Genomic DNA, 113,950 nt, shown 5'->3' with positions numbered 1-113,950 from the left:
GGCGCCTCTCCCGATGCGCCACTCGTACTCCCAGATTCCCGTACCTATCTGCCCCAGAAGGGTGCTCCCATGGGGAAAGTTGGGCGGAGTCGGCACGAGCTGGCCGTTACGCGGGACCTCCTGAAGGGCGACGACACCGAAGCTGCGGGAGATCTCCGCGACCGCTGCCCACATGTCACCGCCGGCGGTGGAGTGCAGCATGTTGAACGTCGCCATGAACCTCTTACGGTCCGGCTGGGCGGCGGAGGCCGGCGATGCCGAGGCGATCACAGTGACCAGGCCCGCGAGAAGTGCCAACACACAGGTCAGCGCCGTCCCGGCCAAGGGAGCAAACACCCGTCTTCCAGGTGAAGTTACAGCTAGCGGCGTCAGCGCACGCCGCGGCAGAAAATGCACAGTTGCTACCTTTACATCGTATGGATGGCTGAAGTCGGCGGGATCCAGGACGGACGCCGGAAGCCTTGCTTCCCTTGTCAACTGGCCCTGCGTGCAGCGTTCCTGCACGGCGGCACGAGAACACGGACAGGGCGGCCTCCCGGAGACGCCGCCCCTCGAAGCTTCCGGTGCCGACCACCCGAGAGCCAGTACGATGATCCCATTCCGCTTCCGGCGCGCCCGACAGCTGGCTTGTGAACAGCACCACCAGCGGCGAACCGTACCCGTGACTTCGCTCACCGCGGGGCTCCGCTCGACCTCTGACGAGTGGCCTGACGGCCATCTGGGCGGCTCGCGGGCGGGGTTGACCCGTGACGTGGCTGCCGACGCGTGGCACCAGAGGGACGGTCGGGAGCCGAGGAGACAAGCGGCCGCACCGAAACGAACCGAAACCGCTGGAGCCGTCCACCGACCTGGTGGCGACATTCGGCACCGCATTGGCCGCCGTGGACCTGCCTGCCGTTACTGGTGAGATCCGGCCCCGCGCCGCCGAACACATCCTCGCCACCGACCCAGCTCCGACGCCCCGGGCCGCACGGTGGACACATCTCCCGCGCGGCACTGTCCGACACCACTCACCGGGACGACGTCGTCGTCTCACTCGGTCTCGAACGTCTCCGCCGCCACGACCTCCGGCACACCGACCCCACCCGGTTCGCCGACCCCGGCGTCCCCGCCCACCCGCTCCGCAAGATCACCGGACAGCGATCCCTGCTCACCGCCCAGCGCTGCCCCCGCACCGACCTCACGCGCCGGAACCGTTCTCGCCGCCCACCTCGACCCCGTCCGCGCACCCCTCGGCCTCACTGTCCAGCGCACCCCCGGAAAACGCCGCCAAACCGAGTGGTCCCCAAGAAACACGGAAAGGCGGTACCGGATTACTCCGATACCGCCTCCGACCTGCGAAAACGCTGGTCGGGACGACAGGATTTGAACCTGCGACCCCTTGACCCCCAGTCAAGTGCGCTACCAAGCTGCGCCACGTCCCGGTGCCCGTCTGACCTGGGGTTTCCCCTGGCTGAACGCGCATGAGAACAATACCGCACTCGGAGCGGTGGTCACGAACCGCCGGGAGGGCCGGACGGGTGCCGGGGCGGCGAGGTCAGGGGGAGGGCGGGGTGGCCAGGTCGGGGTGGGCGGCGAGGAGGGAGCGGGGGGCGGCCTGACGCCAGGAGTCGAGGAGGATCGCGTACAGCTCGTCCTCGTCGTCGACGGACGCGAGCCGGACCCGGATCCAGGCGTAGGCGTCGTCGTGGCCGGCGCGCATGAAGAACTTCCCAGGTTCGGAGGCGATCAGCTCCTCGCGGTCCTCCTTCGGGCACTTCACCCCCACCGCGGCGTCGTCGCCGTCGAGCGAGGCGAAGATCCGCCCGCCGCTCTCCAGGCGGAATGTCGGCATGCCCCAGGTCAGCTTCTCCAGCGCTCCGGGCAGGGAGAGCGCGATTCTTCGCACATCGTCGGCTGTGGCCATGGGACGACGGTACGACGTGCCACCGACACTCACCCCGAACCGGCCGACCCGGCCCCGGAACGACCCGACCCGACCGAGCCCAGCCCAGCCCAGCCCGCAAGCCTGGAGCGGAAGCCGACGCGAATACCGCACACGCGCAGTGACGCACTGTGACAGAGCGGCGGGGAAAGCGCTTTCTCGCGACCCGGGATTCCCCTCCGGGCACCGGACAAGGCATGCGTTCCCGACATTCCCCGGCGGGGAACCGGGAGCGATGGGAGGGTAGTGCGGGAGCTTTTCACGCATGTTCTGGAGCACCAGGTGTGAAAAGGGCTCGCGCGGGAGCGGCCGCACGCCCTGGAACATGACGGGAGGACCCCCGGCACTCCCCGGCACTCACCCGCATATCGGGGCAAAGCCATAGTGTTCCTCCCCTCCGAGCTGGGGGCGCGCGACCAAAGGCACGCCCATGCGCACGCTGCTCGCAACCCGTCCTGGCGTGCGCGCCGACGATTGCCCCCACGCGCCGGCCCGGCTGGTTCTGGCCTCCGGCCGCACCGCCGGGATGCGTCCGCTTCCGGCCACGCCTATGCCGTATCGGTTCTTCAGACACCGCCAGACATCGAACCCATGTTCGACTGAAAGGGCTTGCGGCCGCTCGACGCCTCCGCGCCGGGAATCCATTGCCGTTGGCATGTGGCACACAGAAGCACGAAGGGAATGCCGTACCGCAGAACCGAGGTGGTCGGCCTCTCGGTACGGGGACCACTGTCGATGCACCACCTGCTCGAACAATCGCCCGAGCAGGCGTTTCGCAGAGGAAGGCTCGCGATGGACGGGTACTTCACCAATCGGCTTCATCATCAGCTCCGCGCCCGGGTCAGAGATTTCGCCGAGAGAGAGGTGCGCCCGAGGATCCCCGCGATGGAGGCCTCCCGCACGGCGCACCGCGAGCTGTCCCGGCTGATAGCCCGGCAGGGCTGGCTCGGCGCGACCATCAGCCGCGACCACGGGGGCATGGGAGCGGGCCATCTGGCCAAAACGATCATCATCGAGGAGCTGTCCCGGGTCAGCGGGGCGATGGGCGCGATGCTCCAGGCCTCCCAGCTCGGCGCCGCCAAGATCGTTCACTTCGGGAACGAGGAGCAGAAGAAGACCTGGCTGCCGCTGATCTCGGCGGGCGGCTGTCTGCCGACGATCGCCGTGACCGAGGCGGAGTCGGGCGGTCATGTGCTGGGCATGGCCGCCACCGCCGTACGGGACGGCGACGAGTACGTGCTCAACGGCCGCAAGGTGTACGTGGGCAACAGCCACGTCGGCGATCTGCACGGTGTGGTGGTCAGGACGGGCCCCGGATCGCGCGGGCTGACGGCCTTCCTGGTCGAGTCCGACCGGCCCGGATTCAGCACCGGGAAGCAGCTCCCGGCCATGGGGCTGCACGGCTTCAGCTTCGGCGAGCTGTTCTTCCGGAACTGCCGGGTCCCGGCGCGGAACCGTCTGGGCGAGGAGGGCGACGGGCTCGCCGTGGCGTACTCCTCCAGCGTGCTGTACGGGCGGGCGAATCTCACCGCCGTGTCGCTCGGCATCCACCAGGCGATCCTGGACGAGACCACCCGGTTCTGCGCCCAGCGACACCGCTATGGGAAGCCGCTGCACGATCTGCCGTCGGTCAAGCTCACGCTGGGCAAACTCCAGTCGCGGCTGATGACCGCGCGGCTCTCCGCGTACCACGCGGTGCATCTGCTCGACCAGGGGCTGCCGTGCGACGCGGAGCTGATGAACGCGAAGCTGATCAATGTGGAGTCGGCGATCGACTCGGCGCGCAACGCCATGGAGATACACGCCGCCGCCGGGCTCTTCACCGACCGGCCGATCGAGCGCTATCTGCGCGACGCGCTGCACATGTTCGCTCCGGCCGGCACCTCCGACGTACAGCTGCTGCGGCTCGCCGAGGTGGCGCTCGGCACGGCGAAGGGGCAGTGGTCGCAGCGGCTGTCCGAGACCGTACGGCTGGAACCGGCCGTCTGACCGGACGGGGGCCGGGCGCAGGACCCGGCGCAGGCCGGGTGGCCTCCCCGGGAGAGCCGGGAGCGTCGGGAGCGCCGGAGGAGCCGGGGTAGTCACCGGGAGGGCGGCCGGAAGGCCCCGGGGGGAGCCACCGCCGTCGGGCTCAGAGGCTTCCGTCCTCGCGGCGGTGGATCTGTTCGATGAGTTCGGCGGCCAGCGCCTTGATCGTCTCCAGGCCCGCCCGGCCCCAGGGCCTCGGCTCGGTGTCCACGACGCAGATGGTGCCGAGGGCGATCCCCGTACGGTCGATCAGCGGCGCGCCGAGATAGGAGCGGATGCCGATCTCGTCCACGACCGGGTTCCCGGCGAACCGCGGATAGTCGCAGACGTCCTCCAGGACCAGCGCCTTGCGCCGTACCACCACATGCGGACAGTAGCCGTGGTCACGGGCCATGAAGCGGCTGACCTCGCCGCCCGCCGCCGCGGCGGCGGACAGATCGCCGCCGTTGTGCTGACCGGAGGGGGTGTGCAGACCGGCGAAGTACTGCCGGTTCTCGTCGATGAAGTTGACCATGGAGTACGGCGCTCCGGTCACCGCCGCGAGATGGTCGGCGAACTCGTCGAAGGCGGGGTCGGGGCGGTCGCCGAAGCCCAGCTCGCGCAGGCGCCGCACCCGTACCGGCGCTTCGCGGTCGATGGGAGTCAGCAGCAGATGCCCGGTCGGGTGGTAGGTCATGTCGGGGCTCCGAAACTCGGCGCCGGGGCCGGCGCCGCGATGGGGGTGAGCAGATGCTGAACGAGCGTGACCAGGGTCCCGATGCCGGAGCTGGCGATCCGCGCGTCGCACATCACCACCGGCACCTGGGGTTTGAGGTCGAGCGCCGCCCGTACTTCGTCGGGGGTGTAGCGGTAGGCCCCGTCGAACTCGTTGACGGCCACGACGAACCGGATGCCGCGGCCCTCGAAGAAGTCCACCGCGGAGAACGAGTCCTGGAGCCGGCGGGTGTCGGCGAGGACGACCGCGCCGAGCGCTCCGCAGGACAGCTCGTCCCACATGAACCAGAAGCGCTCCTGGCCGGGCGTCCCGAAGAGATAGAGCACATGGCGGTCGTCGAGGGTGATCCGGCCGAAGTCCATCGCGACGGTGGTGGTGGACTTGGCCTCGACTCCGTACAACGGGTCCGTGGCCCTGCTGACCTGCGTCAGCAGCTCCTCCGTGCTCAGCGGTTCGATCTCGCTGACCGCGCCCACGAAGGTGGTCTTGCCCACCCCGAAACCTCCCGCGACCAGGATCTTCAGGGCGGTGGGGAAGCCGTCGTCCGGCACGGTGCCGTCGACTTCAGAGCCGTCGTCGTAGGCCATCGAGCACTGCCTCCAGCAAGGAACGGTCGGTCGGTGTGGGGTGGCGGCGAGGCGCCCGGGCGGTGACGGCGCCCCAGTCCACGAGGTCGGAGAGCAGCACTTTGGTCACGGCCGCGGGGAGTCCCAGATGCGCCGAGACCTCGGCGACCGAGATCGGGCCGCCGCACAGTTCGAGCGCCGACGCGTGATCGGGCCCGAGGCTCTCCGCCGGAGCGGTCCCGGTGGCCATCACCAGCGAGAGCAGATCGAGCGTGGTGGTGGGGCGGGTCCGGCCGGCGCTCACCGTGTACGGCCGGACGAGCCGACCCGCCGCGTCGTCGAGCAACGGCCCGTCCGGAGGGGCCGGCACGGTCAGCGACCCGCAATGCTCGGCGCCCCGCTCGGTTGCCTGGCCGGGGTGGTGAGGTACGGCCGGACGCTCTTCACCAGCATCGCCATCTCGTAGCCGAGCACGGCGGCGTCCGCCTCTCGGCCCGCGAGCACGGCCAGGCAGGTGCCGGATCCGGCGGTCGAGACGAACAGCAGCGTGGAGTCGAGTTCCACCACCACCTGGCGCACCTCGCCGCCGTCGCCGAAGCGCGCTCCGGCGCTGCGGCCCAGGGAGTACAGACCGGAGGCGAGCGCCGCCAGATGGTCGGCGCTGTCGGGGTCCAGCCCATGGACGGATTTCACCAGGCCGTCGCAGGAGAGCAGGACCGCGTTGCGGGTGTACGGCACACGCTGGACCAGACCGCTGAGCAGCCAGTCGAGGTCCGAGGCATGGCCGTTCGGCGCATCACTCGCCATGGTGAATCTACTCCTTGGAGATGTTGTCGTGGTGCTGCGGTTCGGGGCGGCGGGCCCGGGTGTTCAGCGGCGCCGGGGCCGGGGCCGGAGCCGATTCCGCGTCGGATACGGGGGCGGGTGCGGGTGCGGTGATGTGCGCCTCGGCGCGGCCGATGCCCCGCCGGAAGGCCGCCATCAGTCCGGGGTCGGCGATGGCGTGGTCCTCCTCCTTGCGCGCCGGCGGCCCCGTTCTGAGCTGCGGCGCCAGATGCGCCTGGCTGCGCCGCCTGGGCAGTTGGGGACGGCCGAGGGCTCCCCGTACGGCGCCGATGGGCACCACCGGCAGGCTGGGCCGTTCGGTGGCCTGCGGGGCCGCGGTCCGGGGGCGGTGGTGGGCGCCGGGGCGCGCGGCGGCCGGATTGGGCCGGTCGACGTGCTCGGCGCGTACGGGCAGGGGGGCGAGGGTCCGGGGGGTGCTGTGCACCGGAGACGGCTGGGGCTGGGGCTGGGGCTGGGCCGGTCCCGGCGGCCGGGTCCGGGGCTGCGGCGCGGGCCGGGGCGCGGCCGGAGCCGGTTCGGGCCGGTGCTCCGGCGCGGCCGGCCGGGGGGCGGCGGCGGTCTCCTCGGGCGCGGCCTCGGGGAGTACGGCCTTGGGCGCGGTGAGCGCCGGCGGTGCGCCTTCCGTCGCGGCCGCCTCGCCGGACGCCGAGGTGTCGATGTGCTGGAGCCCTTGCGACTCGGCGCCGAGGAGCCCCTGCGGGACGACGAGGATGGCCTGGACGCCGCCGTAGATGTTGGACTGGAGGCGGACGGCGATCCCGTGTCTGCGGGCGAGCGCCGAGACGACGAAGAGGCCGATGCGTCCGTCCTGGAGGAGCCGGGCGACGTTCACCTGGTCGGGGTCGGCCAGGAGCGCGTTCATCCGGTTCTGCTCGTCCATGGGCATGCCGAGCCCGCGGTCCTCGACCTCCACGGCGATGCCGGCCGTCACATGCTGGGCGCGGAGCAGCACTTGGGTGTTGGGGGCGGAGAAGGCGGAGGCGTTCTCGACCAGTTCGGCGAGGAGATGGATCACGTCGGCGACGGCGTGGCCGCGCAGGGTGCCGTCGATCGGCGGCACCAGTTTGACCCGGGGGTACTGCTCGACCTCGGCGATCGCGGAGCGGAGCACCTCGGTCATGGTGACCGGGTTGGACCACTGGCGGCGGGAGATCGCCCCTCCGAGCACGGCGAGGTTCTCCGCGTGCCGGCGGATGCGGGTGGCGAGATGGTCGACGTGGAAGAGCCCCTTGAGCAGCTCCGGGTCCTCGACCTCGTTCTCCAGCTCGTCGAGGAGCTGGATCTCCCGCTGGACCAGCGACTGGAGCCGCCGGGCGAGATTGACGAAGACCTCCAGCTTCTGTTCGTTCCCGACGCTGCTGGAGAGCTTGGACGCCTGGACGACGGAGACCACCGCGGTGTCGTGGGAGCGGCTCAGCTCCAGTGCGAGCAGGTCCAGTTCGTCGCCGTTGGGGGGTTTTCGCTGGGGGGTACGGGTGGGGGGCGGGCCCTCGCCCCGCCGGAGCCGGTCGACGACGGTGCGCAGATCGGCCTGGCGGCGCTGGGTGGAGCGGTGCAGCGAGGCGAAACGGTGGAGCAGCGACGAGGACATGCGGTCCGCGCCCACCGCCGCGGCGGCGACGGCCGCCATGGCGAGGGCCGCGGTGGCGGTCAGCACGGCCCACAGCGCGGCGGAGGGCCGTGGTGTCGCGCTCTGCACCGTGAAGGTGACGGCGATCGCCCCGCTCAGCGCCGCGACGAGGGCGGGGAGCACCGCCGTGCGGAGGAGTCGGGGGCGAATGCGGTGTTCCGGGGTGGGCGGCAGGGGACGCGGTCTGCCCGGCGAGGTGGCGGGGCGGGTGTCTGACCGGCCGTGGCGCCCGCCGTCACGGCGGTCCGGCCGCGTGGCGGGTGCGCGTAATGGAGACATCGGCGTCCTTGGTACGTGGGGGTCCCAGGGTTCGGCGTATTCGCTCGGGGGGATCGGGCGGGCTGGGGTGGGGTTCGGCTCGGACAACGGCGTACGGCATGGGCGATGGAAGCCCACCGTTGATCACTGGCAACACACGGTAGTCGTCCAACGAGCCCGGACGGCGAGGAGTTGACAAAGTTCCCCGCTATTCACCCCGCTCTGGTATGAGGCCCCGCACTCCGGTACGAAAAAGGGCGAGTCGATCCGGTGGGGGAGGGGGAGGGCGGACGACGGCCGACAGCGGCCCCGGGGTGGTCCCGGGGCCGCTGTGGATTGCCTGCCGCGCTGCTGCCGATCGCCCGTTGTTCGTTGCCCGCTGCCTGTTGCCTGTTGCCTGTTGCCGATCGTCGGGGGGCGGGCGTCGGGGGGCGTCGGCTCAGAAGGTCAGTCTGAAGCTGTTGATGTAGCCGGTGTCCTGCCAGCCCTTGTCCTGCACCTGGAGCTTCCAGACGCCGTTGGCCGTCTCGGACGAGGCGTCGACCGTGTACGTCTTGACCAGATTGGGGGCCGAGTCGTAGGCGCTGGACGCCTTCAGCGGGTACACGGTCCCGTCCGGGGCGATCAGGTCGACCGCCAGGTCGCCGCGGAAGGTGTGGACGATGTTCACCGTCGCGTACAGCGCGGCCGGGGCGTTGCCCGCGATGCCGGAGACGGTGACCGGGGAGGTGACGGCCGGGCCGAGGTCCGGGATGGCGATGTCGGCGGTGTTCTCGAAGGGCGTTCCCGGGGGGTTGGGGTCGCCGCCGCCGCCCGGGCGGTCGCCGACGTTGATCCCGGCCCAGGCGTCGATGGCGGCCTTGACCTCGGGGCTCGCGGCTCCGTACAGCTCGGTGGCGACCGCGACGGTGCCCTCCCGCGCGCCCGCGTAGTCGGTGGTGGAGGTGAACTTCGTGGTGAGCGCCTTGTACCAGATCAGCGCGGCCTTGTCCCGGCCGATACCGGTGACGGGCAGGCCGTCGGAGGTCGGCGAGTCATAGGCGACGCCGTTGATCGTCTTCGCGCCGCTGCCCTCGGAGAGGAGATAGAACCAGTGGTTGGCCGGGCCCGAGGAGTAGTGGACGTCCTGGTTGCCGAGGCCCGCGTACCAGTAGTCCTGCGACGGACCGTCCTTGCTCGGCTGGTCCATGTAGCGCAGCGGGGTGCCGTTGCCCCGGATGTCGATCTTCTCGCCGACCAGATAGTCGCCCACGTCCTGGGGGTTGTCGGCGTGGAACTCGGCGGCGGCGGCGAAGATGTCGGAGGTCGCCTCGTTGAGACCGCCGGACTCGCCGCTGTAGACGAGGTTCGCGGTGGCCGAGGTCACGCCGTGCGTCATCTCGTGCGCGGCGACGTCGATGGCGGTGAGCGGCTGGGCGTTGCCCCAGCCGTCGCCGTAGGTCATGCAGAAGCAGGAGTCCTGCCAGAAGGCGTTGGAGTAGTTGTCGCCGTAGTGGACTCGGGAGGACGCGCCCACGCCGTCGCCCCGGATGCCGCTGCGGCCGTGCACGTTCTTGAAGTAGTCCCAGGTCACCCCGGCGCCGTAGGCGGCGTCCGCGCCCGCCGTCTCGGCGTTGGCCGGCAGCCCGTCGCCCCAGACGTCGTCGGGCCCGGAGAACAGGGCGGGCGTGCCCGGGGTCCCTCTGTTGAGGTCGTACGCGGCATGGTTGCCGCGCCCGGCGTCGGTGAGGTTGTACGAGGACCCCGACCGGGTGCTGCCCAGGGTCACCTGGCCGCTGTACTGGGTGTTGCCGGTGCCGTTGTGCACCGCCTGCCACTCGTAGAGCTTCTCGCCGGTGTCGGCGTCGGTGACGACATGCAGCTCATTGGGGGTGCCGTCGTGCTGGAGACCGCCGACGACCGTCTCGTACGCGAGGACCGGCCTGTCCTGCTGCGCCAGCCAGACCACCTTGCGCGGGGCGCGCTCGGCGTCGGTGCGGGTGGAGCCCTCCGCCTTCGCCCGGGCCAGCGCCTGCTTCTCGGCCGCCGCCGGGGCGATCCGGGCCGTGGTGCCCAGCTTCTTCAGCGTGGCCTTCGAGGCCCTGCTGACCGCCTTGGCCCGGCCGGCGTCGGTCCCGGCGACGACGAGATCGCCGCCGAGCACCGGAAGGCCGGCGAAGGTGCGCTCGTAGCGGGTGTGCAGGGTGCCGTCGCGGTCCTTGGCGACATCGCGGACGACGAGTTTCTCCTGGGCGGTGAGGCCCAGCTTCCTGGCCGTGGCCGCGGTGGCGGCGCTCTGGGCGCGTATCAGCTCGGCCCGCTGGGCGGGGGTGAGGCTCAGCGGAAGCGCGCCGGGGTCGGCTTTCCCCGCCTTGGTCGCCTTGGTCGCCTTGGTCATCTTCGCCGGGGCCGGATCGGTGACCGTGGTCCCGGTCGCCGAGGCACTGGCCGGGAGGCCGACGGCGAGGAGAACGACCGCGGCCATGAGGGCCCCGGTCGCGGTGGTGCGCCGGCCATGCGTGGATCTCACGCGGACTCCTTCTGCAAGGGGGATTCGGACGGCCTGATGCGGACGTCCGGGCAGAGCCGTGCCGAGCAACGGTGCGACGAACGGGGGAAGAGTTGCAGGAGTGACACAGACTTGTCATAGGCGCGTCAAAGATTGGCCGGAACTGCTTCGCCCCGGCGCACCGGCCCGAGCCCCGACGCCCTCGTGCCCGGGGCGCGGAGGGGGTACGGGTGGGGCCGGGCCGGTCGGCGTGCGCATCGCCATGGGGGCTTCGCGCCGGAAGCGCCGGACCTTCGGCTCGGCCGGGGGCCGCCCGGCGGACGTCGCCGATCAGCCCGTCGGCCTGCCCGTGAGGTCCGCCTGGAGATCTTCGCGCGGCGGACGCCGATGCCCCTGCCGGGGCGTGTCCGGGGGCAGCTCTGCCCTCCGGCGGCGGTCCTTCCCCCGCTTACGCGTCCGAGCGCACCGCGCCGGACGCCCGGACCGCCCGATCAGCCGAGCGCGCCGCCGCCCGGGAGCCGGTCCGGGGCTCCTGTACGGACATGGCCGGAACGCGCGTTCCTCGACCGGACGGGAACATCTCGGCGGTCGTGATCGCAACGCGGCGCGGCGCGGTCAGGTGGTGGCGCGGTCAGGTGGTGGCGACGGGGCCGGGCCGGTCGCGGCGGCGGGGCGATGCCCTGCGGTACTCCCTCGCGGGGCCGAGCCTCGGAGCCCGTCACTCACCGGCGTACGACTCGGGCGGGAGGTACCCCGGCGGGCGGGCACGCCGGACGGGGTCGCCGCCGCCGCGCCCCCGGGGCTCGCGGCGAGGACCCGGGGCGCTGGGCGTGAGCGCGGGCGCGGGGCGCGGGGCGCGGGCGATCACGACGGGGGCCGCGCCCGGCCGGGGTCGGCGCGGTGCCGGGGCCGGCGCCCGGCTGAGGTCAACGCTCGGCCAGGGGCTCAGCGCCCGGCCCGGCCAGGGGGGAGCGCCAGGCTGGGTTCAGCGCTCGGCCGCGAGGTCGAGATCGCCCTGGGGTGCGGCGTCGGGAGAGACGGCCGCGGGCTTGGATCCGCGCCAGGGGCGGGCGATGGAGTGGGACACACGCCGCCACCACGGTTCGACGGGGAGGACTCCCGCGGGCTCGAAGGGCTCGCCCGGCCGGGGGAACGCCACGGGCTGCCCCGCTTCGGCCGCCGCGTCCCTCGTCCACTCCCCCGGCTCCGCCCAGGCATGGAAGGCCAGACTGAACGTGCCCCAGTGGATCGGCAGCAGAACGCCGTGGGGTGTGCGCCCCTGAAGATCGAGATGGGCCTCGACGCCTTCGGCCGGGGTCATGTGGATGTCCGGCCACGCGCCCGACAGCGGGGTGGGCTCCGTACGGTTCCTGGGCCAGTACTCGCTGTAGGCACCGATCTGGATCATGGTGGCGTCGAAGGGGCCGTGCTCGGCGCCGATGTCCCGGAAGCCGGGGAAATAGCCCGTGTCACCGCTGTGGTAGATCCGGTGGTCGGGACCGGCGACGACCCAGGAGGCCCAGAGGGTGTGCTGCTGATTACGCAGGCCCCGGCCGCAGAAATGACGGGCCGGGGTGGCGGTGAACCGGATGCCGGAGACCTCCGCCGTCTCGTTCCAGTCCAGCTCGCGCAGGCGGTCGGGGGCCACGCCCCAGCGTTCGAGGTGGGCTCCGACGCCGAGCGGGACCGCGAAGACGGTGTCCGTCGAGACCAGGGCCTTGATGGTGGGCAGATCGAGGTGGTCGTAGTGGTCGTGGGAGATCACGACCACGTCGACGGGGCCGAGTGCGGCGAGCGGCGCGGGCACCGGGTGGAGCCGCTTCGGTCCGGCGAAGGAGAACGGGGAGCAGCGCTCGCCCCAGACCGGGTCGAACAGCACTCGCCGTCCGTCGATCTCGGCGAGCACGGTGGAATGCCCCATCCAGGTGAGCCGCAGTCCGGATGCCGGGGGCTCGGCCAGATCGGTGAGCGTGCCGGGGTGCACGGGGATCCGGCCGGCGGGCGCTCGGCGGGCCCGGGCCTCCTTTTGGAAGTAGATCTTGGCGAACTCGGCCATGGCCGCGCCGGACGGCCTGGTCCTGGCCCCGGCCGGGTTCTGGAAGACCCCGTTCGCATAGTTCGGCGAGCGCCGGATCCGGTCCATCCGCGCTCCGGCGGGGTCGGCGCCGAAGGCGGCCGACCGCAAGGAGCGCAGCCGGGATCTCAGCGGGTGGGGTGAGCCGGGGCCGGTCACGGCACCTCCTGGTGTCGGGTCTTCCCATTATGTGCGCGGGCTGTGACAGACCGCGCAGAAAATCCGCCGCGCGGGAGCGTCCGCCGTCCGCGCGGGCGTCCTCCGGCCCGGGGTGCGGTGCGCGCCGGGGGCGCGCCCTCGCCGGGTCGTCATGATCGGAGCAACGTGCGCGGCGGCCCGGGTGTTCCTGGGGATCTCGACCCGCCCGCGGCTCCGGCGGCCCGTCGCGCCTCCAGATCGTCCTGCCTCCCGGTCGGCAGGGGGTGGTCCCGGTCGGCGCGAGCCCGGTCGGCACGGGTCCCGGTCGGCTTGGGCCGCGCGCGCCCAGCCGTCGGGCGGCCGCCGGGGCGGGGAGCTGCCGGGCGTCCCGGCGGATCCGGCGGGGTGCGTTCAGAGACGCTCGGGCGGATCGGGCGGGGTGCTTCGGAGACGCTCGGGCGGGCCTGGCGAGGTCTCCGTCGTGTCCGGACGGACCGGCCGGGGGTGCTTCCGAGCGGTCCGGGCGGGCCACCGCGAGGCGCTGCGGTCCGGGCGGACGGCGCCGTCCGACGGGACGGGAACGACGAGGATGCCGAAAGGGGCACAGAACGGCTGGGCCCCTTTCACCGTCTTCGGACTTCCCTGTCTTTTCCCTGCCTTCGGCGAAGATCGCCTGTGTAGGGTGAGGCCCGTGGCAAGAGTCCGGTTGAGCGTGGCGGAGCGGCGTGCGGAACTCCTCGGCGCCGCCGTCGAACAGATCCAGCGGCGCGGTGTCGCGGCCGTCCGGATAGCGGATGTGGCCTCGGGGCTCGGAGTGAGCAACGCTCTTGTCCTGTACCACTTCTCGACCAAGGAGAAGCTCGTGGCGGCGGCCTTCACACACGCCGCCGACGGAGATCTGGCCCATCTGCGCAAGCTGCTGGGCCGCCGCACCTCCGCGCTGCGCCGGCTGCGGGCCGCCGTGCGCTGGTACGCGCCGACGGGCACGGCCAAGGGCTGGCGGCTGTGGATCGAGGGATGGGCGGTGGCGCTGCGCGAGCCCGCGCTGCGGGAGGTGGCCCGCGATCTGGACCAGCAGTGGAAGGCAGCCCTGACCGAGGTGATCGCGGAGGGCGCGGCCAATGGCGAGTTCCCCTGCGAGGATCCCGCTTCGGCGGCCTGGCGGCTGACCGCCTTTCTGGACGGGCTCGCGGTGCAGATGACGTCGTACGCCGGATCGCTGTCCCGGGCGGCGATGCTGGAGTGGACGGATGAGGCGCTCGCCCGTGAACTCGGCCTGGCCCGCGAGGACCTGACCGCGGCGCTGCGCTGACCCGCCGGTCCCCCGGCGGCGGCGCCCGCCATACTGGGGCCGTGTCTTATCTGTCGGAGCAGCGCGCGGACGGTCTCTCCCCCTGCGATGTCCTGGTGGTGGGCGGAGGCGGCGTGGACACGGTGGTGCGCGTCGGCTCGCCGCCCGTCCCGCCGGCGGACGCGCACGGGGTCGGCCCGATCCTGGAATCGCCCGGTCAGACCGGTGGAAACGTGGCTCTGGGCTGTCGGGCGCTGGGGCTGGACGTCACCTTCCTCGACTTCGTCGGCGACGACTGGCCGGGCCGGCTGGTCCGGGAGCGGCTGGCCGCGGGCGGTGTTCCCTTCGAGTCGCTGATCTCGCCCGCCGGGACCCGGCGGGCGGTCAATCTGGTCGACGCGTCGGGGCGCAGGACGTCGTTCTACGACGGCCGTGACCCGGCGGATCTGCGGATGCCGCGTGATGTCTACCTCCCTCAGCTGCGGCGGGCCCGTCATGTCCATCTGTCGATCGTCAACTTCGCCCGTTTCCTGCTCGACGACATCGAGGAGCTGGGCGTGCCCGTCTCCACCGATCTGCACGACTGGGACGGGCTCGCCGACCACCACCGTGACTTCGCCCTCCGCTCGGACCTCGTCTTCCTCAGCTCGGCGGGTTCGGGCGAGCGGATGGCGTCGGTGATGCGGGAGATCCTGAGCGAGGGGCGGGCGGAGGCGGTGGTGGGCACGGCGGGCGCGGGGGGCTCCTATCTGCTCTCCCGCGGCGGGGGAAGCGTGCCGCGCCCGGTGCCCGCCGTGGCCCCGCCCGGTCCGGTGGTGGACTCCAACGGTGCGGGCGACGCCTATGTGTGCGGTTTCCTCTACGGCCGGCTGTCCGGGCTCGGTCTGGAGGAGTGCGCCCGGCTGGGGGCGGTGGCGGGCGCGCACGCCTGCACCGGGACGGGCGGCACGGCGCTGATCGGCCGGGAGCGGCTGCTGGCGGCTCAGGTCTGACGGAGCGGTTCATACGCCTGGTCCTCCAGGCCGAAGGTCCAGGCGACGCCCTCCCGCGCGGTCCGGACGGTGGGCGGGACCCGGAGCCAGTAGGTGCGGAAGGAGCCGTCCGGCTCGGCCGTCGAGTTGACCACTTCGACCATCGCCACGTCCTCGTCGCCGCGGAGCGCTATCCGCCACAGGACGCCGGTCTCGTCCCGGTGCAGGGGCTCGGCCCCGGACTCGGCGAGATAGCGGTCGTAGCCGTAGAACTCCAGCATGACCCGGCGCAGTTCGGCGTTGGCCTCGTCGCGTATGCGCTCGGGGGTGAGCGAGGTCAGTTCGTCGAGGAAGTCCGCGGGCACCGGCATGCCGCGCCAGGCGTGGAGCGCGAAGCCGTCCGCGAAGGCGAGGGCGGGTCCGGTGCCGCTGTCGAGCCGGCCGGCCTCGTCGCGGTGGAGTTCGACCGGGCGCTCGCAGATGACCACGGCGTGCTCGTAGGGCCACCACCAGCCGGCGTGGGCGGCGACGCGGGCGAGCCCTTCGAGCCGTACGCCCCGGCCGTCGAAGGCGGCGAGCCAGGCGGCGTCGTGCTGGCCGAGGACGGCGTCGAGCAGAAGCTGCCGGACCTCGCTCTCGGCGGCGGACTCGGCGGCTCCGGGGAAGCGGCCGCCCTGGCCCCGCGGCGTCCGGCCGGGCGCTCCGGTCGAGGCGCCGTCCTCCCCGGGCGCGGCCAGCTCGGCGACGAGCGCCTCGCGGATCCGCTCGGCCAGGGCGCGGGTGTGGTCCCAGAGCCGGGCGCCGGTGACGCTCCACAGCTCCGTCCAGCCCGCTGGGCCCAGTTCGTCGTGCACGCGGCGGCGCTCCTCGGCCCAGGGGCGGGTGCGCACCTGTTCCCGGACCGGGCGGCCGGCTCCGGTCAGGGCCCGGACGGCGTGCACGCCCGAGCGGGGCGAGTCGGCCCAGATGATCCGCTCGGGCTCGGCGAGCCCGGCGGTGCGGTAGGCGAGGCGTACGCCGTCCTCGGCCGCCGCGCGGTCCGCGGGTCCGGTCGCCGTCGCCACGGCCCGCCACTTGTCCACGTGCTGCATGTCTCTCCCCGTCCCTCCGCCGGCGGTCCTCGACCGTCGGCGCCTCACTGCTGGTGGTGGTGTTGCTGCTGGTGTGTGGTGCCGCGTGGCGGGCTAGTCGGCGACGACGCGCACCGAGCCCGGCAGATACTCGCGCTGGCGCAGCACCCGGTACCAGCCCCGGGGCAGCGGGATGGCCGCGTGCTCCTCGTGCACCACCCGGCCGCCCTCGGGCAGATGGAGGACCTGGGAGCCGGACGGGCCCGGCTCGCGCATCAGCCGGCCGGGGCCGGGCACGGCGTGGGCATGGCCGGTGACCTCGCCGAACGCGAGCACCAGCCGTCCCCGCGCGTCCCTCGGCTCGCCCTGCGCGTCGGCGATGTGCGGCGGCACGGCCTCCTGCGCGACGGGCACGATCAGCACATCTCCCTGCCGGTACATGGCTCTCCCCTCGACCGTCGGCGCGGACTGCGCCGAACTGACAACGACGCTAACGGCCGGGTCTGACAACGCTGCCCGGCGCGGCTCCCGCCGGGCCGGGGAGCAACCCTGGGGCGGCCGTTGTCAGTGCGGCTTGGTACAACTTCTCCCAACCAGCCGATCAACGCCGCCCGGTGTCTGGAGCCGACCGCCATGACCATTTCGGACCATCTGCAGGAGCTGCACGGCCTGCCCGTGTTCGACTTTCCCGAAGCCGGCGTCGAGACCGAACTGCCGCCCGCGTCCACGGTGGCGTGGCGCGTCGAAGTCGACGAGTACGCGCGGGGCGAGCAGGAGGAGTGGACGAGCGCCTTCGCCCGCTTCGTCGCCTCGGTGGACACCTCCGAGGTCCGGGCGCTGATCGTCGGGATGTGGCTGGAGCCGTACGAGAACGGCCCCGAGCCCGTCGTCGAGGCGCTGACAGCGGCCGCCGAGCGGTTTCCGGCGCTGCGGGCCCTGTTCATCGGGGACATCACCTACGAGCAGTGCGAGATCTCCTGGATCACCCAGGGGAATGTCACGCCGCTGCTGGACGCCTATCCGCGGCTGCTGGAGTTCGGGGTGCGCGGCGGGCAGAGTCTGGTCTTCCCGGCCGTCCGGCACGACCGGCTCCGCTCCCTGACCGTCGAATCGGGCGGGCTGGACCAGGAGGTCGTCCGCGGGATAGCGGCGAGCGAGCTGCCCGCGCTGGAGCGTCTGGATCTCTGGCTGGGCGACTCCGGATACGGGGCGACCGCGGGAGTCTCCGATCTGGAGCCGCTCCTCGGCGGCGGCCGGCTGCCGCGGCTGCGGCATCTGGCTCTGCGCAACAGCGACATGCAGGACCGGATCGCCGTCGCGCTCGCGGGCGCGCCCGTCGTGGCCCGGCTGGAGAGCCTCGATCTGTCGATGGGCACCCTCGGCGACGAGGGCGCCGAGGCGCTGCTCGGCGGTCAGCCGCTGACCCATCTGAAGAAGCTGGATCTCCACCACCACTTCATCGGCGCGCCGATGAGGAGGCGGCTGGCGGCCGCGCTGGAGGCGGCGGGCGCGGAGGTCGATCTCTCCGGGGAGCAGGGCGACGACGCGGACGGTCGCGGCCACCGGTACGTGGCCGTGGCGGAGTGATCCGGTGACCGGGACAGGGACCGCGGCCGGCCCCGCCCTCGCGGTGGTCGGCGTTCCGGGAGGCCGTCGGGTCGCGCTGTTCTCGGCCGCCGCGCGGGACGCCGGCCTGCCCCCGGTGCGGGTGGTGCCCTGGATCGAGGCGCTGCACGGCCGGGCCCGGTTCCGCCCCGGTGAGCTGGTGCGGATCGACTCGCCCGGGGAGGACGAGGCGGTCGACCGGGAGCTACGGGGAGTGCGCGATCCGGCGCGGGTCGAGGGCTCCTCCCGCTGGTACGCGCGGTTCAACGCGGCGGTGCGCCGGATCGCGGTGGCGGCCGAGGACGCCGGGGCGGTGCTGCTGGACGATCCGGGCGAGCTGGCGGTCCTGTTCGACAAGCGGCTCTGCCACGGGGTCCTCCGGGAGGCCGGGGTCCCGGTGCCCGATTCGCCGACCTCCGGTCCCCGCGCCGCGCCGGTGCGGGGGTGGGAGGACGTCGTCGCGCTGCGGGAGGCGACCGGGATCCGGCGGATGTTCGTCAAGCTCGCCCACGGTTCCTCGGCCTCCGGGGTGCTCGCGGTCGAGACGGCGAGCGGGGGCCGGGCGCAGGCGACCACCTCGGTGGAGCGGGATGCCCTCGGGCGGCTGTTCAACTCGCTGCGGGTGCGCCGGTACAGCGGGGAGCGGGAGGTGGCGGCGCTCGTGGACGCGCTCGCTCCGGACGGTCTGCACATCGAGCGCTGGCTGCCGAAGGCCTCCCAGGACGGCCGGACCGCCGATCTGCGGGTCGTCGTGATCGCGGGCCGGGCGACCCACGCGGTCCTGCGGACGAGCCGCTCGCCCATGACCAATCTGCATCTCGGGGGCGCGCGCGGCGATCTGGCGCGGGCGGCGGCCGCCGTGGAGACGGCGGGCGGCAGCTGGGCCGAGGTGCTGCGCCTCGGCGAGCGGGCCGCGGCCCGTTTCCCCGGTTCGCCCCGGGTGGGCGTCGATCTGCTGCCCGGCACCGGCTGGCGGCGCTTCGCCGTGGGCGAGGTCAACGCCTTCGGCGATCTGCTGCCCGGGCTGACCGGTCTGCCGGGCGGCGGCGCGGAGGGCCAGGACGCCTACGCGGCGCAGATAGCCGCCCTGCGACGCCGTCCGGACCGCCCCCGCGCCCCTCTCGACCCCATCGCACCGCGCAGAACAGGGAACCGTCATCGTGCACGCGTCTGAGCCCCGCCCCCGGCCCGCCCCGGGCCCTGAAGACCTCGCAGTCCCCGAAGTCCCCGAAGTCCCCGAAGTCCCCGACATGAACGAGGTCGTCGGCCGTGACGATCTGCTCCTCGTCACCCTGGACACCCTGCGGTACGACGTCGCCGCCGAGCTGGCCGCGGCCGGCCGCATCCCGCATCTGGCGCGCTGTCTGCCCGGCGGCCGCTGGGAGGAGCGGCACGCGCCCGGCAGTTTCACCTATGCCTCGCATCAGGCGATGTTCGCGGGCTTCCTGCCCACGCCGGCCGCCCCGGGCCCGCATCCCCGGCTGTTCGCCGCGCGTTTCGCGGGGAGCGAGACGACGGCCGGCCGGACCTATGTGTTCGACACCCCCGATCTGGTGTCGGGGCTCGCGGCCGCCGGTTACCGCACGGTGTGCGTCGGCGGGGTGGGCTTCTTCAACCGGCGCGGAGCCCTTGGTTCCGTACTGCCCGGGATGTTCCAGGAGAGCCACTGGGAGCCGGAGTTCGGCGTCGCGTCCCCGGTCTCCTTCGAGGCCCAGGTCGACTGCGCGGAGCGGGTGATCGCCGCGCTGCCGCGCGAGCGGAGGCTGTTCCTCTTCGTCAACGTCGCCGCGCTGCACCAGCCCAACTGGTTCCATCTCCCCGGGGCGACCCGGGAGGCGGGCGACTCCCGGGAGACCCACGCCGCCGCGCTGGAGTACGTGGACCGGCACATCGGGCGGCTGTTCGCGGCGGCGCGCGCCCGGCGGCGCTGTTTCGCGATCGTCTGCTCCGACCACGGCACGACCTACGGCGACGACGGCTACACCGGGCACCGCATCGGCCACGAGGCCGTGTGGACGGTGCCGTACGCCCACTTCTTCCTGGAGCCCGAAGCGCCGGACGGGCCGGGCGGGGACGGCACGTGGCTCCGGACGCGGACGTCGCTCCCGGAGGCGGCGGCATGACCGGCCGGCCGGGGACGCCGCGCCCCTATCAGAGCTATGTCTACGCCTATCCGCACAAGACGGCCTACCGGCCGCTCGCCGACCGCCCGGCGCTGCGGGACGCCTGGGCGGGCGAGCCGAGGGACGCGCTCTCGCTCTATCTGCACATACCGTTCTGCGAGGTGCGGTGCGGCTTCTGCAATCTCTTCACCCGGATCGGCGCTCCCGGGGAGCTGACCACCCGCTATCTCGACGCGCTCGACCGGCAGGCGACCGCTGTGCGCGAGGCGCTCGGCGACGGGGAGCCGGTGCGCTTCGCGTCGGCGGCCTTCGGCGGCGGCACCCCGACCTTCCTCACCGCCGACGAGCTGGACCGGCTCTGCGACATCGCCGAGAAGCGCATGGGCGCCGAGCTGGCCGCCGTACCGCTCTCCGTGGAGACCTCGCCGGCCACCGCGACCGCCGACCGGCTGGCGGTGCTCGCCGCGCGGGGGGCCACTCGGCTCAGCATCGGGGTGCAGAGCTTCGTCGACGCGGAGGCGAGGGCGGCGGTGCGCCCGCAGCGCCGCGCCGAGGTGGAGTCGGCCCTCGCCCGGATCCGGGACGCCGCGATCCCCGTGCTGAACATCGATCTGATCTACGGCATCGACGGCCAGACCCCGGAGAGCTGGCGGCGCTCGCTGGACGCGGCGCTCGTCTGGCGGCCCGAGGAGCTGTATCTCTACCCGCTCTACGTCAGACCGCTGACCGGTCTGGGCAGGCTGGGGGCCGGGAGCGACGAGTCCTGGGACGCACAGCGGCTGGGGCTCTACCGGCAGGCCCGGGAGCTGCTGCTCGCGCGGGGGTACGAGCAGGTGTCGATGCGGATGTTCCGGCGGACGGACGCGCCCCCGCAGGGCCCGGACGACTACGCGTGCCAGACCGACGGCATGATCGGTCTGGGCTGCGGCGCCCGTTCCTACACCTCCCGGCTGCACTACTCCTTCGATTTCGCGGTCAATATGGGCGAGATACGGGGCATCGTCGACGACTACACCGCGACGGAGGACTTCGGCCGGGCCGAGGTCGGCGTGCGGGTGGACGGCGGCGAGGCGCGCCGGCGGCATCTGCTGCAGTCGCTCCTCCAGGCCCGGGGCATGGAGATCAGCGAGTACCGGGAGCGCTTCGGGACCGACCCGGGCGACGATTTCGGGGCCGAGCTGGACCGTTTCGCGGCGCTGGGGTGGCTCGACGGCAGCGCGGCTCCCCGGCGGCTGAGGCTGAGCGAGCTGGGGCTGGCGTACTCGGACGCGCTGGGGCCGGAGCTGTTCTCGCCCTCCGTGCGCTCCGCGATGGCCGCGTACGAACCGAGGTGACCAGCGACCGGCCGCCGCCGGGGCGGCGGCGCACAGCAGCGACGGAGACCGGAGCGAGCGATGCCATGGATCTGACCCTTCTCTACCGGGGCCCGCTGGCCTCGTGCGACTACGACTGCCCCTACTGTCCCTTCGCCAAGCGGCGCGACAGCGTGGATCGGCTGCGGGCGGACCGGGCGGCGCTGGAGCGGTTCACCGGCTGGGCGGCGGCGCAGCGCGGGGACCGGCTGTCGGTGCTGTTCACCCCTTGGGGCGAGGGCCTGGTCCGGTCCTGGTACCGCCGGGCGCTGGTGGAGCTGTCCCGGCTGCCGCAGGTGCGCCGGGTGGCGATCCAGACCAATCTCAGCTGCCGGACCGACTGGCTCGCCGAGGGCGATCCGGAGCGCCTCGCGCTCTGGTGCACCTATCACCCGGGGCAGACTCCCTACGACCGGTTCCTCGGCAAGTGCCGTGATCTGGTCCGGCTCGGGGTCCGTTTCAGTGTGGGGACGGTGGGGCTGCCCGAGCATCTGGAGCATGCCCACAGGCTCCGCGCCGACCTGCCCGAGCAGGTCTATCTGTGGGTGAACGCGGCGGAGGGCCACCGCTACACGGACGCGGAGGCGGCCGCGTGGACGGAGCTGGACGCGCTCTTCCCGTACAGCCGCGATCCGCACCGTTCGGCCGGGCTGCCCTGTCGTACGGGCGCGTCGGTGGTCTCGGTGGACGGCGACGGCACGGTGCGGCGCTGTCACTTCGTCCGGGAGGAGCTGGGGAATCTCTACGACGGGTCCTACCGTGCGGCGCTGGGGCCCCGGCCCTGTCCGCGTGCGGTGTGCGACTGTCACATCGGCTATGTGCATCTGGAGTCGCTGCCGTTGTACGACGTCTTCGCGGGCGGTGTGCTGGAGCGGATACCGGCCGCCGGTCAGCTGTCGTCGCCGGTGCCGGTGACGATCCGTCCGTACGGAGCCGTCGCGGCGCGGGGTCCGGGAGGCTGAGCGCCTCCCGGACCCCGCGGGTCGCCGCCGGGATCCGCCCCGCTCAGAGCGGCAGCAGGTCCGGCCGCTTCGCGGCGATCCGGTCGCCGGAGCTTTCGCCGCGCAGCCGTCGGCCGATCCAGGGTCCGAGGTGCTCACGGGCCCAGAGAATGTCGTCGCGCCGTACTTCCAGCGTCCCGCGCGGGGGCAGCGGCGGCCAGGGCTGGTCCGGGTCGGCCGGGAGGCCGAGTCCGAGCACCTGCGCGGCGCGCAGGGCGACCCTGGTGTGCCCCTCCGGGGACAGATGCAGCCGGTCGCCGTCCCAGGCACGCCGGTCCTGGACCGATCTGAGCGACCACAGATCGAGCACCGGGCAGCCGTACCGGTCGGCGATGGATCGCACATGGGCGGTGTAGGTGGCGACCTTGCCCCGCAGATGGCGGAGGACCGGGACGCCCCGGGTGTCGAAGCCGGTGGTCACCATCACGGTGCCGACGGCGGCGGTGAGGTCGGCGACCGCGCGCTCGAAGCGCTCGGCCACGTCGTCCGGGTCGCTGCCCGGCCGGATGATGTCATTGCCCCCGGCGCAGAACGTCACCAGGTCCGGGGCCAGTTCCTTCGCCCTCGGCACCTGCTCCGCGACGATCTGGTCGAGAAGGCGGCCGCGCACCGCCAGGTTGGCGTATCGAAAGGTGTGTTCCGGTGCGCGGTCGGCGAGCAGAACCGCGAAGCGGTCCGCCCAGCCTATGTAGGTCCCGTCCGGGCCGGGGTCTCCGACGCCTTCGGTGAAACTGTCACCGATCGCCGCGTACGACCCGATTGCGCCCTTGGTCTCTGTTCTCGAATCGTCTGCCACAAGAACTCATCTTGACCTTGCGGATGTGACCTACGCGACCGTAGGGAGGGGTTGACGGGAGGTGATGTTTACCACCGGGAGATATCACGCCGCCGGGAATATACGGGAATCCCCTCGCACCGCGGGCGGTACGAGGGGATTCGGGCGCGGGCCGGCCGGCCCCGCGGCGTCAGAGGGAGACGCCGTGCTGGCGCAGATACGCCACCGGGTCGATGTCCGAGCCGTAGCCGGCGCCGGTGCGGATCTCGAAGTGGAGATGCGGTCCGGTGGAGTTGCCGGTGGAGCCGACGCCGCCGATCTGGGTGCCGCCGCTCACGTCCTGCCCGGCGGAGACCGAGAGGGAGGAGAGGTGGGCGTACTGCGAGTGGTTGCCGTCGCTGTGCCGGATGACGACCTCGTTGCCGTACGCGCCGCTCCAGCCCGCGGAGACGACGGTGCCCGGGCCGACGGAGCGGACGGGGGTGCCGGTGGGAGCCGAGAAGTCGACACCGGTGTGGTAGCCGCTGGACCACATGGAGCCCGTGGCGCGGTAGCCGGTGGAGACGCCGCCGGCGGCAAGCGGGGTGGTGTAGCCGGACGCGGCGGCCGGGGTCTCGGCGGTCGCCGGGGCCTCGGCGGCGGGGGCCGGAGCGGTGGGCTCCGCCGGGGGCGCGGGGGTGGGGGCCGCTTCGGCCGCGGGGGCCTCGGGCTGGGCCGGGGCCTGGCGGGGCGCGGCGGGGGCGGCCGGGCCGTTGCCTCCGGAGGCGGGCGCGGCGGCCTCGCGCGGAGCGCGGTCCCGCTGTTCGCCCTGGTCCGCGGAGCCCTTCGCCTCGGCGGGCTTGCCGAGGGCGAGTTCGAGGCCGGGGTGGATGAGCGACGGGTCGTCGCCGACCACCGCGCGGTTGTCCGCGTAGAGCTTCTGCCAGCCGCCGCCGACCCGGTGCTGGTCGGCGATCTTGGACAGATGGTCGCCCGCGACCACGCGGTACGCGGTGGCGGCGGGGGCCTCGGCGGGCTTCTGGCCGACCGGGGCGGCGGGGGCCCGACCCGCCTGCGCGGCGGCGGGCGCGACGGCCGGGGCGGAGGCGACGGCGGCCGGGGCGGAGGCGACGGCGGCCGGGGCGGATCGCTCGGCCGCGTGGGCGCCGGTCGCGCCCATCAGCGGAAGCGCGAAGGCCGCGCCGCCGGTGCCCGCGGCGACGAAGCCGCGGGTGAGTGTGCTGGTCCTGGGACGACGGTGCTTACCCTTGGCGGGCATGGGGCTGTTCCTCTCCGGCGCCTGCGAGGTGAGCTGTCGGGTTCGGGCTGGAGATGCCCGGCCGCACTCGTCGTACGGCTTCACCCCGAGCCGTCCGGAAATCCGGGCCGGCGTACTTCCTGGGTCCCCCGCTCCTGCCACGCTGTGATGTCCGATGGGAGTTCCGGCCGGCGGCAGGATGAGGCGGTCCGCCCGGATGGCCGTGACCGTAGACGAGCCGCAAGGAGCGGAACAAGCCGTTCCGCAGTCGGCGGATGATCCACAGAGGGGCGCGGGGAGCCCTCCCGGTCACCCTCCGTGGAGACCGGATCCCCAACTCCGGTCCCGGCGTCGCGATTGCCGTCCGGGCCGCCGCCACGGACCGTCACCACTATGATCCTGCTCACCGAGCAGGCCCCATCTCCCCCTGAGCCGGGGCACGTTATATCTAACGACTCATTTCGGTCAGAAGTGATGAATAACCCCGTGCGGGCGGCCCTGACCAGCGCTCCGGAGCGGTCCGGCCCGGCGCGTATCGACGCAAAGCGCGATCATGTGGATCCGGGCGCCGGCCGACGGCCCGCGACTCGCCCGAACCCCTTCCCCGAACGCCGGTCGGAGAAGATGATTGCCCCTGGAATCAATGTCGTATCGTCAAGAACAGGCCATCGTCGGCGAGCAGCGCCGGCGCCAATGACCCTCAGGAGACTTCGTGACGCAGCAGCTGCCGCAGGTCCCGTCGACCGAGCCCGAGCTGGTCGGAGTGCGTAATTTCCGTGATGTGGGCGGGCTGCCGACCGCGGACGGCGGACGGACCCGGTACGGGCGGCTCTACCGCAGCGGGCATCTGGCCCACGCGACCGAGAGCGATGTCGTCTTTCTGACCTCGCTGGAGCTGCACACGATCTTCGATTTCCGCAATGCGGCCGACATCGGGCTGGAGGGGAGCGACGCCGAGCTGCCCGGCGTGCGGAATCTGAATCTCCCGCTCAGCGATCCGGCCGACGGCGTGGAGTTCTGGAAGATGATCCGCGAAGGCGAGATCGACCAGCTGCGGTCGCTCCTGGGCGACGGGCAGGCGGCCCAGCGGATGAGGGACTCGTACCGGGTGCTGATCACCCGGCGGACGGACGAGCACAGCCGTATCCTGCACGCGCTCGCGGAGGACAGCGTGCCGGCGCTGATGCACTGCGCCGCCGGGAAGGACCGCGCGGGGCTCTCGATAGCGATCGCCCTGCTCGCGGTGGGCGTCGAGCGGGAGGCGATCGAGGAGGACTACCTCAAGTCCAACGAGCCCTCGCGGCGGTATCTGGTGCGCCGCGGCAACAGCTCGGAGGGCGGGATGTCGCAGGAGGTGATGGAGCTGCTCGGTCCGCTCTTCGACGCGCGTCTGGAGTATCTGCACGCCGCGTTCGACACCGTCCAGGAGAACTGGGGCACCACCGAGCGCTATCTCACCGAGGGGCTGAAGCTCGACCCCGGGACGCGAGAGCGGCTGCGCGAGCGGCTCGTGAGCGAGGGCTGAGACCGGACCGCTCCCCCGCGCGGCGGGGAGCCGGCCGTCTCGCGGGCCCCGCGTAAGGGCCCGCAGCCGGCGGCCGGGTCCGGCGGCCGGGGCCGGGCCGGGCGGGGGCGCCCCGGGCCGGGCCGGAAGGCGGTGGCCGCACGGCCGGGGGCTACGCCGGGGGCGGTGCGGCCGGGGGCTCCTCCGAGGGGCTACTTGGCGCCCATCTCGAACAGCAGGTAGAGGAAGCCGGCCAGGATGTGGCCCGCGATCAGATAGGCGAAGAGCCGGACGATCATTCCCGTGGGGAACTTGCTCTCCTGCTTGCCCTTGGGCTTCTCGGGCACGGGTGCCGCGGTGTTCTCGGACATGACAGTCCTCGCTTTCAGGCGTGCGGATGGAGTTCGGGGCTCTGGAGCAGGGTGTGGACGAACAGCATCTCCGCGCCGTCGCGGGAGGCCGCCGCGAGCCGGTGCGGGGTGAGCGAGTCGAAATGGGCGCTGTCCCCGGGGCCCAGCTCGTGCACGGCCTCGCCGAGGGTGAGCTTCAGACGGCCGTCGAGAACGTAGATCCACTCCTCGCCCGGGTGCACTCGCACCAGGTCGCCCTGGGCCCCGTAGGGCACGAGCAGCCGCAGCGCCTGCATGGCCCGGCCCGGGGAGCCCGCCTGGTGGTAGGTCCACCCGTCGGCGGAGGCCGGTTCCCGGCGGCCGCCCCGGATCACCGGGTCGGGCTCCGCCGACAGCTCGCCGAGCAGCTCGGCGATTGCCGTACCGTAGATTCTGGCGAGGGAGAGCAGCATCGGCAGCGAGGGCTGCCTGCGGCCGGTCTCCAGCCGGGACAGATGCGCGGGCGAGAGGCCCGCGCGATGGGCGGCGGCCTCCAGGGTGAGACCGCGGCGGCGGCGCAGCTCGCGCAGCCGCGGGGCCACGTCCGCCAGCTCGGCCGGGAAGTCTCCCGCAGGAGACCGAAGGTCCGGGGGATGGCCCCCGGGAGGACTCTGCATGAGTCCATTGCGCCAGGAAACTACCTCTGAGGCAAATTTCTTGCCTCAGAGGCAAAAATCGCCTCCGGCGCTGCTCACAGGGCCGCGCTCGCACACCCCCGCAGCCGCACGCACGCTCGCGGGGCCCCGTTCACGGCAGTGCGCGCCCCGGCCGGGCGGCGCGCCTCAGGGCCGGTCCGCGGCCGCCTGGCGGATCAGGGTGCGGCCGAAGTCCCACATGAGCCCGCCGCCGGAGTGGGCGTCGTCCATCACGGAGGTGAAGGCCGTGACGAAGCGGTCGACCTCGCGCTCGCCGATGGTGAGCGGCGGGATCAGCTTGATCACCTCCAGCCGGTCGCCGGAGACCTGGGTGAGGATCCGGTGCCGGTGCAGCAGCGGGACCACCACCATCTGGGCGAAGAGCCCCTTCCGGGCCGCCTGCAGCATGGTCCAGCGGCCGCGCAGCTTCAGCGATACGGGCCGGCCGAACTCGATGCCGGTCATCAGCCCGCGCCCGCGGACCTGGTGCAGGAACTCGTAGCGGTCGACGAGCGCCGTGAGCCGGGTGCGCAGCAGCTCCCCGGTGACGCGGGCGTTCGCCACGAGCTGTTCGTCCTCGATCACGGAGAGCACCGCGAGGCCGGCCGCCATCGCCTGCGCGTTGGAGCCGAAGCTCGCCGAGTGGACCAGCACCCGGTCCATCGAGGAGTAGACCTTGCGGAAGATCCAGTCCTTGCCGAGGGCGGCCCCCACCGGGACATAGCCGCCGGAGAGCGCCTTGGCGACGCACACCAGATCCGGTTCCACCCCCTCCTCGTGCTGATGGGCGTAGAAGTCGCCGGTACGGCCGAGGCCGGTCTGCACCTCGTCCGCGATCAGGAGCGCCTTGCGGCGGTGCAGCAGCTCCCGGGCGGCGCGCAGAAAGCCGGGCGGGGCCTCGTGGACGCCCTTGCCCTGGATCGGTTCGACGATCAGCGCGGCCACATCGCCGCGGTCCAGCTCCCGCTCCAGCGCGCCGAGGTCGCCCAGCGGTACGGCGGTGTCGGCCAGCAGCGGGCCGAATCCGTCCCGGAAGCCGGACTCCCCGTTGACCGACAGCGAGCCGGCGGTCAGCCCGTGGAAGGCGTGGTCGCAGTAGAGGATCCTGGACCTGCCGGTGGCGCGGCGGGCGAATTTGAGGGCGGTCTCCACCGCCTCGGTGCCGCTGCTGGTGAAGAACACCCGGTCGAGATGGGGGCTGTGGGCGAGCAGCTTCTCGGCCAGCAGTCCGGGCAGCGGCTGGCAGTCGAAGCGGGTGAGGTCGGCGAGGGAGAGGTCGAGGACGTCGTGCAGCGCCTTCCGTACGACGGGGTGGTGCCGGCCGAGGCCCATCACCCCGAAGCCGGAGAGCATGTCGAGGTAGTCGTCGCCCTCGGCGTCCCAGAAGTAGGCTCCCTCAGCCCGTTCGTAGACCTTGTCGAAGCCGAGCGTGTGGAGCATGCGCGGCAGCTGGTGGTTGAGATGACGGGTGTGCAGGTCATAGCGTTCCGAGCCGCGTTCGGCGAGCAGCCGGGCCAGGTCGAAGCCCGACGGGTCGGCACGCGGTGCGCCGCCGCGCGCCGGGCCGGCAGGCGATGCGTCCGTACGCGATACGTCCGTACGGGGCGCGTCGGTACGGGGCGCCTCGGCGCGCGGCGGGTCGGTGCGCGCCGGGGCGGTGTGGAGTGCGTCGGTGCGCGGCGGGTCGGTCATGCCTCGTCTCTCCTGGGCTGGTCCCCGGGCGGGGAGGGCCGGTGAGGGGGGTGGGTGCGACGGGCCGCGGCAGGCCGGGCCCGTCGCACCGGCGGTCGCCGGCTCAGCCCCGGCCGCCGGACACGGTCTCGCGCGCCGCCCGGAGGGATTCCTTCAGGGAGCCCATGGTGGCGAGGACGGCGGTGGGCTCATAGCCGCAGTGCGCCATGCAGTTGGCGCAGCGCGGGTCCTTGCCCCGGCCGTACTTCTCCCAGTCGGTCTCCTCGATCAGCTCGCGGTAGGTGGGGACGTAGCCGTCGCTCATCAGATAGCAGGGGCGCTGCCAGCCGAAGAGCGAGTAGTTGGGGATCGCCCACGCCGTGCAGGGGAAGTCCGCCTTGCCTTCGAGGAAGTCGAGGAAGAGCGGTGAGTGGTTGAGCCGCCAGCGCCGCCGGTTGCCGCCCGCGAAGGATTTGCGGAACAGCTCCCGGGTCTGCTCGACGCCGAGGAAGTGCTCCTGGTCGGGCGCCTTCTCGTAGGCGTACGCGGGCGAGATCATCATCTCGTCCACCTGGAGGTCGTCATTGAGGTAATTGAGCACCTCGATGACGGTCTGCGGGGTGTCGGTGTTGAAGAAGGTCGAGTTGGTGGTGACCCGGAATCCCCTTTTCTTGGCCTCCTTGATCGCCTCGACCGCCTCGTCGAACACCCCCTCCTTGGCGACCGATTCGTCGTGGCGCTCGCGCAGTCCGTCGATGTGGACGGCGAACGCGAAGAACCGGGACGGGGTGAACTTCTCGATCTTCTTGCGGAGCAGCATGGCGTTGGTGCAGAGAAAGACGTACTTCTTCCGCTCCACCAGCTGGCGGACGATCTCGTCGATCTGCGGGTGCATCAGCGGTTCGCCGCCCGCGATGGACACCATCGGCGCTCCGGACTCCAGCACCGCGCCGACCGCCTGGGCGACCGGCATGCGCTGCTTCAGCACGCCGGCCGGATGCTGGATCTTTCCGCAGCCCTCGCATTTGAGATTGCAGGCGAAGAGCGGTTCGAGTTCGACGATGAGCGGAAACTTCTCGCGCTTGCGGAGTTTCTGTTCGAAGAGGTAGGTCCCTACCCGGATGGTCTGGCGGAGCGGCATGGCCATCTAGCTCACCTCCAGGGGAGCAGCAAAGAACGGTGCCATTCATGGAACGCGGGAAGGACGGAACGAAGAACACGGAAGGCCGATATTCCACCGCGTACTGTGCCGAGACGGACCAGCTCATGCTCAGGAGCGTCCACGATCACCCGTACGGCCGCAATCGGACGGGGTCCGGCGCGCAGCGCGGTCAGCAGGGTGGCCGCGCTCTCCATGTCGGCGGCGATCGCGCCGGTGGTACGCAGCAGCGCGCGCTCGCGGCCGCGTACGACATGGTCGGCGCCGGTCAGCGGGCCGGTGTGGACCCGGCGGCCGGGGAGGGCGCGGGAGAGGGCCGCGGCGAGCCGTTCGGGGTCGGTGCAGACGGTGACGCCGTCGAGGTGGCGGGTCTCGGCGGCGACCACGAGGTCGCCGGGGCGCATTCCCCCGGCGAGCCCGGCGCAGAAGCCGGACGCGATGACCGCCGCGTTCCGCATGCCGTCGTCGTCCAGGGCGGCGCGGACGGCGCGCTCCGCGTTGCGCGGGCCCATGCCGGTGCGGAGCACGGTGACCGGTCCGGGCGGCGCGCCGGGGTCGGCGGACGCGGGCGCGCCGCCGTTCCGGACCGCGCCGTTCGGGACCTCGTCACTCCGGACCGCGCCGTTCCGGGCACCGCCGCTCCGGCTCCCGCCGCCCAGCAGGGCGAGTCGCTCGATGCCGAGCGCGCAGACGATCAGGAGCGGTCCGGGTCCCCGGGGGGCGGGCATCAGCTCCCCTGACGGCAGGCGGTGGGGGCGGGATGCCCGTGCACATACCGTCCGAGCGCGGTGAGCGGGAAGACCTGCCGGTAGAGGTGGTAGTTGATGGAGAAGTCCCAGGGGAAGCCGGTGCCGGTGAAGTACGGCTCGTCCCAGGAGCCGTCCGGCAGCTGGGTCGCGGCCAGCCGGGCGACTCCCCGCTCGACCGCCGGGCTCCCCCGCTCCCCCGCGGCGAGCAGCGCGAGCAGCGCCCACGCGGTCTGGGAGGCGGTGGACTCGCCCCGGCCCTCCCACTCCCGGTCCCGGTAGGAGCGCAGATCCTCGCCCCAGCCTCCGTCGTCGTTCTGTACGGAGGTGAGCCAGCGGACCGCGCGGCGGATCGCGGGGTGCGCGGTGGAGATCCCGGCGGCGGTGAGGGCCGGGACCACCGACCCCGTGCCGTAGACGTGGTTGACGCCCCAGCGGCCGAACCAGGCCCCGCTGGGCTCCTGGTGGGCGAGGAGCCATTCGATGCCGCGCCGGGCGCGGGGGTGGTGGGCGCGGCCCTCGTGGGCGAGCATCTCCACCACGTGCGCGGTGACGTCCGCCGACGGCGGGTCGATGACCTCGCCGAAGTCGCTGAAGGGCAGTCGGCCGGGGAAGGGGCTGGTGTTGTCGGCGTCGAACGCGCCCCACGCTCCGTCGCCGGACTGCATGCCGAGCGTCCACCGCCCGGCGCGGGCGATCGCCGCCTCGACCCGGGCGGGCTCGGGATGGCGGACGCGGCGCAGGGCGAGGATGACTTCGGCGGTGTCGTCGATGTCGGGGTAGTTCTCGTTGTGGAATTCGAACGCCCAGCCGCCGGGGGCGAGATGGGGCCGGCGCACCGACCAGTCGCCGGGGCGCACGATCTCCTCGCCGAGCATCCAGTCGGCGGCCCTCACCAGCGCCGGGTGGTCGGCGGGCAGCCCCGCGTCGGCGAGGGCGACCGTGGCGAGGCAGGTGTCCCAGACCGGCGACTGGCAGGCCTCGACCATCCGGGCGCCGTCCTCGCGCCAGACGGTGAAACGGTCCAGCGACTCCAGGCCCGCCCGCATGACCGGGTGTCCGATGTCGTAGCCGACCAGGTGCAGGGCGATGAGGGAGTACACGGCGGGGGGCTGGATCCCGCCCCAGCAGCCGTCGTTCTCCTGGCGTTCGACGATCCAGCGGGTGGCCGCCTTCACCGCCGCCCGGCGCAGGGCGCGGGGCACGGCGCGGTGGTAGCGGTGCAGCACCCGGTCGGCGCGCTGGAAGAAGCCGTTCCAGCTGGTCGCCGGGGCGAGGGGCTTGGCCGGGTTCGGATCGCGGTGGTCGGTGTGCAGCTCGTCGAGGGCGAACGGCGCGGGCTTGACGGGGCGCTTCGCCGAGACGATGGTCAGCGGCACGATGGTCTGGCGCGCCCAGCAGCCGAAGTCGTAGATGTTCAGCGGGAACCAGGACGGCAGGAAGATCAGCTCGGGCGGGATCTCGGGGAGGTCGTCCCACTTCCACCAGCCGAAGAGCGCGAGCCAGATCCGGGTGAAGACCCGGCTCTCGGCGACTCCGCCGCGATCCCGGATCCAGGCGGACGCCCGGGACATGTGCTGGTCGTCTGGCCGGTCCCCGGCGAGCCGGAGGGCGACGTACGCCTCGATGGTGGCGGAGAGGTCGCCGGGGCCGCCGAAGAACGTGGCCCAGGTGCCGTCCTCGCGCTGCTCGCCGCGGATGAAGCGGGCCGCGGCCGCGGTGACGCGGTCGTCCGGGATGCCGAGGAACTGGCGCATCAGGAGATCCTCGGCGTCCATCGTCACATTGGTCTCCAGGGTCCCCTTCCACCACCCCTGGGGATCCTGTCTGCCGAGCAGATGCTCGATCGCCCGGGTGACCGCGCGGGCCGCCGCGCCCGCCGCCCCGGCGCCGGGCTCCTCCGTGGCGACTCCGGGCTCCGCCGTGCCGGGGGGCCGGTCCGCCAAGCCGGGACCGGCCGCGCCGGACGCTTCCGCCGTGCCGGGGAGCGTCGCGGCGCCCGCGTGCGCCGCCTCCGCGCCCACCAGCTCCACGGGCGGGTGGAGATAGATCTTCTCGTCGGCGGTCGCCGCCCGGCCCTGCGCGGACCCGCCGCTTCCATCAGTCGTCGCTGTCATGGCTTCCCCTTACGTGCAGTGGTGCGTGGTGCGCTGCGGTGCTGGGGGTGTCCGTCGGCCGGCGTCCGGTTTCCCGGTCGCCGGCCGGCGACTGCGATTCATATGGAAGACATGATGGGCGTGGCCGAAGGGGTGTGTGTCACCTCTTTCACGAGAATCGTGACCGGGGCCGCGTTCACCGCTTGCGGACCACGACGAAGTCGGCGAGGGCCACGAGCTGCGCCCGGACCGTGTCGGGGATCTCGACGCCGTCCAGCGCGGCGATCGCCACGGCGTGCTGACGGCGGGCCTCCTGGGAGGTCCACTCCCGGCCGCCCGCCTCCTCGATCAGGGCGGCCCGGACGGCGAACTCCTCCTCGGAGAAGCTGTCGAAGTCATTGCTCTTGGCGTCGGCGGCGAGCAGTTCGCCGAGCCGCCGGGAGGCCGGTCCGCCCTCGGCCAGCGCGGCCACGACGGGCAGGGACTTCTTGCGCTGGCGCAGATCGCTCCAGGTCTGCTTGCCGGTGCTGACCGGGTCGCCCCAGATGCCGAGCAGATCGTCGACGGCCTGGAAGGCGAGACCGAGGTGGTATCCGTACTCCTCCAGGGTGTCGGCGGTGCGGTCGTCCGCTCCGCCGAGCACCGCGCCGATGGAGACGGCGCAGGCCAGCAGGGCGCCGGTCTTGTTGCCCTCCATCTCCAGGCACTCCTCGACGGTGACCCGCTCGCGGTGCTCGTAGGAGATGTCCTGGGCCTGGCCGTCGATCAGCTTGCGGGTGGCGGCGGTCAGCCGGCGGGTGGCACGGCCCGCCTCCACGGTGCCCAGCTCCAGCAGCACCTCGTTGGCGAGGGCGAAGAGCGCGTCGCCGACGAGGATGGCCTGCGCGGGGCCGTGCACCTTCCACACCGTGTCGCGGTGGCGGCGCTGCTCGTCGCCGTCCATCAGATCGTCGTGCAGCAGGGAGAAGTTGTGCACCAGCTCCACCGCCACGGCTCCGGGGACGCCGACCTCGGGGGCGGCACCGGCGGCCTCGGCGGAGAGCAGCGCGAGCGCCGGGCGCACGGCCTTTCCGCCGTCGCCGTCGGCCGGCCGGCCGTGGGCGTCGATCCAGCCGAAGTGGTAGGCGGCGACGGTGTTCATGGGGGACGCGAGCCGGTCGACGGCGGCACGCAGCTCCGGCGTCGACAGGGCGCGTCCGCGCTCCAGCAGCGCGGCGATGTCCACGCCCGCTGCGGTGTCATCAGCCGGGTTCGCCGAAGGCACAGTCGGCACGGTCTCTCCTCTTGTTCCGGTACTCGGGCTCACGCCGCCTCCTTGAGCGGATGTTCGTGGGGGCGGCCGAGAGCACGGAGCGCCGCGTCGGCCGCGGTGAATCCGCTGCGTACGGCGCCTTCCATGGTCGCGGGCCAGCCGGTGGCGGTCCACGCGCCCGCCAGATACAGGCCGGGGGCTCGGGTGGCCGCGCCGGGGCGCAGTCTGCCGACGCCGGGCGCGGGCGCGAAGGTGGCGGTGCGCTCGCGGGTGACGAAGAAGTCCCGCACCCGGGCGTCGCGCGTGGGCGGCAGCAGTCGCTCCAGCTCGGGCAGATAGCGCTCGCGCAGCTCGGCGACGGGCGCGTCGATCTCGTCCTGGGCGGCGGACTGCGACAGCGCCAGATACTGGCCTTCCGCCAGTCCGGACGCCTCGGTGCGGTCGAAGACCCATTGGACGGGGCTGCCGAGCGCGGCGAAGAAGGGGCGGCGCAGCACCTTGCGGTCGTAGAGCACGTGGATGTTGAGAATGGGCGCGGTGCCGATGTCGAGCAGCCGGTCGGGGTCGGCGAGGGCCCCTTCGGGCAGCAGGGCGTGGGCCTCGCGCTGGGCGACGGCGAGGACGACGGTGTCCGCGGTCAGGGTCTCGCCGTCGGTCTCGACGCGCCAGCCGCGGCCGTCGGCCTCCGGGTCGCGGGCGAGGCCGCGGACCCGGACGGCGGTCTCGACGCGCACCCCGGCGGTCGCCAGGGCCTTGCGGGCGAGGGTGTCGTGCAGCTCGCCCAGCGGGACCCGGGCCCAGCCGATGTCGGCCGCTCCGGGGTCGGAGAGCAGCCCGGTCTTGAAGACCATGGCGGCGAGCCCCATGGAGGTGTCCGGCGCGGTGGCGTTGAGCGTCGCCACGCCGACGAGGTCCCACAGGGCCTCGATGGTCCTCGGGGACTGGCCGTGGCGGCCGAGCCAGGTGGCGAAGTCGATGCCGTCGAGCGCGGGGTCGGCCGGGTCGAGCCGGCCGAGCGCGAGGGCGGCGCGGCCGACGGACGCGCGTTCGGCGAGGCTGAGGTGGGGGTAGCCGGCGAGGCTCGCCGCGAGGTGCAGCGGTACGGGCAGCGCGGTGCGGCGCAGCCGTCCGAGCCTCGGCCGGGCGCGCCCGACGTCGAGTACGGGGACGTCGAGGCGGTCCTGGACGGGGGCGAGCGCGGTGCCGCCGATCCGCTCCAGGAACCAGCGGTAGGCGGTGCAGCAGCGCAGATAGACGTGCTGGCCGTTGTCGACGGTCAGCTCGCCGCGCTGGAAGGAGAAGGCGAGCCCGCCGAGGCGGGGGCGGCTCTCCAGGAGCCTGACGGCGACGCCCGCGCCGGCGAGCTGGAGCGCGGCGGTGACTCCGGCGAGTCCGCCGCCGACGACCACCGCCCGCCGGGTCCCGGTGCCGGTCATACGGCCTCCTCCCGGGTGCGTACGGCGTGCGTGGCGTATACGGAGCGGGCGGCGTGTACGGAGCGGGCGGCCGCGAGTGCGGCGCACCGGCCCGGGGACACGGCGTACGGGCCCGTGACCGGGGACACGGCGCGTACGGCCGCGAGCGCCGCCGGCCCGGTCCCGGTCGCGTGCGCCCGCGCGCGTGGGCGCCCGCGAAGGAGGGCCGCCGGGCCGGAGCCGGAGCGGCCGCGAAGGTACGGAAGGTCCATCACGCACGCCCCCTGAGGCTCTGCCGGCTGATGTGCCGGGCGTCCAGGCCCGACAGGCCGCGGACCGCGACATACGCCTTCTCGCGGCCGGGCAGCGAGACCCGGCCGCGCAGCACGGCCTGCGGGTCGCGCTCGATGCGGTCGAGGAGCCTGCGGTAGATCCCGGCCATCGCGGCGACGCAGGCCCCGCTGCGCCGGTCGAGCATCGGCAGCAGCCGGTACCCCTCGGCGAAGAGGGCGCGGGCGCGGCGCACTTCGAAGTGGACGAGGCCGGCGAAGTCGGCGCCCGGCGGGGGGCTCGCGGTGCGGAAGCCCTCGGAGCAGCCGAACTTGGCGAGGTCGTCGGCGGGCAGATAGGTGCGCCCGTGGCCGGCGTCCTCGCGGACGTCCCGCAGGATGTTGGTGAGTTGGAGCGCGAGCCCCAGGGTGTCGGCGTACTCGGCGGCGCGTTCGGCGCCGCGCGCGCCCTCCTGGGTGCCGAACACGCCGAGCGAGAGCCGTCCGATGGCCCCGGCGACGCACCGGCAGTACGCCTTGAGGTCGTCCCAGGTCTCGTAGGTCTCGCCGCGTACGTCCATGAGGACGCCGTCGATCAGCTCGTCGAGCCCGCCGAGCGGCAGCGGGAAGCGGCGCGCGGTGTCCGCGAGGGCGACCGCGACCGGGTCGGTGTCGTCCTCGGCGACCTCGTCGCGGCGGACGCGCTCCAGCAGTTCCCGGGTCGCCGCCAGGCGGTCCCCCTTCTCGGCGGGCTCCAGCCCGCCGTCGCCGATGTCGTCCACGCGCCGCGAGAACGCGTACAGCGCGGACATGGCCTGCCGCTTGTCGGGCGGCAGCAGTCGGATGCCGTACGCGAAGTTACGCGCCTGCTGTCCGGTGACGGCCTCGCAGTAGCTGTACGCGGCCTGTACCGGTGCCGGCATCTGGGTCGTTTGCTCCATGGTCCGGCTCACCTCTCTTTACGCGCTCTTCGCAGGACGGCTCCCGTTTCACGCAGCAGTCGCGTCCTGGCGGGTCTGGGTGGTCCGGGCAGTACGTCGTGTCCGGCGGACCTGATCGCGGCGAGGGCTGCGTACCCTCCCGCGACGAATCCGGCGAGCAGCAGCCGCAGCCTGCCGTCGACACTGCCCACCAGCGGCGCGCCCTCGTCCAGCAGACGGCGGGCACGGTCCGCCTGGTAGGCAACGAGGGCGCGCACGGAAGCGTTCCCGGTCGGGGCCGTGAGATCGGCCTCGGTGACGTGGAAGCGGCGCATGTCCTCGGCCGGGAGGTAGATCCGGCCGGCGGCGAGGTCCTCGGCGACGTCCTGGAGGTGCTCGACGATCTGGAGCGCGGTGCAGACGGCGTCCGAGCGGCGCAGGCGTTCGGGGCTCATGGCTCCGCCGACCTGGAGGACGAGGTTGCCGACGGGGTTGGCGGACAGCTCGCAGTAGGCGAGGAGTTCGTCGTACGTCTCGTAGCGCGTCACCCGCTGGTCGCGGCGGTTGGCCTCGATCAGGCCGAGGAAGGGCTCGATGGTGAGGGAGCGGGCGCGCACGGTGGGCCGCAGCGCGCGCAGCAGGGGGTGCCGGGGCTCCTCGGCGGCGCCTTGGCGGTCGCTGTCCGCCGGGGGCCCGGTGCGGTCGCCGGAGCGGTCGCGGGGCCCGGCGAAGACCCGGCGCAGATCGGCCTCGAAGGCGTCGAGCAGGATCAGCCGGTCGTCGGCGTCGGCGGGGTCGACGCCGAGCAGCCGGGCGTCGGCTCCGCCGGGGGCGAGGTCGCCGTCGCCGATGTCGTCGACGAGCCGCGCGTAGCCGTAGAGCGCCATGAGGTCCTCGCGCGCGGCGCGCGGAAGGAAGAAGGGGGCCACGGAGAAGTTCTCGGCGGTGGCCTTGTCGAGGGTGCCGCGCGCGCCGGGGTCCGCCGGGACCGCTGTGCGCGCCGACCGGTTCGCGGTCATCGGTGGCTGCCAGGTGCGGGGACGGCGAAAGCCTCGCGGGGCTGGAGATTTTCGATCATTGCCGTCACATCTCCCGTTCTACACTGCCGATCCAATCCATCCTATTTCGGACACGCCGCCGGTCGTCCCGACCGCGCGAGGTCCGTCCGCCGGGCCGGGCATCGGGGGCGTATCGCCCCACTTGCCGTGATTCCGCACCGGTCCAGCTTACGTTGCGCGACATCCGGGCATGCGTCCGGGCATCGCGGTCCCTGCAAGAGCGCCGCACTGGCGGTCAACCTTCCCTCATGGCCCCGGGCTTGTTCTCCGCCATGACGTTCCGGGGCCCGTATCGCCGTGGTGACGGCCGATGCGCGGCCGTCATGTGGGAGGACGCGATAAGGCCCCCGCCCGGATGTCACAGCGGGGGCCTCGATCGGGACCGGCGTCCTCGCCGGCCCCCTCGGTCTCGTTCCGGCGGTGTGACTACTTGCCGGTTTCCTTCTCGTACGCCTTGAGGACCTCGTCCGTGGGACCGTCCATCAGCAGCTCGCCCTTCTCCAGCCAGAGCACCCGGTCGCAGGTGTCCCTGATCGACTTGTTGCTGTGGCTGACCAGGAAGACCGTGCCCGCCTCCTTGCGCAGCTCGCGGATGCGGGCCTCGGAGCGGATCTGGAACTTGCGGTCGCCGGTGGCCAGCGCCTCGTCGATCATCAGGACGTCGTGGTCCTTGGCGGCCGCGATGGAGAACCGCAGCCGCGCGCCCATTCCGGAGGAGTAGGTGCGCATCGGCAGGGTGATGAAGTCGCCCTTCTCGTTGATCCCGGAGAAGTCGACGATGGACTGGTAGCGCTCGCGGATCTGCTCGCGCGTCATGCCCATGGCCAGTCCGCCGAGGATCACATTGCGCTCGCCGGTCAGATCGCCCATCAGCGCGGCGTTGACGCCCAGCAGCGAGGGCTGGCCGTCGGTGTAGACCTGGCCGCGCTCGGTGGGCAGCAGACCGGCTATGGCCCGCAGCAGCGTCGACTTGCCGGAGCCGTTGGTGCCGATCAGTCCGATCGCCTCGCCGCGGTAGGCGGTGAAGGAGACGCCGCGCACGGCGTGCACCTCGCGTACGCCCCGCTGCTGCTCGCCCTTCTTCCGCCGCAGGATCCGGCTGAGCGCGGCGGTGGCGCTGCCTCGGCCGCCGCCCGCGCCGTGCACCCGGTAGACGATGTGGACATCGTCGGCGATGACGGTGGGGATGTGCCCCGTGTTGTTCTCAGCCACGGCCATACCGCTCTTCAGCCTTCCAGAAGTACACGAAACCGAAGACGCCGAACGCGATCGCCCAGCCCAGTGCGAGCCCCCAGACATGGTCCGGGAGATTGTCGGAGGTGTAGCCGTCGATCAGCGCGAAGCGGATCAGGTCCATGTAGACGGCGGCGGGGTTCCACTGGAGCAGATCGGTGATCCAGGCCGGCTTGTCCTTGAGCATCAGCGGGATGGAGAACATCACACCGGACGCGTACATCCAGGTCCGCATGATGAACGGCATCAGCTGGGCGAGGTCGGGCGTCTTGCTGCCGAGCCTGGCGACGATCAGCGCGAGACCGGTGTTGAAGACGAACTGGAGCACCAGCGCGGGGATGATCAGCAGCCAGGACAGCGAGGGATAGCTGCCGAAGCCGATCACGATCAGCAGCAGCACCACCATCGAGAACAGCAGCTGCTGGAGCTGCTGGAGCGCGAAGGAGATGGGCAGCGAGGCGCGCGGGAAGTGCAGGGCCCGCACCAGACCGAGATTGCCCGAGATGGCCCGGACGCCCGACATCACGGAACTCTGGGTGAAGGTGAAGACGAAGACACCCGTGACCAGGAACGGAACGAAGACTTCATCGGACATGCCGTCCTTCGTCCCGAGGATCAGGCCGAAGATCAAGTAGTAGACCAGCGCGTTGAGCAGCGGGGTCACCACCTGCCACAGCTGGCCGAGCTTGGCCTTGCTGTACTGGGCGGTCAGCTTGGCCTGCGAGAAGGCCAGGATGAAATGTCGCCGGCCCCACAGCTGGCGGACGTACTCGGCCAGTCCCGGGCGGGCGCCGCTGACCGAAAGACCGTGCTTGGCGGCGAGCTGCGCCGGGGACAGACCGTCGTCGGCCGATGGCCGGGCGGTCATCGCGATCGCACCGTCATGGGATGTGTCACTCACAAGGGGATACTTTCGTCTTCGAGATGCGCGGCAGTGGGGGCGCGGCTCCGGGTCCTCGCCGGAATCCCGGAGTGCGCCCGGAGCTCTCAAGGCCCAAGCTTGTCAGATCACAGGAGGACGGCCCAGTCGGGTGAGCCTCCACACAGTCCGCCACTTCATCGGGCGGCGGGGTCCGCACGGGGTCCGCCAGCCTTCGGCGAACCCGCCCAGCCAGGCTTTCAGCGCCGCCGCCGGGGGACGGCGGACCAGGGTGAGCAGCACCCAGACGGCGAGATAGACCGGCACCAGCGGCGCGGGCAGATTGCGGCGGGCCAGCCAGACCCGGTTGCGGGCCACCATCCGGTGGTAGACCGCGTGCCGGGAGGGGACCGTCGTCGGGTGGTGCAGCAGCAGGTCCGAGCGGTAGTCGATCATCCAGCCCGCGTCCAGCGCCCGCCAGGCGAGATCGGTCTCCTCATGGGCGTAGAAGAACTCGCCGGGCAGCGGGCCGACCTCGGCGATCACCTTCGTCCGTACGGCGCTGGCGCCGCCGAGGAAGGTGGTCACCCGCGAGGAGCGCAGGGGATCGGAGGCGCGCAGCCTCGGGACATGGCGGCGCTGGGTGACTCCGGTGTCCGGATCGGCGATCCGGAACGAGAGGATGCCCAGCTCGGGGTCGGCGGCGAAGGCCTCGCGCACCAGCTCGGCGGTGCCGGAGCCGGGGAGCAGTCCGTCGTCGTCGAGGAAGAGCAGGGCGTCGACCTCGGCCCCGGCGGGCCCGAAGGCCTCGATGCCCGCGTTCCGCCCGCCGGGGATGCCCAGGTTCTCGGGCAGCTCGACGGTGCGGACGCCGGCGGGGAGGCCCGCCCCGGCGACGGGGGCCCCGTTGCCGACCACGACGACCTCCACCCGGTCGCCGTCCTGCCCGGCGACCGAGTCCAGCAGGGCGCGCAGATCATCGGGGCGGTCGCCCATGGTGATGATCACGGCGCCCAGCTTGAGGTCCGCTGTCACTTCAGCCTGCTGGAAGCCAGGATCGACACCAGGTGGAGCAGGGTCTGGACGACGGCGATGCCGGCGAGGACCGCGATGCCGAGGCGGGTGAAGAACAGCCCGTCGCCCTGGACGGTGTCGAGGACCGCCATCACCAGGATGAAGAGGCTGGCCTCGATGCCGCCGACGAGCCGGTGGAACTTGAGGGAGGCGGCGGCGCGGCGGGCCAGCGCCAGACCGGAGGAGCGGGGCACGGAGGCCTCGTCCTTGACGGCCGGCAGTCCGCTGCGCTGGCGGGCGACGTCGACCAGGTCGGTCTCGGCCTTGATCAGGATCGCGCCGAGCGCGGCGACGGTGCCGAGGAAGGCCCAGAGCCACTCGGGCCGGCCGTCGCCGAAGGCGTCCGCGCCGCGGATTCCGAAGCCGACCAGCAGGGCGGCCTCGCAGATGTAGTGGCCGATCCGGTCGAGATAGACGCCGGTGATGGAGGTCTGGCCGCGCCAGCGGGCGACCTCGCCGTCCACGCAGTCGAGGAGCAGATAGATCTGGAACAGCACGACCGCGAGGATCGCGCCGGTCAGTCCGGGGACCAGCAGAGCGGCGCCGCCGATGACTCCCACCACGATCATGAGGTGGGTCAGCTGGTTGGGCGTGATTCTGGTGTTCACCAGATACGGGTCGACGTGCAGCGAGATTTCCCGCATGTACAGACGTCCGGCCCAGTGCTCGCCGCTTCGCCGGTCCTTCACTCCCTCCGGGTGAACGACCGGGCGGAGTTCAGCTACGGATGGTCTTGGCATAGTCGGCGTACGCGTCCCTGATCTGGTCGGTGGTGAGGTCAAGGTGCTCGAGGACGGTGAAGCGGCCCGGCCTGGTCTGCGGGGCGTACTCCACGGCCGCGACGAACTCGTCGGCGGAGAAGCCGATTTCGGCGGGCAGCACGGGCAGTCCGTGCCGGCGCAGCACTTCGGCGAAGAGCCCGGACTCCTCGTGGGCTCCGCGCAGATGCATCGCGAAGGCCGCGCCGAGTCCGACCTGTTCGCCGTGGCTGGCGGCGCGCTGCGGATACAGCAGGTCGAAGGCGTGGCTGATCTCGTGGCAGGCGCCGGACGACGGCCGGGTGTCGCCGCTGATCGACATGGCGATGCCGGTGAGGACGAGGGCCTCGGCGAGCACGGTGAGGAAGGCGTCGTCCGCGACGGTGCCGGGGTGGCGCAGTACGGACTCGCCCGCCGTGCGGGCCATGGCGGCGGCGAGTCCGTCGATCGGCTCGCCGGTGACGCGGTGGGACAGCTCCCAGTCCGCGATGGACGAGAGGTTGGAGACGGTGTCGCCGACGCCGGAGCGGATGAACCGGGCCGGGGCGTCGCGGATCACATCGAGGTCGATGACCATGGCGATGGGCGTGGGGACGCCGTAGGAGCCGCGGCCGTTGTCGTTGTCGAGGGTGGCGACCGGGGAGCAGATGCCGTCGTGCGCGAGGTTGGTGGCGACCGAGACCATCGGCAGGCCCACCCGGGCCGCCGCGTACTTGGTGACGTCGATGATCTTGCCGCCGCCGAGGCCGACCACCGCGTCGTACCGCTGGCCCTTGATGGCGTCGGCGAGCCGGACGGCGGAGTCGATGGTGCCGTCGGCGACCTCGAACCAGTCGGCGCCGGGCAGCGCGGGCTCCAGCTTCTCGCGCAGGGCCCGCCCCGAGCCGCGGCTCAGGGCGACGGCGAGCTTGCCGGAGGCGGAGATCCGCTGGTCGGCGAGGAGGCCGGCCAGATCGTCCAGCGCTCCTCGCCGGATGTCGACGACGACCGGCGAGGGGATCAGCCGGGTCAGTACAGGCACGCGATCTCACGGCCCTTCGCGAGGTCGTCGTGGTTGTCGATCTCGACCCAGGGGACGTCCCCGATGGGGGTCGTGTCCACGGTGAAGCCGCGGTCGATCAGCTCCTGGTAGCCGTCCTCGTAGTAGAGGTCGGGGTCGCGCTCGAAGGTCGTCCTCAGGGCGTCCGCCAGTTCTTCGGCGGCCTCGGGCTCGATCAGGGTGACGCCGATGTACTCGCCGGTCGCGGTGGCCGGGTCCATCAGCTTGGTGATCCGCCGTACGCCGCGGCCCTCCTCGGTGATCACCTTCATCTCCTCGTCGGCGAGGCGCTTCACCGAGTCGAGGGCGAGGATGATCTTCCGGCCGCCGCCCCGGGCGTCGAGCAGGGCGCGCTCGACGGAGACGGGGTGGACGGTGTCGCCGTTGGCGAGGATGACGCCCCGCTTCAGGACGTCACGGGCGCACCACAGGGAGTAGGCGTTGTTCCACTCCTCGGCCTTGTCGTTCTCGACCAGGGTGAGCTTGAGGCCGTACGCGGCCTCCAGGGCGGCCTGGCGCTCGTAGACGGCTTCCTTGCGGTAGCCGACGACGATCGCGGCCTCGGTGAGGCCGATCTCGGCGAAGTTGGCGAGGGTCATGTCGAGGACGGTCTTGGAGACGCCGTCCCGCTCGGGGCCGACGGGCACGAGGGCCTTAGGAAGCGTGTCGGTGTAGGGGCGAAGACGCCGTCCGGCACCGGCGGCCAGGACAAGGCCGATCATGCGGGTTCTCCTTCGTCATGTACGGCGGGCGCCGCGGAGGACACCCAGAAGCGGATGCTCTCCACCAGCACCACGAGTGCGACGACGACGGCCAGGGCCGTCAGCGCGGTGGTGAAGTCGGTGGCGGCGATCAGGGCGGCCAGGAGCGCGACGACCAGGATCCGGCCCTCGTGTCCGCCGATCACCCGCACCAGCCACCTCGGGGGCGCTCCCGTGCCCCCCCGGATGCGGTAGACCGTGTCGTAGTGATGGTAGGCGACCGCGGACACCAGGCCGAAAGCCGCGGGCAGGGCCCCGTCGGCGCGGGCGGCGAGCGCCAGGATCGCGCCGTACTCGGCCGCGCGGAAGACGGGCGGGACCAGCCAGTCGAGCGCGCCGCCCAGCGGGCGGGCGACGGCGAGGCCCGAGGTGAGGACGTAGCCGACGGCGGCGATCAGCGGCCAGGGGGATCCGTACGGGCTGAGCGCGGCGGCGGCGACCAGCGCGCCGCCGCCGAGGAGGGCGATGGCGGGCGGGGCGATCGCGGGCAGCCGGAGGGCGAGCGGGCGGCCGGCGCGGGCGACGGCCTCGGCGAGCGGTCCGGAGTCGGCGAGGTCGGCCAGCGCCCGGGCGGCCCGCTCGGTCCTGCGCGCCTTGCGGGTCAGCGAGCGCAGCAGCCGTCCGGCGGTGGTGTAGCAGGCGGCGAAGCCGCAGCCGGCGAGGAGCGCGTAGAAGACGATCCGGGGGGTGGTGAGGGCGGTGAGCACCGCGATCATGGCCCAGCGCTCGCCGATGGGCAGGACGATCATCCGGCGGACCCAGACCGTCCAGCCGACGCTGTCGAGCCGGTCGGAGAGGGCGGCGGTGGGGCTGGTGTTGGAGACCGCGTCGTGGTTGGCCTCGTTGAAGGAGAAGTCCACGACGTGGCGGCAGGTCTGGAGGACCATCGCGCCGAGGGCCAGCGCCCACACGTCGTCGCCGCCGCGGGCCGCGCCGAGGGCGAGGCCCGCGTAGTAGGCGTACTCCTTGGCCCGGTCGAAGGTGGCGTCGAGCCAGGCGCCCATCGTGGAGTACTGGAGGGAGTAGCGGGCGAGCTGCCCGTCGGTGCAGTCCAGCACGAAGGAGACGATCAGCAGCGCGCCGGCCGCGACATAGCCGCCGCGGGTGCCGGTGGCGGCCGCGGCAGCGGCGATCAGCGCGACGATCAGCGACGCGGTGGTGACCTGGTTGGGGGTGAGGCCCCGGCGGGCGCACCAGCGGGCGATGTAGCGCGAGTACGGGCTGACGCAGTAGGTGGTGAAGAAGCCGTCGCGGGCCTTCACGGCGGAGCGCAGCCGTACGGCCTCGTCGTCGACGGCGGCGACGGCCTGCCGGGCCTCGTTGCGGGCCTGGGGGTCGCCGGGGACGGTCGCGACGAGGGATCCCAGCTCGGGCCGGTGGACGGCCGGTCCTTCGGTCTCGACGGTCCGGGCGAGGAGGTCGGGGAGCACGGTGTCGGAGGCGACGGCGGCGCCCCCGGCCGGGGTGTCGGCGCCGGCCGCGGCGGCGAGCGCTGCGGTGAGGGCCGCCCGGCCCGCGGGGAGCGCGGTCAGCGCGCCGGGGACGGCGGCCACCGGGAAGCGGGGGTCGGTGAGCGCGAGCCGCAGGGAGTGGACGTGGCCGACGAAGCGCGCGTCCACGACGGCGACCCGGTCGGCGGCGGGGACGGCGGCGATCAGCTCGGCGGTCCGGTCGGCTCCCGGCGAGACGCGTACGTCGAAGCCCAGCGACCGCAGATCGCCCTCGAGCGACGATCCGGGCACGGGCGGACCGGTGAGGATGGCGGTCGACAGACGAACTCACTCCTTGGAACCGAGGGTGTGGGTGCGCGGCGGCTCGGCCCGTCACGCGGGCGGCACGTCGGCAAGCTTCGGCAGAGGCTATCGGATGCGCTCAGAGGGGAGTTCACTGGCCGTTTACGCCCCGATCGGGCACCGGTCGCCGTGACGGAACCCTTGTGGAGGGCCCAGCCGGAGATCATCATTGTCGATCAGTGCCCCGGCCCACAAACCGCCCCCCGTCGGCCGACCCGTTCCGCGGGCGGGGCCATAGGCTGGCGGTATGACGTGGCTGATCACAGGTGGAGCGGGTTACATCGGCGCGCATGTGGCGCGGTCGATGACAGAGGCGGGTGAGACGGTCGTCGTGCTGGACGACATGTCGTCCGGCGTGGCCGAGCGGCTGCCCGAGGGGATTCCGCTGATCCGGGGGGAGGTACTGGACCGGGAACTGCTGGATCGCACCCTCGGCGAGCACGGGGTGACGGGGGTGATCCATCTCGCGGCCAAGAAGCAGGTCGGGCAGTCGGTGGAGCAGCCGCTGCTCTACTACCGGGAGAATGTGCACGGTCTGACGGTGCTGCTGGAGGCGGTCGTCAAGGCCGGGGTGGACAAGTTCCTCTTCTCCTCGTCGGCGGCGGTGTACGGGGTCCCCGAGCTGGAGCTGATCCCGGAGTCGGCGCCGTGCGTCCCGATCAATCCCTACGGCGAGACCAAGCTGGCCGGGGAGTGGCTGGTGCGGGCCGCCGGGCGGGCGCACTCGCTGTCGACGGCCTGTCTGCGGTATTTCAACGTGGCCGGCTCGGCCCGTCCCGAGCTGGCGGACACCGGGGTGTTCAACATCATTCCGATGTTCTTCGACCGGATCACCCGGGGCGAGGCGCCGAGGATCTTCGGCGACGACTATCCGACGCCGGACGGCACCTGCGTCCGGGACTACATCCATGTCGCGGATCTCGCCGACGCCCATCTCACGGTCGCCCGGAAGCTGGCCGGGCGGCGGGGCGCGGGGGATCTGACGGTGAACATCGGCCGCGGCCGGGGCGTGTCGGTGCGGGAGCTGGCGACCCTGGTGGGCGAGGTCACCGGGCGCCGGGTGGAGCCGGTGGTCGAGCCGCGCCGCCCGGGCGACGCGGCGAAGGCGGTCGCGTCGGTCGGTCTGATCAGCGAGGAGCTGGGCTGGTCCGCCTCGCGCGGGGTGCGCGAGATGGTCGAGTCGGCGTGGGAGGGCTGGTGTCTGCGGCACCCGGAGGCCCGCGCGCGGTGAGGTGACGTCCCAGGGCGCGCCGGCCCCCCGTCGGGGGGTCGGCGCGCTGTGTGTTTTCCGGCCGGTTCCGACTGGCCGAAATGATCTCGTACCGCGCTGACCTGCGCATCGTTTCCGCAGGTCAGGCGATATGACAACGGTGTTCAGTGCCGTGTTGCCCATACCCCCCACCCGTAGTTCACTGAGATCGGGACCGAACCGATTTTCCGAGGATTGGGAGGCGTTTTCGATGGGGGCAGGGCATGACCACGGACACACACATGGAGGACCGCCGCCGACCGGCACGGCCGCCGCGGCCTACCGCGGGCGGCTGCGCATAGCACTGACCATCACACTGAGCGTGATGGTCCTGGAGATCGTCGGCGGATTCGTCACCGGCTCGCTCGCCCTGGTCGCCGACGCGGCCCACATGGCCACCGACGGCATCGGTCTGGCCATGGCGCTGCTGGCCATCCACTTCGCCAACCGGCCGCCCAGCACCAATCGCACCTTCGGCCTCGCACGGGCCGAGATCCTCGCGGCGCTCGGCAACTGTCTGCTGCTGCTGGGAGTGGGCGGCTATGTGCTCTACGAGGCGGTCCAGCGGTTCGTCACGCCCGCCGAGACCGAGGGCGGGCTCACCATCGTCTTCGCCCTCGTCGGCCTGGTCGCCAATGTGATCTCGCTCTCGCTGCTGATGCGCGGGCAGAAGGACAGCCTCAATGTGCGCGGCGCGTATCTGGAGGTGCTCAACGACGCGCTGGGCTCGGTCGCGGTCCTGATCTCGGCCACCGTCATCCTCACCACGGGATGGCAGGCCGCCGACCCGATCGCCTCCCTGGTGATCGCCCTCATGATCGTCCCGCGTACGGTCAAGCTGCTGCGGGAGACGCTGAACGTACTGCTGGAGGCGGCTCCCAAGAACGTCGACATGGGCGAGGTGCGGACCCACATACTGGCCCTGCCGGGGGTGGAGGACGTCCATGACCTGCACGCCTGGACGATCACCTCGGGGATGCCGGTGCTCTCCGCGCACGTGGTGGTGAGCCAGAGCGCGCTGGACTCCGCGGGCCACGAGAAACTCCTGCACGACCTCCAGGGATGCCTGGGCTCCCACTTCGACGTGGAGCACTGCACCTTCCAGCTGGAACCGGCCGGCCACGCCGAGCACGAGGCCAGCCTCTGCCACTGACGTCCGCCCTCCGGCCGCCGGGATCCGCACGGGTTCCGGTGGCCGGAACGTACGCGGGTGAGGACATGCCCGGCCGGTTGAAGTGCGGACCAGCCGCTTTCGTGCGGCAGACTGGGCAGGCCCCTCAGGGCGAGGACCACAGCGAAGGATGGTTATGCCGACCTCACCGACCTCACCGACCACCGCCACGGACAGCGCGTCGAGCGGCGCCGGTGCGTCGCCAGCGATCCTGCTCGAACTGGTCGACGAGCACGGCACGACCATCGGCACCGCGGAGAAGCTCGCCGCCCACCAGGCGCCCGGGCAGCTGCACCGCGCGTTCTCGGTCTTCCTCTTCGACGAGCGGGGACGGCTGCTGATCCAGCGCCGCGCCCTGGAGAAGTACCACTCCCCCGGCGTCTGGTCGAACACCTGCTGCGGCCACCCGTACCCCGGCGAGGCCCCTTTCGCCGCCGCGGCCCGGCGCACCCACGAGGAGCTGGGGCTCTCGCCCTCGCTGCTCGCGGAGGCCGGCACCGTCCGCTACAACCACCCGGACCCGGCCTCGGGCCTGGTGGAGCAGGAGTACAACCATCTCTTCGTCGGGGTCGTGCAGGCCCCGCTGCGGCCGGATCCCGAGGAGGTCGGCGAGACGGCCTTCGTGACGCCTGAGGAGCTGGCCGAGCGCCATGCCTCGGCGCCCTTCTCGGCCTGGTTCCACACCGTGCTGGACGCCGCCCGTCCGGCGATCAGGGAGCTGACGGGCCCCTCCGGCGGCTGGTGAGCCCCCGGGGCCGGTCCTCACGGGCCGGCCCCCGGCGCTCCGCCGGGCCCGCCCGGCGGCCTCGGCGCGAGGAGCGGCAGCTCCGCCCAGACGATCTTGCCGCCGCCCGCGGTCGGCTCGACGTCGTGGGAACCGCCCGCCTCCCGGGCCACCTCCCGTACGAGCAGCAGCCCGCGCCCGCCGGTCTGCCGCCAGTCCGACTCCAGCGCCCTGGGCCGGTAGGGGTGCCCGTCCTCGACCGAGACCCGGATCCGGTCGGCGCGGACGGCCACCTCGACGGCCACCTCGGGCGAGAGGACGGCCGCGTGCACGACGGCGTTGGTCACCAGCTCCGAGACGATCAGCAGCAGACCGTGGGCGACCGCGTCGGCCACCGGGACGCCCTGGCGTCGGAGCAGGTCCCGGACGGCGTGCCGGGCCCGGGGCACCGACGCCTCGACCGCCGGGGCGGTGAATCGCCACACCCCCTCGTACGACAGCGGCCGGGCGGGGACTCTCCCGCGGCTCTCCATGGATCCGGTACCCACCCTCGGCTCGACTGCCACTGCCTTCTGGGGAGCAAGTGTCGGCAGGGAGCCGGACCGGACCGGGTGACTGAACAGAAATCAGCGCCAATCGGCGATTTTTGACCGGGTGCGTACCGCGGACGCGGTTGTACGACTGCTCCTGATCCCGCCGCCCGCGCTACCGCCGCTCGCCCGGGGCTCCGGGGGCGGACGGGCCGTCGCCGCCCGTCCCGGCGCCGGGCTCGGCGACCATCCGGACGATCCGCCGGCCGCCGACGCCGATGGCGATCAGTCCCAGCCCGTCGAAGAGCAGCGCCAGCGAGAAGAACAGGCCCAGCACATAGCGGCTGCTCTCCGGCCAGTTCCCGAGCACCAGAATGCCCAGCAGCAGCCCGAAGGCGCCCTGGAAGAGCGTCCAGCCGAACTGGGGTCCGCGCACCACCAGGGATCCCACCAGCCGGAAGAGCCCGCCGGTCAGGAAGAGCAGGGCCGCGAAGAGGGTCAGCGCCTCCGCCGAACCCTCGGGGTGGCGGACGACGACCACGCCCGCCGCGATGTTCAGGGCGGCGACCACCACGGCCAGCCAGAAGTAGTCGCTCCCGCGCGACTCGATCGCGTGCACCAGGCCGACCACTCCGCCGATCAGCAGCAGCCAGCCGAAGAGCAGCATGGAGGTGAGGGTCGCGAGGCCGGTGTAGACGAGGCCCACCACCCCGGCGATCACGAGAATCACCCCGAGGGCGGCCAGCAGACCGAAGCCTCGCTTCAGCTTTCTGGGCTCCTGAACGGTACCGGCCATGATCTCCTCCTCGCCGCATCCCCCTCGTACCCCTTCTTGATCGTAGGTCCGGGCGGGCCGGATAGCATCCGGCGCATGGAGCAGCCGGAGACCCCGCCGCGGCTGGGGCACACCGTCACGGACGGCGTCGCCACGGTCGTCATCAGCAATCCCGCCAAGCGCAACGCGATGACCGCCGGGATGTGGCGGGCGCTCCCCGGGCTGCTGGACACGCTCGCGGCCGACCCCGCCGTCCGGGCGCTGGTGCTCACCGGCGAGGGGACGGCCTTCTGCGCCGGCGCGGACATCTCCTCGCTGCGGGGGCCGAGCGAGCCGGGCGAGTCCGCGCAGGAGCTGGCGGTACGGGCCGAGGAGGCGCTCGCCGCCTTCCCCCGGCCGACCCTGGCCGCCGTGCGCGGTCACTGTGTGGGCGGCGGCTGTCAGCTGGCCGCCGCGTGCGATCTGCGGTTCGCGGCGCGGGGGGCGACGTTCGGGGTGACCCCGGCGAAGCTCGGCATCGTCTATCCGCCCTCCTCCACCCGGCGGCTGGTCTCGCTGATCGGGCCGTCGGCGGCCAAGTATCTGCTGTTCTCCGGCGAGTTGATCGACTCCGCGCGGGCGCTGCGCACCGGGCTGGTGGACGAGGTGCTCCCGGACGGCGAACTGGACGCGCGGGTCGACGCCTTCACCCGGGTCCTCGTCTCGCGCTCGCTCCTCACCCAGACGGCGGCCAAGGAGTTCGCGGCGGGCCGCGACGACCGGGAGGCGCACTGGGCCGCGCTGGCGGCGGAGCAGGCGGGCCCGGGCGGCGACACCGCCGAGGGCGTCGCCGCCTTTCTGGAGCGCCGGGCGCCGCGCTTCACCTGGCGCGGGTGAGGGCCCCGGGCGGCGAGGGCCTCGGGCTCGCGCGGAGGGGCCGTGACGACGCCCGTCATTTCGGCCATCACCGGGTAGTACCCTTCCGCGACCCGCGGGCCGGTTGGCAGGGTGGTCGATCATGACATCCCAGCCACTGGACTCGATGGCGCGCGCGGGCCGCCGCTGCCACCACACCCTCAACGCGATGCACTCGACGGTGTACTTCTCGCCCGATCTGCGACGGGAGATGAGCGCGCTCGGCGTCGAGGACGCCGTGGCCCCGCTCCTTCTGACACGGGCCGCGGCCCTCGGACCGGTCTCGGCGGGGGCGGTGACCGGGCTGTTCTACAACTTCAGCCATGAGCAGGTCGCGCGCTGTCTGCCCGCCGCGTGGGAGACCGCGTCGCCGTCCGCGGTGCTGGACGCGCGGCTGCGGGCGGCCGACGGCACGCTGCGGCGGCTGCTCGGCGAGGAGGTCGTCGCCTCCGCCGAACTGGCGGAGGCCGCGGAGCTGGCGCTGCGCGCGACGCGGGGGTGCGCGCGGCCGGGCCGTCCGCTCTACTCGGCCCACGCGGATCTCCCGGTACCGGCGGAGCCCCACCTCGCGTACTGGCACGCGGCCACCCTGCTGCGCGAGCACCGGGGCGACGGCCATGTCTCCGCCCTGCTGACCCTGGACCTGGACCCGCTGGAGGCCGTGATCACCCACACCGCCACCGGCCGCGGCATGGCGACCCGCCTCAACCGGGCCACCCGCGGGTGGCCCCGCGCCGCCTGGGACTCCGCCCACGACCGGCTGCTCGAACGCGGACTCCTCGACGCCGACGGCGACTTGACGCCCGCGGGCGTCACCCTCCGCGCCGAGCTGGAAGACCTCACGGACCGCCTCGACCAGGGCCCCTACGACCACCTCGGCGCGGCCGGCGTCGCCCGGCTCACCTCCATCGGCCAGAGCCTCGTCAAGACCGTGACGGCGGCGGGCGCGTTCCCGGCGGACGCGTTCGGCAGGTGAGGGGTCCTGGGCGGGTGGGTGCTTCGGCCTGCGGGCGCGTTCGGCATACGCGTGACCGGGTCCGCCCGAGCCGGCTCGCCGATCCCGCCCGGACGGGATCGGCGCCGCGTGTTCGCGGCGCGCACCGGGTGCCGGGGCGTCTGGCGGAAGCCTTCCGAGCCGACGGCGGACCCGGGGCCCGGCGCGGCGGTCGCGGGTTGAGCCACGCGCTGCTGAGGACCACGCGAAGAGGGCCGGCGCGGTCACCGGCGCCGTAACGGACGGGCGGTCGACGGCCGGACCCGACCGGCGTTCGGCGTGGCTCGCCGCGCCCCCGCGGGCGGGGCCGGGGCGTGTGGGGGCGGTGGGGAGGGCAGGGGTGTGGTCGGGCCGAAAGGCGACATCTTTACCGCACACCCGGCACAATGCAGTCTCAAGCACAGCCAGCAGGGAAAGGCGAGTCGGGAAAACGTGACGACGTCCATCGAAGGCAGGATCGCCGAGGAACTCGGCGTACGGGAGCGTCAGGTCAGGGCGGCCGTCGAGTTGCTCGACGGCGGGTCGACCGTGCCGTTCATCGCGCGCTATCGCAAAGAGGCGACCGAGATGCTCGACGACGCGCAGTTGCGCACGCTCGAGGAGCGGATGCGCTATCTGCGGGAGCTGGAGGAGCGGCGGGCCGCGATTCTGGAGTCCGTGCGCGAGCAGGGCAAGCTGGACGACACGCTGGAGGCGCGGATCCGGGCCGCCGACACCAAGGCCCGCCTGGAGGACATCTATCTGCCGTTCAAGCCCAAGCGCCGCACCAAGGCGCAGATCGCCCGCGAGGCGGGGCTCGAACCGCTGGCCGACCGGCTGCTGGACGATCCCTCGGCGGAGCCGCGGACGGCCGCCGCGGCCTTCGTGGACGCGGACCGGGGCGTCGCCGACGGCGCCGCGGCGCTGGACGGCGCGCGGTCGATCCTCACGGAGCGCTTCTCCGAGGACGCCGACCTCATCGGCGAGCTGCGTGAGCGGATGTGGACGCGCGGACGGCTCGCGGCGAAGGTCCGCGACGGCAAGGAGGAGGCGGGTGCGAAGTTCGCCGACTACTTCTCGTTCGCCGAGCCCTTCACCGACCTCCCCTCCCACCGGGTGCTCGCGATGCTCCGGGGCGAGAAGGAGGACGTCCTCGATCTGGCGCTGGAGCCGGAGGAGGCCGGGGACGGCCCGTCGGCGTACGAGTCCATGGTGGCCCGCCGCTTCGGCGTGGCCGACCGGGGCCGTCCCGGCGACAAGTGGCTGACCGACACGGTCCGCTGGGCCTGGCGGACCCGGATCCTGGTGCATCTGGGCATCGATCTGCGGCTGCGGCTGCGCACGGCGGCCGAGGACGAGGCGGTCCGGGTCTTCGCGGCCAATCTGCGGGATCTGCTGCTCGCCGCCCCGGCCGGCACCCGGGCCACGCTCGGGCTGGACCCCGGCTTCCGTACGGGGGTGAAGGTCGCCGTCGTCGACGCCACCGGCAAGGTCGTCGCCACGGAGACGATCCACCCCCATGTCCCGGCGAACAGGTGGGACGAGTCGCTGGCGAAGCTGGCCCGGCTCGCTAAGGAGCACTCGGTCGATCTGGTCGCCATCGGCAACGGCACGGCGTCGCGCGAGACCGACAGGCTCGCCGCCGACCTGATCGCGCGCCATCCCGAGCTGGGTCTCACCAAGGTGATGGTCTCGGAGGCGGGCGCGTCCGTGTACTCGGCGTCCGCCTTCGCCTCGCAGGAGCTGCCCGGTCTGGACGTCTCGCTGCGCGGGGCGGTCTCCATCGCGCGCCGGCTCCAGGACCCGCTGGCGGAGCTGGTGAAGATCGACCCCAAGTCGATCGGCGTGGGCCAGTACCAGCACGATCTGGCCGAGGCGAAGCTCTCGCGCTCGCTGGACGCGGTCGTCGAGGACTGTGTGAACGGTGTCGGCGTGGACGTGAACACGGCCTCCGCGCCGCTGCTCTCGCGGGTCTCGGGCATCGGCGCGGGCCTCGCCGAGAACATCGTGGCCCACCGGGACGCCAACGGCCCCTTCCGCTCCCGCCGGGCGCTGAAGGACGTGTCGCGGCTCGGCCCCAAGGCGTACGAGCAGTGCGCGGGCTTTCTGCGGATCCGCGGCGGCGACGACCCGCTGGACGCCTCCAGCGTGCACCCGGAGGCGTATCCGGTGGTGCGCCGGATGGTGAGGACGACGGGCGGGGAGGTCGCGTCGCTGATCGGGAACACCGGAGCGCTGCGGTCGCTGCGGCCCGACGACTTCGTGGACGACTCCTTCGGTCTGCCGACCGTGACGGACATTCTGCGCGAGCTGGAGAAGCCGGGGCGCGACCCGAGGCCCGCGTTCAAGACGGCCGCCTTCAAGGAGGGCGTCGAGAAGATCGGCGATCTGTCCTCGGGCATGATCCTGGAGGGCGTGGTGACCAATGTGGCGGCCTTCGGGGCGTTCGTGGACATCGGCGTCCACCAGGACGGGCTGGTGCATGTGTCCGCCATGTCGAAGACCTTCGTCAAGGACCCGCGCGATGTGGTGAAGCCGGGCGACGTGGTGAAGGTCAAGGTCCTCGACGTCGACATCCCGCGCAAGCGGATCTCGCTGACGCTCCGGCTGGAGGACGAGGCGGCTCCGAAGTCCGGCGGCGGTACGGGCCAGGGCGGCGCGGCCCGCGGTCCGCGCGAGCGCGGCGAGGCGAAGGAGCGCGGCGGCGAGCAGCGGGAGCGCGGCGGCCGTCCGCAGCAGCGACGCCAGCAGGGCGCGGCACGCGGCGGCGAGCGGCAGGGCGCGGCACGCGGCGGTGAACGCCAGGGCGGCGGGCGCGGCGGCGAGCGGCAGGGGCCGCCCCCGGCGAACAGCGCGATGGCCGACGCGCTGCGCCGCGCGGGCCTGACCGGCCCCGACCGCCGGCGCTAGGGTCCGTACGCGGGCGGGGCCGTCCCGGAGGTCCGGGGCGGCCCCGCCCGTTCGTTCAGCCCTCGGTGACGCGCCCGTCGGCCACCCGGATACGGCGGGTGGTGCGCACCGCTTCGAGCATCCGGCGGTCGTGGGTCACCAGCAGCAGGGTGCCGTTGTACGAGTCGAGCGCCGACTCCAGCTGTTCGATCGCCACCAGGTCGAGATGGTTGGTGGGCTCGTCCAGGACGAGGAGATTGACGCCCCGGCCCTGGAGCAGGGCGAGGGCGGCGCGGGTGCGCTCGCCCGGGGAGAGCGTGGTCGCGGGGCGCAGCACATGGGCGGCCTTCAGCCCGAACTTGGCCAGCAGGGTCCGTACCTCCGCCGGTTCGGTGTCGGGGACGGCGGCGCAGAAGGCGTCGAGGAGGGTCTGGGGGCCGTGGAAGAGGCCGCGGGCCTGGTCGACCTCGCCGACGACGACGCCGGGGCCGAGGGCGGCCGTGCCGGAGTCCAGCGGGAGCCGCCCCAGCAGGGCGGCGAGCAGGGTGGACTTGCCCGATCCGTTGGCGCCGGTGACGGCGACCCGGTCGGCCCAGTCGATCTGGAGCGAGGCGGGCCCGAAGTGGAAGTCGCCTCGGCGGACCTCGGCCCCGCTCAGGGTGGCGACGACCGATCCGGAGCGCGGGGCGGCGGCGATCTCCATCCGCAGCTCCCACTCCTTGCGGGGCTCGTCGACGGTGTCCAGGCGCTCGATCATGCGCTGGGTCTGGCGGGCCTTGGCGGCCTGCTTCTCGCTGGCCTCGCTGCGGAATTTACGGCCGAGCTTGTCGTTGTCGCCCGCCTTGCGGCGGGCGTTCTTGACGCCCTTGTCCATCCAGCCGCGCTGCATCTGGGCGCGGCCTTCGAGGGCGGCCTTCTTGTCCGCGTACTCGTCGTACTCCTCGCGGGCGTGCCTGCGATCGCGTTCGCGCTCCTCCAGATAGGCCGCGTATCCGCCGCCGTAGAGGGTGATGCGCTGCTGGACGAGGTCGAGTTCGAGGACCTTGGTGACGGTGCGGGTGAGGAACTCGCGGTCGTGGCTGACGACGACCGTGCCCGCGCGCAGTCCGCGCACATAGCTCTCCAGCCGCTCCAGGCCGTCGAGGTCGAGATCGTTGGTCGGCTCGTCCAGGAGGAAGAGGTCGTAGCGGGAGAGCAGCAGGGAGGCGAGGCCGGCGCGGGCGGCCTGGCCGCCGGAGAGCGCGGTCATGGGCAGATCGAGGCCGACGGTGAGACCGAGGGTCTCGGCGGTCTCCTCGGCGCGCTCGTCGAGGTCCGCGCCGCCGAGCGCGAGCCAGCGCTCCAGGGCGGTGGCGTAGGCGTCGTCCGCGCCGGGGGCTCCGTCGACCAGGGCCTGGGTCGCCTCGTCCATGGCGATCTGGGCGGCGGCGACGCCGGTGCGCCGGGCGAGGAAGTCGCGTACGGTCTCGCCGGGCCGCCGCTCGGGCTCCTGCGGGAGGTGGCCGACGGTCGCGGCGGGCGGGGAGAGTCTCAGCTCGCCGTGGTCGGGCCGCTCCAGGCCGGCGAGGAGGCGCAGCAGGGTGGACTTCCCGGCTCCGTTGACGCCGACGAGGCCGATCACGTCGCCGGGGGCGACGACGAGATCGAGGCCGGTGAAGAGCGAGCGGTCGCCGTGTGCCGCGGCGAGATCCTTGGCGACGAGGGTGGCAGTCATCAGAGGGCGATCCTAGGGCTTTCCCCCCGGTCGGCGGAAAACCGGGGTGGCCGGCGTCCGGGCCTGGGCGCGGGCGCCGGGGAAGGCGCGTCTCCGCGCGGCCGGGCCCGGCGGGGGATCGATCGTGTGCGCGACGCCGCCCGGGCGCGGCGGGACCGGCGGATTCAGGGCGCTCGGCGGGGATCGGCGGCGGGACCGGCGGCGGGCTCCGCGAGAAATCGTTCCAGCGCGGCCCGGTAGCTGTCGCCGCGGAAGCGGAAGGGACCCGTCCCGGGGTAGCCGTCCCGGGCCGGGTCCGCGTGGGGCGAGGTCTGCCAGGCGAAGTCGCGCCAGATGACGTCGGCCCCGTCGCGCTCGACGACGGCCGTGACCGCCCCGCACTCCAGGGCCCCGCAGTCGGAGCACGCGTACAGGACGCAGCGGCCGCCGGCCAGCGGGGCGGGGGCGTCCAGCAGCAGGGCGGGCACCTCGGCCGGGGGGATGGCCGGGGGGACGTCGGCGGCGAGCGGGGACACCCCGTCAAAGGATGCGAAGGATGCGGAGGACTCACGGGATCCGAGGGCGTCGCGGGAGTCCTGGGCGCCGAGGGTGAGGAGCAGCGGCCGCCCGTCGACGATGAAGTCCGTGAAGTCCCGGTGCGTGGGCCCCGCGCCGCCCGGCGGGACTCCCCCGGCCCGTGTCGCGGGCGCCAGGCCGAAGGTCGCGTACTCGGCAGACATGTGCCGAGTATCCCCGCCCGCAGTCCGTCCGCGCGGCGGCGCACCCGTTCGCTACGGTCGCCGTATGAGCGGCGATGTGATCGTGGTGGGGGGCGGGGTCAGCGGGCTGGCCACCGCCGTGACGCTGGCGGAGCGCGGCCGGGGGGTGCGCGTGTGGACACGGGAGGAGCCGGAGCTGACGACCTCGTCGGTCGCGGGCGGGCTGTGGTGGCCGTACCGGATCGAGCCGAAGGAGCAGGTCGCCGACTGGTCGACCGAGACCCTGCGGGTGTACGAGGAGTTCGCGCTGCGCCCCGGGGAGACGGGGGTGCGGCTGGTCGCGGGGGTGATGGCCGAGCAGAAGGTCTCGGCGCTGGGACCGTGGTCGTCCCGGGTCGCGGGACTGCGCCCGGCCCGCCCCGGCGAGCTGCCCGGCGGACACACGGAGGGGGTACGGGCGCGGGTGCCGCTGGTTGACATGCCTGCTCACCTGGGGTGGCTGCGGCGGAGGCTGGAGGCGGCGGGCGGCTCGGTGGAGCGGCGTACGGCGCGGTCGCTCGCCGAGGCGGCCCTGCGGGCGCGCGCGGTGGTGAACTGCGCGGGCCTCGGCGCGCGGGAGCTGGCGAAGGACACGGGGCTGCGGCCGGTGCGCGGGCAGCTGGTGGTGGTGGAGAACCCGGGGGTGCGGGAGTGGTTCGTCCTCGCGGACGGGGCGTCGGCGCGGACGACGTATCTGCTGCCGCAGCCGGGCCGGCTGATTCTGGGGGGCACGGCGGAGGAGGACGAGTGGGGCACGGAGCCGGCGGCCGGGGAGGCGGAGGCGATCGTGGCCCGCTGCGCCCGGGTGCGTCCGGAGGTCGCGACGGCCCGGGTGCTGGCCCATCGAGTGGGGCTGCGCCCGGCCCGCCCGGCGGGGGTGCGCATCGAGCGGGAGTCCCTGCCGGGCGGGGTTCCGCTGATCCACAACTACGGCCACGGGGGCGCGGGCGTCACGGTGGCGTGGGGCTGCGCCCGCGCGGCGGCGGATCTGGTCCCGGAGATCTGACCGCGCCCGCCCCGGGCGGGCGCGTCGGTCCGGAGGCGGTCAGCGCGGGGCGGTCGGTCCGGGCACGGTCGACGCGGGGCGGTCAGCGCGGGCGCCGTCAGTGCGGGGGCGGTCGGTCCGGAGGCGGTCAGCGCGGGGCGGTCGGTCCGGGCGCGGTCAGTGCGGGCGCCGTCAGTGCGGGGGCGGTCGGTGGTCGGGGCCCCGGCGGGCGTCCCGGTACGCGGGGGGCTCGGGTTCGCGCCGGGGGCGGTTGGGCTCCCCGTACTCGACCCGGAGCATGAACCAGCCGACCACCGCGGCGATCACCAGACCGATGGTGAGGAGGGCGGTGATCCAGCTGTCCGACACGACGACGATGAGGGCGACCACGGCGGCGGCCACGCCCAGGATCCACTTCCAGCGGAGCGACATCTGCGGTTTCCCCCCGGGGACGGTCTCGGTGCTCTGTCCGACTCTGTGACGCGCCGGACCGGGCGGACGGTTGCGCCGCCGCCCGGCCCCGGGCCCCGAGTCCCGAGTGCCGGACCGTCCGGCGGGCCGTACGCACGGAACCGGCGGGTCGGGCCCCGCCGGTTCCCCCGGCTGCTACTTCGGACCCACCGGGTCCCGTCCGTCGGCCGGTCCGGTGCCCGGGCCGATGCGGATCTCGAAGTCCCCGTCGTACTTCTCGTGGCCCGCGATCACGGCCGACTCGACCATCTCCGTGCCCATCTCGCCGCGCACGATCAGCGGGTCGTGACGGAGGTCGCGCATGAGGGCCACGCACATGCCGACCATGACGATCACAAAGGGCGCGGCGACCAGGATGGTGAGATTCTGCAGGCCGGCCAGGGCGTCGCCCTTGCCGTTGCCGATGAGCAGCATGATCGCGGCGACGGCGCCCGTGACCACGCCCCAGAAGATCACGACCATCCGGGAGGGCTCGAAGGTGCCCTTCTGGGAGAGGGTGCCCATCACCACGGAGGCGGCGTCCGCGCCGGAGACGAAGAAGATGCCGACCAGGACCATCACCAGGAGGCTCATCGCGGTGGGGATCGGGAACTGCTGGAGCACGGCGAAGAGCTGGCCCTCCGGGGTCGCCTCGTCGCCGAGCCTGCCGTCGTTCTGGAGCGTCATCGCCGTACCGCCGAAGACCGCGAACCAGATCAGGCTGACCGTGCTGGGGACCAGGATGACGCCGCCGACGAACTGACGGATCGTGCGGCCCCGGCTGATCCTGGCGATGAACATGCCGACGAACGGCGTCCAGGAGATCCACCAGGCCCAGTAGAAGACCGTCCAGCTGCCCAGCCAGTCGGCGACGCCCTCGCCGCCGGTGGCCTCGGTCCGCCCGGCGAGCTGCGGCAGTTCGCCGAAGTAGGAGGCGATGGAGGTGGGCAGCAGATCGAGGACGATGATGGTGGGGCCCGCGACGAAGACGAACAGGGCCAGGACGAGCGCCAGCACCATATTGGTGTTGGACAGCCACTGGATGCCCTTCTCCACTCCGGAGATCGCGGAGAGCACGAAGGCGACCGTCAGCACGCCGATGATGGCGACGAGCAGTCCGGTGCCGGTCTTCTCCATCCAGCCGAGTTCGCTGAAGCCGCTGCTGATCTGGAGCGCGCCCAGACCGAGCGAGGCGGCGGAGCCGAAGAGGGTCGCGAAGATCGCGAGGATGTCGATGAACCGGCCGACGCCGCCGTGCGCGCGGCGTTCGCCGATCAGGGGCACGAAGACCGCGCTGATGGTCTGCCGCCGCCGGCGGCGGAAGGTGCTGTACGCGATGGCGAGTCCGACGACCGCGTAGATCGCCCAGGGGTGGAGCGTCCAGTGGAAGAGGGTGGTCGCCATGGCGACCTCCATCTTGTCCCCGGCGTCCTGGGGATCGGTGCCGGGCGGCGGTGAGGTGAAGTGCGCCAGCGGTTCGCTCACGCCGTAGAACATCAGGCCGATGCCCATGCCGGCGCTGAACATCATCGCGACCCAGGAGACGGTGCGGAACTCGGGCTCCTCACCCTCCTGGCCGAGCGGGATCTTGCCGTAGCGGCTGATGGCCAGCCAGAGGGCGAAGACCACGAACCCGGAGGCGCCGAGCACGAACGCCCAGCCGCCGTTGTGGATCAGCCCGTTCAGCATGGAGCTGGAGATGTCCTCCAGCGCGTCGGTGGCGATCGACCCCCAGACCACGAAGGCCAGGGTGAGAACGGCGGTGACTCCGAAGACCACACGGTCCGTCGAAGGGCGACCGGTCTCCTGAGGATGACTGGGGAGGTCGGCCGTCGCCGGCCGCCCTCCCTGGTCGCCCGGTCCTTGTTCGTGCGACACGTGTGGCACCTTTCAGGGTTTGCGCGAAACAAGCTGCTTTGTGCTTCCGCTACCCCCTACCACAGGTAATGCACCTGAACCGGGGTCAACAGACGGTAACAGGTTTCCCTTCTATAAGGTGATATGCCGCCCTTGGGTCCAGCAGGAGGGGGATCAGCTTCCGCTGGGACTGCCGCAGGGGCACCAGAACTCCCTCACCCTCCGTCACGGACACCACACCGTGCAGGGCCAGCACGTCCCGCACCCGGGCGTACTGGGCGGCGTCGAGCCGATAGCCGCACGGCGGGTCGGCGAGGGTCTCCCCGGGGCCCGGCGGCTTGTTGTCCGCCCCGCCGAGATGGATCGGCCCCCGGTCCCGGAAGCCCTCCAGCCGCGCCGCCGACGTCGCCCTCCCGATCTGCCGCCGCCGCTCGTCCGCGAAGGAGAACAGTCCCCTGAGCGCGGCGAGCTGGCTGTCGGCCCGGCGCCGGTTGTTCAGCGCCTCGTCCGCCTTCTCCTCCTGGGTCAGCGGATCGACCCGGCTCTCGATGAGCAGCCCGACCGCGTTCTTGACGCCCGAGGCGTTGCGCAGAATGCGCTCCTGGCCGTCGCCCGCGACCTGGCGGATCGGTTCGCCGGTGTCGGGATCGGTCCAGATGCCGTAGGTGCCGGTGGTGTAGCCCTCCTCGTGGGCCGCCGGACGGACGTACCGGCCGGAGAGGGTCTTCGACTCCTGGTGCACATCGGTGTGGACGTTGAGATTGCGCGGCCACAGATCGAACAGCTGCCGGTCGTAGTACGGCGGGGTCGCCCCGTACTCGTGCAGGTCGTACACGATGTCCGGCCGCAGGTCGCGGACGACGGCGGCGAGCGCCCGGCCCTCCGCGGTCCTCAGCGCGAGATGGTCGCGGTTGATGTCGACGCCGTCCGAGTTGCCCCGGGTGTCCGCGGCCCGGCCGTCCGGATTGGCGGTCGGGACGACCAGCACTTTCGTACGGGCGAGCAGCCGGCGCGTCTCACGGTCCCGGTCGAAGGCCAGATCCCGGACCGTGGTCAGACAGGCGTCCCGCCCGGAGGGCTCGTCGCCGTGCTGCGAGCAGATCAGCAGCACGGTGTCGGCGGACCGCCGGTTCCCGAGCGTCACCAGCTGGAGCGGCCGCCCCTGCTTGGTCATGCCGATCCGCTCGACCGAGGCCCGGTCGCTGCCGCGGTCGACCGCGGCGAGGAAGGACTGCTCCTCGGGCTGGCTGGTCCAGCGGGCCCCCTCGCTGATCTCGAACCCGGTGCGCGGCGGCGGACTGTGCGTGGCCTGCGCGGGAGCGGTGATCAACGGCACGGCGAGCGTCGCGGCCAGCGTCGTCAGCGCGACGGCGCGCAGCCGGGCCCTCATCGGCCCTCACCGCCGGGGACCGGCGGGAAGGGACGCGGCCCGGACACGCCGTCGAGCCGGGAGGCGGCCGGGGCGGGCGCGGCGGCGGACCCGGCGGTGGCGCGGGCGAAGGCGGGCGTGCCGCCGACGACCGGCAGCTCCGCCGAGGTGCGGGCGAGGTCGACGGTGAGCGTCGGGGTGCTCGCGGGCGGGTCGATCAGGTCCTTGTCGGTGCCCGCGACGATCAGCGCCAGCCGGTGCCCGGCCGGGACCACATGGTCGCTCGCGTGCAGATCCAGGGAGATGGTGTACGCCCGGCCCGGCGTCAGCGGGCGCCCCTCGCCGGCGGAGGCGTAGGTGCCGAGATCGGCCCAGCCACGGCTGAAGACGGTGTGCTCGACGGCCTTGGTGCGCGCCTTCGTCTCCTTGTAGCAGGAGCTGTCGCCCGGGGTGCTCGGCCCCCAGCAGGTGCGTTCGGGCAGGGTGGTGATGCCCTCTCCGGCGGCGGTGTAGTCGCGGATGGTGTCCGGGCCGAGGTCGACCAGGACCGCGGAGAGATGGGCGGTGTCGGTGGTCGGGGTGACGGTGACCTTCACCGTGGACGAGCCGGCGAGCCGCAGATCCCGGCCCAGCGGCCGGGTGATGAAGCCGGCCTTGGCCGGGGTGGAGTGGTCGGCCAGGGACGCCCAGTCGCTCTCGTCCAGGGTCCGGTCGTCGGTGAAGGTCTCGCTCGCGCCGGGGCGGGCGGGCTTCAGGGAGAGGGTGCCGACGCCGGGGAGCGCGCCCTTCCCGGGCCGTACGGCGGCGGCGCCGGTGGTGCGCGGCGGCCAGTGACGGTCCGTCGTCCACCGGTCGGGCGCGCGCTCGACGTCGGCCATGGGTTCGCGTTCGATGCCGTTGTCGTAACCGAGGAGATAGTGGTCGAACCAGCGGTGCAGGGTCTTCACCCACTCGGCCCGCCGGAAGTCGAACGGGTCGACGTGGCCGGTCTGCGACAGCCAGACCTTCCGCTCGACGCCCTCCTCGGCGAGCGCGTCCCACCACTGGCCGAAGTGCTTGGCGCGGACGTTGAGGTCCTGCATGCCGTGGACGGCGAAGACGCTGGCCGTCACCCGGTCGGCGTCGGGCACATAGTCGCGCTCCTGCCACAGCCGGGTGAGGTCGCCGCTGCGCGGGGCTCCGTCGATCAGCCGCTGCTGGACCGACTGGCAGCGCTCGCGGGCCTCGGGGCTGTTGACGTAGCGGGAGAGCCACTCGGGGCCGGAGTCGTAGAGCGGCGCGCCCCGGGCGAAGTAGTAGTCGTACCAGGAGGAGATCGCCCCGATGGGGACGATGGTCTTCAGGCCCTCGACGCCGGTGGCGGCGACCCCGTTGGCGATGGTCCCGTCATAGCTCTTGCCGATCATTCCGGTGTCGCCGTTGCTCCAGCCGGCCCCGGCGCGCTCGGTCCCGGTGCGGCTGGTGTAGCCGTGGGCCCGGCCGCCCAGCCAGTCGATCACGGCCTTGGCGGACTGGATGTCGGAGCGGCCGCCGACGTCGACACAGCCGTCGGAGCGATTGGTGCCGGCGAGGTCGACCGCGACGAAGGCGTAGCCGCGCGGGACGAAGTAGTTGTCGTAGTGGAGGGGGAACTGGACCGGGTCGCCCTGGGCGTCGTACGTCTTGCGCTGGCTCTCGTTGCCCCGGCCGCAGCAGGCGTAGTAGGGGCTGGCGTCCATGATGACCGGTATTCGCCTGCCCTGTTGCGCGGGCTCGCGGGGCCGGACGATGTCGACGGCGACCCGGTCGGTCCGTCCGTCGCCGTCGCCGTCGATCCGGGTGTCCACCCAGACGGACTCGCGTATCGCGTCGGCGTAGGAGTGGACGGGGCGGCTCTCCTCCGGGCCCGGCGGCCGGGGCGCGGCCTGCGCGCCCGGCGGGGCGAGGGTCAGGGCCATCAGGGCGGCCGAGGCCGCCACCACGAGCGATCTGTACGTCAAGCGGGTGACCCGCGCACCTGTCGGCATGGGCGGACGGTACTCCCCGGCGGCGATACGGCGACAGAGGGCGGGTGGGGCGTGGGGCGAGGCGCCGGGGGCGGGCCGGACGGGCCCCGGAGGGGTGCCGGGCGTGCGCCGGAGGGACCTCGTACGAGGCTCGGGCGGTCGTCCGGCGCGCGCCCGAGGGGCCTTGTCCGGAGCTCGTACAGACTTCGGGCGCGCGGAGTTGGGCGGATCGTGGTGTGCGGGCAAGAATCCGGGCACCTGACCATTACCCATTGGTAACTGAGCCTGGTTCGATGAGTGTTCCCCTCCACCGACGTCAGGAGTCCCCGTGCAGCGATCCCCTCTCCGCCGTCTCCCGGCCGCGGCCGCGGCCGCGGTGCTCGCCGTCGCCGCCCTCGCCGGAGCCGCTCCCCCGGCCTCGGCGACGACGGCGACGGCGGTACCGCCTCCGAGGACGGACCGGGCGGCGGAGCCCGGGCACGCGCCGAAGACGGACCGGGCCCCGGGGCCCGCCGGGCACGCGCCGAGGGCGGCGGCCGCGCACCCGCTGAAGGTGCTCACGTACAACGCCTTCCTCTTCTCGAAGAGCCTGTATCCCAACTGGGGCCAGGACCACCGGGCGGCGGCGATACCCGCCGCGCCCTTCTTCCGGGGCCATGACGTCGTGGTGCTCCAGGAGGCCTTCGACAACTCCTCGTCCGACGCGCTGAAGCGGCACGCGGCCGACCGCTATCCGCATCAGACGCCCGTGCTGGGCCGGAGCACCGGCGGCTGGGACGCCACCGGCGGCGCGTACTCGGCGCTGACCCCGGAGGACGGCGGGGTCACCGTACTGAGCGCCTGGCCCGTCGTCCGCAAGGAGCAGTACGTCTACCGGGACGGCTGCGGATCGGACCGCTTCTCCCACAAGGGCTTCGTCTACACCGTGCTCGATGTGAACGGGACCCGGGCGCATGTGGTGGGCACCCACGCCCAGTCCACCGACCCCGGCTGCCGCGCGGGCGAGGCCGAACGAGTGCGGAGCCGTCAGTTCCGGGAGCTGGACTCCTTTCTGGACCGCAAGAACATCCCCGCGTCCGAGCAGGTGCTGGTGGCGGGCGATCTGAATGTGGACACCCGGACGCCGGAGTACGCCTCGATGCTCGCCGACGCGGGTCTGGTCGCGGCGGACGACCGGACCGGGCACCCGCACTCCTTCGACACCGGGGGGAACTCGATCGCGGCCGAGCGGTACCCGGGACTTCCGAGCGAGGATCTCGACCATGTCCTGCACCGGGCCGGACATGTGCGGCCCGAGGGCTGGACCAATGAGGTGATCGCGGAGCGCAGCGCGCCCTGGACCGTCTCCAGCTGGGGCAGGAGCCACACGTACACCGATCTCTCCGACCACTATCCGGTCGTGGCGGGCGGGCGGTAGCCGCACCGGGGTGCGAGCCCGCGCGCGCCGTCGCGCGCGGGCGGGGGCGCGGGCCGGCCCGCCGTGAAGCGCGCCTGTTCCACCGGCCGTCGGGGGTTTCCCGGACCTCTCAGAGCGGAACCGTTGATTCCGTGCACCCTTGTGTACATGTCAGGGCCATGTCACATTGAGTCCGGCGAGCCGGACTCCGCCGGCCCTTGCTTCTCGGTACCCCCACGGACGATTCCGAAGGAGAAGCCTCCATGAGACGTACGCCCCGCTCGCGCATCTGGCTGTCAGTCCTGCTCACCCTCCCCGCCCTCGCTCTCGGCGCCGGCACCGCCGGCGCCGCCCCGGACCCGACGCCGGAGCCCGGCGTCACCGCCTCCGCCACGCAGTACGCCCTCGACACCCGGCTGGAGCGCTCCCTCGGCGACGACAGCGCGGGCTCGTATCTCGACCCCGCCACCGGCGAGCTGGTGGTCACCGTGACCAGCGCGGCCGCCGCCGACGAGGTGCGCGCCCAGGGCGCGCGCGCCGAGATCGTCGAACGCGGCACCGCCCAGCTCCAGGACGCGATGGGCGTGCTGGAGGCGCAGGCGAAGATCACCGGGACCTCCTGGGGCATCGATCCCTCCGCCAACCAGGTGGTGGTGGAGGCCGACCAGTCGGTGTCGCCCCGCTCCCTGGCCCGGCTCCGGGCGGTGGCGGCGGGCCTCGGCGACGCCGTGCGGATCACCCGGGCACCCGGCGTCCTCACCCGTGAGGTGCTGGGCGGCGACGCGATCTACGGCGGCGGCTACCGCTGTTCGGCCGCCTTCAACGCCACCGACGGCGCCGACTACTTCTTCCTGAGCGCGGGGCACTGCACCAATCTGGCGACCAGCTGGTCCGCGACGTCCGGCGGCGCCTCCGTCGGAACGGTCGAGGGCACCAGCTTCCCGACCAACGACTACGGCATCGTGCGGTACACCGACGGCTCGCAGCCGCCCGGCACCGTCAATCTCTACAACGGCGGCTCGGCGGACATCACCTCCTCCGCCGACGCGATCGTGGGACAGGCCCTCCAGAAGAGCGGTTCCACCACCCGGGTGACCAGCGGCCGGGTCACCGCCGTGAACGTCACCGTCAACTACAGCGACGGCCCGGTCTACGGCATGGTCCGCACCACGGCCTGCTCGGCGGGCGGCGACAGCGGCGGAGCCCACTTCTCGGGAACGACGGCGCTGGGCATCCACTCCGGCAGCTCGGGGTGCAGCGGCACCAGCGGCTCGGCCATTCACCAGCCGGTGAACGAGGCGCTCGGGGTGTACGGCGTGAACGTGTACTGACCCGCACGGCCGGGGGCGGGGCCGTGCGCGGCCCCGCCCCCGCGCGTCCCCCGGCGCTCAGCCGGAGGCCGCGCCGAACCACTTCGGCAGCGCGTCGAGCAGATCGCGCTGCTCCTCCCCGACCCACACCACATGGCCGTCCGGCCGCAGCAGCGCGGCGGGCACATCCGGTCCTCCGCCGGCGTCCCCCGCGCCCCCCGCGTCGACGACATGGTCGACCCGGTCGGCCCACCCGGCGACCGAGAGCCGTCCGGTCCGGTCGAGCAGCAGCCCCCGGCCCGAGCGCATCCGCTCGTAGAGACGCCCCCGCTCCAGGCGCACGTCCCGCATCCGCCGGCCCAGCAGCTCATGGCCCTCGCCGACGTCGTAGCGGATGTCCACCGCGGTGATGATCCCGGTCACGTAGCGGTTCACCTCCTCGAACTCCATCAGCTTCGAGAACAGCTCCCGCAGCGCGGTCGCGCCAGGATCGGCGCCCAGCAGCGTCATCTGCGCGCGGGTGTTGTCCAGCACCCGGGCGCCCACCGGGTGCCGTTCGGTGTGATAGCTGTCCAGCAGCCCCTCCGGCGCCCAGCCGTTGACCTCGGCGGCCAGCTTCCAGCCGAGGTTGAACGCGTCCTGTACGCCAAGGTTGAGCCCCTGCCCGCCGGTCGGCGGATGGATGTGCGCCGCGTCGCCCGCCAGCAGCACCCGGCCGACCCGATACCGCTCGGCCTGCCGGGTCGCGTCGCCGAACCGCGACAGCCAGCGCGGCGAGCGCACCCCGAAGTCCGTGCCCGCGACGGCCCGCAGCCGCTGCTTGAACTCCTCCAGCGTCGGCGCGGCCGTACGGTCCTCGGCCACCCCCTCGGCGGGCACGATGACCCGGTACACCCCCTCGTTCCCGTCCCCGGCCGGGACGACGCCGAACCGCAACCGGGTCCTGCGGACCTCCGCGACGACGGCGGCGACCACCTCGGGGTCCTCGTCCATCTCCATGTCGCCCAGCAGCGTCTCGACCTTCGCGGGCTCGCCGGGGAACCCGACTCCGATCAGCCCGCGCACCGCGCTGCGGCCCCCGTCGCACCCGACGGCATAGCGCGACCGCAGCCGTGTGCCGTCCGCGAGACGGACGGTCACGCCCTCCTCGTCCTGGCTCAGGCCGACCGCCTCATGGCCGCGCCGGATCTCCGCGCCGAGTTCCAGCGCCCATGCGTTGAGCAGCCGCTCGGTGACCGGCTGCGGGGTGGCGAGACCGTACGGATGAGCCGTGTCCAGCCCGTCCGGCCACGGCGTCACGATGCCGCCGAAGAGACCGCCGGCCTGGAACTTCTCACTGACCGCGAGGAATCGGTCCAGCAGACCGCGCTGGTCCGTCAGCTCGACGCTGCGCACGTGCAGACCGCGCCCCCGGGACTGCCGGGTCGGCTCGGCCAGCCTCTCCAGCACCACCACGCCCACCCCGGCCAGCCGCAGCTCACCGGCCAGCATCAGACCGGTCGGCCCGCCGCCCACCACGATCACATCAATCATTCAACGCCCGTTCGAAGAGTTCCGGAATCCCGGCCGACCGCTCCGCGGGGCGCGTTCGCCGGTACTCCGCGAACGCGCCGATCACCGCGGGCGGCGGCTACAGCGGGAGATTCTGCGGTACGACCGGGGCCTTGCCGCAAGCCCCCCGGTGCGCTATACCTTGAGAGCGGCGAGGAGCGGATGACAGCTTCTCGCCTTCGCTTTTGCCGGGTCCGGCCCGCGCGCCCGCCGCCCGGGCCCGCCGCCCGCGCTCACCGCCCGCGCGCGCCGAGCCGTCCGCCGCCCCCGCCTCGACGAGCGGCCCGACCAGCGCGGCGACGACCTCCCCGTACCCCCCTGATCGAGCGCTGCCCCGGGACGGCGTCGCCGTCGCGAACCGCGCCGGCGGCTTTCACAGCGGTGGTGCGACAGCAATACTGTTGCACCGCACCGCGATCAGCGACCGGCCGGGGGAAAGCGAGGCGCAGCGATGGCGACCGAGGCCGAGGAGCCGAGTTTCACCGTCGACGAGCTGGCCGCGCGGGCCGGGGTGACGGTACGGACCATCCGGTTCTACGGCACCCGCGGGCTGCTGCCGCCCCCGGAGATCGGCCCGCGCCGGGTCGGGCGCTACGGACCGGACCATCTGTCCCGGCTGGCCCTCATCGAGGAGCTTCAGCTCCAGGGGATGACGCTGGCCGCGATCGAACGCTATCTGGAGCGGCTGCCCCGCGATCTGAACGCCCATGACCTCGCCATCCACCGCGCCCTGGTGGCCTCCTGGACGCCCGGCCCGGCCGAGGAGGCGACCCACGGCGAGCTGGAGCGCCGGGCGGGCCGGGCGCTGGACGAGGACGACGTCGACCGGCTGGCGGCGATGGGCGCGCTCGGGCGGGCGGCCGGGCCGGAGCGCTATCTGATCGACCCGGGGCTGCTGCGGCTCGGGGTGCAGCTGCTGGACGTGCCCATCGCGTACGAGACCATCGTCGCGGCCCGCTCGGTGCTGACCGAGCACACCCGCTCGGCGGCGCGGGAGCTGACCCGGCTCTTCCGCGACGAGGTGTGGGAGCCGTATCGGGAGCGCGAGGCGGATCCGGACCGCGTGGCGGCGATGCGGTCCCGGTCCGCGCAGATGCAGCCGATGGTGGTGCAGGCGCTGGTGACCGCCTTCCAGCGGTCCCTGAAGGAGGAGTTGCGCGCGGCCTTCGGCGCGCACCCCGGGGCCGGCCCGGCCCGCCCGGACGGTCACCAGGGCGCCGCCGGCCCGGCGGGAGGCCCCGGTCCGGCCTCGGAGGCGGGCGGGGAGCCGGGGCATCATGGTCGCCATGAGCACTCCTGACCCCGACTGGATCACCATCGCCGTCCACGAGAACGTGACCGGCTCCCTCCACCCCGTGGCGGCGGCCCGCGCTTGACTGCGTGACCGGGGCATCGACTGGATGCCCTTCAGCGACGACGACCTGGGCTGGGACCACCGCTGCGGCCCCGGCCCGGACGGCCGTTGGCGCGGCTGGTTCCACGTCCGCGTCCGCCCCCGGGCCCTGCGCCGCCTCGGCCTCCACCCCGACCAGCCCACCGCCCGCGTCGACGGCCCCTCCCCACCGGCCTGGTGGCACGCGGCGGCCGAACGCGCGCCCCGCCGCCCGCCGTACGACCGGGCCGGTCCGTACGGGTGATGTGCGGGGGCCGACGGCGGACGGCCGGGCGGGCCGGAAACCCGGTGGACCGTCCCGGGCACGTCCATGATGATCGTCGGATGACGTCCCAGGAGCCCGAGGTGTCCCCCCTGGTCCGGCGGAAGGCGGCCGCGCTCGGGCCGCCGGGCGAGCGGTGGCTGGCCGGGCTGGGGGCTCTCGTCGCGGAGTTGGAGCGACGGTGGTCGATCACGGCGGGCGGGCCGCTGAGCGGCGGGACCGAGGCCCATGTGGTGCGGGCGCGGACCGCCGACGGCCGGGACGCGGTGCTCAAACTGGCGCTGCCCGGCCCCGAGCGGCTCGGCGAGCCGCGGGTCCTGGCGGCGGCGCGGGGCCACGGCTACGCGCGGCTGCTCGCCCACGACGCCGGGCGGCACGCGCTGCTGCTCGAAGCGCTCGGGCCGTCGGCGGCCGTGGCGGGCCTCGGGCCGGAGCGGACGATCGAGGTGCTGTGCGGCACTCTGCGGCAGGTCTGGCGCACCCCCGTGACGGCGGTCGCGCCGGTGACCGCGGCGGAGGAGAAGGCGGGGCTGCTGGGGCGGATGGTCGCCCGGCTCTGGGAGGAGCTGGGCCGGCCCTGCTCCGCGCGGGTGGTGGACCGGGCGCTGCTGTTCGCCGAGCGGCGCGCGGCCGCGTTCGACCCCGAGCGCTCGGTGGTCGTGCACGGCGATCCGCACCCCGGCAACGCGCTGCGGGTCCTCGCACCCCGCCCCGGGGCCGCGTCGGGGTACGTCTTCGTCGACCCCGACGGGTTCCTCGCCGACCCCGCCTACGATCTCGGGGTCGTGCTCCGGGACTGGTGCCCCCAGCTGCTGGCCGGCGACGCGCCGGCGGTGGCCCGGGGCTACTGCGGGCGATTGGCGGCCGCCACGGGCGTGGACGAGCGGGCGATCTGGGAGTGGGGCTTCCTGGAGCGGGTCTCCACCGGGCTGTACACGCTCCACCACGGGGCCGAGGACCTCTCCCGGCCGTTCCTGGAGACCGCCGAGCGCCTGGTGTGAGCCCCGGGCCCCGGCCGGTCCCGGGCCCGTTCCCGAGAGAAGGGCTTCAGTCCCGCCCGCCGAAGCGCTCCCCGCGTTCCGCCTTCCCCGCCAGCAGCGCGGGCGGCTCGAACCGCTCCCCGTACCGGGCCGCCAGCTCCCGCGCTCGCGCGGTGAAGCCCGGCAGACCGCCCTCGTACCCGTCGATGTACTGGAACACCCCGCCGGTCCACGCCGGGAAGCCGATGCCCAGGAGGGAGCCGACATTGCCGTCGGCGACCGAGGTCAGGACGCCCTCCTCCAGACAGCGGACGCTGTCCAGCGCCTCCGAGAACAGCATCCGCTCCTTCATGTCGGCGAACGGGACGTCCGCGTCCGCCCGGGTGAAGTGCGTCCGCAGACCGGGCCAGAGTCCGGTGCGGCTCCCGTCGTCGGCGTACTCGTAGAAGCCCGCGCCGCCGGAGCGGCCGGTGCGGCCGAACTCGTCCACCATCCGGTCGACGACCGCGTGCGCCGGATGGGCGGTCCGGACGCCGCCGGACTCCTCGACCGCGCGCCGGGTCTCGTCGCGGATCCGGCGCGGGAGGGTGAGCGTCAGTTCGTCCATCAGCGCGAGCACCTTGGCCGGATAGCCGGCCTGGGCGGCGGCCTGCTCGACCGAGGCGGGCTCGACGCCCTCGCCGACCATCGCCACGCCCTCGTCGAGGAAGCGGCCGATGACCCGTGAGGTGAAGAAGCCGCGCGAGTCGTTGACCACGACGGGCGTCTTGCCGATCCGCCGCACCAGGTCGAAGGCGCGGGCGAGCGCCTCGTCCCCGGTGAGCTTCCCCCGGACGATCTCGACCAGGGGCATCTTGTCGACCGGCGAGAAGAAGTGGAGTCCGATGAAGTCGGCGGGCCGCTCGATCCCGTCGGCGAGCCGGGTGACCGGCAGGGTCGAGGTGTTGGAGCAGAGCAGCGCGTCCGGCTCGACGATCCCCTGGATCTCCTGGAACACCCGCTGTTTGAGGGCGCTGTCCTCGAAGACGGCCTCGATCACCGCGTCGCACCCCGCGAGGTCGGCGGGGTCGGCGGTCGGGGTGATGCGCGCGAGCGCCGCGTCGCGCTCGGCGGGGGTGGTACGGCCCCGGGAGACGGCCCGGTCGAGCAGTTTCGCGGAGTGCGCCCGCCCGCGCTCGGCGGCCTCGGCCGAGACGTCCTTGAGGACGACGTCGACGCCGGCGCGGGCGCAGGAGTGGGCGATGCCCGCGCCCATCGTCCCGGCCCCGAGCACGGCGACCCTGCGCACCGGGCGGGGCGCGACGCCCGCCGGCCGGGCGGCCCCGGAGTTGACGGTCCGGAGGTCGAAGAAGAACGCCTGGATCATGTTCTTCGCGATCTGCCCGGTGACCAGTTCGGCGAAGTAGCGGGCCTCGACGGTCTGCGCGGTCCGGAAGTCGACCTGGGAGCCCTCGACGGCCGCCGCGAGGATCGCGCGGGGCGCGGGCGCGGGGGCTCCCGCGGTCTGCTTCCGCAGGGTGGCGGGGAAGGCGGGCAGTTCGGCGGCGAGCTTCGGGGTGGCCGGGGTGCCGCCGGGGATCCGGTACCCCTTCACGTCCCAGGGCTGCCGGGACTCGGGGTGGGCGTCGATGTAGGCGCGCGCCTTCGCGAACATCTCCTCGGCGGTGTCCGCGAGCTCGTGGACCAGTCCCTTCTCCAGGGCCCGCCGGGGGGTGTGCCGCTCGCCCCGCAGCAGTAGTCCGAGCAGCGCGTCGGCGATGCCGAGGAGGCGTACGGAGCGGGTGACGCCGCCGCCCGCGGGGAGCAGCCCGAGGGTGACCTCGGGCAGGCCGATGCGGGAGCCGGGGGCGTCGAGGGCGACGCGGTGGTGGCAGGCGAGGGCGATCTCGTACCCGCCGCCCAGCGCGGAGCCGTTGACGGCGGCGACGACGGGCTTGCCGAGGGTCTCGATCCGGCGCAGGGCGTGCTTGACGGCCATGGAGGCGTCGAACGCCTCCTGGGCCTGTGCGGGGCCGAGCCGGATCATCTCCTTGAGGTCGCCGCCCGCGAAGAAGGTCGGTTTGGCGGAGGTGACGATGATGCCGCGCAGCGAGTCCCGCTCGGCCTCCGCACGGTCCGCGACGGCCGTGAGGGCGTCGCGGAACGCCTGGTTCATGGTGTTGGCGGACTGGTCGGGGTCGTCGAGGACGAGGGTGACGACGCCGGTCTCGTCCTGTTCCCAGCGGATGACGGTGCTCTCAAGTCCCGCCGTGGGTGCGGTGCTCGCGGTGGGTTCCGTGCTCGCGCTCATGGTGAGGTTCTCCGGGAGGTCTGGGGTCGCGGTGGGCCGGGGTTCGGGCGACGGGCTCGGGCGACGGGCTCGGGCGGCGGGCTCGGGCGGCGGGCTCCGAAAAGGCCCTAGGGATCGAGGCGTTCGATCACCGTGGCGATGCCCATGCCGCCGCCGACGCAGAGCGTGGCGAGGCCGTACCGCCGCTGTCGGCGCTCCAGTTCGTCGATCAGGGTGCCCAGGATCATCGCGCCGGTGGCCCCCAGCGGATGGCCGAGCGCGATCGCGCCGCCGTTGACGTTGACGATGTCCAGGGAGACGCCGAGATCGCGGGCGAAGCGGAGCACCACCCCCGCGAAGGCCTCGTTGATCTCGATGAGGTCGATGTCGTCGATCGTCAGCCCGGCCCGGGCGAGCGCCTTGCGGGTGGCGGGGGCGGGGCCGGTGAGCATGATGGTCGGCTCGGAGCCGGAGACGGCCGCGGAGACGATCCGGGCGCGCGGGGTGAGCCCGTACCGCTCGCCGGTCTCCTTCGAGCCGACGGCGACGAGCGCCGCGCCGTCCACGATGCCGGAGGAGTTCCCCGCGTGGTGGACATGGTCGATCTTCTCGATCCAGTGGTACTTCTGGAGCGCCACGGCGTCGAAGCCGCCGAGTTCGCCGATGGCCGCGAAGGACGGTTTCAGCGCGGCGAGGCCGTCGGCGGTGGTGCCGGGCCTCGGGTGCTCGTCGCGGTCGAGGACGGTCAGTCCGGCGCGGTCGCGGACGGGGACGACGGAGCGGGCGAAGCGGCCGTCCTTCCACGCGGCGGCGGCGCGCTCCTGGGAGAGGGCCGCGTACTCGTCCACGTCGCGGCGGCTGAAGCCCTCGATGGTGGCGATGAGGTCGGCCCCGACGCCCTGCGGGACGAAGCCGACGGAGAGATTGGTCATCGGGTCGGCGAACCAGGCGCCGCCGTCCGAGGCCATCGGCACCCGTGACATCGACTCCACCCCGCCGGCGAGCACCAGGTCCTCCCAGCCGGAACGGATCTTCATGGCCGCCATGTTGACGGCTTCGAGGCCCGAGGCGCAGAAGCGGTTCTCCTGTACGCCCGCGACGGTGTCGGGCAGTCCCGCCGCGATGGCGGCGATCCGGGCGATGTCGGAGCCCTGGTCGCCGACGGGTCCCACGACGCCGAGCACGATGTCGTCCACGGCGGCCGGGTCCAGTCCGGGGAAGCGGTCCCGGAGTTCGTGGATCAGGCCGACGACGAGGTCGATCGGCTTGGTGCCGTGCAGGGCGCCGTCCGGCTTGCCGCGACCGCGCGGGGTGCGGATCGCGTCGTACACATACGCTTCGGTGCTCACGTCGACAGCCTTTCGGGGGGTACGTGGCCGGGTGCCGGGCGGTGGTCGTGCGGGTGGTCAGGCGGCGCTCATCCGGCCGCCCCGGCGTCCTGGGTGGTCTGCGCGTCGCCGGGGCCGTCGGGCGCGGCGAGACCGGGCAGACCCCAGTCGCGGGCCACCTCCGCGGTGTCCGCGCCGGGCAGCGCGGGGCCCGTGCGCACCGCGCCGGGGGTGGCGGAGAACCGGGGCGCGGGCGCGGGCTGTGTCACCCCCGCGTGGCGTACGAAGGTGCCTCGCGCGGCGAGATGCGGATGCCGGGGGGCCTCGGTCAGCGACAGCACGGGGGCCACACAGGCGTCCGTGTCGTCGAAGACGGCCGCCCACGCGGCGCGGGTACGGGTCTTGAACGCGGCGGCGACGACCTCGCGCAGCTCGTCCCAGCGGGCGAAGTCCTTGCGGGCCGGGGCCTCGTCGGCGATGCCGAGCCGCTCGGCGAACTCGTCGTAGAACCGCTTCTCCAGCGCGCCGACGGCCATGTATCCGCCGTCGGCGGTCTCGTAGCAGCCGTAGAAGGGGCAGCCGCCGTCCAGGAGGTTGGACCCGCGCCGGTCCTGCCAGCCGCCGGCCGCCATCATGCCGTGGATCATGGTGGCGAGATGGGCCGCGCCGTCGACGACGGCCGCGTCCACGACCTGGCCGCCGCCGCCCTCCGTCCGGGCGTGCTGAAGCGCCGCCAGGACGCCGACGACGAGATAGAGCGAGCCGCCCGCGTAGTCGCCGACGAGATTGGCGGGGACGGCGGGCGGCTCGTCGGGCCGGCCGATCATGCCGAGGGTCCCGGTGACGGCGATGTACGCGATGTCATGGCCCGCGCGTTCGGCGAGCGGTCCCTCCTGGCCCCAGCCGGTCATCCGCCCGTACACCAGCCGGGGGTTGCGGGCGAGGCACTCCTCCGGGCCCACGCCCAGGCGTTCGGCCACGCCCGGGCGGTATCCCTCGATCAGGATGTCCGCGCGCTCGACCAGGTCGAGCACGTGCGCCGGGCCGTCGTCCGCCTTGAGGTCGATGAGCACCGAGCGCTTGTTCCGGTTGGTGAGGTCCTGCGCCGGGTCCATGGCGAGCCCCGCCCCGCCGGGCCGGTCCACCCGGACGACGTCCGCGCCGAGATCGCCCAGCATCATGGCGGCGAACGGGCCGGGCCCGATGCCCGCCAGCTCCACCACGCGCACCCCGGCGAGCGGGCCGTTCACAGTGGCGTGCGGCGTGGTCGAGGTCGCGGTCATGGAGCCCCCAGCTTGGATATGACACAACTGATGTAACACCAATGATGGTAGGAACGCGCCTCCCGCACGACAAGGGGCGGGCCGGGGCGGCCGCCGCGATTCACCCCCGGTGGGCCCGGGGCGGGGATCGTTCCCCGTCGGGCGGCCCGGGGATTCGCTCCCGAGACCCGGACCCGTCCCCCGCGAGGCGGCCCGGGGACCCGCCCCCACCGGACGGCCCGAGACGGGGACCCGCCCTCCGGCGGACGGCCTGCCACGGGGATACCCCTCCACCGAGCCCCCGCCACCCGGACAGCTCACCCCCGCCCGCCGCCCGACACGGGCACCGCCCCCGCCCCGCGCCCCGACATGCGCCCGGACGGCCCGGCACGCCGGCTCGCCTTCGCCCCGCCGTCGGACATGGGACGCACCCACCGGGGGGGGACGGCCCGGACTCGCCTGCGCCCGGGCGCGGGCCGCCCGGCGCACGGACCCACCGCCGCCGAACGGCCCAGCACCCGGATCCGTCTCGGAAGGAGGGCGCGGGCACGCGAGTTCGCCCCCGTCGGACGGCTCAGGCACACGATTCATGCCCACCCGGCCGCCCAGCGCAGGAATCGTCCCCACCGCGCCGCCCGACACGGGCACACGGCCCTCGTCCCACCACCCGGCAGGGGGATCGCCCTCGCCCGGCCGCCCGGCAAGCGGACTCGCCCCGCCCGGCAACGCGGTCACCGGGATTCGCCCCCGCCCCGCCCGGCGACCCGCGCACCGACATGCGCCCGGACGGCCCGGCACGCCGGCTCGCCCCGCCCGGCGGACCCGGCGCCGGAAATCGCCCCGCCCCAGAGCGCCCGGCACGGGCCCCGCACGGGGATTCGTCACCGTCGCACCGCCCCCGGCGGAAATCTCACCGTCGTCCCCGGCGTGATTCGCGTCTTCTTCCCGGGGGGCGGGGCGCGCTAGCCTCAGCCACCGGTCGCGGCGTGGATGCCGGGGCGCGGGTGGACGCACCGCCGGAGGGGCCAGTGGACAGGTTGGACGGAACGGTTCGCGGACAGCGGGCGTACGACATCGTGCTCTTCGGGGCGACGGGGTTCGTGGGCTCGCTCACCGCCCGGTATCTGGCGGCGCACGCGCCCGAGGGGTGTCGCTGGGCCGTCGCCGGGCGCGATCGGGCGAAGCTGGAGCGGCTGCGCGAGCGGCTCGCCGCCGACCATCCCGGGCGGGGGGAGATCGGGCTGATCGAGGCGCGGGCGGACGATCCGGAGAGTCTGCGCGAGCTCGCCCGTTCGGCCGATGTGGTGGCGACGGCGGTCGGCCCCTACCTCTGGTACGGCGAACCGCTCGTCGCCGCCTGCGCGGAGGCCGGGACCGACTGTATCGATCTCACGGGCGAGTGGGAGTTCGTGGATCTGATGTACGTACGGCACGACGCGCGGGCCCGGGAGACCGGGGCCCGGCTGGTGCACGCCTGCGGTTTTGACTGTGTGCCGGCCGATCTGGGCGTGTACTTCACGGTGGCGCGGCTCCCCGAGGGCGTACCGCTGCGCGTGGACGGATTCGTGCGGTCCAACGGGATGTTCTCGGGCGGGACGTTCGCCTCCGCGCTCAACGCGGCGAGCCGGGGGAGGCAGTCGCTGCGGGCGGCCCGGCAGCGGCGGCTGCACGAGCCCCGGCTGGTGGGGCGGCGGGCCCGGTCCCCGGTCGGCGGGCCCCGCCACAGCCGGGCGGCGGGCGCCTGGGCGCTGCCGCTGCCGCTGCTCGACGGGCAGGTCGTGGCCCGGTCGGCGCGGGCGCTCGGCCGGTACGGCCCCGACTTCCGCTACCGGCACTACGCGGCGATCGCGTCGCTCCCGGTCGCGGCGGGCTCGGTCGCCGCGGCGGTCGCGATGCTGGGGCTGGCCCAGCTGCCCGCCGCCCGGCGCTGGTTCGGCGGCCGGATCAGGCCCGGCGACGGGCCCGACGAGGAGCGCCGGGCGCGCAGCTGGTTCTCGTTGCGGTTCGTGGGCGAGGGCGGCGGCCGGACGGTGCGCACGGAGGTCTCGGGCGGCGATCCGGGGTACGACGAGACCGCCAAGATCTTCGCCGAGTCGGCGCTCTGTCTGGCCTTCGACGAACTGCCCCCGACCTCGGGGCAGGTCACCCCGGCCGTCGCGATGGGCGACGCGCTGCTGGCCCGGCTCCAGGCGGCGGGCATCCGCTTCCGGGTGGCGGAGCGCCGTTAGGCCCGGTCGGCCTGCCGTCGACCGCCGCCGTACGGCCGGGGTCCACCGGGTCCGTACGGTCCCCCGGTTCGGCCGGGGCGCGCCGGGAGCCGGCGGGCACGGCGGCGATCAGGAGCGCCGGCCGGATCCAGCGGCGGCGCGCGCCCGCGCGGGCGGTCCCGGCGGGCGTCACGCGGGACCGCGCAGGGTCCGGGTGAGGCGTGTCGCGGAGGCCGGGGCGGGCGGGCCCGTCGTTCGGGGGGGTGGACGCCGCATCAGGCGGTCGTCTTCCTGAGCCGCTGGAACAGCCTGACGCCGGTCTTCTCGTCGGTGACGGCGCCCTCGCCCAGGAGGACGGCGCGGATGTCGTTGACGACCCAGGGCACGTCGAAGGAGCCGGAGCCGTACCAGGCGGCGAAGTCGACGGCGCCGACCGTGGAGCCGCCGACCTCGAAGAGCGGGTTGTCCAGCGGGTCCGGCGCACCGTACTGGACCGATCCGGACAGGACGAAGACGATCGGGGCGCCCCCTCCGGCGGCGGCCCCGCCGTGGCCTCCGGAGCCACAGCCGGTGAGGACGATCACGGCCGCGACGAGCACGGCGGCCGCGCGCACGGCGCGGCGACGGACAGCGGGGTTAGGCATGGGCGGTGGTTCTCCTGCTCGTCGTCGGCGGCGGATACGCCGGGGTCGGGGGTGCGGGTACGGGTACGGGTACGGGGAGGGCGGGGCCGCCGTCGGCGGGGGTACGGGGCGTACGGGGGTTGGGCGCGGGGTCCACGTACCCGCCGGGACGCGCGTACGGGGCACGGCACGGCCTCGGCCGGTACGCACCGGGTCGGCGTACCCGCCGGGGCACGGTCAGCGGGACGAGGGCAGAGGCACGGCACGGCGGCAGCCCGCGGCGGTACGCCTCACACCGGGGCGGGCCGGGGCGCGGGCCGGGGCGCGGCCTCCGCGACGCACCGCGCACCGCACCCCGCGCACCGCACCCCGCACCCCGTCCACCGCCACGGATCACGACACCCCGTCGGCGATGCGCCAGTGCCGTGCCCGCTCGTACTGCCGGCTGAGCCGGGCGAACGCCCCGCCCGTGCGCAGCAGTTCCCCGGGCGTGCCGGTCTCGACGACCCGGCCGCCGTCGAGGGCGACGACGCGGTCCGCCGCGGCCAGGGTGGCGGGCCGGTGGGCGATCACGATCACGGTGCGGTCGGGGTCTTCGCCGAGGTTGGCGACGGCCTGCGCGACCGCGGCCTCGTTCTCGGGGTCGAGCGCCGAACTCGCCTCGTCGACGAGCACGATCCGGGCCCGCTTGAGCATCGCCCGGGCGATCGCGACACGCTGGCGCTCGCCGCCCGACAGCTGCGCGCCGCCCTCGCCCACCCGTGTGCGCCAGCCGTCGGGGAGGCGTGCGACCACCTCGTCGAGCCGGGCCGCGCCCGCCGCCGTCTCCAGCTCGTCCCGGCTCGCCTCCGGGCGCGCCAGGCGGAGATTGTTCTCGATGGTGTCGTCGAAGAGATAGACGTCCTGAAAGACGATGGCGATCTCGTCGAGGAGCGCGCCGGGGTCGAGTTCGCGCACATCGACGCCGCCGACGCGCACATGTCCCGCGTCGACGTCGAAGAAGCGGGCGACGAGCCGGGTCACCGTCGTCTTCCCGGAACCGGACGGTCCGACCAGCGCGGTGGTGGTGCCGGGACGGCAACGCAGCGACACCTCGCGCAGCGCGGGGGCGTCGCCGCCCGGATAGGTGAAGACGACGCCCGCGAACTCGACGTCGGCCTCCTCGATCACGCGCACCGGGTCGGCGGGGACCGGCAGCGCGGGGGTGGTCAGCAGCTCCTCGATACGCGTGATCTGGTTCCGCATCGCGCGCAGCGCCCCGATGAGGTCGATCAGATTGCCGAGCGGCTCCAGGAAGCGGGCGGCCAGCACGAGCAGCGCGATCGCCTCGGCGACTCCGACGCGTTCGCTGAGCATGAGTTCGGCGGCGAGCGCGAGCACCGCGACGAACCCGCCCATGATCACGGCGGTGTAGACGAAGAACGGCCGCCGCGCGCGGCGCATGCCGTCCCGGTAGGTCTCGCGGTGGTCGACGAGCGCGGCGTGCATCCGGGGCGTGCCGCGGGCGTGTCCCGCGGCCCGCAGGACCGGCTGGGCCTGGCCGAGTTCGATCGCCCGGCTCGCGACCCCGGTCGACGCGCGCTCCAGCTCGATCTCGGCGATCTCGGCGATCCGCGCGGCGCGGCGCAGCGCCGCCAAGGCGACCAGCGCGATCCCGCACAGCAGCAGCGCCATGCGCCAGTCGACCGCGAAGGTCACGGCGACGACGGTCGCGGGCAGCAGCGTCGAGGTGATCACGGGTCCGGCGACGGTCACGGCCAGATGCGCGGCGTTGCCGACGTCCGCGGTCACCGCCCGGGCGAGCCGGGCCTTGTGCTCGGCGGTGAACCACCCCAGGGTCAGCGTGCTCGCATGGCGTATCAGCCGCCGCCGGAGCTGCGCCGCGAGGGAGCCGGCCGCGGCGAAGCCCACCGGGGTGGCGAGGACGCTCAGCGCTCCGTGCGCGAGCGCGCCGGCCGCGCCGGTCACCAGCCACGGCGTGGCCGCGGCGAGGTCGGGCTCGGGTCGTACGACGGCGTCCAGGACGGGGACGAGGAGGCCGAGCAGCAGCCCCTGGAGGACGGCCTGCGCCGCTGTGAGCAGCCACAGCCGGGCCAGCAGCCGTGGCTCGGGCCAGAGTCGGTACAGCCTGCGGATCATGCGAGCACCCCTTCCTGCGCGGCCCACATCCGGGCGTACTGCCCGTCGCGCGCCAGCAGTTCGTCGTGGCCGCCGCGCTCGACCAGCCGGCCCCGGTCGAGCACGAGGATCTGGTCGGCTCCGGCGATCGTGTGCAGTCGGTGGGCGATCACGATCACCGTCTTGCCGACGGCGAGTGCGGCCAGCGCGTCCTGGACCGCCGCCTCGCTGTCGGGGTCGAGCGAGGCGGTGGCCTCGTCGAGGAGGACGATCGGCGCTCCGGAGAGGATCGCCCGCGCGATCGTCAGCCGCTGGCGTTCGCCGCCGGACAGTCCGCCGCCGCCCGCGTCGAGGGGTGTGTCGTATCCGTCGGGGAGCCGTTCGATCACCTCGTGCAGTTGGGCGGCGGCGGCCGCCCGGCGGACCTCGGCGTCGTCGGCGTCGGGCCGGCCGACGCGGATGTTCTCCGCCACGCTGTCGCGCAGCAGCGCGACGTCCTGGAACACCAGGGACATCGATCCCAGCAGTTCGGCCGACGGGATCGAGCGCACATCGACGCCGCCGACCCGGATCGCCCCGTCCGTCACGTCGTAGAAGCGCGGCAGCAGGCTCGCGAGCGTCGTCTTCCCGGCGCCGGACGGTCCCACGATCGCGGTCACCTTGCCCGGCCGGCAGACGGCGCTGACGTTCTCGATCGCGTTGGCCGCCCCGTCGTAGGAGAAGGAGACGCGGTCGAACTCGACGCCGTGGCCGCGCGGGGTCTCGGGGCGCTCGGGTTCGGGCAGCGGCGCACGGGACAGCAGCCGTTCGATGTTGGCCGCGCCCATCCGGCCCTTGCGCACGCCCTGGGAGGCGGAGACGGCGGGGAGGATGGAGTTCGGCAGCCCGACCGCGACGGTCAGGAACGCCACCAGGTCGGCGACGGTGAGCGATCCGCGGTCGAGGAGGGCCAGTCCGGCGGCGGTCACGACGGCGAGGACGGCCGTCTCCGAGCCGAGCAGCCGGGTGACGGCCGAGCTGTGGCGCACCTCGGCGACCCATGCGGCGAAGGCCCGGGTGTGTTCGTCCACGGCGTCGTCGAAGCGGCGCAGCACGCGGCCCCCGGTGCCGAAGGTCTTCACGACCTGGATCCCGTCGGCGTACTCGACACTGGCCGCGCTGATCCGCGCGTCGGCGGCGACCAGTCGGTTCATATGGGTCGTCATGGACCGCATGGAGACGCGGTAGCAGAGGGCTGTGAGGCCCAGGACGGCCAGCACGATCAGCGCCATCCGGACGTCGACGAGGAGCAGATAGCCCGTTCCGACGACGGTCACGGCGACCGCGCCGGTGAGCTGGCCGAGGGCGTGCGCGATGACCTCGTGCATCTCCTCCAGGTCGCCCGTCATGGCTCTCTTGACCCGGCCCGAGCCCGAGGCGCGGAACCAGCCCAGCGGCAGTGCGCCGAGATGGCTCACGATGCGTACGCGCAGATGGTGCAGGATCGCCGCGTCCGCGTAGTGCCCCACGCGGGAGGACTGGACGAACAGCACCAGCCACAGGGCGGCGCCCGCGGCGCCGACGGCGACCCAGGTCCGGATGGCCGTTTCGGCCCCCTCGGGGTGTTCGAGCATGAGCCGCGCGATCTCGGCGACGGCGATGTAGGGCACGATCCCGGCGGCCGCGCTCAGGGTCGAGAGGATCGCGCAGATCACGAGGTGGGTGCGGACGGGGGCGAGCAGCCGCGCCAGAGCGCCCGCCCTCGCGAGTCCGGCCGGTTCGCGGGCTGCCGCGGGTGGATTTTGTGCTTGGTCCGTGCTGGGGTCTGTCGTCGTACTCATGCCTCTTCCTTCTCCCCGGGGGCTGTCGACGCCTTCGCGGACTCCTGGCCCCGTGGTGCGTGAGGCCGCCCTCACCGCCGCCCGGGAGAGCGGTAAGGCATGCCTAACCTCACCCCAAATCTTGAGTCTTCAAGCTCACTTGATGTCAAATGGGCGCATGAACGATCCACACGGCGTCTCGATCGGCCCCGCCGCGGCCCTCTACGGCCTCGCCCCGTCGACGCTGCGCTGGTGGGAGTCCCAGCGGGTGCTTCCCGAGCCGCCGCGCGTCAACGGGCGACGGGTCTACACCGAGACCGAACTCCGCCGTATCGGACTGGCCTATCTGTGCTGCGTGGTGGGAGCGATGCCCCTCGAACAGGCGGCCGTCGTGACCTCGGGCGGCAGGGACCGGAGCTGGCAGAGCACCGTGAAGGAGCAGGCCGGACAGATCGAGGAGCGGATCAGGCAGCTGCGGAGCGCTCACGCGTATCTTCTGCACCTGGTGCGGTGCCCGGACGACGACATCGTCGGGGAGTGTCCGGATCTCGACAGCGAACTGATCGACCACACACCGCGCGGACTCGTCGCGGCGCCCGGCCTCGTCGCCGCGGCGCGCTCCGCCGCCCACCGCACGGAGGCCGGCGGACCCCGTGACGAAAAAGACTCCCCCTGTGACGAAAACACGGCGGCCCCGCCGCGCTGCGCCGTCTGCACGGGTCCGGTGAGCCAGCCGGTACGGGGCCGTCGCCGCGCGTACTGCTCCCGCGCGTGCCGGCAGCGGCAGTACCGGCGGAACGCGGACCGGCGAGCGGGCTAGCGGGCCGGCGGCCGAGGGGCGGACGGGGCGGGGCGGACGGGGCGGGGCGGACGGGGCGGCGGCGTCGCCCTCCCGTACATCGCCCTCCGGCGGCGGTCGGCCCGGTCAGCGTTCGGCGGAGGACAGGCGACAGACGCGAAGGGCGGGAGGACGCGGTGGTGGAACGGTCATTGAATCTGTGGCGGCACGGTCTCGGAGAGGTGCCGGAGCAGGTCTGGTCGCGGACCGGTCTGGAGATCCTGATCCTCGCGGACAACGGGCTGACGGCCGTCTCGCCCCGGATCGGATCCCTGCACCGGCTGCGGACGCTGGACCTGGGACACAACGCGCTCACCACCGTCCCCGACGAGCTGGGCGGGCTGGCGGCGCTCACCGACTTCCTCTATCTGCACGGCAACCGGCTGACGGAGCTGCCCGAGTCGCTGGGGCGGCTGACCCGGCTGCGCTATCTCAACGTCGGCGAGAACAGCCTCGCCGGACTCCCCGAGAGCATCGGCCGCATGCGGGGCCTCGTCGAGCTGCGGGCCCGACACAACGCTCTGACCCGGCTCCCCGACACGATCGGCGACCTGTCCGAACTGCGCGAGCTGTGGCTGCGCGGAAACGCCCTGCGCGCTCTGCCGGAATCCTTCGCCCGGCTGACGCGGCTGCGCCATCTGGACCTCCGCGAGAACGCGCTGACCGAGATCCCCGGGGCGCTGGCCGGGCTGCCGATGCTCCGGCAGCTCGATCTGCGCGCCAACCGTCTGCGGACTCTGCCCGACTGGCTCTCCCGGATGCCCTCGCTGGAGAAACTGGACCTCCGCTGGAACGCCGTCGAGCCCGCCCCGTCGCTCCTCGACACTTTGGCCGACCGCGGATGCGTCGTCCTGAGGTGACCGGAGCCCCCGGGCCGGCCGGAGCCCGGGCCCCTCGGCGGTCAGGAGGCCGTCGCCGCCAGGGCCTCGCGGCAGAGGCGGTCCGCCCGGCGGGTGGTCTCGGGGACGCGGTAGCGCGGGGCGAGGCGGAGGGTGTGCGCGCAGGCGGCGTCCAGGCCGGTGCGGTGGCCGGCCGAGACATAGACGGGCTTGACGCCGCTCCGGGTGCGCAGCGCCCGGCCGACCTCCTCGCCGTCGTCCGCGCGGAGGGCGGCCGTGTCGCCCCGGTCCGGCCCGAGCGCGCCGTGGTCGAAGACGAAGGGGTTCTTGGCGACGCCGATGGTGGGGAGTCCGGTCAGTACGCCGAGATGGCTGGCGAGCCCGAAGCGGCGCGGGTGCGCCCGCCCGTAGCCGTCGCACACCACCAGACCCGGGTCCGCGGTGAGCGACCGCAGCGCGGCGAGCACGGCCGGGAGTTCGCGGAAGGCCAGCAGACCGGGGACGTACGGGAAGGCGACGCGGCCGACGGCGGTCGCCTCCGCCACAACGGCGAGCGTACGGGCGTCCAGGACCACGGCGGCCGCGGCGACGATCCCCCGGGCGTCGTCGTACGCGACGTCCACCCCGGTGACCGTGCCCGTGCCGGGCTCCGGACCGCTGTCGTCGAGAACGACCCGGGCCCGCAGCTCGTCCTGTACGGCGAGCGCCCGGGCCTCGTCGGCGGGCCAGCCGTCGGGTATGTCGATGATCGTCATGGTGCTCCCAGCCTATGCCCCGGGCCGCCGTCGCCGGTGCCGTAGCCTGGCGATCATGTTCGTACTGGAGTTGACGTACACCGCCCCCGTCGAGCGCGCCGACGCGCTCATGACGGAGCATCTCGCCTGGCTGGACGAGCAGTACGAGGCGGGGGTGTTCATCGCGTCGGGGCGCAAGAGGCCGAGGGACGGCGGGGTGATCCTGGCCGTCGGGGACGACCGCGCGCGGATCGAGGAGATCGCGGCGGCCGATCCCTTCACGGTCGGCGGGGTGTGCGCGTACCGGATCACGGAGTTCGCGGCGACCAGGACGGCCCCCGGGCTCGACCCGTACCGTCAGTAGCCCCCGGCCCGGCCCGCGATCGGGCGGAGAAGGCGGGGCTCAGGGCCGGAGTTCGAGACGGGCGACGCGGCCCTTCTCCCCGGCGGCCCAGCAGCCGAGGGCGGGTGCGCAGTCGACGGTGTCGTACGAGCCGGTGTCGACGGTCCGCCAGGTGCGGCCGCCGTCCACGGTCAGATCGGTGCCGGAGGGGCCGACCGCGAGCGCGGCGGCCCGGGTGTGCGGGAGCCAGGCGACGCCGGAGCGGTAGGCGGGCGGCGGCTGGGACGAGGGGCGCCAGGTGCGGCCGCCGTCGCGGCTGACGGACGCGGCGCGCGGGGACGGCTGTCCGGTGCGGTAGTCGCCGCCGACGGCTATGCCGTGCGCCCGGTCGCGGAAGGCGAGCGCGAAGACCCCGCGCGCCGGATCCCCGGCCGGCAGGCCCGATTCGGCGGCGGTCCAGGTCACGCCCCGGTCGGCGGAGTGCAGAACCCGGCCCGTGGCCCCGCCGCCGGTCGCCAGCCAGACGTCCCGGGGACCCGAGCTGACCAGACACTGGCCACTGGCCGCGAATCCGGCCTCGCCCGGCTGGGCGTCGGGCATTCCGGCCGTGGGCAGCACCTTCCAGGAGCGGCCGCCGTCGCCGGTGGCCAGGATGCGGTACTTCCCGTCCACCGGGTCGCTCATGGCGAGGCCGTTGCGGCGGTCGAAGAAGGTGACGCAGTCGTAGAACGCCCGGGGATCGGTGTTGCGGAACGTCTCGGTCCAGGTGTCGCCGCCGTCGGTGGTGCGATAGACCCGGGACGCCTCGCCCTCGCCGATGGCGAGCACCACCGCGTGGCCGCCGCCGAACGCCTCGATGTCGCGGAACTCCAGCCCCCGCGCCTCCGGCGGGGAGACGTCGCGCCAGGTGCGACCGCCGTCGGCGGTCCGCAGCACGGTCCCCCGGGAGCCCGCGACCCAGGCCGTGGTGCGGCTGACGGCCGCGAGCCCCCGGAAGCGCGCGTCCGTGCCGGTCGCCTTGAGGCTCCAGCCGGCCCCCGGGACCGTCTCCGCCCGTGCGGGCGCGGCCTGCGCCGGTACGGCGAGCACCGCGGCCACCGCCGCCGCGCACACCCCGGCCGACACCATTCGTCTCGTCTTCCCCATGGCAGTCATGGCGCTGGAAGCTAGCCCACCGGCGCGGGCCCGTCCAGGGCGCCGCCCGGGGCGCGGGGTCCGGTTCCACCGCCCGCGGTGACACAACTCACCAGGTGCACGATGCACGCGGTCGCCCTGTCCGCCGTCTCCGGGGGTAGCCGTTGAGGCGTCAGCCAGCCGCGTGAGAAGGAGCCCCGGTCTTGTCCACCGTCATCGAGCAGGCCGTCCAGGCACGGCTGGTCGCCCCCGCGCCCCGGATGGAGACCGTTCCGGCGACCCTCCGCTACGACCGGGACGATCCCTTCGCCGTACGGATGGACTTCCCGGCCCCGGCCACGCTGGAGGGGACCGACATCACCTGGGCGTTCGGACGGGAGCTGCTGGCCGCGGGCATCGAGGAGCCGGCCGGGACCGGCGATGTGCGCGTACGGCCGTACGGCTACGGCCGCACGGTGATGGAGTTCCACGCCCGCGAGGGGGTGGCGATGGTCCATGTGCGCACCAGTGAGCTGCGCAGATTCCTCCAGCGCGCCGAAGTCGTCGTCCCCGGGGGCCGGGAGCATCTCCATCTCGGACTGGATCGGGATCTGGCCGAGCTGCTGCGCGACGCCCGCTGAGAGCGGCGGCCCGTACGCCCCGGCGGAGCCCGCCGCGCCCGGCTCCGCCGGATATTCCGTTGACGCTCCCGGTCGCGGCTCCCTACGGTGACACCGAACCCGTCACCGCTGGACAGGAGAAGGACATTGCTCGTCTGAGGTCTTGAGACACCGTGCGCGCCGCCGCTTCCGGCGGGTGCGCGACGTGTGCGACCTCGGCGTACGAGCCGTTCCTTCCGGCCGGGACCTTCCGCGTTCCGCTCCGTGACCCAAGGCTCCGCGGGCCGTCCGCACGCACGTGTCTCCACCCGTTGCCCCCACCCCTTCCACGCAACCGGGAGACCCTTGTGGCCACCGCCTCCACCCATGTCCTCTGCTCCTCCCTCGCCTTCGCCTGGCCCGACGGCACCCAGGTCTTCGACGGCTTCCAGCTGGCGGTGGGCCCCGGCCGGGCCGGGCTCGTCGGTCTGAACGGATCGGGCAAGTCCACTCTGCTGAAGCTGATCGCCGGAGAGCTGACGCCGACCGGCGGCGCCGTCCGGACCACGGGCGAGATCGGCCGGCTGGCCCAGGACCTGGTCCTCGACACCGCCCTGCGGGTGGACGAGGCGCTGGGCATCGCCGCGACCCGCGCCGCGCTGCACGCCATCGAAGCCGGTGACACCGACGAGCGGCACTTCACGGCCGTCGGCGACGACTGGGACGTGGAGGAGCGCGCCCGCGCCGCCCTCGATCAGCTCGGCCTCGGCCGCATCGGCCTCGACCGCACCATCGGCGAGGTCTCCGGCGGCGAGGGCGTCCTGCTGCGGCTGGCGGCGCTCCTGCTGGCCCGGCCCGATGTGCTGCTCCTCGACGAGCCGACGAACAATCTCGATCTCTCCGCCCGACGGCGGCTGTACGACGCGGTCGCCTCCTGGTCCGGCGTGCTGATCGTGGTCAGCCACGACCGCGAACTGCTCCAGCTGGTCGACCAGATCGCCGACCTGCGCGACGGCGAGGTCTCCTGGTACGGCGGCAACCTCTCCGCGTACGAGGAGGCCCTCGCCGTCGAACAGGAGGCCGCGGCGCGCATGGTGCGCGTCGCCGAGGCCGATGTGCGGCGCCAGCGGCGCGAACTGGAGGACGTCCACGTCAAACTGGCCCGCCGCAAGCGGTACGGGCAGAAGACGCAGGACGACAAGCGGGTGCCGAAGGTCGTCGCCAACAAGCTCAAGCGCGGCGCCCAGGTCTCGGCGGGCCGCCTGCGCGTCACCCACACCGAGCGGCTCTCCCGGGCGCGGGAGCGGCTGGACGACGCCGTGGAGGCGTTCCGCGACGACGAGGAGATCAGGATCGAGCTGCCGCACACCGCCGTCCACCCCGGCCAGGGCGTGCTGCGCCTCGAAGGTCTGCGGCTGCGGCACGGCGGCCTGATCGGCGGCCCCTTCGAGGTCCACGGCCCCCAGCGGATCGCCCTGGTCGGTCGCAACGGCGCGGGCAAGACGACCCTGCTGCGCACGATCACCGGCGAGCTGGAGCCGCTGGCGGGCCTGGCCGAGGTCCGGGTCCCGCTGCGCTTTCTGCCCCAGCGGCTCGACATCCTCGACGACGAGCTGAGCGTGGTGGAGAATGTGGCGCGCCTCGCGCCCGGCGCGACCGGCAACCGGATCAGGGCGCGGCTCGCGCGCTTCCTCTTCAAGGGGGCGCGGGCCGATCAGCCGGCCGGGACGCTCTCGGGCGGGGAGCGGTTCCGGGCGGCGCTGGCGGCCCAGCTGCTGGCGGAGCCGGCGCCCCGGCTGCTGCTGCTGGACGAGCCGACCAACAATCTGGACATGGCGAGCGTCCGGAGTCTGACGGCGGCGCTGGCGGGCTTCGAGGGGGCGCTGATCGTGGCGAGCCACGATGTGCCCTTCCTGGAGTCGATCGGCGTCGACCGCTGGCTGATGCTGGACGACGGGCTCCACGACGTCGGCCCGGACGAGGTCCGCGAGGGCGTCCGCAGACGTCCGGAGCGGCCTGCCTGACGCTCGGGGACCCGACCGGGAATCCAGACAGAAGGCGTCTGGATTCCCGGTTAGCTTCGGCGGCATGGATCGGAACATCGTCATCGTCGGGGCCCGGGAGAACAACCTCCGGGACGTCTCCCTGACCATCCCCAGAAACAAGATCACCGTCTTCACCGGAGTCTCCGGCTCCGGCAAGTCCTCGATCGTCTTCGACACCATCGCCGTCGAGTCGCGGCGGCAGCTCAACGAGACCTTCTCCTGGTTCATCAGAAACCGGCTGCCGAAGTACGAGCGCCCCCAGGTCCAGGAGATCGACGAGCTGTCGGTGGCGATCATCGTGGACCAGCGGCCCGTCGGCGGCAATGTGCGCTCCACCGTGGGCACCATGACCGACATCTACTCGGTGCTCCGGGTGCTGTTCTCCCGGCACGGCTCCCCCAGCGCCGGCGCGGCCACCGCGTACTCCTTCAACGACCCGTCCGGCATGTGCCCGGTCTGCGACGGTGTGGGCCGGACCGTCGAGCTGGACGCCGAACGGGCGGTGGACCCCTCCAAATCGCTCAACGAGGGCGCTCTGCTGCTGCCCGGACTCTCCGTCGGCGGCTGGGAGTGGAAGCTGTACGCCGAATCCGGCCACTTCGACCCGGACAAGCCCCTCGGCGAGTTCACCGAGGCCGAGCGGGAGCTGCTCCTGCACGGGAACGGGCCGCCGGTCCGGCTGGTGATGAAGACCGGCTCGTACGAGATGAAGTTCGAGGGGATCGTCAGCCGGTTCACCCGGCTCTTCCTCAAGCGCGACACCGGGAACCTCTCCGAGAAGCGGCGGGCGGCGGCGGAGCGCTTCGTGGTGCAGCGGCCGTGTCCGGGCTGCGGCGGGGCGCGGCTGAACGAGGCCGCGCTCGCCACCCGTATCGACGGGCTGTCCATCGCCGACTGCACCCGGATGGAGGTGGCCGACCTGGTGGAGGTGCTCGCCCGGATCGACGATCCGGTGGCCGGACCGGTCGCCGCCGCCGCGCGCGGACGGCTGGAGCGGCTGGTGGACATCGGGCTCGGCTATCTCTCCCTGGACCGCGAGACCACGACGCTCTCCGGCGGCGAGGGCCAGCGGCTGAAGACCGTACGCCATCTGGGCTCCTCGCTGACCGGGCTGACCTTCATCTTCGACGAGCCGAGCGTCGGGCTGCACCCGCGCGACGTGGGACGGCTCGGCGAACTGCTGGTCCGGCTGCGGGACCGGGGCAACACGGTGCTGGTCGTGGAGCACGATCCGGATGTGATGGCGATCGCCGACCACGCCGTCGACATGGGCCCGGGAGCGGGAGCGGACGGCGGACGCGTCGTCTACGAGGGCTCGGGGGCGCTGCTGCGGGAGGCGGACACCCTCACGGGCCGCTGTCTGCGCCGCCGCACCCCGCTGAAGGAGTCGTTCCGCGCGCCGACGGGCCGGCTGCCGGTGACGGGGGCCGATCTGCACAATCTCCGGGGGATCGACGTCGGCTTCCCCACCGGGGTGCTCACGGCGGTGACCGGAGTGGCGGGCTCCGGGAAGTCGACGCTGGTGTCGAAGGTGTTCACGGCGGCGTATCCGGAAGCGGTCGTGATCGACCAGGGCGCCATCACGGCCTCCCCGCGGTCGACGCCCGCCTCGTTCCTGGGCGTCATGGACACCGTGCGCAAGGTCTTCGCCCGGGAGAACGGCGTCCGGCCGGGGCTCTTCAGCTTCAACTCGGAGGGGGCGTGCCGGGAGTGCGCCGGGCGCGGGGAGATCTACGCGGATCTGGCGTTCATGGATCCGGTGACGACCGTGTGCGCGGTGTGCGAGGGACGGCGTTTCCAGGACGAGGTGCTGGAGCTGCGGGTGGACGGACGGTCCGTGGTCGACGTCCTCGACATGACGGCGTCCCGCGCCCTCGCCTTCTTCGCCGGCTCCGCCGCCTTCGCCGCCGCCGACCCGGCGCTGTCGCGGAAACTGCGGACGCTGGACGAGGTGGGGCTCGCCTATCTGACCCTGGGGCAGCCCCTCAGCTCGCTCTCCGGCGGCGAGCGCCAGCGACTGAAGCTGGCGACCCAGCTGCACCGCACGGGCAGTGTGTACGTCCTGGACGAGCCGACCACCGGGCTGCACATGGCCGATGTGGACACCCTGATCGGTCTGCTCGACCGGCTGGTGGACGCGGGGAACTCGGTGATCTGCGTCGAGCACAACATGGATGTGGTCAAACGGGCCGACTGGGTCGTGGACCTCGGTCCCGACGGCGGCAAGCACGGCGGCGAGCTGGTCTTCGAGGGGACGCCGGCCGAGCTGCTGCGGCATCCGAAATCGTTCACCGCCGAGTATCTGCGGCGGTCCGTGACCCCGTCCGGCGGCGACCGCGTGATCCATCAGGAGGTGTGACATGCGTCGCCCCGACCCTTCCGGGAGCGCGTACGGAGCCCTGCGCCCCCCTCGTGCACCCCCCTGACCTGGAGTTCATAACACTACGTAACCGGACAGGGGAGGAGCGACCGGAGGGCCGACTTGGTGGCGGGCTTACAGCGCCCTTAACCTACGGTTTCGTAACCTACGAATCCGTAGGTAACTCTCCCGTCCCCAGGAGCACCCGTGACCATCACCTCTCCCCACCTCGGCAGCTCGGAAGCGTGGAGCGACGCGCGGCTGCTGTTCGCACTGGAAGAGGTCGTGGAGAAGGAGCTGAACCGGCACCTCAAGGTCGCCAAGGACTGGATGCCGCACGAGTACGCGCCCTTCAGCGACGGACGCAACTTCCCGGGCATCTTCGACGACGGCGTGGCCTGGGAGCCCGAGCAGTCCAAGGTCACCGACATAGGCCGCATCGCCCTCGTCGTCAATCTGCTGACCGAGGACAATCTCCCCAGCTACCACCACGAGATCGCCTCCCTCTTCGGCCGCGACGGAGCCTGGGGCACCTGGGTGCACCGCTGGACCGCGGAGGAGGGGCGGCACGGCATCGTGATGCGCGACTACCTGCTGACCTCGCGCGCCGTCGACCCGGACAAGCTGGAGCAGTTCCGGATGTCGCACATGTCCGAGGGCTTCGAGTCCGACAACCGGCACTCGATGCTGCACTCGGTGGCGTACGTCGCCTTCCAGGAGCTGGCCACCCGGGTCTCCCACCGCAACACCGGCCACCAGTCGGGCGACCCCGTCTGCGACCGGATGCTGGCCCGTATCTCCACCGACGAGAACCTGCACATGGTCTTCTACCGCAATCTGCTCGGCGCGGCCTTCGAGCTGGCCCCGGACCTGACCATGCAGGCCGTCCGGGACGTCGTGGTCGACTTCCGGATGCCCGGCCACGGCATCCCCGGCTTCGAGCGCGCCGCCGCCCAGATGGCCATCGGCGAGATCTACAACATGCGCATCCACCACGACGACGTCCTCGCCCCCGTGCTGCGCTTCCTCAAGGTCATGGACATCGACGGACTCGGCCCCGACGGCCACAAGGCCCAGGAGGAGCTGGGTCTCTACATGAACGGACTCGACTCCGAGGCGCGCAAGTTCGACGAGAAGCTCGCCGCCCGCAAGGCCCGGATGGCGGCCCGCGCGGCCGGCTAGTGCCTTTCCTCACCGTCACCCGTGCGGGGGACGGCGGTTGGGGGACCGGCCCGGTGATCTGCCAAGGTGTTCCGCCATGGATCTTCAGGTGGACACCGATGAACTGGGCCGTCTCTCACACGCGCTCGACCGGTCCCTCTCCTCGCTCTCCGACGCGAGACACGCGCTGGAGCGGGCCCGCGCGGACCAGCTCGGCAGCGCGGAGCTGAACGAGGCCTGCGACCGGTTCCAGGAGCGCTGGGCGTACGGCGCGGAGCGGTTACGGGACCGGATCGGCGCGATCCACGACGGGGTGCGGCTCAGCCGCCGGGGCTACGCCCAGGTCGACGCCGCCGTCACCGCCTCCTTCCGCGCGGCGGCCCCCGATGCCTGACTGCCCCCATCTGGGCTGGGACCCCGCTCCCGGCAGCCCTCCCGCGATCGCCGCCCTCCGCACCCGGCTGACCGCCTGTGCCACCGCCCTCGCCACGGCCCACGGCTCGCTCGACCGGCTGCTCGGCGAAAGCGCCTTCTGGCGCGGCGACGCCGCGGACGCCTTTCGCTCCGCCCTCGACGGCGAGCTTCCCCGCTTTCTCCGCGACGCCCACCGCTCCGTCGACTCGGCCGCCCGGGACCTGTCCCGCTGGCACGACGACCTCCTCAGCCGCCAGGCCACCGCCCTCCGCTACGACGCCCGCGCCCGCCTCCACCAGGAGGCCCTCACCGACGCCCGCGCCCACGAACACCGCCTCCGCGCCCACCCCTCCACCCCCGCCCCCGATCTCCACGCCGCCGCCACCGCCGTCACCCACGCCCTCACCGCCCTCGAATCCGTCCGCCACCTCGCCCGCGAACTCGACGACGACCACCACGCCCAGGCCTCCCGCATCGCGAAACGCCTCAACGAATCGGCGTCGAGGCTGGCTCCGGAGGAGCCGGGGGTGCTGGACAAGGTCTTGGAGTGGGTGGAGGAGGATTTGGGTGACCTTCTGTCGGACGTCTCCGCCGTCGCCGGATTCCTCGCCCTCGTGACCGGGCCGTTCTTCGCTCCCGCAGGGTTGGCCCTGCTCTTCGTGGCGACAGGGGCCAGCGTCGGGGCCCTCGCCCTTCACCTGGCCGACCCCGAGGTTCGCCAGTCAATCAAGGACGGATTCACCAAGGGTGAATTCGGCGTCGACTTCTGGGACAGCGCGGTGACCCTGACGGGCGACGCCCTCGGATCCGTTCCCGGCCTGGGAGCCATCGCTCAAGGGACGAAGTCAGCGACAGCGGCCGCGCAGGCCGCCCAGGCCGTCGCCGACTCCGGGATCAGCACGGCGACGCGGGCCGGGGCGCAGGGTTTCCGAAGCGGAACGGTGTCCGCGATGGAGGACATGCGCCAAGTCGAGAATCCGCTCACTTCATGGGCGTTGCAGCGCACACCGGATCCGGTTCAGAGGACGGTGAAGTACGCCTTCCCGACGGCGGGCGCCGCGACAGCGATCAGCCACTACGGCCCCTGGAGCGACAACGACACGGTCTCGAATGGCGCGATCGCCGCGGACGGAACCCGAGCCGTTCTCGACGACGGCCCCAGCTCCGCGGCGAAAGCGGCCCACCTGTGGGCGTCCCTGAGCCGCTGACCCTCATCGAGAGGAATCACATGTCGAATCCCCCTCCACCGCTCTGGTTCCGGCTCCCACCCGGCTATCACTCACTCGACGCGCTCGACCTCTCGTCGCTCCAGCGCTCCGCCTCCCCGGTCCTGACATCCCTTTTGGAAGGAACGGAGCTTCTGGGCCCGGCTCTCCGCGACGTCCACCGGCTGACGAATCTGCTCGCCGCCCTGCGAACCAGTGACACTGTGCATCTGTCTGTCGGTGTGCATCCCGACGATGAGCACGGAGCGTCTGTCTCCTTCTTCTCCTTGTCGATGGCGAACATCGCGACACGGCCGGCCGGGCTGGCAGTCGCCCAATGCGCACTCGCTCAGATGAAATCACCTTGCTGGAACACCAGCGCCGGGCGGCTCCTCAGGCTGCCCAATGGCATGCCTGCGGCACTCGTCGCGGGGACTCTGGTGGATCCACCGCGTGAATCCCTGGAAGAGCTGGGAATCGACAAGGCCCTCGACAAGGTCTTCCAGGCCCGGCTGACGATTCCGTGCCCCTCCGGGGAGCACATCGCCGTGGCCGATCTCACGAGCGCGGCCGTCCGGAACTCCGAGGCGTACACATCGATCCTCGAAGGGATCGGCCTGACCATGAGCTTCTCCTCGCCGGTGGAATCCGCCGCACCCGTTCCACAGCCGACTTCCCGCATCCGGGATCTCTTCTGATGAGCCCGGGGCCCTCTTCGCCACCCCAGTGCGGAGCACTCCGGCATCCCGCGACGGCGGACGGTCACAGACGGCTGATCCGCAGACGGAGGGCATGGCTGATCGCCGTGCTCCTCATGGGAGCGGGGGCCGCCTGGATGACGACTGTGCAGACGCCGTCTCAACTGGCCGGATTCATCGTGATCGTCGCGATCTGCTATCCGCCGTGTCTCTTCGTCGCGGGGCTTGCTCTTCGGCGTACACGGCGAATGGCCAGGATTCTCACCTGCTACCCGTGGCAGGCGTACTCGTGCGCCTATCCGCACCGGACCGTGGAAAGTCCCAAGGCCGTCGTAATCATGTTCTCCGAGGAGTACACACCCGTCCTGCGCATCGCGCTGCACTCCGGCGATCTCTCACGGAAACAGAACCCCGCCCCCACCCAGATCTGGTTCGCCGGCGACCCCCGCTACGGCGGCGTCATCTCCCCCGTCGGCGGGCACTTCCCCGTGCGCGTCGTCCCCGAGCGTCTCGGGGAGCGCGTGCCGGCGGGCAGCCCCGAGGCCGACGCGCTCGCGGAGCGGGCGGAGCTGGTCAGGGGCGGGCGGGTGAGCACGACGTGACCGCCTCCTCAGGCCCGCCCCCGCTTCAGCCGATCCCGTTCCCTCTCCGACATCCCACCCCACACCCCGAACTTCTCGTCATGCCTCAGCGCGTACTCCAGGCACTCCACCCGCCCCTCGCACGCCCCGCACAGCAGCTTCGCCTCCAGGGTCGAGGACCCGGGGGCCGGGAAGAAGAACTCGGGCCCCGTCTGCGCGCACAGGGCGGTTTCCTGCCAGGAGAGGTCGTCGTCGACGGCGGTCGTGGTGGTGTTGATCGGCATGGCGGTCACCTTTCCCCACCGCGATAAACACCGGCTCAATGAAGCATCAACAACCCTCAGGCCTGCTGTTGTTCGCCCTGCATCACGGCGAACTCGGCTCCGGCCGGGTCGACGAGGCGGGCGAAGCGGCCGACGCCCTGCATGTCGACGGCGGGGAGGCGGACGGCGCCGCCGGAGTCCTGGGCGAGGGAGACGACGGCGTCGCAGTCGCGGACCTCGAAGTAGGGCAGCCAGTGGGGGCGGGAGCCGGTGGGCTCGGCGGTGAGGGGGACGAGGCCGGCGAACATGGCCTCCTCGGTCTCGCCGGCGGGGTGGGTCATGACGTAGGAGCCGGAGCCGTCGGGGTAGGGCATGGCGGAGCTTCCCCAGCCGAAGACCTCGGTGTAGAAGGCGAGGCCGGCGTCGGTGTCGGGGGTGTACAGCTCCAGCCAGCAGAGGCTGCCGGGGGCTCCGACCACGTCCAGGCCCTTGGTCCGGCCGGGCTGCCAGATGCCGAAGCCGATGCCGGACGGGTCGCTGAAGACCGCCATCCGGCCGAGGTCGAAGACGTCCATGGGCTCGAAGAGGACGGTTCCGCCGCCGCGCCGCACCGCCTCGGCCGTGGCGTCGGCGTCCGGTGTCTGGAAGTAGACGTTCCAGGAGGGAGGGCCCTGTTCCGGGGGCACGGTCATACCGCCCGCCGCGGTTCTCCCGTCCAGCTGGAACATGCCGTATCCGCCGGCCTCGGGGCCCGCCGAGCGGAAGGCCCAGCCGAACAGGCCGCCGTAGAACCTCTCGGCGGCGTCGAGATCGGACGTCCCCAGGTCGAGCCAGTTGGGGGAGCCGGTGACAAAACGGGTGGTGAGCATGGGTGCGCTCCTCGTGGGGTCCGCTCGCTCTCCCTTCGAGTCTGCTATCGAAGGCGGGTGCGCGCATCCGGTGCCGGGTGGCGGGGATCGGCCGCCCCTCTGCGGCGGGCATCGCGGCGGACCTTCCGTGCCGCGATCGCGGCCGTCCCTCCTCGGCGGGGCGGCGCCGCCCGCTTCGGCGAGCCGCTCGGTCGGCCGGCCGGTCAGCCGGGGTCGCGGGCGCGGCTCGGCTGCACCCGTTTCGGCTCGCCCGGCATCTTGGGGTACTCGGGCGGATAGGGCAGATCGCCGAGGCCGTGCTCCGCCTCGTCGCGGCGGGCGGCCTCCAGGAGCGTCTCCAGGCTGAAGCGGGTGTCGTCCATGTCGGCGTGGACGTCGCCGACTTCGGCGTAGCGGGCGGGCATCGAGACGATGTCGAAGTCCTCGGGGACGGCGTCGTCGATCTCCTCCCAGCGCAGGGGCGCGGAGACGGGGGCGTGCGGCCGGGGGCGCACGGAGTAGGCGGAGGCGATGGTGCGGTCGCGGGCCGTCTGGTTGTAGTCGACGAAGATGCGCTCGCCGCGCTCCTCCTTCCACCACTTGATGGTCACCCGGTCCGGCATCCGGCGCTCCAGCATCCGTCCGCAGGCGATGGCGGCCCGTCTGACCTGGGTGAAGGTCCAGCGGGGTTCGATGGGGACGAAGACGTGGAGGCCGCGTCCGCCGGAGGTCTTGGGCCAGCCGCGCAGCCCGGCCTCGTCCAGCACGGCGCGGAGTTCATGGGCGGCGCGGACGGCGTCCGTGTAGTCGGTGCCCGGCTGGGGATCGAGGTCGATGCGGAGTTCGTCGGGGTGGTCGGTGTCGTCGCGCCGTACCGGCCAGGGGTGGAAGGTGACGGCTCCGAGGTTGGCGGCCCAGATGACGGCGGCGGGTTCGGCGGGGCACATCTCGTCGGCGGACCGGCCGCTGGGGAAGGTGATGTGGGCGGTCGGGATCCAGTCGGGGAGGTATTTGGGGGCGCGTTTCTGGAAGAAGGAGTCGCCGGTCACCCCGTCGGGGTAGCGCTCCAGGGTGGTGGGGCGGTCGCGCAGGGCGCGGGTGACGCCGTCCCCGACGGCGAGGTAGTAGGTGACCATGTCGAGCTTGGTGTAGCCGCGCTCGGGAAAGTAGACCTTGTCGGGGTTGGACACGCGTACGGTCCGGGTGCCCACTTCCAGTTCCACCGCTCCGGCCATGTGGGTCAGCGTATGCCGTGCCGACATTCCCCGCATACCGGACAATCGCCGGTATGGATCTGCCGGTGATGCCGCCTGTGAAGCCCATGCTCGCCAAGTCCGTGAAGACGATCCCGCCCGGGATGCAGTACGAGGCCAAATGGGACGGCTTCCGGGCGATCGCGCACCGCGACGGGGCCGAGATCGTGCTCGGCTCCCGTACCGGCAAGCCGCTCACCCGCTACTTCCCCGAGCTGGCCGCCGCGCTCACCGCGAATCTGCCCGACCGCTGCGTCGTCGACGGCGAGATCGTCATCGCCCACGACGGCCGGCTCGACTTCGACCGGCTCACCGAGCGCATCCACCCCGCCGAGTCCCGGGTGCGGACGCTCGCCGAGCGGACCCCGGCGAGCTTCGTCGCCTTCGACCTGCTGGCGCTCGGCGACCGCTCGCTGCTGGAGACGCCGCTGTCCGAGCGGCGGGCGCTGCTCGCCGAGGCGCTCCGGCCCGCCGCTCCCCCGGTCCATCTCGCCCCCGCCACCACGGACCGGGACCTGGCCGAGCGCTGGTTCGAGCGGTACGAGGGCGCCGGGCTGGACGGAATCGTCGCCAAGCCGCTGGATCTGCCCTACCGGCCGGACGCCCGGCTGATGTTCAAGATCAAGCACGAGCGGACGGCGGACGTCGTGGTGGCCGGATATCGCTTCCACAAGAGCGGTCCGGTCCTCGGCTCGCTGCTGCTGGGGCTGTACGACGACTCGGGCTCGCTCCAGCACGTCGGGGTCTGCGCCGCCTTCCCCATGAAACGCCGGGCCGAGCTGATCGAGGAGCTGGAGCCGCTGCGGATGGATCCGCCCGACGGCCACCCCTGGGCGGACTGGGCGAGGGAGAGCGCCCACGAGGGCGCCCGGCTGCCCGGCGCGCAGAGCCGCTGGACGGGGAAGAAGGACCTGTCGTGGGTGGCGCTGCGCCCCGAGCGGGTGGTGGAGGTGGCGTACGACCACATGGAGGGCGACCGATTCCGTCACACCGCGCAGTTCCGCCGCCCCCGCCCCGACCGCGATCCCGCCGACTGCACCTACGCCCAGTTGGAGGAGGTCGCGCGGTACGACCTGGCCGAGGTGCTGGCCCCGCCCGGGGAGGGCTGATGATCAACTGGACGGCGGCGCGGCGGACTTGACGGGTATGCCGCCCGATGATCGATTCGGGCGGTGCGCGGCGTTCGCGTAAGGTATGTCGCCGGTGCTGCCGAAGGCAGAGGTCCGGGCGGGCCGCGCCGTGTGCGTTTCTCGTACGGGACCGTCGTCCCCGATCACTTCGACCGGGGCGGCGGCGACGGGAAAGCCGCGCTGTCCCGCCTTCTCCGGATCCTCGCGCCCAGCCACGGCCGGCTCCCGTCCGCAGTGCGGCGGACGGGGATCCGGCCGTGAGCGGCAGCGCTCATGACCCCGGGGGGCGATCTCCCTCACATGTCATGGGAACGCACCGGGGCCGCCGCCGGCGATCGCCCCGTCGGGACACGCCCCTCCGCCGGACACGGACGCCACCGGGCCGGCCGCGGGGGGACCGGGCAGGCCGGGACGCCGGCGGCCCGCCGAAGCAGAAGTGAAGGATGACGACGTGACCGCCTCTCCCCTCGTTCCCGTACCGATCCCCGACCGGGTGGCCGTGCTGATCGGCTCCTGCATGCCCGACCATGTGCTGCGGGCGGAGATCGAGGCGGACAGCGCCGTGCGCGAGGTCGCCCGGTTCCGGGATCCGCGCTGCCCCGACGACCGGGCCGACCGGGAGCAGGCGCTGTCGGCGCTGGCCCGGGCGAACAAGGTGCTGGCCGCCTACCACCCGCGCCTGGTGATCGGACCGCACAGCAGGTACTGACCGGTTGCCCCGGGCGGCCTCCCACCGCATGCGGTGGGCCGGGGACGGTGTGACGCTGCCAGAGTGACCACCGGGAGCGGCACCGCCGCGGAGACGGCCGGCGCCGCCGCGCCGCCCGTGCTCGACGCGCGGCAGCGGAACATCGTCTTCGGCACCATCCTGCTCGGCGTGCTGCTGGCGGCGCTCGACCAGACCATCGTGGGCACCGCGCTCCCGACGATCGTCTCGGAGCTGGGCGGCGCCGAGCACATGTCGTGGGTGGTCACCTCGTATCTGCTGGCCGAGACCGTCGCCACCGTCCTGGTCGGCAAGTTCGGCGATCTCTTCGGCCGCAAGCTGATCTTCCAGATCTCGGCGATCGTCTTCATCACGGGTTCGTTCTTCTGCGGCCTGGCGACCAATATGACGCTGCTGATCGTCTGGCGCGGGGTGCAGGGCGTCGGCGCGGGCGGGCTGATGGTCACCTCGATGGCGCTGATCGCCGATGTGATCCCGCTGCGCGAGCGGGGCAAGTACCAGGGCGCGATCGGGGCCGTCTTCGGTGTCTCCACGGTGGTCGGACCGCTGATCGGCGGGCTCTTCACCGACCATCTGACCTGGCGCTGGGCGTTCTACGTCAATGTCCCGATCGCGATCGCCGTGGTGATCGCGGCGGCCCGCACCATGCCCGTGGTCCGCGCCGCGGGCCGTCCCGTGATCGACTACGCGGGCATCGCGCTGGTGTCCGCGGGCTCGGGCGCGCTGATCCTGGGGACCAGCTGGGGCGGGAACGAGTACGCCTGGGGCTCGCCGGTCATCGTCGGTCTCTTCGCGGGCGGGCTGATCGCCCTCGCGCTGTTCTGCCTGGTGGAGACCCGGGCGGCCGAACCGATGCTGCCGATGCGGCTGTTCCGCAATCCGGTCTTCACCGTCTGCTCGATCCTCAGCTTCATCGTCGGCTTCGCCATGCTCGGCGCGCTGACGTTTCTGCCGACCTACCTCCAGTACGTGGACGGCGACTCGGCGACCCTCTCCGGCGTGCGCACCCTGCCGATGGTCGCCGGACTGCTGATCGCCTCGATCTTCAGCGGCAACGCGGTCAGCCGCACGGGCCGCTACCGGATCTACCCCATCGTCGGGACCGCGGTGATGGGCGTGGGCCTGTATCTGCTCTCGCTGATGGGCCCGGGGACCGGGCCCTGGCTCGAATCGCTGTACATGTTCGTCCTCGGCGCCGGCATCGGACTCTCCATGCAGGTGCTGACGATCGCGGTGCAGAACACCGTGGAGTACGCCGATCTGGGCACCGCGACCTCGGGCGTCACCTTCTTCCGCACCCTGGGCAGCGCCTTCGGGGCGGCGGTGTTCGGCACCATCTACGGCAACGCCCTCACCCCCAATCTGGCGCGGGGCGTCGCCGAGGCGGCCGAGACGGGCGGCGTCGATCCCGCGGTGATCGCCCGGCTGGCGCGCGGTCCGGAGGGGCTGCACCGGCTGCCGCCGGAGCTGCGTGAGCCGCTCGTCGACGCGTACGCGGACACCCTGCACACGGTCTTCCTGTGGACCGTGCCGGTCGCCGGGCTGGGGCTGCTGGTCTCGCTCTTCCTGAAGCAGGTCACCCTGCGCGACACCGCCCGGGTCGCCTCCACCGACATGGGCGACGCCTTCTCCTCCCCCACGGCCTCAGGCGACTCGGCCCGGCTGCTGGAGGGGGCGGTGGCGACGATCGTGGCCCGCACCGGCGCGGACACCGCCCGCCGGGTGGTCGCCGAGTCCGACACCCGCCTCGACATCGCGGGCGCGTGGGCGGTGATGCAGGTGGAGCAGATGACCCGGATGGTGGGGCACGCCAGTACGGGGCTGATCGCCGCCCGCCACCGGCTGCCGCCGGAGGTGCTGGTGCCGGTGTTCGCCCGGATGGTGGAGGAGGGGTATCTGACCCGGGTGGGGAGCTATTTCTCGCACACCGAGGCGGGGCGGCGGGAGGCCCTGACGATCACCCGGGCCTGGCAGGAGTGGCTCTCCGACCGGCTGGAGCGGGATCTCGGCCGGCCGCCGGGGCCGGAGCTGCACGCCGCGGCCGACACCATCGCCAAGCGGCTGCTGGCGGAGGATCTGGCCGAGGGGCTGCCGGCCCGGCGCTGAACCCGGGCGCCGGGCGGGCCGGCCGCCCGCGTGGCGGGGTCACTCGACGAAGGCGCCGTCCACATACATCCAGGAACCGTTCACCCGTTCGAATGTGCTGCGCTCGCAGAGCGCCCCGCGCCGGCCGTGGTGCCGGTAGCGCGCCCGGAAGGTCACGGTCCCGGTGGAGTGGAAGGCCGTGCCGTCGGCGGTGTCGGCGATCTCCAGCCCGCTCCAGTGCGTCGACGGGTCCAGCTCCAGGCTGTCCGGGCGGGTGGCGGGGTGCCAGGTGCGCAGCAGATAGCCCTCGTCGTGGGCGGCGAAGGCGCTGTAGCGGGAGCGCATCAGCAGTTCGGCGGTGGGGGCCTCGGACCGTCCCGAGTGGAAGCGCCCGCAGCACGCGCCGTAGGCGGCGGGCAGCCCGCAGGGGCAGGGGGAGAGATCGGTGAGCGCGGCGGGGGCGGGGGCGCGCCGGGGACGGGAGCTGCGTCGGGACATGGCTCCATTCTCCCGCCCGGGCGGGAGAGGGACCGCACGGGGCGGATCAGCGCCGGAGCGGCGGGGCGTACGCGACCGGGGCGGGGCGGGCCCGAGCGGGCGGGCGCGTACAGCCCGGGGCCCTGGCAGGCGGGCAGGCGCCCGCAGCCGGCGCCCGGGCGGCCGGGGTCGTTCAGCCCGGGCCCGGGCGGCGCTCGTGCCGTGCCGGGCGCTCCTCGGCGCGGGGCGGCGGGCAGAGGGGCCCCGGCCGCCGTTCCTCCCGGTCGGCGGCGAACCGGCGGGCCCGGTCGAGCACCGCGGGCTCCACCCCGGCCAGCTGCTGCCGGGTGCCGTGGGCCAGCAGGTCGGCGACGGCCTCGCCGAGCAGCGAGCGCGCCTCGCCGGAGCCCTGCCGCTGGGCCCAGAGGGCGAGCAGCCGGTCGGGGCAGGTGGTCGACGCGTGGGCGAGGGCCGCCTCCGCCCCCTCCCGTACCCCCGCGTCGTCGCCGTGGACGTCCAGCGCCATCAGCGCCACCTGGGCCATCAGCCCCACGCCGACGGTGTCGTGGGCCCCGGATCCCACGGCGGCCAGGACCCGGCCGACGACCGCCGCCGGGAGCCGGATCGCGTCGGTGGCGAGCTGGCCGAGGAGCAGCCGGGCCACACAGCGCTGGGAGGTGTCGTCCAGACCGCTGCCCGGGCCGATGAAGGAGGCGCACAGCTCGTACTGGGCGGCGAGTTCGTCCTCCGGGGCGCCGAGGCCGCCCGCGAGCCAGAGCGAGGTCAGCCCGTGGGCGACCGAGGTGGCGGTCCCGTCGGGGGTGCCGACGAAGGTGGTCACGGCGGGGGCGAGCCAGGTGAAGACGGGGTCGATGGCGTGCAGCACGATGGCGTCGTTGGTGCCGCCCGCGACCATCATCTTGTGGCGGATCTGGTCGGCGTAGGGGCGGACCCAGGTGACGGCCCGGCCGCGGTCCTCGTGGGCGGGGGCGCGGCCGTGCAGCCAGTAGACGTCGACGGGTTCGGGCGGGTCGGGGAGATCCTGGGCGGGCCGGACGTCCAGGTCCCGGTGGTCCCCGTCCCAGACCCGCCGCACGCTCAGGGCCCGCGCGAAGTCCGTCCACTCCGGTTCGGTGAAGGCGGCCCGCCACAGCTGCGCCCGCCGGTGCCACATCGCGGCGCAGGTCTGGACGTCGGGGAAGAGCCTGCTGGCCCGCACGCCCCCGGTGACCAGCAGGGTGAGGATGAACAGATTGGCCGAGTACACCCCGTGGCGGGCGGCGGTGGGGCGGGCGACGGGCCGGTAGCCGGTGTAGCGGTGCTCGGTGCGGTCGTGGTGGTCGGCCATGACGGTGAGCAGCAGTTCGCCGAGCCGGTGGCGGTCGCGGGCCCCGATGCCGTCGATGCGCGCGCCGACGAAGCGGAGCATCTGCCGGGAGGAGAGCGGGGCGTACGAGAGGAGGACGTAGAGCAGATCGTCGTCGACGCCGGCCCGGCCCAGGGAGAGCGCGGGCCGCTGGCCGAGCAGCCCCTCCAGCAGCTGGACGGCGAGCCGGGCGGCGAGGTACTCGCCGAAGGTGGCGTGCAGGAATTCGTAGGTCGCCAGCCGCTGGTCGTCGCGGACCGCCTGGGCGCGCTGGACGAAGAAGAACCGGCCGAGGGCGATCTCCCCCTGGCCGAGCGGCGCGCGGAATCCGTCCTGCACCGGCTCGGGCCGGCCGAGCACGGCGGCGAGATCGCTCTCCGCCTCGGCCGCGGTGATCCACTGCCGGCGGCGGTTGAGCATCCCGAAGGAGATCAGGGAGAGCCGCTGAAGCTCCTGTTCGGCGCGTTCGCGCAGCTCCTCCTCCGTACAGGCGACGGCCGACTTGCTGACCTCGCGCACGGCGAACGAGGCCAGCAGCTCCTCGTACAGCTCCGCCTCGCCGAGGGGTTCGTCGCCGCCCGCGCCGCGCTGGAGGGAGTTGTCGGTGCCGTCGTAGAGGGCGAGCATCAGCAGGAGCAGCGGCTGGGAGGCCAGCGCCTGGTGGCGCTGGGCGACGTCGGCGGTCAGCGGGCGCAGTCCGCGCTCGGTCAGGGAGCGTTCGTTGAGCCGGCCCCACAGCTCCAGCCAGCGGGCGATCTGGGGGCGGTTGAAGGGTTCGAGGCGCAGCGCGACCGACCCGTCGGGGTAGCGGGCCCGGTCGGCGACGGCGGTGCGGCTGGTGACCAGGGCGAAGACCGGGCGTCCCTGGTCGGCCTCGCGCTCCTGGAAGCGGGCGACGCGCACGAGGAAGTCGGACTGGCTGACGCCGGTGGCCTGGAGGAGTTCGTCGAATCCGTCGAAGAGCAGCACGGGGACGGCCCCGCCGGCCGCCCGGACCAGCTCCGGCCAGGTGGCGCGCTCGCCGGTCTCGGTGCGCACGGCGTGCTCGATCTGGTCCTGGATGTCGGCGTCCGCGGGGACCTCGCGGAGCACGATCCGCACGGGCAGATACCCCGCGCCGGTCAGCCGGGCGGCGAGGATCTTGGTCAGGACGGACTTTCCCGCGCCGGGCTGGCCGAGGACGATCAGGGGCGCGGTGGCGGCGGCGACGGTGGTGAGCGTGCCGGCGAGGTATTCGGTCAGGTCCGAGCGTACGGGCGCGGCCTCCCACCAGCCCTCCTCGGCCGGTCCCTGGGCTCCGTCGAGCACCGGGCGCGCCCGGAAGTCGGGGTCGACGTACCCCTCGCCGAGGGTGGGCAGACAGACGCCGGCCGGGGCCTGTCCCTCGGCCAGCATCGGCCGGGGCAGCGCCGCCCGGTAGCCGGTGGCGAGGGATTCGGCGACCTGCCGGAGCGGGCTGGGGACGCTCAGTCCGGCGAGGGCGCTCTCGATGCCGCCGAGCGCCTGCCGGACGGCGACCCGGGTCGCCCGGTGCTCCATCCGGCCGGACCAGAGGCCGAACTCGGGGACTTCGAGGGCGAGTCTGCTGTACAGCTCCTGGTAGCACTCGACGGCGGTCCAGGCGAAGACGCCGTCGCTGAAGAGGTGGTCGACGGCGTCGCGCTGCCGCTCGGTGAGCCCGTCCCACACGGCCAGACCGTGCAGGAAGTCGGTGAGATCGTCGCTGCGCGCCCAGTACCAGTGCCGGAGTTCGTCCAGGAGGTTCTCGTACGGGGTGTGGGGCGCGGGCTGCGGCGCGCCGGTGGTGAGCAGCGCCTCCAGCAGGTCGCGGCCGGCCCCGCCGGCGATGGCGATCTGCTCGTCCCGGGTCAGCTCCAGCTCCTCCAGCCGGAAGGGCAGGCTGCCCTCCTCGCCGAGGGCGTCGAAGAAGGCGGTGACGACCAGGACGGTGTGGGCGGCCGCGATCCGCTCGGTGCGGGCGGCGCGGTCGGTCCCCCGGAGGTTCTCCCGCAGACCGGCCGTCAGATCGCGGCCGAGGCGCAGGATCCGGCCCTGGGCGTCGAGGGCGTTGAGCAGTACGTCGCTGACTCCGCCGGTCGCCACGGTGAGCGCGCCGCCGAGCAGCCGGTCGGCGGCGGCCAGCCCCGCGCTGTCTCCCGTCAGGATCGCCACCGCGTCGCTGTAGCTGACCAGTCGCCGTGCCCGCACCGCGCCCCCTGCTCTCGGCCGCCTTGACGAATCCGGTCTACCACGCGAATCACCCGTCTCGTGGTGAAATCGCCTTGATCTGGTACGAGAGGGTGGTGGCGCGCGGCAGGCGGCGCGCGGCCCCGGCGTCCCGGCCCGGACACCGGCCGCGCCGGGGCGCTTCGCGGGTCAGCGGCCGGCGGGGGCCGGGGCGGTGAAGCGGACCGTGTCGGAGGAGGCCACGAACTCGGGGTCGGAGCCGAGCGCGTGCTCGGCGACCCGGGAGACGACGGAGGCGGGGATGTCGTCCAGATGGTAGGTCGCGTGCGCGTCGTGGGGCAGGACGACCAGGAGGCCGCGCTCCACCGCGCCGGCCGCGGTGGCGCTCACGCACATCTCGGAGAGGACCCCGCCGATCACCACCCGGCGTACGCCCGCGTCGGCCAGGATCGCCCCCAGCGGGGTCCCGGTGAAGCCGTCGTCGTCCTCCTTGGGGACGAGGTGCTCGCCGGGCGTCCGCCGTACCGGGAAGTACAGCTCCCAGCCGGGCGCTCCGGGCTCGTCCACGGCTCCCGGCTCGCCGTCGTTGCGCAGATGGACCACGACCGCTCCGGCGTCGCGGGCCCGCTCCAGCAGGGCGGCGAGCCGCCCGACGAGCCGTTCCGCGTCCGGCACGGCGTCGGGACCGGTCAGAAACGCCCGCTGGGCGTCGACGAGGACGAGCGCCTGGGCGGGGCCCTCGGGCGCGGTGCGCCGGGGTACGGAGTGCCAGGCCCCGTCGCGGACGAAGCCGCCGGCGCCGGTGTCCGCGTCCGTGCCCGGGTCCACGTCCGTGCCCGGGTCCACGTCCGTGCCGCCGGGGGATCCCGTCCCGTGCTCCGCGTCCCGCATCCGCGCTTCCCCCTCATGATCAACGATCTTCCCCGCCGGTCGAGGGTAGCCGAGCACGACGGCGGCCGGGCGGGGGACGGGGGCCCGGGCCGTGGGAGCCGGGGACCCCGCGCGGAAACGACGACGGCGTGCGGGTGAGTACCCCGCACGCCGTTTCCCGATGCGCCCGCCGGCGAAGCCGGTCTGGAGCGCGGTGGCCGTTAAGTGAGCGTGAGAACGCATGAAACCCCAGGTCGGAGCGGTCAGGTGAGCAGGAAGTCCGCCTTCCCGGACTTGGCTCCCTGAATGAACGCGGCTATCTCACCGGGTGTATAGATCAGCGCGGGGCCGTCCGGATCGGCGGACTGCCGCACCGCCACCCGTCCGTCGGCGAGCTTCATCGTCTCGAAGCAGTTGCCGCCGTTGCCGCCGCTCCACGGCTTGTGCCAGCCCACATCGCCCAGCTCGGTGGCCGGCATGCCGTTGTATACGTGATCCATTCACAGCTCCTTGCGGAGACCCTTGAGGATCTCCTTCGTGCGTTGTGCAGTCGCGGCCTGGGCCGCCATGCGGTCCAGGACCTCCAGATGCGAGGCGACCTCGGGACGCGCGTCGAGATAGACCGCGCCGGTCAGATACTCGCTGTAGACCATGTCCGGGAGCTCGGGGACGGCGAACCGGAACAGCACGAACGGCCCATAGGTGCCGGGGTGGTGTCCGGACGCGAACTCCGCGACCTGAAGGGTGACATGGGGCAGTTCCGCGCCTTCGAGCAGCCGGTCGATCTGGCCTCTCATGACGGCGGGACCGCCGACGGGCCTGCGGAAGACCGTCTCGTCCATGATCACCCACAATCTGGGTGAGCCGGGCTGGGTGAGCAGCGCCTGGCGCTCCATGCGCAGCGCCACATGGCGCTCGATCTCCTCGGGGTCGGTCTGGCCGACGGCTCCGCTGAGCATGATCGCGCGCGCGTACTCCTCGGTCTGGAGCAGACCGGGCACGAAGTGGGGCTCGTAGGAGCGGATGAGGCTGGCCGCGCCCTCCAGGCTGACGTACATGCTGAACCAGCCCGGCAGCACATCGTGGAACCGCTGCCACCAGCCCGGCTTGTTCGCCTCCTCGGCCAGCTCGATGAAGCCCCGGGCCTCCTCGTCGCCGATCCCGTACGCGTTCAGCAGCAGCTGGACATAGGGGATCTTCAGCGCGACCTCGGCGGTCTCCATGCGGCGGATGGTGCCCGCGGCGACGCGAAGGACCTTGGCGGCCTCCTCGCGCTTGAGCCCGGCACGCTCGCGCAGATCCTGCAGACGCTTGCCGAGGACGACCTGCCCCACGGTGGGGGCGGACCGCGGTTCACTCACTTCGATTCCTCCCCACGCGCTGTTGCGAGCAGTCTGCCACGCGCCCGCAACGATGAATATGCCCACTCTGAAAAATTCAGAGTGGCTCTTGCCAAGCTGTCCGTTTCAGAGCGACAGTGGTCCGGTGAACCGTGACGCGCTCCACGCCCCACTCATGGACCCGTGCTCGGGGGTCGACCACCACAGGTACGGCTTCGAGCTGCCGGCGCGCGTCGAGTACGTCTCCAGAGCCCGCAAGCTCGCCCGTGACCGGCTGCGCTGCTGGGGCATAGCGGGCGATGTGCACGACACCGCGATGCTGGTGGTCTCCGAGCTGGTGACCAACGCGGTGGTCCACAGCGGCAGCCATCTGATCTCCTGCGAGCTGCTGAACGGCGTCGAACGGCTGCGGATCAGCGTGCGGGACCAGGGCTGCGCGCCCACCGGCCCGCATGTGTGCCACACCAAGGCGGCGGAGGAGCGGGGCCGGGGTCTGCTGCTGGTGGAGTCGGTCTCCAGCGCCTGGGGGGCCCACGCCGGCCGCTCCGGCTCCGGCCGGACGGTCTGGGCCGAGCTGGCGCACGCGAATGTTCCGTACGGGGCGGACTTCCCGGCGGCCGAGCACCCGAGGGCCCCGGCCCGCCCGGGGCGCGCCGGACTGCCGGAGGCCCGCAGGCCGCACACGCGGACGGAGGTCCCGCAGGCCGACGCCCGGCGTCCGGGGCTGCCGCTGGGGACGGAGCGGTCGTGTTGAGACATCTGGCGCCCCGGCTGAGCCGGGGCGGCCGCGAGGGCGACGGGACGGGGCTCACCCGGCTCGCGCTGCCGCCCTCGATCGTGCCCACACTGGGCTGCGACGCGGTGGGCGTGCCCGCCCGTCACGGATTCCGTCTGCTGGGGAGGCTGCCGCGCAACGGCTGTGTCTTCGCGGACGCCGACTGGTGGTGGTGGATCGTGCCCGCCGGCTCCGACCTGGAGCTGACCTGGCCGCTGCCGTCGCACTACGCCAAGGGAGCCCGCGTACCGGCGAACGACCCCCGGCTGATCAGCTGGCCCGACGACAACAGCCCCTACACACCGCCCATTCCACTCTATTTGATGGCCTGTCAGCTCACGGGAACCGCCCCTCTGTGGACGGTCGGTGTCGGCGGGCCCGCATGAGAGCCGCGCCCGGCGCGGCTCCCGTCTCCGACCGCCTGAGCGGGGACGGGACGGATACCCTTCCGGGTATGTCGGAAGCGAATTCGGCCCCGGAACGACCGGGGCTCACACCACGTCAGGCACGTCATGTCCGCATCGTGCTCTCCGCGTTCATCATGGTCGCGGTGGGGCTGGCGCTCGTCCTCAGAATCGACAGCACTCACTCGTTCCTGACCATGGGCTTCTACGGCATAGCGCTGATCCTCGCGGGCAGCGCGCTGGTGCTGAGCCGGCAGGGTCGCACCCGGGTGGCGACAGTCGTCCTGGGAGTCTGTGTGGCCCTCGCCCTCGGGGCGGAGTGGGCCGTCGCGGCACTGCGCTGACGGAGCGGGAAACGCCGGGTCCCAGCGGCCCGGCGGTCTTGAGCACACGGGGGAACAGGGGGAGGGACCAGGCCCTCGCGCGGGGGAAGCCGGGGGCCTGGTCCCGGAACCGGTCCTGGTCCGGCCGCGGATATGGGGGGCGGCCGGACCGGTGGACCGAAGACGGCGGTACGCCGGGGCTGGGGGCCCCGGCGTACCGCCGCGCACGTCCGGGGGCGGGACCGTACCGCCGCGCACGTCCGGGGGCGGGGCGCGGAAGGCGGGCGGACGAAACCGCCCCCGTCGGCCGGGGCCGGGACGGGGGCGATCGGGCGGGGCGGGGACCCGCCCCTCGGCGGAGCGGTCGCGGAGGGCGAGATTCAGCCGCTGGAGACGGCCCGCAGATGGGACTTGGCCCGCCGCACGGGCGGCGTCGGCGTGGGAGCGCCCCGGCGCTCGCGCAGCACCAGCGTCATCCGGGTGTACCCGCGGTCCTGGAGGGTCGCCGGGGTCTCGTCCACGATCCGGCACTCGGAGCGCCCGTACCGCGGGTCCGGGTGGTGCAGCGGCCGTACGGCCCCGTCGTGGTGGACGGCGGCGGCCCCGGCCACCCGCATCCAGTGCGGCAGACCGCAGCGGTAGGCGGCGTCCATGATGGGGTCGTCCGCGATCTCGCCGCGAATGGCCTGAAGCACACCGTCGTCCTCGTAGCACTCCAGGGCCGACTCCAGCTGCGCCAGCAGCGGCAGGCACCAGCTGGTCTCGCGGTCGCCGAGGACGGCGCCCGCGTCCGGGTGGAAGAGCACGAAGCGCAGGAAGTTCTGGTCGGGCATCGCGGTGGGATGGTCGCCCATGCCCTGGAACAGGGTCTGGAAGGCCGGATTGACATGGGCCACGTCCCAGCGGCGGTCGAACAGCACCGACGGCAGCGGGACGGCGTCCATCATCGCCGCGTAGTCGCGCAGATAGTCCTGGGCCCCCGGATCCTGCGGAAGCGGGGTCCGCACCGGGGCGCGACGCTCGGCGGGCCGCACGGGCGACGTCACCGGGGCGTACGGGCGCGCCGGCCCGGACGGGAAGGCGGGGCCCGAGGGCCGGGCCGGTCCCATGGGCGTGGTGGCCCGCGGGGCCCGTCCGTCCAGGGCCGTCGGCGGCTCTCGGTCCACGGCCAGCCGGAAGAGCCAGCCGCCCTGTTGATCGGTCATCTCCAGGGCTTTGACCAGGGCGTAGAGCCGGTCCTCGGTCCAGTCCTCGGAGGGTGTGCCCTCCCAGGTGTCATAGGCGCCGGTGCTGATGTCGAGCCGGGCGGCGACCTCCGCCACGCTCAGCCCCAGCTCTTGCCTGCGCTCACGCAGTATGTCGCTCAGTCTCCTCGACCGGAGCGTGCCCCGGCCGGTGCCGGTGCACCCCCGGCGCCCGTGGACACCCGAGCGGTCGGAACCGACCTCATGTGTCATCGAGAACGCCACCCTTCTCGAAGTCCTGCCGCGGCAGCGCCCTTTGGATCTTCACCCCGCCCGGCGATCCTGCTACCGCGAGAGCGGCCATGTCAACTATCGTGGCATTCGGTGGCGCAGAACGCACAGAACGCGCCACAGCTGTGGCAAGACCTGGCTGTACGTCCGGGAAACGGTTAATCTCCGGGCAGCCAACCGTGTGCGGAGCCATCTCGCGTGATCTAGGAGACCCACTGGTGACAGACGGCTTCTCGGTTCCGGGTCCGGCAGCCGCAGGCCCTCTCGCGGCGTCGGTTGCCCGTGTCACCGAACTCGCAGGCAGACTGGGACTGAGCCCCGGCGAGGTCTTCGACGTGCACGAGCTGTCCGACGCGTCGGGGGTCCCCGCCGATGTGGTCGGCCCCCTGCTGGAGGGCCGTCAGGCGGGCGAACCCGACCTCCAGGCGCGCTTCCTCCAGCGCTTCGACCTGCTGCGGCGGACCCGTCTCAAACCCAACGGCCGCCGCTACACCCAGCAGGAGATCGCCGACGGCGCCGGGATGTCCCGGCAGCAGGCGGGCGCGCTCATCAACGGCGACCGCCGTCCCACCATGGAGCACTGCGACGCGATCCAGCGGTTCTTCAAGGTGCACGCCGGCTTCCTGACCGCGGAGGACGCGGACGCGCTCAACAGCGCGCTCCAGCGCACCGAACAGCGGCTGCTGCAGAACTGCGCCGGCGACGGCGACCCGCTGGAGCGGCTGCTCCAGGACCACGGCGTGCGCGGCATCGCCTGGCGGGCCGCCCAGCTGCCCACCGACAAGCACCGGGACAAAGTCACCGAATGGCTCGATCTGCTGCTGGAGAGCGTCAAGCCGGTGGAGTCGTCCGATGCGCCAAAGCCGACGGAAAGATGACTTCAGATTCGGACTGATGTCAGGGCAGGGTTGAGGCCGCACGTGTGCGGGCGGCCGCTGCGGGGGAGAGGAGAACGGTGAGCATTGGCAAGGAGATGCGTCGGCTCTGCGGCGAGCTGGTAGCCGGACTCGGTCTGCCGGCCCCGGCGGAGCCCGCCGATCTCTACGCGGCCCTGTGCGGCCAGATGAGCAGCCGCAGGGGCCGGCCGGTGCGCTATCGGACGGCCGCCTTCCCGCCCGGCACCGCCAGCGGGCTCTGGCTGGACATGAAGGACCAGGACCTGATCGTCATCGAGGAGCGCACCGCCCCCGACCACCAGCTGGTCATCCTCGGCCATGAGCTGTGGCACATGAACGCCGGGCACTGCACCCACCATGTCGAGGGCGCGGCCGTCGCCGCCCGGCTGCTCTGCGACGAGGCCGATCTCCAGGCCACGGTCCTGAAGGTCGCGGCGCGCACCCGGTTCGACCAGAGCGAGGAGAACGAGGCGGAGAGCTTCGGGCTGCTGCTCGGCAGCAAGTGCCGCTCCTGGCTGGCGGGTTCCACCGGACGCGGACCGCGGCGGCGGGAGGGGCTCGCCGGACGGATCGAGGCGTCCCTGGGATACCGCGGGCCCCAGGGCTGATCGGTGGAGAAGACGGCCCGGGTGCGGCTGAACGGCGCGGTGAGCCGGGACCCCCTGGAGCCCAAGGCGGGCCGGGACACCGTGCGCCGCCACAATCTCAGCCTGGTGCTGCGGGCGGTGAAGGACTCCGGGGAGACCACCAGGGCCGGGGTGTCCGCGCGGGTGGGGCTGACCCGGGCCGCGATCTCCTCGCTGGTGGAGCAGCTGCTGGAGAGCGGATTCCTCTCGGAGTCGGGCAAGACGTTCAGCGGGCAGGCCGGCCGCCCCGGCACGGTGCTGAAGGTGGCGCGCACCGGTGTCGCGGGCCTCGGCGTCGAGATCAACGTCGACTATGTGTGCGTCTGCGTGGTGGATCTCGCCGGTACGGACCGGGTGCGGCTGGTGGAGCACCTCGACAACCGGGGCGCGTCGCCCGCGCAGGTGCTCCGCCGCGCGGCGCAGATCGCCGCGCGGGCGCTGACCTCGGCGGGCGAGCAGGAGCTGCGCCCGGTCGGCGCGGCGCTGGCGCTGCCCGGTCTGGTCTCCTCCGGCACGGTCCGCCAGGCGCCCAATCTGGGCTGGGCCCGGATCCCGGCCGAGGCCCCCTTCGCCGCCGCGCTCTCCGCGCTGCGGCCCCGGCTGCCCGCGCTGCCGGTCCGCTCGGAGAACGAGGCGAATCTCGCGGCGCTCGCGGAGCTGTGGTTCGGCTCGCTGGGCTCCGTGCGCACCTTCCTCTATCTCTCCGGTGAGATCGGGGTCGGCGGCGCCCTGATCCTCGACGGGCGGCTGCTGAGCGGGGCGCACGGCTTCGCGGGGGAGATCGGCCATGTGGTCGCGGCGGCCGACGGGCCCGAGTGCCGCTGCGGGGCGCGGGGCTGTCTGGAGCAGTACGCGGGCCAGTCGGCGATGCTGCGGGCGGCGGGTCTCGACGAGGGCAGGGGCGCGGCCGTCGCGGAGCTGGAGCGGCGGGCCCGCGCGGGCGACGCGCAGGCGCTGGCGGCGCTGGAGCGGGCGGGCCTGATGCTGGGCCGGGTGCTGTCCGGCGCGGTCAATCTCTTCGATCCGGCGGCGGTCGTCCTCGGCGGGATCTACCGGCCGCTCTCCCCCTGGCTGATCCCGCGCGCCGCCTCCGAGCTGTCCGCGCGGGTGGTCTCGGGCCTCTGGCCGCGCTCCGGCGGCCGGCTGCGCGCCTCCTCCCCCGCCGCGGACGCCGCCCGGGGCGCGGCCGCGCTGGTGGTGCGGGACGTGCTGACGGATCCTCTGGCGTACGGGGAGCGCGCCCCGGCGGGCTGAGGCCGGCCGGTCAGCGCAGACCGAGCAGATGATCCAGCGCCAGTTGGTCGAGCGCCTCGAAGGCCATGCCCCGCTCCCCGGCCGCCCGGGCGTCGAACTCCTCGAACGCGGTGCGGTCGGCGAGCAGTTCGGACAGTCCGCCGGGGGCGGTCGCGAGGGCCAGTTCGTCCAGCCGGGCGGCGCGCAGGGCCTCCCTCACCCGGGGGTCGTCGCGGAAGGCGAGGGAGCGCTCGCGCAGGATGAGGTAGTTGCGCATGCACCCGGCGGCCGACGCCCACACGCCGTCGGCGTCCTCGGTCCTGGGCGGTTTGAAGTCGAAGTGGCGGGGGCCGTCGTAGCCGCCCGTCTCCAACAGGTCCACCAGCCAGAACGCGGAGCGCAGATCGCCGGAGCCGAACCGCAGGTCCTGGTCGTACTTGACGCCGTTCTGGCCGTTGAGGTCGATGTGGAAGAGCTTGCCGGACCAGAGCGCCTGGGCGACGGCGTGCGGGACGTTGAGTCCGGCCATCTGTTCATGGCCGACCTCCGGATTGACTCCGTACAGCGCGGGCCGCTCCAGGCGTTCGATGAAGGCCAGCGCGTGGCCGACGGTGGGGAGCAGCAGATCCCCGCGCGGCTCGTTGGGTTTGGGCTCGATGGCGAAGCGGAGGCCGAGGCCCTGTTCGGCGACGTACTCCCCCAGCAGGTCGAAGGCTTCCTTGAGCCGGTCGAGGGCGAGGCGGACGTCCTTGGCCGCGCCGCTCTCCGCGCCCTCCCGGCCGCCCCAGACGACGAAGGTCCTGGCTCCGAGCGAGGCGGCGAGGTCGAGCGCGCGCAGGGTCTTGCGCAGGGCGTACCGGCGTACGCCGAGGTCGTTGGCGGTGAACGCGCCGTCCTTGAAGACCGGGTGGGTGAAGAGATTGACGGTCGCCATGGGGACGACGAGGCCGGTGCGGTCCAGCGCCGCGCGGAAGCGCTCGATCCGGGCCGGGCGGCCGGTCTCGGGCGTGCCGGGGGGAAGGAGGTCGTCGTCGTGGAGGGTGACGCCGTACGCGCCGAGGGCGGCGAGGCGTTCGACGGTCTCGACCGGGTCCAGCGGCGGCCGGGTCGCGTCCCCGAACGGGTCCCGGCCCTGCCAGCCGACCGTCCACAGGCCGAAGCTGAAGCGGTCGTCGGGGCTGGGGCCGAGGGATCCGGCCGGAGCGGCGGGGTGTTCCGCC

98 protein-coding genes, 1 tRNA gene, 1 pseudogene and 1 riboswitch (2 of these 101 only partly in view) are annotated in these 113,950 nt (G+C 73.1%); of the genes and pseudogenes, 42 read left to right on the top strand and 58 right to left on the bottom strand.

The genetic code is table 11. The features are described 5' to 3' along the window. The 3 genes from ACF089_RS22425 to ACF089_RS22415 form a co-directional block, all read right to left on the bottom strand. Positions 1-216: the 5' portion of a GDSL-type esterase/lipase family protein gene (locus tag ACF089_RS22425; RefSeq protein ID WP_392029198.1), read on the bottom strand. The gene continues 2,904 nt to the left of window position 1, outside the view; only the first 216 of its 3,120 coding nucleotides appear in the window; the start codon lies at positions 214-216; the stop codon falls past the left edge of the window. A 1,131-nt stretch (positions 217-1,347) separates the two neighbouring features. Next, positions 1,348-1,424, bottom strand: a tRNA-Pro gene (locus ACF089_RS22420). A gap of 113 nt (positions 1,425-1,537) precedes the next feature. Further along, the gene (locus ACF089_RS22415; RefSeq protein WP_392029196.1) at positions 1,538-1,906 is read right to left on the bottom strand and encodes an MmcQ/YjbR family DNA-binding protein; all 369 of its coding nucleotides are present in this window, start codon (positions 1,904-1,906) and stop codon (positions 1,538-1,540) included. Between the two features lie 810 nt (positions 1,907-2,716). On the opposite strand from ACF089_RS22415, the gene ACF089_RS22410 reads away from it, so the two are divergent. Further along, positions 2,717-3,913, top strand: coding sequence for an acyl-CoA dehydrogenase family protein (locus ACF089_RS22410; protein ID WP_392029731.1), 1,197 nt, complete (start codon positions 2,717-2,719; stop codon positions 3,911-3,913). A gap of 142 nt (positions 3,914-4,055) precedes the next feature. Here ACF089_RS22410 and ACF089_RS22405 read toward each other — a convergent pair whose 3' ends face one another. The 7 genes from ACF089_RS22405 to ACF089_RS22375 form a co-directional block, all read right to left on the bottom strand. After that, complete coding sequence (locus ACF089_RS22405) at positions 4,056-4,628, bottom strand: GAF domain-containing protein (RefSeq protein ID WP_392029194.1); 573 nt, start codon at positions 4,626-4,628, stop codon at positions 4,056-4,058. Then, positions 4,625-5,254 carry an ATP/GTP-binding protein gene (locus ACF089_RS22400; protein ID WP_392029192.1) on the bottom strand — a complete coding sequence of 210 codons (630 nt, stop codon included), beginning with the start codon at positions 5,252-5,254 and terminating at the stop codon, positions 4,625-4,627. Before ACF089_RS22400 ends, ACF089_RS22405 begins: the two co-directional genes overlap by 4 nt. Then, the gene (locus ACF089_RS22395) at positions 5,232-5,603 is read right to left on the bottom strand and encodes a DUF742 domain-containing protein (RefSeq protein ID WP_392029190.1); all 372 of its coding nucleotides are present in this window, start codon (positions 5,601-5,603) and stop codon (positions 5,232-5,234) included. Before ACF089_RS22395 ends, ACF089_RS22400 begins: the two co-directional genes overlap by 23 nt. Before the next feature lie 2 nt (positions 5,604-5,605). Further along, complete coding sequence (locus ACF089_RS22390; protein ID WP_392029188.1) at positions 5,606-6,040, bottom strand: roadblock/LC7 domain-containing protein; 435 nt, start codon at positions 6,038-6,040, stop codon at positions 5,606-5,608. A 7-nt stretch (positions 6,041-6,047) separates the two neighbouring features. After that, complete coding sequence (locus tag ACF089_RS22385; protein WP_392029186.1) at positions 6,048-7,988, bottom strand: sensor histidine kinase; 1,941 nt, start codon at positions 7,986-7,988, stop codon at positions 6,048-6,050. Between the two features lie 418 nt (positions 7,989-8,406). Next, positions 8,407-10,476 carry a M4 family metallopeptidase gene (locus ACF089_RS22380; RefSeq protein WP_392029184.1) on the bottom strand — a complete coding sequence of 690 codons (2,070 nt, stop codon included), beginning with the start codon at positions 10,474-10,476 and terminating at the stop codon, positions 8,407-8,409. 964 nt (positions 10,477-11,440) lie between these two features. Next, on the bottom strand, positions 11,441-12,598 hold the full coding sequence (locus ACF089_RS22375) for an MBL fold metallo-hydrolase (protein WP_392029728.1): 1,158 nt from the start codon (positions 12,596-12,598) through the stop codon (positions 11,441-11,443). Between the two features lie 760 nt (positions 12,599-13,358). Between ACF089_RS22375 and ACF089_RS22370 the strand changes: the two genes are divergently transcribed. Then, positions 13,359-13,979, top strand: coding sequence for a TetR/AcrR family transcriptional regulator (locus ACF089_RS22370; RefSeq protein WP_392029182.1), 621 nt, complete (start codon positions 13,359-13,361; stop codon positions 13,977-13,979). Between the two features lie 92 nt (positions 13,980-14,071). Continuing rightward, entirely contained in the window at positions 14,072-14,950 is an 879-nt protein-coding gene (locus ACF089_RS22365; RefSeq protein ID WP_392029725.1) for a carbohydrate kinase family protein, read from the top strand. Here ACF089_RS22365 and ACF089_RS22360 read toward each other — a convergent pair. After that, the gene (locus tag ACF089_RS22360; protein WP_392029180.1) at positions 14,941-16,020 is read right to left on the bottom strand and encodes a DUF6745 domain-containing protein; all 1,080 of its coding nucleotides are present in this window, start codon (positions 16,018-16,020) and stop codon (positions 14,941-14,943) included. The genes ACF089_RS22365 and ACF089_RS22360 overlap by 10 nt on opposite strands. A 93-nt stretch (positions 16,021-16,113) precedes the next feature. Then, complete coding sequence (locus ACF089_RS22355) at positions 16,114-16,440, bottom strand: hypothetical protein (RefSeq protein ID WP_392029178.1); 327 nt, start codon at positions 16,438-16,440, stop codon at positions 16,114-16,116. Positions 16,441-16,632: 192 nt separating this feature from the next. On the opposite strand from ACF089_RS22355, the gene ACF089_RS22350 reads away from it, so the two are divergent. The 5 genes from ACF089_RS22350 (at position 16,633) to ACF089_RS22330 (ending at position 22,041) form a co-directional block, all read left to right on the top strand. Continuing rightward, positions 16,633-17,586 carry an STM4015 family protein gene (locus tag ACF089_RS22350; RefSeq protein ID WP_392029176.1) on the top strand — a complete coding sequence of 318 codons (954 nt, stop codon included), beginning with the start codon at positions 16,633-16,635 and terminating at the stop codon, positions 17,584-17,586. A gap of 4 nt (positions 17,587-17,590) precedes the next feature. After that, complete coding sequence (locus ACF089_RS22345; RefSeq protein WP_392029174.1) at positions 17,591-18,778, top strand: STM4014 family protein; 1,188 nt, start codon at positions 17,591-17,593, stop codon at positions 18,776-18,778. 76 nt (positions 18,779-18,854) lie between these two features. Next, entirely contained in the window at positions 18,855-19,727 is an 873-nt protein-coding gene (locus ACF089_RS22340; RefSeq protein ID WP_392029172.1) for an STM4013/SEN3800 family hydrolase, read from the top strand. Continuing rightward, positions 19,724-21,061 carry an STM4012 family radical SAM protein gene (locus ACF089_RS22335; RefSeq protein WP_392029170.1) on the top strand — a complete coding sequence of 446 codons (1,338 nt, stop codon included), beginning with the start codon at positions 19,724-19,726 and terminating at the stop codon, positions 21,059-21,061. Before ACF089_RS22340 ends, ACF089_RS22335 begins: the two co-directional genes overlap by 4 nt. A gap of 65 nt (positions 21,062-21,126) precedes the next feature. Then, positions 21,127-22,041 (top strand): STM4011 family radical SAM protein, encoded by a 915-nt coding sequence (locus ACF089_RS22330; protein WP_392029168.1) that lies wholly within the window; start codon positions 21,127-21,129, stop codon positions 22,039-22,041. A 43-nt stretch (positions 22,042-22,084) separates the two neighbouring features. On the opposite strand, the gene ACF089_RS22325 is transcribed toward ACF089_RS22330, so the two are convergent. Both ACF089_RS22325 and ACF089_RS22320 read right to left on the bottom strand, forming a co-directional pair. After that, positions 22,085-22,876 (bottom strand): SGNH/GDSL hydrolase family protein, encoded by a 792-nt coding sequence (locus tag ACF089_RS22325; RefSeq protein ID WP_392029166.1) that lies wholly within the window; start codon positions 22,874-22,876, stop codon positions 22,085-22,087. Positions 22,877-23,045: 169 nt separating this feature from the next. Next, positions 23,046-24,113, bottom strand: coding sequence for a peptidoglycan DD-metalloendopeptidase family protein (locus ACF089_RS22320; RefSeq protein ID WP_392029164.1), 1,068 nt, complete (start codon positions 24,111-24,113; stop codon positions 23,046-23,048). Positions 24,114-24,118: 5 nt separating this feature from the next. Beyond that, a riboswitch (cyclic di-AMP (ydaO/yuaA leader) is annotated at positions 24,119-24,273 on the bottom strand. Between the two features lie 531 nt (positions 24,274-24,804). Between ACF089_RS22320 and ACF089_RS22315 the strand changes: the two genes are divergently transcribed. Then, positions 24,805-25,617 carry a tyrosine-protein phosphatase gene (locus tag ACF089_RS22315; protein WP_392029162.1) on the top strand — a complete coding sequence of 271 codons (813 nt, stop codon included), beginning with the start codon at positions 24,805-24,807 and terminating at the stop codon, positions 25,615-25,617. 191 nt (positions 25,618-25,808) lie between these two features. On the opposite strand, the gene ACF089_RS22310 is transcribed toward ACF089_RS22315, so the two are convergent. The 17 genes from ACF089_RS22310 to ACF089_RS22230 all read right to left on the bottom strand — a co-directional run bounded on the left by ACF089_RS22310 (position 25,809) and on the right by ACF089_RS22230 (position 44,702). Continuing rightward, a complete protein-coding gene (locus tag ACF089_RS22310) occupies positions 25,809-25,967 on the bottom strand; it encodes a DUF6126 family protein (protein ID WP_392029160.1) in 159 nt (52 codons plus the stop codon). A 14-nt stretch (positions 25,968-25,981) separates the two neighbouring features. Next, complete coding sequence (locus tag ACF089_RS22305) at positions 25,982-26,602, bottom strand: helix-turn-helix domain-containing protein (RefSeq protein ID WP_392029158.1); 621 nt, start codon at positions 26,600-26,602, stop codon at positions 25,982-25,984. A 165-nt stretch (positions 26,603-26,767) separates the two neighbouring features. Next, positions 26,768-28,312: an aspartate aminotransferase family protein gene (locus ACF089_RS22300; protein ID WP_392029156.1), complete on the bottom strand. Its 1,545-nt coding sequence runs from the start codon at positions 28,310-28,312 to the stop codon at positions 26,768-26,770. A gap of 103 nt (positions 28,313-28,415) precedes the next feature. Further along, positions 28,416-29,438, bottom strand: a complete 1,023-nt coding sequence (gene hpnH, locus ACF089_RS22295) for an adenosyl-hopene transferase HpnH (protein WP_392029154.1) — start codon at positions 29,436-29,438, stop codon at positions 28,416-28,418. 5 nt (positions 29,439-29,443) lie between these two features. Beyond that, the gene (locus ACF089_RS22290) at positions 29,444-30,178 is read right to left on the bottom strand and encodes a 1-hydroxy-2-methyl-2-butenyl 4-diphosphate reductase (protein WP_392029152.1); all 735 of its coding nucleotides are present in this window, start codon (positions 30,176-30,178) and stop codon (positions 29,444-29,446) included. Further along, a complete protein-coding gene (shc, locus tag ACF089_RS22285; protein ID WP_392029150.1) occupies positions 30,178-32,313 on the bottom strand; it encodes a squalene--hopene cyclase in 2,136 nt (711 codons plus the stop codon). Before shc ends, ACF089_RS22290 begins: the two co-directional genes overlap by 1 nt. A gap of 175 nt (positions 32,314-32,488) precedes the next feature. After that, positions 32,489-33,556, bottom strand: coding sequence for a polyprenyl synthetase family protein (locus ACF089_RS22280; RefSeq protein ID WP_392029723.1), 1,068 nt, complete (start codon positions 33,554-33,556; stop codon positions 32,489-32,491). Positions 33,557-33,594: 38 nt separating this feature from the next. Further along, positions 33,595-34,980, bottom strand: coding sequence for a hydroxysqualene dehydroxylase HpnE (gene hpnE / locus ACF089_RS22275; protein WP_392029148.1), 1,386 nt, complete (start codon positions 34,978-34,980; stop codon positions 33,595-33,597). A 250-nt stretch (positions 34,981-35,230) separates the two neighbouring features. After that, complete coding sequence (gene hpnD, locus ACF089_RS22270) at positions 35,231-36,169, bottom strand: presqualene diphosphate synthase HpnD (RefSeq protein WP_392029146.1); 939 nt, start codon at positions 36,167-36,169, stop codon at positions 35,231-35,233. 8 nt (positions 36,170-36,177) lie between these two features. Next, on the bottom strand, positions 36,178-37,167 hold the full coding sequence (hpnC, locus tag ACF089_RS22265) for a squalene synthase HpnC (protein ID WP_392029144.1): 990 nt from the start codon (positions 37,165-37,167) through the stop codon (positions 36,178-36,180). Positions 37,168-37,632: 465 nt separating this feature from the next. Further along, on the bottom strand, positions 37,633-38,418 hold the full coding sequence (locus tag ACF089_RS22260) for an ABC transporter ATP-binding protein (protein ID WP_392029142.1): 786 nt from the start codon (positions 38,416-38,418) through the stop codon (positions 37,633-37,635). Then, entirely contained in the window at positions 38,411-39,340 is a 930-nt protein-coding gene (locus ACF089_RS22255; RefSeq protein ID WP_392029140.1) for an ABC transporter permease, read from the bottom strand. Before ACF089_RS22255 ends, ACF089_RS22260 begins: the two co-directional genes overlap by 8 nt. A 102-nt stretch (positions 39,341-39,442) precedes the next feature. Continuing rightward, entirely contained in the window at positions 39,443-40,294 is an 852-nt protein-coding gene (locus ACF089_RS22250) for a glycosyltransferase family 2 protein (RefSeq protein ID WP_392029720.1), read from the bottom strand. 35 nt (positions 40,295-40,329) lie between these two features. Further along, on the bottom strand, positions 40,330-41,112 hold the full coding sequence (locus tag ACF089_RS22245; RefSeq protein ID WP_392029138.1) for a CDP-alcohol phosphatidyltransferase family protein: 783 nt from the start codon (positions 41,110-41,112) through the stop codon (positions 40,330-40,332). Further along, positions 41,090-42,151 carry an iron-containing alcohol dehydrogenase family protein gene (locus tag ACF089_RS22240; protein ID WP_392029136.1) on the bottom strand — a complete coding sequence of 354 codons (1,062 nt, stop codon included), beginning with the start codon at positions 42,149-42,151 and terminating at the stop codon, positions 41,090-41,092. Before ACF089_RS22240 ends, ACF089_RS22245 begins: the two co-directional genes overlap by 23 nt. Then, positions 42,139-42,891 carry a sugar phosphate nucleotidyltransferase gene (locus tag ACF089_RS22235; protein ID WP_392029134.1) on the bottom strand — a complete coding sequence of 251 codons (753 nt, stop codon included), beginning with the start codon at positions 42,889-42,891 and terminating at the stop codon, positions 42,139-42,141. The genes ACF089_RS22240 and ACF089_RS22235 overlap by 13 nt, the downstream gene beginning before the upstream one ends. Then, the gene (locus ACF089_RS22230) at positions 42,888-44,702 is read right to left on the bottom strand and encodes a DUF5941 domain-containing protein (protein ID WP_392029717.1); all 1,815 of its coding nucleotides are present in this window, start codon (positions 44,700-44,702) and stop codon (positions 42,888-42,890) included. The genes ACF089_RS22235 and ACF089_RS22230 overlap by 4 nt, the downstream gene beginning before the upstream one ends. A 268-nt stretch (positions 44,703-44,970) precedes the next feature. Between ACF089_RS22230 and galE the strand changes: the two genes are divergently transcribed. The 3 genes from galE to idi all read left to right on the top strand — a co-directional run bounded on the left by galE (position 44,971) and on the right by idi (position 47,888). Then, positions 44,971-45,954, top strand: a complete 984-nt coding sequence (gene galE, locus ACF089_RS22225) for a UDP-glucose 4-epimerase GalE (protein ID WP_392029132.1) — start codon at positions 44,971-44,973, stop codon at positions 45,952-45,954. 229 nt (positions 45,955-46,183) lie between these two features. Beyond that, a complete protein-coding gene (locus ACF089_RS22220; protein ID WP_392029130.1) occupies positions 46,184-47,125 on the top strand; it encodes a cation diffusion facilitator family transporter in 942 nt (313 codons plus the stop codon). A 154-nt stretch (positions 47,126-47,279) separates the two neighbouring features. Continuing rightward, positions 47,280-47,888, top strand: coding sequence for an isopentenyl-diphosphate Delta-isomerase (gene idi / locus ACF089_RS22215; protein WP_392029128.1), 609 nt, complete (start codon positions 47,280-47,282; stop codon positions 47,886-47,888). A 17-nt stretch (positions 47,889-47,905) separates the two neighbouring features. Here the strand turns inward: idi and ACF089_RS22210 are convergent, their stop codons facing one another. Further along, complete coding sequence (locus ACF089_RS22210; RefSeq protein WP_392029126.1) at positions 47,906-48,400, bottom strand: ATP-binding protein; 495 nt, start codon at positions 48,398-48,400, stop codon at positions 47,906-47,908. 172 nt (positions 48,401-48,572) lie between these two features. Further along, positions 48,573-49,193 carry an HdeD family acid-resistance protein gene (locus tag ACF089_RS22205; protein ID WP_392029124.1) on the bottom strand — a complete coding sequence of 207 codons (621 nt, stop codon included), beginning with the start codon at positions 49,191-49,193 and terminating at the stop codon, positions 48,573-48,575. Positions 49,194-49,268: 75 nt separating this feature from the next. On the opposite strand from ACF089_RS22205, the gene ACF089_RS22200 reads away from it, so the two are divergent. The 3 genes from ACF089_RS22200 to ACF089_RS22190 all read left to right on the top strand — a co-directional run bounded on the left by ACF089_RS22200 (position 49,269) and on the right by ACF089_RS22190 (position 53,949). Next, positions 49,269-50,048 carry an enoyl-CoA hydratase/isomerase family protein gene (locus ACF089_RS22200; protein ID WP_392029122.1) on the top strand — a complete coding sequence of 260 codons (780 nt, stop codon included), beginning with the start codon at positions 49,269-49,271 and terminating at the stop codon, positions 50,046-50,048. 121 nt (positions 50,049-50,169) lie between these two features. Then, entirely contained in the window at positions 50,170-51,042 is an 873-nt protein-coding gene (locus ACF089_RS22195) for a hypothetical protein (RefSeq protein WP_392029120.1), read from the top strand. Between the two features lie 450 nt (positions 51,043-51,492). Further along, positions 51,493-53,949: a Tex family protein gene (locus ACF089_RS22190; RefSeq protein WP_392029118.1), complete on the top strand. Its 2,457-nt coding sequence runs from the start codon at positions 51,493-51,495 to the stop codon at positions 53,947-53,949. 55 nt (positions 53,950-54,004) lie between these two features. On the opposite strand, the gene ACF089_RS22185 is transcribed toward ACF089_RS22190, so the two are convergent. Together ACF089_RS22185 and ACF089_RS22180 are read right to left on the bottom strand one after the other, a co-directional pair. Further along, entirely contained in the window at positions 54,005-55,642 is a 1,638-nt protein-coding gene (locus ACF089_RS22185) for an ABC-F family ATP-binding cassette domain-containing protein (protein ID WP_392029116.1), read from the bottom strand. Between the two features lie 188 nt (positions 55,643-55,830). Continuing rightward, positions 55,831-56,361: pseudogene (locus ACF089_RS22180) on the bottom strand (hypothetical protein); the annotation flags it as partial. Between the two features lie 64 nt (positions 56,362-56,425). On the opposite strand from ACF089_RS22180, the gene ACF089_RS22175 reads away from it, so the two are divergent. Then, positions 56,426-57,385, top strand: a complete 960-nt coding sequence (locus ACF089_RS22175; RefSeq protein WP_392029114.1) for an FAD-dependent oxidoreductase — start codon at positions 56,426-56,428, stop codon at positions 57,383-57,385. 171 nt (positions 57,386-57,556) lie between these two features. Here ACF089_RS22175 and ACF089_RS22170 read toward each other — a convergent pair whose 3' ends face one another. The 4 genes from ACF089_RS22170 to ACF089_RS22155 form a co-directional block, all read right to left on the bottom strand. Continuing rightward, complete coding sequence (locus ACF089_RS22170) at positions 57,557-57,796, bottom strand: hypothetical protein (protein WP_392029112.1); 240 nt, start codon at positions 57,794-57,796, stop codon at positions 57,557-57,559. Positions 57,797-57,970: 174 nt separating this feature from the next. After that, on the bottom strand, positions 57,971-59,692 hold the full coding sequence (locus ACF089_RS22165; protein ID WP_392029110.1) for a BCCT family transporter: 1,722 nt from the start codon (positions 59,690-59,692) through the stop codon (positions 57,971-57,973). A gap of 85 nt (positions 59,693-59,777) precedes the next feature. Next, complete coding sequence (locus ACF089_RS22160; RefSeq protein ID WP_392029108.1) at positions 59,778-61,061, bottom strand: M14 family metallocarboxypeptidase; 1,284 nt, start codon at positions 61,059-61,061, stop codon at positions 59,778-59,780. Continuing rightward, on the bottom strand, positions 61,058-63,046 hold the full coding sequence (locus tag ACF089_RS22155; RefSeq protein ID WP_392029106.1) for a Xaa-Pro dipeptidyl-peptidase: 1,989 nt from the start codon (positions 63,044-63,046) through the stop codon (positions 61,058-61,060). Before ACF089_RS22155 ends, ACF089_RS22160 begins: the two co-directional genes overlap by 4 nt. A 307-nt stretch (positions 63,047-63,353) precedes the next feature. Here ACF089_RS22155 and sph point away from each other — a divergent pair, with 307 nt between their 5' ends. Both sph and ACF089_RS22145 read left to right on the top strand, forming a co-directional pair. After that, complete coding sequence (gene sph, locus ACF089_RS22150; protein WP_392029104.1) at positions 63,354-64,442, top strand: sphingomyelin phosphodiesterase; 1,089 nt, start codon at positions 63,354-63,356, stop codon at positions 64,440-64,442. A gap of 242 nt (positions 64,443-64,684) precedes the next feature. Further along, the gene (locus tag ACF089_RS22145) at positions 64,685-65,752 is read left to right on the top strand and encodes a S1 family peptidase (protein ID WP_392029102.1); all 1,068 of its coding nucleotides are present in this window, start codon (positions 64,685-64,687) and stop codon (positions 65,750-65,752) included. A gap of 57 nt (positions 65,753-65,809) precedes the next feature. Here the strand turns inward: ACF089_RS22145 and rox are convergent, their stop codons facing one another. Further along, entirely contained in the window at positions 65,810-67,264 is a 1,455-nt protein-coding gene (gene rox, locus ACF089_RS22140) for a rifampin monooxygenase (RefSeq protein ID WP_392029100.1), read from the bottom strand. 469 nt (positions 67,265-67,733) lie between these two features. On the opposite strand from rox, the gene ACF089_RS22135 reads away from it, so the two are divergent. The 3 genes from ACF089_RS22135 (at position 67,734) to ACF089_RS22125 (ending at position 69,938) form a co-directional block, all read left to right on the top strand. Then, the gene (locus tag ACF089_RS22135; protein ID WP_392029098.1) at positions 67,734-68,582 is read left to right on the top strand and encodes a MerR family transcriptional regulator; all 849 of its coding nucleotides are present in this window, start codon (positions 67,734-67,736) and stop codon (positions 68,580-68,582) included. Between the two features lie 100 nt (positions 68,583-68,682). Next, complete coding sequence (locus tag ACF089_RS22130; RefSeq protein WP_392029096.1) at positions 68,683-68,919, top strand: hypothetical protein; 237 nt, start codon at positions 68,683-68,685, stop codon at positions 68,917-68,919. Positions 68,920-68,999: 80 nt separating this feature from the next. Beyond that, on the top strand, positions 69,000-69,938 hold the full coding sequence (locus tag ACF089_RS22125; RefSeq protein WP_392029094.1) for an aminoglycoside phosphotransferase family protein: 939 nt from the start codon (positions 69,000-69,002) through the stop codon (positions 69,936-69,938). Between the two features lie 46 nt (positions 69,939-69,984). Here the strand turns inward: ACF089_RS22125 and ACF089_RS22120 are convergent, their stop codons facing one another. The 3 genes from ACF089_RS22120 to ACF089_RS22110 form a co-directional block, all read right to left on the bottom strand. Further along, positions 69,985-72,207 (bottom strand): 3-hydroxyacyl-CoA dehydrogenase NAD-binding domain-containing protein, encoded by a 2,223-nt coding sequence (locus ACF089_RS22120; RefSeq protein WP_392029092.1) that lies wholly within the window; start codon positions 72,205-72,207, stop codon positions 69,985-69,987. A gap of 107 nt (positions 72,208-72,314) precedes the next feature. Continuing rightward, positions 72,315-73,535 carry an acetyl-CoA C-acetyltransferase gene (locus tag ACF089_RS22115; RefSeq protein WP_392029090.1) on the bottom strand — a complete coding sequence of 407 codons (1,221 nt, stop codon included), beginning with the start codon at positions 73,533-73,535 and terminating at the stop codon, positions 72,315-72,317. A 68-nt stretch (positions 73,536-73,603) separates the two neighbouring features. Continuing rightward, positions 73,604-74,797 carry a CaiB/BaiF CoA transferase family protein gene (locus ACF089_RS22110; RefSeq protein ID WP_392029088.1) on the bottom strand — a complete coding sequence of 398 codons (1,194 nt, stop codon included), beginning with the start codon at positions 74,795-74,797 and terminating at the stop codon, positions 73,604-73,606. A 1,007-nt stretch (positions 74,798-75,804) separates the two neighbouring features. On the opposite strand from ACF089_RS22110, the gene ACF089_RS22105 reads away from it, so the two are divergent. Beyond that, a complete protein-coding gene (locus ACF089_RS22105) occupies positions 75,805-77,004 on the top strand; it encodes a saccharopine dehydrogenase family protein (protein ID WP_392029086.1) in 1,200 nt (399 codons plus the stop codon). A 254-nt stretch (positions 77,005-77,258) separates the two neighbouring features. Here ACF089_RS22105 and ACF089_RS22100 read toward each other — a convergent pair whose 3' ends face one another. The 3 genes from ACF089_RS22100 to ACF089_RS22090 all read right to left on the bottom strand — a co-directional run bounded on the left by ACF089_RS22100 (position 77,259) and on the right by ACF089_RS22090 (position 81,544). Beyond that, positions 77,259-77,627 carry a hypothetical protein gene (locus ACF089_RS22100; RefSeq protein ID WP_392029084.1) on the bottom strand — a complete coding sequence of 123 codons (369 nt, stop codon included), beginning with the start codon at positions 77,625-77,627 and terminating at the stop codon, positions 77,259-77,261. Positions 77,628-77,999: 372 nt separating this feature from the next. Beyond that, complete coding sequence (locus ACF089_RS22095; RefSeq protein WP_392029082.1) at positions 78,000-79,745, bottom strand: ABC transporter ATP-binding protein; 1,746 nt, start codon at positions 79,743-79,745, stop codon at positions 78,000-78,002. Beyond that, positions 79,742-81,544, bottom strand: coding sequence for an ABC transporter ATP-binding protein (locus ACF089_RS22090; protein WP_392029080.1), 1,803 nt, complete (start codon positions 81,542-81,544; stop codon positions 79,742-79,744). The genes ACF089_RS22095 and ACF089_RS22090 overlap by 4 nt, the downstream gene beginning before the upstream one ends. A gap of 157 nt (positions 81,545-81,701) precedes the next feature. Between ACF089_RS22090 and ACF089_RS22085 the strand changes: the two genes are divergently transcribed. Beyond that, entirely contained in the window at positions 81,702-82,343 is a 642-nt protein-coding gene (locus ACF089_RS22085) for a MerR family transcriptional regulator (protein ID WP_392029078.1), read from the top strand. Positions 82,344-82,501: 158 nt separating this feature from the next. Then, complete coding sequence (locus ACF089_RS22080; RefSeq protein WP_392029076.1) at positions 82,502-83,221, top strand: leucine-rich repeat domain-containing protein; 720 nt, start codon at positions 82,502-82,504, stop codon at positions 83,219-83,221. Between the two features lie 41 nt (positions 83,222-83,262). Here the strand turns inward: ACF089_RS22080 and ACF089_RS22075 are convergent, their stop codons facing one another. Then, a complete protein-coding gene (locus ACF089_RS22075) occupies positions 83,263-83,955 on the bottom strand; it encodes an endonuclease V (RefSeq protein ID WP_392029074.1) in 693 nt (230 codons plus the stop codon). Positions 83,956-84,010: 55 nt separating this feature from the next. On the opposite strand from ACF089_RS22075, the gene ACF089_RS22070 reads away from it, so the two are divergent. Continuing rightward, on the top strand, positions 84,011-84,298 hold the full coding sequence (locus ACF089_RS22070; RefSeq protein ID WP_392029072.1) for a YciI family protein: 288 nt from the start codon (positions 84,011-84,013) through the stop codon (positions 84,296-84,298). Between the two features lie 39 nt (positions 84,299-84,337). Here the strand turns inward: ACF089_RS22070 and ACF089_RS22065 are convergent, their stop codons facing one another. Continuing rightward, the gene (locus ACF089_RS22065; protein ID WP_392029070.1) at positions 84,338-85,432 is read right to left on the bottom strand and encodes a WD40/YVTN/BNR-like repeat-containing protein; all 1,095 of its coding nucleotides are present in this window, start codon (positions 85,430-85,432) and stop codon (positions 84,338-84,340) included. A gap of 182 nt (positions 85,433-85,614) precedes the next feature. Between ACF089_RS22065 and ACF089_RS22060 the strand changes: the two genes are divergently transcribed. The 8 genes from ACF089_RS22060 (at position 85,615) to ACF089_RS22025 (ending at position 94,473) form a co-directional block, all read left to right on the top strand. Further along, positions 85,615-86,031, top strand: a complete 417-nt coding sequence (locus ACF089_RS22060; protein WP_392029068.1) for an SsgA family sporulation/cell division regulator — start codon at positions 85,615-85,617, stop codon at positions 86,029-86,031. A 326-nt stretch (positions 86,032-86,357) separates the two neighbouring features. Further along, positions 86,358-88,013 carry an ABC-F family ATP-binding cassette domain-containing protein gene (locus ACF089_RS22055; RefSeq protein ID WP_392029066.1) on the top strand — a complete coding sequence of 552 codons (1,656 nt, stop codon included), beginning with the start codon at positions 86,358-86,360 and terminating at the stop codon, positions 88,011-88,013. Between the two features lie 64 nt (positions 88,014-88,077). Continuing rightward, complete coding sequence (locus tag ACF089_RS22050) at positions 88,078-90,393, top strand: ATP-binding cassette domain-containing protein (RefSeq protein WP_392029064.1); 2,316 nt, start codon at positions 88,078-88,080, stop codon at positions 90,391-90,393. Positions 90,394-90,600: 207 nt separating this feature from the next. Continuing rightward, complete coding sequence (locus ACF089_RS22045) at positions 90,601-91,575, top strand: acyl-ACP desaturase (RefSeq protein ID WP_392029062.1); 975 nt, start codon at positions 90,601-90,603, stop codon at positions 91,573-91,575. A gap of 76 nt (positions 91,576-91,651) precedes the next feature. Then, positions 91,652-91,948: a hypothetical protein gene (locus ACF089_RS22040; RefSeq protein WP_392029060.1), complete on the top strand. Its 297-nt coding sequence runs from the start codon at positions 91,652-91,654 to the stop codon at positions 91,946-91,948. Further along, positions 91,941-93,176, top strand: a complete 1,236-nt coding sequence (locus tag ACF089_RS22035; RefSeq protein ID WP_392029058.1) for a hypothetical protein — start codon at positions 91,941-91,943, stop codon at positions 93,174-93,176. The genes ACF089_RS22040 and ACF089_RS22035 overlap by 8 nt, the downstream gene beginning before the upstream one ends. A 20-nt stretch (positions 93,177-93,196) precedes the next feature. Then, the gene (locus tag ACF089_RS22030; RefSeq protein ID WP_392029056.1) at positions 93,197-93,871 is read left to right on the top strand and encodes a hypothetical protein; all 675 of its coding nucleotides are present in this window, start codon (positions 93,197-93,199) and stop codon (positions 93,869-93,871) included. A 137-nt stretch (positions 93,872-94,008) separates the two neighbouring features. Then, positions 94,009-94,473, top strand: coding sequence for a hypothetical protein (locus tag ACF089_RS22025; protein WP_392029054.1), 465 nt, complete (start codon positions 94,009-94,011; stop codon positions 94,471-94,473). Positions 94,474-94,481: 8 nt separating this feature from the next. Here ACF089_RS22025 and ACF089_RS22020 read toward each other — a convergent pair whose 3' ends face one another. The 3 genes from ACF089_RS22020 to ligD all read right to left on the bottom strand — a co-directional run bounded on the left by ACF089_RS22020 (position 94,482) and on the right by ligD (position 96,798). Beyond that, on the bottom strand, positions 94,482-94,736 hold the full coding sequence (locus ACF089_RS22020) for a WhiB family transcriptional regulator (protein WP_392029052.1): 255 nt from the start codon (positions 94,734-94,736) through the stop codon (positions 94,482-94,484). Between the two features lie 56 nt (positions 94,737-94,792). Beyond that, positions 94,793-95,584, bottom strand: a complete 792-nt coding sequence (locus ACF089_RS22015) for a VOC family protein (protein ID WP_392029050.1) — start codon at positions 95,582-95,584, stop codon at positions 94,793-94,795. Between the two features lie 203 nt (positions 95,585-95,787). Beyond that, complete coding sequence (gene ligD / locus ACF089_RS22010; RefSeq protein WP_392029048.1) at positions 95,788-96,798, bottom strand: non-homologous end-joining DNA ligase; 1,011 nt, start codon at positions 96,796-96,798, stop codon at positions 95,788-95,790. A gap of 53 nt (positions 96,799-96,851) precedes the next feature. On the opposite strand from ligD, the gene ACF089_RS22005 reads away from it, so the two are divergent. The 3 genes from ACF089_RS22005 (at position 96,852) to ACF089_RS21995 (ending at position 100,779) form a co-directional block, all read left to right on the top strand. After that, the gene (locus tag ACF089_RS22005) at positions 96,852-97,925 is read left to right on the top strand and encodes an ATP-dependent DNA ligase (RefSeq protein WP_392029046.1); all 1,074 of its coding nucleotides are present in this window, start codon (positions 96,852-96,854) and stop codon (positions 97,923-97,925) included. A gap of 472 nt (positions 97,926-98,397) precedes the next feature. Continuing rightward, positions 98,398-98,655 carry a hypothetical protein gene (locus ACF089_RS22000; protein WP_392029044.1) on the top strand — a complete coding sequence of 86 codons (258 nt, stop codon included), beginning with the start codon at positions 98,398-98,400 and terminating at the stop codon, positions 98,653-98,655. Between the two features lie 63 nt (positions 98,656-98,718). Further along, positions 98,719-100,779, top strand: a complete 2,061-nt coding sequence (locus ACF089_RS21995) for an MDR family MFS transporter (RefSeq protein WP_392029042.1) — start codon at positions 98,719-98,721, stop codon at positions 100,777-100,779. A 39-nt stretch (positions 100,780-100,818) separates the two neighbouring features. Here the strand turns inward: ACF089_RS21995 and ACF089_RS21990 are convergent, their stop codons facing one another. The 5 genes from ACF089_RS21990 to ACF089_RS21970 all read right to left on the bottom strand — a co-directional run bounded on the left by ACF089_RS21990 (position 100,819) and on the right by ACF089_RS21970 (position 107,019). Next, positions 100,819-101,256: a YchJ family protein gene (locus ACF089_RS21990; protein ID WP_392029040.1), complete on the bottom strand. Its 438-nt coding sequence runs from the start codon at positions 101,254-101,256 to the stop codon at positions 100,819-100,821. Positions 101,257-101,428: 172 nt separating this feature from the next. Continuing rightward, positions 101,429-104,809 carry an NACHT domain-containing protein gene (locus ACF089_RS21985; protein WP_392029038.1) on the bottom strand — a complete coding sequence of 1,127 codons (3,381 nt, stop codon included), beginning with the start codon at positions 104,807-104,809 and terminating at the stop codon, positions 101,429-101,431. A gap of 168 nt (positions 104,810-104,977) precedes the next feature. Continuing rightward, complete coding sequence (locus ACF089_RS21980) at positions 104,978-105,679, bottom strand: isochorismatase family protein (protein ID WP_392029036.1); 702 nt, start codon at positions 105,677-105,679, stop codon at positions 104,978-104,980. Positions 105,680-105,921: 242 nt separating this feature from the next. Next, positions 105,922-106,158 carry a DUF397 domain-containing protein gene (locus ACF089_RS21975; protein WP_392029034.1) on the bottom strand — a complete coding sequence of 79 codons (237 nt, stop codon included), beginning with the start codon at positions 106,156-106,158 and terminating at the stop codon, positions 105,922-105,924. Next, the gene (locus ACF089_RS21970) at positions 106,159-107,019 is read right to left on the bottom strand and encodes a helix-turn-helix domain-containing protein (protein WP_392029032.1); all 861 of its coding nucleotides are present in this window, start codon (positions 107,017-107,019) and stop codon (positions 106,159-106,161) included. It lies immediately after the preceding gene. Positions 107,020-107,143: 124 nt separating this feature from the next. Here ACF089_RS21970 and ACF089_RS21965 point away from each other — a divergent pair, with 124 nt between their 5' ends. The 3 genes from ACF089_RS21965 to ACF089_RS21955 all read left to right on the top strand — a co-directional run bounded on the left by ACF089_RS21965 (position 107,144) and on the right by ACF089_RS21955 (position 108,521). Continuing rightward, complete coding sequence (locus ACF089_RS21965; RefSeq protein ID WP_392029030.1) at positions 107,144-107,752, top strand: ATP-binding protein; 609 nt, start codon at positions 107,144-107,146, stop codon at positions 107,750-107,752. Then, a complete protein-coding gene (locus ACF089_RS21960) occupies positions 107,746-108,159 on the top strand; it encodes a hypothetical protein (protein ID WP_392029028.1) in 414 nt (137 codons plus the stop codon). The genes ACF089_RS21965 and ACF089_RS21960 overlap by 7 nt, the downstream gene beginning before the upstream one ends. 68 nt (positions 108,160-108,227) lie before the next feature. Continuing rightward, positions 108,228-108,521 carry a hypothetical protein gene (locus ACF089_RS21955; RefSeq protein WP_392029026.1) on the top strand — a complete coding sequence of 98 codons (294 nt, stop codon included), beginning with the start codon at positions 108,228-108,230 and terminating at the stop codon, positions 108,519-108,521. 359 nt (positions 108,522-108,880) lie between these two features. On the opposite strand, the gene ACF089_RS21950 is transcribed toward ACF089_RS21955, so the two are convergent. Beyond that, the gene (locus ACF089_RS21950) at positions 108,881-109,957 is read right to left on the bottom strand and encodes a transcriptional regulator (protein WP_392029024.1); all 1,077 of its coding nucleotides are present in this window, start codon (positions 109,955-109,957) and stop codon (positions 108,881-108,883) included. 236 nt (positions 109,958-110,193) lie between these two features. On the opposite strand from ACF089_RS21950, the gene ACF089_RS21945 reads away from it, so the two are divergent. The 3 genes from ACF089_RS21945 (at position 110,194) to ACF089_RS21935 (ending at position 112,751) form a co-directional block, all read left to right on the top strand. Then, entirely contained in the window at positions 110,194-110,853 is a 660-nt protein-coding gene (locus ACF089_RS21945; protein ID WP_392029022.1) for a helix-turn-helix domain-containing protein, read from the top strand. Positions 110,854-110,948: 95 nt separating this feature from the next. Next, entirely contained in the window at positions 110,949-111,479 is a 531-nt protein-coding gene (locus ACF089_RS21940) for a toxin-antitoxin system, toxin component (RefSeq protein WP_392029714.1), read from the top strand. Positions 111,480-111,482: 3 nt separating this feature from the next. Beyond that, positions 111,483-112,751: an ROK family protein gene (locus ACF089_RS21935; protein WP_392029020.1), complete on the top strand. Its 1,269-nt coding sequence runs from the start codon at positions 111,483-111,485 to the stop codon at positions 112,749-112,751. Positions 112,752-112,761: 10 nt separating this feature from the next. Here ACF089_RS21935 and xylA read toward each other — a convergent pair whose 3' ends face one another. Next, positions 112,762-113,950, bottom strand: the 3' portion of a protein-coding gene (gene xylA, locus ACF089_RS21930) for a xylose isomerase (protein WP_392029018.1). Its footprint extends 23 nt past the window's final position; the window shows 1,189 of its 1,212 coding nt (coding positions 24-1,212); its start codon lies off the right edge, out of view; the stop codon is at positions 112,762-112,764.

This window comes from Streptomyces sp. NPDC014894 (genome assembly GCF_043080985.1).
GTDB lineage: Bacteria > Actinomycetota > Actinomycetes > Streptomycetales > Streptomycetaceae > Streptomyces.
Note: the sequence above shows the minus strand (reverse complement) of the source record. Positions and strands in the feature narration are given on the sequence as shown.

Bases quoted from the DNA above. Each gene is read 5' to 3' on its own strand.
- ACF089_RS22415 (WP_392029196.1), bottom strand. From the start codon at position 1,906: ATGGCCACAGCCGACGATGTGCGAAGAATCGCGCTCTCCCTGCCCGGA.
- ACF089_RS22410 (WP_392029731.1), top strand. From the start codon at position 2,717: ATGGACGGGTACTTCACCAATCGGCTTCATCATCAGCTCCGCGCCCGG.
- ACF089_RS22405 (WP_392029194.1), bottom strand. From the start codon at position 4,628: ATGACCTACCACCCGACCGGGCATCTGCTGCTGACTCCCATCGACCGC.
- ACF089_RS22400 (WP_392029192.1), bottom strand. From the start codon at position 5,254: ATGGCCTACGACGACGGCTCTGAAGTCGACGGCACCGTGCCGGACGAC.
- ACF089_RS22390 (WP_392029188.1), bottom strand. From the start codon at position 6,040: ATGGCGAGTGATGCGCCGAACGGCCATGCCTCGGACCTCGACTGGCTG.
- ACF089_RS22385 (WP_392029186.1), bottom strand. From the start codon at position 7,988: ATGTCTCCATTACGCGCACCCGCCACGCGGCCGGACCGCCGTGACGGC.
- ACF089_RS22375 (WP_392029728.1), bottom strand. From the start codon at position 12,598: ATGGACCGGATCCGGCGCTCGCCGAACTATGCGAACGGGGTCTTCCAG.
- ACF089_RS22360 (WP_392029180.1), bottom strand. From the start codon at position 16,020: ATGCAGCACGTGGACAAGTGGCGGGCCGTGGCGACGGCGACCGGACCC.
- ACF089_RS22355 (WP_392029178.1), bottom strand. From the start codon at position 16,440: ATGTACCGGCAGGGAGATGTGCTGATCGTGCCCGTCGCGCAGGAGGCC.
- ACF089_RS22350 (WP_392029176.1), top strand. From the start codon at position 16,633: ATGACCATTTCGGACCATCTGCAGGAGCTGCACGGCCTGCCCGTGTTC.
- ACF089_RS22340 (WP_392029172.1), top strand. From the start codon at position 18,855: ATGAACGAGGTCGTCGGCCGTGACGATCTGCTCCTCGTCACCCTGGAC.
- ACF089_RS22335 (WP_392029170.1), top strand. From the start codon at position 19,724: ATGACCGGCCGGCCGGGGACGCCGCGCCCCTATCAGAGCTATGTCTAC.
- ACF089_RS22330 (WP_392029168.1), top strand. From the start codon at position 21,127: ATGGATCTGACCCTTCTCTACCGGGGCCCGCTGGCCTCGTGCGACTAC.
- ACF089_RS22320 (WP_392029164.1), bottom strand. From the start codon at position 24,113: ATGCCCGCCAAGGGTAAGCACCGTCGTCCCAGGACCAGCACACTCACC.
- ACF089_RS22310 (WP_392029160.1), bottom strand. From the start codon at position 25,967: ATGTCCGAGAACACCGCGGCACCCGTGCCCGAGAAGCCCAAGGGCAAG.
- ACF089_RS22305 (WP_392029158.1), bottom strand. From the start codon at position 26,602: ATGCAGAGTCCTCCCGGGGGCCATCCCCCGGACCTTCGGTCTCCTGCG.
- ACF089_RS22300 (WP_392029156.1), bottom strand. From the start codon at position 28,312: ATGACCGACCCGCCGCGCACCGACGCACTCCACACCGCCCCGGCGCGC.
- hpnH (WP_392029154.1), bottom strand. From the start codon at position 29,438: ATGGCCATGCCGCTCCGCCAGACCATCCGGGTAGGGACCTACCTCTTC.
- ACF089_RS22290 (WP_392029152.1), bottom strand. From the start codon at position 30,178: ATGCCCGCCCCCCGGGGACCCGGACCGCTCCTGATCGTCTGCGCGCTC.
- shc (WP_392029150.1), bottom strand. From the start codon at position 32,313: ATGACAGCGACGACTGATGGAAGCGGCGGGTCCGCGCAGGGCCGGGCG.
- hpnE (WP_392029148.1), bottom strand. From the start codon at position 34,980: ATGACCGGCACCGGGACCCGGCGGGCGGTGGTCGTCGGCGGCGGACTC.
- hpnD (WP_392029146.1), bottom strand. From the start codon at position 36,169: ATGGAGCAAACGACCCAGATGCCGGCACCGGTACAGGCCGCGTACAGC.
- hpnC (WP_392029144.1), bottom strand. From the start codon at position 37,167: ATGACCGCGAACCGGTCGGCGCGCACAGCGGTCCCGGCGGACCCCGGC.
- ACF089_RS22250 (WP_392029720.1), bottom strand. From the start codon at position 40,294: ATGGGCGACCGCCCCGATGATCTGCGCGCCCTGCTGGACTCGGTCGCC.
- ACF089_RS22245 (WP_392029138.1), bottom strand. From the start codon at position 41,112: ATGCCAAGACCATCCGTAGCTGAACTCCGCCCGGTCGTTCACCCGGAG.
- ACF089_RS22235 (WP_392029134.1), bottom strand. From the start codon at position 42,891: ATGATCGGCCTTGTCCTGGCCGCCGGTGCCGGACGGCGTCTTCGCCCC.
- galE (WP_392029132.1), top strand. From the start codon at position 44,971: ATGACGTGGCTGATCACAGGTGGAGCGGGTTACATCGGCGCGCATGTG.
- ACF089_RS22220 (WP_392029130.1), top strand. From the start codon at position 46,184: ATGGGGGCAGGGCATGACCACGGACACACACATGGAGGACCGCCGCCG.
- idi (WP_392029128.1), top strand. From the start codon at position 47,280: ATGCCGACCTCACCGACCTCACCGACCACCGCCACGGACAGCGCGTCG.
- ACF089_RS22210 (WP_392029126.1), bottom strand. From the start codon at position 48,400: ATGGAGAGCCGCGGGAGAGTCCCCGCCCGGCCGCTGTCGTACGAGGGG.
- ACF089_RS22205 (WP_392029124.1), bottom strand. From the start codon at position 49,193: ATGGCCGGTACCGTTCAGGAGCCCAGAAAGCTGAAGCGAGGCTTCGGT.
- ACF089_RS22200 (WP_392029122.1), top strand. From the start codon at position 49,269: ATGGAGCAGCCGGAGACCCCGCCGCGGCTGGGGCACACCGTCACGGAC.
- ACF089_RS22195 (WP_392029120.1), top strand. From the start codon at position 50,170: ATGACATCCCAGCCACTGGACTCGATGGCGCGCGCGGGCCGCCGCTGC.
- ACF089_RS22185 (WP_392029116.1), bottom strand. From the start codon at position 55,642: ATGACTGCCACCCTCGTCGCCAAGGATCTCGCCGCGGCACACGGCGAC.
- ACF089_RS22175 (WP_392029114.1), top strand. From the start codon at position 56,426: ATGAGCGGCGATGTGATCGTGGTGGGGGGCGGGGTCAGCGGGCTGGCC.
- ACF089_RS22170 (WP_392029112.1), bottom strand. From the start codon at position 57,796: ATGTCGCTCCGCTGGAAGTGGATCCTGGGCGTGGCCGCCGCCGTGGTC.
- ACF089_RS22160 (WP_392029108.1), bottom strand. From the start codon at position 61,061: ATGAGGGCCCGGCTGCGCGCCGTCGCGCTGACGACGCTGGCCGCGACG.
- ACF089_RS22155 (WP_392029106.1), bottom strand. From the start codon at position 63,046: ATGCCGACAGGTGCGCGGGTCACCCGCTTGACGTACAGATCGCTCGTG.
- ACF089_RS22145 (WP_392029102.1), top strand. From the start codon at position 64,685: ATGAGACGTACGCCCCGCTCGCGCATCTGGCTGTCAGTCCTGCTCACC.
- rox (WP_392029100.1), bottom strand. From the start codon at position 67,264: ATGATTGATGTGATCGTGGTGGGCGGCGGGCCGACCGGTCTGATGCTG.
- ACF089_RS22135 (WP_392029098.1), top strand. From the start codon at position 67,734: ATGGCGACCGAGGCCGAGGAGCCGAGTTTCACCGTCGACGAGCTGGCC.
- ACF089_RS22130 (WP_392029096.1), top strand. From the start codon at position 68,683: ATGCCCTTCAGCGACGACGACCTGGGCTGGGACCACCGCTGCGGCCCC.
- ACF089_RS22125 (WP_392029094.1), top strand. From the start codon at position 69,000: ATGACGTCCCAGGAGCCCGAGGTGTCCCCCCTGGTCCGGCGGAAGGCG.
- ACF089_RS22120 (WP_392029092.1), bottom strand. From the start codon at position 72,207: ATGAGCGCGAGCACGGAACCCACCGCGAGCACCGCACCCACGGCGGGA.
- ACF089_RS22110 (WP_392029088.1), bottom strand. From the start codon at position 74,797: ATGACCGCGACCTCGACCACGCCGCACGCCACTGTGAACGGCCCGCTC.
- ACF089_RS22100 (WP_392029084.1), bottom strand. From the start codon at position 77,627: ATGCCTAACCCCGCTGTCCGTCGCCGCGCCGTGCGCGCGGCCGCCGTG.
- ACF089_RS22095 (WP_392029082.1), bottom strand. From the start codon at position 79,745: ATGATCCGCAGGCTGTACCGACTCTGGCCCGAGCCACGGCTGCTGGCC.
- ACF089_RS22090 (WP_392029080.1), bottom strand. From the start codon at position 81,544: ATGAGTACGACGACAGACCCCAGCACGGACCAAGCACAAAATCCACCC.
- ACF089_RS22085 (WP_392029078.1), top strand. From the start codon at position 81,702: ATGAACGATCCACACGGCGTCTCGATCGGCCCCGCCGCGGCCCTCTAC.
- ACF089_RS22075 (WP_392029074.1), bottom strand. From the start codon at position 83,955: ATGACGATCATCGACATACCCGACGGCTGGCCCGCCGACGAGGCCCGG.
- ACF089_RS22070 (WP_392029072.1), top strand. From the start codon at position 84,011: ATGTTCGTACTGGAGTTGACGTACACCGCCCCCGTCGAGCGCGCCGAC.
- ACF089_RS22065 (WP_392029070.1), bottom strand. From the start codon at position 85,432: ATGACTGCCATGGGGAAGACGAGACGAATGGTGTCGGCCGGGGTGTGC.
- ACF089_RS22050 (WP_392029064.1), top strand. From the start codon at position 88,078: ATGGATCGGAACATCGTCATCGTCGGGGCCCGGGAGAACAACCTCCGG.
- ACF089_RS22040 (WP_392029060.1), top strand. From the start codon at position 91,652: ATGGATCTTCAGGTGGACACCGATGAACTGGGCCGTCTCTCACACGCG.
- ACF089_RS22035 (WP_392029058.1), top strand. From the start codon at position 91,941: ATGCCTGACTGCCCCCATCTGGGCTGGGACCCCGCTCCCGGCAGCCCT.
- ACF089_RS22030 (WP_392029056.1), top strand. From the start codon at position 93,197: ATGTCGAATCCCCCTCCACCGCTCTGGTTCCGGCTCCCACCCGGCTAT.
- ACF089_RS22025 (WP_392029054.1), top strand. From the start codon at position 94,009: ATGACGACTGTGCAGACGCCGTCTCAACTGGCCGGATTCATCGTGATC.
- ACF089_RS22020 (WP_392029052.1), bottom strand. From the start codon at position 94,736: ATGCCGATCAACACCACCACGACCGCCGTCGACGACGACCTCTCCTGG.
- ACF089_RS22015 (WP_392029050.1), bottom strand. From the start codon at position 95,584: ATGCTCACCACCCGTTTTGTCACCGGCTCCCCCAACTGGCTCGACCTG.
- ligD (WP_392029048.1), bottom strand. From the start codon at position 96,798: ATGGCCGGAGCGGTGGAACTGGAAGTGGGCACCCGGACCGTACGCGTG.
- ACF089_RS22005 (WP_392029046.1), top strand. From the start codon at position 96,852: ATGGATCTGCCGGTGATGCCGCCTGTGAAGCCCATGCTCGCCAAGTCC.
- ACF089_RS21990 (WP_392029040.1), bottom strand. From the start codon at position 101,256: ATGTCCCGACGCAGCTCCCGTCCCCGGCGCGCCCCCGCCCCCGCCGCG.
- ACF089_RS21980 (WP_392029036.1), bottom strand. From the start codon at position 105,679: ATGCGGGACGCGGAGCACGGGACGGGATCCCCCGGCGGCACGGACGTG.
- ACF089_RS21975 (WP_392029034.1), bottom strand. From the start codon at position 106,158: ATGGATCACGTATACAACGGCATGCCGGCCACCGAGCTGGGCGATGTG.
- ACF089_RS21955 (WP_392029026.1), top strand. From the start codon at position 108,228: ATGTCGGAAGCGAATTCGGCCCCGGAACGACCGGGGCTCACACCACGT.
- ACF089_RS21950 (WP_392029024.1), bottom strand. From the start codon at position 109,957: ATGACACATGAGGTCGGTTCCGACCGCTCGGGTGTCCACGGGCGCCGG.
- ACF089_RS21940 (WP_392029714.1), top strand. From the start codon at position 110,949: ATGCGTCGGCTCTGCGGCGAGCTGGTAGCCGGACTCGGTCTGCCGGCC.